Source organism: Micromonospora sp. NPDC003944 (genome assembly GCF_053605225.1).
Genome location: NZ_JBSGIV010000007.1, coordinates 56,215 through 146,938 on the forward strand (window position 1 = coordinate 56,215; position 90,724 = coordinate 146,938).

Sequence of the window (90,724 nt, forward strand, 5' to 3'; positions counted from 1 at the left end):
CTCCGCCCCGAGCCCTCGGCACAGGTCCACACGGTGGTGCTCGACGAGGCCCGGGGTCGTGGGGTCGGCTCCGCGCTGCTCGACGCGGCGGATCGGTGGGCCGCCGCGCAAGGGCTCTCCTACCTGTCGGCGGGCATCCACCACCACAACGCGAGCGCGGTGCGCTTCTACCGCCGCCACGGCTACGCACCGTCCGGCACCTCGTGGGGCAGGCGACCCAGCGATTAGGTCAGCGGGCGGACAGCACCACCGCCTGACCTTGGCTACCGTGTCACTGTGGACACACGGGCACGGCGCTCCGACACGGTGCGAGCATTCGGCACCCTGTCGCTGGTCGCGGGCTTCGTGGTCTCGCTACTCAGCATGCCGTCCGGCGGCGCGGGGCTCAGACCGCAGATCCTGGCCGCGTTCCTCATCCTGACCGGTCTCGGTCTGCGGATCGAGGCGGCGATCGCCGACCGGCAGTCCTAGGCCCATCGCTGCGGCCAGGCCGTACTCTCCCGGGCCCGGAGGAGAAGCCTCGGATGCGCTGGTCAGCCGACCCGGAACACGCCGGGACGTGGCTCCTGACCGCACCGACAGGTGACGCGCGTCACACTCCTTCCCGGTAGGGACACTCGGTTCGGCTCCGACCCCTCGGGGAGCGGCACCCAGTCGGGGTGTCGCCCGAGGAGAGGACCAGTCCCGATGACGAAGGTGACCGCACAGCTCTCGGTGTCTGTGGACGGCTTCTACGCCGGCCCACGCTTCGACGGCAACGGCGACTGGATGGATTCGACGGAGAGCGCGAAGTTCTTCCGGGTCACCCGCTGGGCCACCGAGGCGGCGGCCTGGCGCGAGCGGCAGGGCTTCGCCGGTGGGGTGCAGGACACCGACTCCGAGGTGATCGCCGAGTCGTTCGGCGCGGCCGGCGCGTACGTGATGGGGCGCCGGATGGCCGACGGAGGCGAGGTTCCCTGGGGTGCCGAACCCCCCTTCCGCGCGCCGGTCTTCGTCGTCACCCACCGACCCCGCCAGCGTCTGGTGAAGGAGGGTGGCACCAGCTTCACCTTCGTCACAGATGGCGTGGCCAGCGCGGTCGAGCAGGCGCGCGCCGTGGCCGGGGGCAAGAACGTCGCGGTGGCCGGGGGCGGCAGCCTGGTGCGGCAGGTACTCAGGGCCGGCCTGCTCGACGAGTTGGAGCTGCACGTCGTACCCGTGGTGCTCGGCACCGGGCTGCGGCTCTTCGACGCGGACCTCGACCTGGGCGACCGGGAGGGGGTCGAGCTGACGCCGACCCGCGTCCTCGCCACCCCACAGGTGACCCACATCCGGTACGAGGTGCGCGGCCGCGCACCGCTCGTGCTCGACGACCGGGGCAGCGGAGGCGGCCCGACGGTGACCGCGAACTGAACCACGGCCCATCGAAGGAAGAGGGGAACCATGCCGCAGCTGTTGCGGGTGCAGTGCTTCAACGTCTCGCAGGACGGGTTCGGCACCGGAGAAGGGCAGAGCCTGGAACGGCCCTTCGGTCACGCGGACCCCACCCCGTTGTTCTCCTGGCGTGCCGCCACCGCCAGTTTCGTATACCGCACCGAGCCGGGCGGCACCCGCGGCCTGGACGACTACCTGACCCGCGACGCCGAGTGCAACATCGGGGCGGAGATCATGGGGCGCAACAAGTTCGGCCCCCAGCGTGGCCCCTGGGAGAACCATGACTGGCAGGGCTGGTGGGGGGACAATCCGCCGTTCCACACGCCGGTCTTCGTGCTCACCCACCACGTACGCCCGTCGTTCAGCCTCTCCGACACCACGTTCCACTTTCGCGATGTCAGCCCGGCCGAGGCACTGGCCGAGGCGAAGCAGGCGGCCGACGGTCGGGACGTACGCCTCGGTGGTGGAGTGGAGACCATCCGCGAGTTCCTCGAGGCCGATCTGGTCGACACGATGCACATCGCCGTCGCGCCCGTCGACCTCGAGCGGGGCGAGCGGCTGTGGAACAGCCCCACGGACCTGCTCGACAGCTTCCACCTCGAGTCGGTGCCCAGCCCCAGCGGGGTCACCCACCTCCTGTTCTGGAGGCGATGACAGCGATCTGCTCTCAGAGCCGGGCCAGCACCAGCAGACGGTTGCCGTCCGGGTCGGTGACCCGCGCGGACCGCTCACCCCAGGGCTGGTCGACAGGCTCCTCGGTGACCGTCGCCCCACCCGTGCGCAGAGCACCCACGGCTGCGTCGCAGTCGTCGGCGTAGACGCACAGCTCCCAGCGGTGTGAGTCGGCCGGCTCGCCAGCCTCCGGGTTGGCGGCCAGGCCGAGCTCGCTGCTGCCCAGTCGGAGGGCGACGAACTCGGGGACGCCCTCGTCCGGGAACCGGTAGGTCAGCTCGAAGCCGAGCACGTCCCGGTAGAACGCGATCAGTCGTGGCAGGTCAGGTGTCGTCACGATCGGAAACGCTTCGGTGAACACGGACCACCTCCAAGCGGACCCTAACCGCTGCCATGGTCCGGCAGGAACCACCGCGAACAGGCGGATCCGACCTCAACCATTCCCGTGCCGGATGGCGTTCTACCTGTCGAGGGGGTGGGGATGACCGAGACGTTCCACGAGTTCGTGGTGCACCGCACACCGGCGCTGTCCCGGACGGCCTACCTGCTCACCGGCGACCACCAACTTGCCGAGGATCTGTTGCAGGGCGCTCTGGCCCGGTCGTACCGGCACTGGCGGCGGATTCGCGACGGCGACCCCGAGGCGTACGTACGACGGGTGATGTACCACCAGCAGGTCTCCTGGTGGCGACGTCGCCGGCTGACCGAGCGCCTGGAGGCGCAGCCCACCGACCGGCCCGGCGACGACCACTCCGAGTCGACCGCGCTGCGGTTGAGCCTGGTGAGCGCGCTGCGCGGGCTCACCCCTCGTCAGCGCGCCGTGATCGTGCTGCGCTTCTACGAGGACCTGACCGAGGCCCAGGCCGCCGAGGTGCTCGGTTGCTCCGTCGGCACCGTCAAGCGACACGGCCACGACGCCATCCGCCGGCTGCGCGCGACGGCCCTCGACCTGATCGACCCGACAGTGGAGAGGAGCCAGCAGTGACCGCCCGACTCCGCGAGACGTTGCACGCCGTCGCGGCCGACGTCCCCACCTACCCGGTCTACGAACGAGCGCTCACCACCGCCCGCCGAACCCGCCGTCGGGCCGTCGTCGCCGCCGTCGTGGCACTCGTGCTCGTCGCGCTGACCGGGGCGGTGCTCCCACTGACGCGTACACCTGCCGTGGAACCGGCCTCCGGCGCGGACGCCGCGCTGCCCGATCAGGTCGCGCTGCCACCGATCGGGACGTTGCACGCCACCGACCGGCCCCCGCTCGGGCCCGCGTCGGTCATCTTCAGCGGTCAGGCGCCACGCCTCCAGGGCTGGGACGAGGACGGCATCGTCGGCGTGGTCAGCGCCAACTCCGACCGCTACCGGATCTTCTCGATGGGTTACGAGGCACCCGCCGGCGAGCAGGTGGTCATCTCCCCGGACGGCCGCCACGTGGCCCGGCCCGCCGGCACGTCCGAGGCCCCACGGGTCGACGTCATCGACCTCGTCACCGCCCGAACCAGGCAGCTGCGCAGCAAGGTCGCCGACAGCGTGGGGACGACCCCCAGGGCCTGGTCCCCGGACGGCACGCGACTTGTGGTCGACGACACCGTGCCGACCGACCCGCAGCGCAGCAACTACCGACGGGTGCTGAGCATCGTGACGCTCGACGGCGAACACTGGACCCAACTGGCCGACGCTGCCCAGCAGCCGATGTTCGGCTCGTCAGTCGCGTTCGCCGCCGGGGGTGAACGGGTCGCGTACCAGATCGGTCGGGTCGTGACCGTCGCCGACGCCGACGGCCGCAGAGTGTCCACTCTTGAGCTGCCCGACGAGAGCTGGCTGGCCGGCAAGGGAGCCTGGACGACAGACGGGGCGTTGACGCTGATCAGCAGGAAGGTCGGCAGCACCGACTGGAGCCTGCGCCGGGTCGACCCCGCCACCGGCCGGGACACCGCACCGCTGCCCCTGCCCGGTGTCACAGGCGTGACCGCCATCCGACTGCTCGGTTGGGGCCCGGACGGGTCCGCGGTGGTGGTCGCCTACCAGCCCGAACCGCTCAGCCCGGCCCGGTTCGACAGACCGCTGGAGCTGGACCAGCGCACCGCCTACCCCAACGTTCGCGGCGTACGGGTGCTGGCGCTGACGCCCGACGCCACCGCGCCTCGAACCCTGCTGACCGCCCCGGAGCAGATCCTCGCCGTGGACGTCGCCGACAACGTGATCAGCACCGGCCGCACCCGCGACGCGGACCCGCCCGGCGGGTTGGGTGGTCGATTCTGGTGGTGGGGGCTTCTGATCACCGTCGTGATCGCAGGCATAGTCGTCTACCGCACCCGTGAAAGGCTGGCGCTCTGGCTCGACGACCGGCGCGTGAAGCGGGCGCGTCCGAAATGAGATGCGTGCCGACCGATACACCGGTTGGATCTCGACATGGAGCATGAGCTTGTTCGTCCCCGGAAGGCGCGCTCCGGGGACCACCTCGCGGTCATCTCACCGTCCTTCGCCGCGGCCGGCGCCTATCCCGGAATCCACGAGCAGGCCATGCGACGGCTTGCCGACCTGACCGGCCTCGTTCCGGTCGAATACCCCACCACCCGCCAGGTGGGTGCCAGCGCGGCAGCGCGGGCGGCGGACATCAACGCCGCCTTCGCGGACCCCCGGGTACGCGGCATTCTCGCCGTCGTCGGCGGCGAGGACCAGATCACCGTCATCCCCCACCTGGACGCCGAGCTGGCCCGAGCCGACCCGAAACCGTTCCTCGGCACCAGCGACAACACCAACCTGCACCACTGGCTCTGGGGCCTCGGCGTCGCCAGCTTCTACGGCGGGTCCTCCCAAGTGCACCTCGGCCCCGGGCCGGCCGTCGACGACGTTCACGTCAGGTCGCTGCGAGCGGCGTTGCTCACCGGGGAGCGGCTGGAGATCACCGATCCGGGTGAGTCCGAGGACATCGGGCTCGACTGGGCCGACCCGCAGGCACTGAAGTCCTTCGGAGAGCGCGAACCGACCGAGCCGTGGAGTTGGCACGGCCCGTCCCGCACGGTCACCGGGCGCACCTGGGGTGGCTGCCTGGAGGTCATCCAGTGGATCCTGACGGCGGGACGCTTCCCGTTCCCACCTGACGTTCTGCACGGTGGAGTGCTGATCATCGAGACGTCGGAGGAGCTTCTCCCCGCCCGTGAGGTCGGCTGGATCGTCCGATCACTTGGTGAGCGCGGTCTCCTCAGCGCCGTCGACGCGGTCCTGGTCGCCCGTCCGCCGACCTCCGACCACACCCGTCGCCCCTCGGCGGCAGACCGGGCACGGCTACGCGAGCAGCAGCGCGACACGGTCGTCGACGTGGTGACCCGCTACAACCCCGAGGCGGTCGTCTGCGTCGGCGTGCCGTTCGGTCACACCCGACCGCAGTGGATCCTCCCGCACGGCGGCCCGGTCACCGTCGACGGCGTGGAACGCCGCATCTTCGCCGACTACCGGTAGGGCGCCACGCCGAGTTCGCCGACGCCACCGACGAGTCCGGCACGTACCGAGGGCTTCGGGGAGGACCGAACTGGCGACGCGCCAACTGACGGCGCGTCGCGTGACCCTTTGAGAGTGGAACATCGAAGGCAGTGGAGCGGGTGACGGGAATCGAACCCGCACTGTCAGCTTGGGAATTGCCGATGGGCGGCAGGCCATGAGGCCGACGGCCTGGTCACGGCGGACCCTCGTGGCCTGGGTCGACCTTGGTTGTCCCGGTCTATTGGCACGCTAATGGCACGGACTACCCGCCCTCGAACGGCGCGTCATGCCACCTGAAGCCGGCCTCGTCGTCCTCGACGCTCAGCAGGAACTCGGCCACCTGGCGGCCGTCCGGGTGGGTCATCGTCAGGGCGGCCCCGATCTCGTCGTCCATCCGGATCATGGCCTCGTCGTCGTCCGCGTCGAGGGCGGCGCTCCGGGCGATGAAGAGCGGGCGTAGCGGCTCGAACCCCGGCAGCGGACGGAATCGGCCGTACGTCCACGGGAAGTCGTGACCCTGCTCGTCGATCTCGCCAACCAGCTCGCCCCGGTGGTACAGCCGCCACACCCTGCCCGCGTCCATCGCGACAGCGTAGGCGGCACTGCTGCGGTCGGATCCGGTGCAGTATGGGCGACCCAGGAGGGACGAGGGAAAGCCGGCGTAGCCGGTGCGGCAGCCGTTCGCCGGAAGCTCGACGACGGTAGCCAACACCCCTGGCGATCGTTGCGGCCCGGTCCCTGTCGTCGTACGGGCTCCGCATCTTGCGGGCGCGGCACGTTTAGCCTCGACGTCAACTGCTCCCGCTCCTCTTCTAGCACGTAACGGCGGAAGCCGACCGGGCCATCGCCGAAGCCCTGCACCAAGCGGTCCGGGCCACGCGGAAGCGGACGAGGAAGGGCAAGAAGATCAAGACAGGGGTGAAGCGAAGAACAAGCTCGGGGACGGGTCGACGAAGGACAGGAAGGCCGGGAACTCTGGGTGGTAGATGCTCCGTCTACATGACGAATCCGTGTACACCACTGCCGGTGCAGTACTACCCGGCAGTGGTGTACTATTGCACCAGGCGCGATCCGGAGGATGGTCAAACACCCCGAACGACGAGTTCAGTACCGCACATCGGACAGGGCAGCCGTTGACCAACCTCCAGGCCGGGCCTCTTACCGGACCTTATGGGAGCCCAAGGGAGGGCGAAATGAGCACCATAAGCCAAGTTTCACCAAGAAGAGGCCGAGGAGTTCCATATGGTCAGTTCGGGACGTCACCCGAAGAAAGAGATCGCCCGCGCCCTTCAGAGGGCTGAGGAAGTGGGACTCCTCGTCACGGAGATTCACAACAAGCACCGATGGGGCGCAGTGCGATGCAAACCCTGCCAGGCACAGCGACACGTGTCTTGTTCCCCCCGCAACCCTGGGACCCACGCGAAACAGCTGGACCGCTTTACAGCGATCCACACCCACCCCTCACTCGAAGCGGATACCCCCGCATCCATGTGAGGCCGAAGGGAGGTAGGCCATGACAATGCACGTGTTCACGCTGGTGCTCGATCGGCAGCCTACCGATGATGAACTGGACGCTCTCTGTGCCGAAGGCTGCGACGACGCGGCCTTCGGCACAGAGAACGGCCTCCCCATCGCCGAGTTCGATCGGGAAAGCGACACCATGGCGGATGCGATCGCCTCCGCAGTTAAGACCCTCGACCACGCCGGCCTGACCGCGGTTCGTGTACTGGACCAAGACCTGGTGACGCTTGCCGACATCGCCGGTCGCATCGGCCAGAGCAGGGAGTCTGTGCGGCGATATGCCACGGGTGACCGAGGGCCGGGCACCTTCCCACCTCCGGTCAACCCCGCCCGCGAGGGCACGGTGTTCTACAGGTGGAGCGAGGTCAGGTCATGGGTCGGAAGGAACCTGAACATTCAGGCCCCAGACAGCGACCCGGCGCTGGTGGTGGCGAACCTGGTATTACAAGCGAGACAACACCGCGAACGCGTCCCACACTGGGGAACGCTGGTCGAGCTACTCGCGGGCCACAGTTCCGGCGGTGGACGGCGGGGCTAATGGCACGCCAATGGCACGTCGCGTGGTCGATGATCGTGGAACATCGAAGGCCCTGACCGGGACTCACGTCCTGGCCAGAGCCTTCGCAGTGGAGCGGGTGACGGGAATCGAACCCGCACTGTCAGCTTGGGAACCGTACAAGCGCCTGCTGTTGTAGCCCCTTCAACGAGCTCAGTGATGCCGCAAGTGGCCTGGAGTGACCGACAATGGCCTCACCGTATGGCCCGTTAATGGCCCATGCGCTGACGGCGAGCTGGATGGGTCTAACGGAGCGCTAGAGCGTGAGTCGCACCCTCTCGGCACGCATCACCCCGAACGGGCTCAAGAAGCTAACACCCAGAGCGTTACAGGCGTCGGGGACTTTGATTCGCTTTCTCGCTGCTGGTGCCGGCACTTCGTTGGTTACCACCGTCGCACTAATCGTCCGCGCGTGTGCCACAAGGAGATAGTCGGCGACGCTTAAGAATTCCGAAACGGCTGCCGCACTGTACTGGCTACTACTGCTGGCCCAGACACTCAAACTTCGCAAGATTCCGGTTGAGATGACGGAAGACGGAAGAATGAAGGAACTCGGCAGCGCCTTGATCCAGGCGCTGAGGTCATCGTCAGCGTCGACTAGTTCGTCACGGACTGCCTCCACTATGCACACACCGCAGGTTTGGTGCGCCACCTGAATCCAGTCCCAAAAGCCCGGAACGACGTCGAACGGATAGTACCGATTCTTCGCTTCGATAAAGACGTTCGAGTCGAGTAGGTACATTAGGCAACTCCAAGGCGCTGACTGAGTTCCTCGAAAGTTGAAGAGTTCTTGAACCCCAGCATCCTGAACGCGTCACCGTATTGAGTGCCGCCCTCTAAGGTGTCTGTTATGAGAGCCCTAGCAAACCGCTTGCTAACTCGCACCGGTGTGGTTGTGTAGAAGTTGCCACCGCTCGATTGCCCTTCCATGAGGACAAGAATGCGCGCGAGCTCTACCTCAAACGCAACGCGGTACCGATCTTGCGTCATGAAACCAGCGTCGAAGATCCGGCGCAACACGACCAGTGTGCTGACCTTAAAGTTTCTCGCCAGCCGTTCGAGCTCTTCAGTCAAATCTCGATCGCGTTGAAACTCTCCTCTGAACTCTTCCATCGGTAATAGCAGTTCAGCAGCGACGGCGTTACACCATTGCTCGGTGCGGTTTGCGCTGTCCACTTCTTCGAGATCCTGGTTCGAAATCGCAGAGCCGCCAAGCGCAACGTGTGCCAGTTCATGAGCAAGGGTGAAGATCTGCGCAGCCTTTGTGTCAGCTCCGTTGATAAAGATGACCGGCGCAAGCGGATCCACGAGCGAGAAGCCGCGAAACTCACGCGGCACTAGCTTGCGACGGGTATTCGAGCCCACCACGCCGTTATTCATGACCAGTATTCCTTGGTCTTCTGCATGTTCAGAAAGGCCGCGAAGCGCTTCAGTCCAGTTTGAGAATCGGGACCGACGTTCCAAGCCAAAACCGAATACCTCCCGCAAAGAAGCGGCAGTTCTAACAGGGTCGCTACGCAAGCTAGCGCTACCCACGACGGCAACTTCGTCGTAATCTTGAGTGGCTGCAAACTCCCGATACCAATCTTGCCGCTGTTCGCAAGCATATATAGTATCTAATAAATCTGGTGACGGCTTCCGCCGTTCCTCGTCCCTAAAGGTCCGAAAATCAGGTACGGGAAGGGGCTCGGAAGGTGGGCTTGGAAGGAAGAGGAAGCCAATTGGTATATGCGTTCTCCGTGCGAACGCTTCGAGTTGCCGCATGGTCGGCTTACGATCGCCGGATTCCCATTCAGCGAGCTTCGGAAATGCCTTGCTAAGGTCCGCGACCGAGTATCGGGCTCGGCGTCGCGCCCACCGCACCATCTTCGGGTCTACGTCAACGCGCGATGGCATAGACTCCCTCCTCCGCTGGGCGATGTATGGGGGCGTCGGATGCCCCAACATTATCTTGTTGAGGGCCGCTGAGTCAGTAGTCGATCGCTCCCACTTTTGCCGCGAGCACGGTGATCAAAATTATATGATCATCTGGCAAGCTGCCTGACTTGGTTAACGACTGCTCCATACGCCTGGTTTCCATGTCCAGCGAGTTGTCACTTTCGCGACTATCTCGCAGGTCCCGCTTGACCGGTCGTCTTCCGTCGAGGGAGGGACAGTGGGCATGCCTGTCCCCCCGGATCACAGCCGGTCAGACCCTTCGGCGGCACGGGGGATATAGGAGACAACTCCTGTGCGATCTCCTCCAACGAAGTGACTACGGCAGCGAACGCGTTGATCTTCCACGGCCGGTTCGGCCGGCTACGGCGACATCAGCCGCTCGCGCCGGGGATACCTCTGGGCAAGGTGTCCCCGCAGTTCCAGCAGCTCATTCGCCCCTGGGGGACACCGAGGACACGAGGGACAGAGGAGACACCAGATCAGGGCTGCGCATCCGCTCGCTCCGCAAGCGCCTTCAACTCCGGCGATGCCGCTCGCCCGGAGATCAGGATCAGTTCGCGAATTGCGTTCCGGGCAGCAACGTGCGTGTGGATGAGTTCCGGTGCCATTTTCTCGGCTTCGAGCAGGTGCGCCAACGCCTCGCCGATCTGCCGCCGCTGCGCGTACGCACGGCCAAGATCCATCGCTAGTCGCGCACAGCACATGAGCAGCCACGTCGGCGAGGCACCCGAGGCGTTCCTGTTCACCGGCGGAAGCGGCCGGAACCTCTGACGCGGCAACTTCAACAAGTTGGTCAAGTGGCCCGAGGCGGTCGCCGCCGTGGATGTGCCCGGCCTGCACTTCCACGACCTGCGGCACACCGGCAACACCCTCGCGTCACGGGCACCGGGCGCGAGCCTGCGCGACATCATGGCGCGGATGGGGCACGACAGCCCGCGCGCCGCGCTGATCTACCAGCACGCCAACCGGGAGGCCGACCAGGGCATCGCCGACGCGATCGGCAAGGCAGTCAAGGCGGCCCGGCGCAAGCCGGGCAAACGCGAGGCGAAGCGGGTTGCAGAGGCCGACGGACCGACCCTTGGTTTGGATTAGGGGATCGGCTCTAGATCCAACCCTTACTGCGTGCAATCTGGTAGCCGACAAGACCGACCAGCGACAGCGGCCCTCCACGGTGAACGAGGAGCAACAAGCAGTACCGAAGAGTGGTGCCCCACCCGGACTTCGCGGCGGTCAGAAGCACATCCTGACCGTTGCGGGATGACTGGCGCGGACTTAAGCGCCGACGCTTCGACGGCGCGGCACCGACGGGCTCTTCATCAGGGGATGCCACTCGAACCTCCAGAGGGCGTAGCTATACGCCCCACCGGATGAGTGGGCTTTCACGAGCACCTCATGGGTGAGGTGAGCCTTCGGGCTGAGAGTAACCCCGTCCTCGCGCCAGGGACTGCCGTTCGTGCAGCCCTAGAAGGGTAGCAAGGACAGGTCAATCTCAGGAAGCTGGAGGCGCAGGGCCTCACCGACGAGGTTCCACCACTTCGCTCGATTGATCTGTGGTGTTCGACTACAAGACGGGCACCTGAAGATGTAGGAGTCTCTCCCCATAAGACTTCTCGGCGTCGCCTCGTCACCCATCGGCGGAGCGAACCAATCAAGAGCTGAACTCATGCCGCCCGTGCCGTCGGGATGAACGCGGGTGATGGTAAGTACACGTCGCCTGTGTTGGCCCCGATCCGTGCAGACCACGAAAATGTAGAGAGTGTCCGCCTGGTCGCCGCCTACACCCAGGGTGTCCGGCGTCGGTTCAGGTCCTGGAGCGGGTGGCGCTGCATCAGTCAACGGCGGGCTTCCAATCTGTCGGTCTCGGATGAGCCTCACTCTGGAGCTGACCACCACAACGTTGCGCGCCCCCGCTGCCTCGCCCGGGACACCCGACCCGACTCGGCGTGCCGCAATGGCCCGCTAATGGCCCGTCTCTGTTTCAGCATGACCTAGAACCACGGAAGCCCTGGCGGGACACGTGTCCTGGCCAGGGCTTCCGTACGTGGAGCGGGTGACGGGAATCGAACCCGCACTGTCAGCTTGGGAAGCTGATGTTCTGCCATTGAACTACACCCGCAGGCGGCACCACTGTACCCGAGTCGTCGAGCCTCTGCACCCAGGCACCCCCGCCGGCCACAGCTGCGCGCGTACCGCTCCGCCCGGCTTGGGCTGGTTGATCCACTCGGTTTCCTGGAAGGTGGGGCATCCGAGGCGCCGGGACCCCCCGACATCACCGAAGCCGAGTTGATCACCCCCGGCGGGCGACGGGGGCGCCGGCTCCGTTACGACGGAGCCGGCGCCGATGGTCTTCCGGGGCGTGGTCAGGCGGCGGTGCACTGGACGTCACGGCTGAGGCGGGTCGGGCGCGCCGGCGGAACGGCAAGTGGGGTGGCCACCGCCGACGGGGCGTTTGGGTCGAGCCAGACCCGGACGGCCGGCTGGCCCGACGCGAGGCCCGGAATGCCGGCGATGTGCTGCTCGCGGCGGGTGAGCATCGCCACGTCGACGGTGAACTCGAAGAGCCGCCAGTCGACCTGCGGCTCGGCCCGGGCACCCTGCGCCAGTCGCGCGATTCGCGCGGGGTCGGTGACCGGACGGGCGCGCCCCGCCACGTACGCCTCGTCGTCGCTCTCCTCCGCGGGGAACGAGTGCAGCGCGTAGCGGCCGTCACGTTCGAGGTCACGGCGCTTGGGAGAGTCGATGATGAAGCAGAACAGCCCCTCGGCGGTGATGACCGGGGAGACCGGATGGACGCGGGGCCCGCCGTCGGCACGGACCGTGGCCAGGTAGCCGAAGCCCGGCCCGTACTGCTGAAGGAGAACGCGGATCCCGTCGGCGAGTCGGGGCTCGTCGGCGGCGAATTCGGACCAGGAAGCCATGTGGGCATTCTATCGAACAAATGTACGAGCAGCGACCTCGACGCGCTGGTCACCGGCACCGAATCCGGCCGCCTAGGGGAAGGCTATGGTTGTCCGATGCTGCTCTCCGACCGCGACCTGGTCTCCGAGATCAAGGCCGGCACGCTGGGCCTGGAGCCGTTCGAGCCAACCCTGGTCCAACCCTCCAGCATCGACGTCCGACTCGACCGGCTGTTCCGGGTCTTCAACAACCACCTCTACACCCACATCGACCCTGCCATGCAGCAGGACGACCTGACGTCTGTGGTCGAGGTCCCCGACGGCGAGCCGTTCGTGCTGCACCCGGGGGAGTTCGTGCTCGCCTCGACGCTCGAGGTCATCTCGCTTGGTGACCAGCTCGCGGGCCGACTGGAGGGCAAGAGCTCGCTGGGCCGACTCGGGCTGCTCACGCACTCCACCGCCGGTTTCATCGACCCGGGCTTCTCCGGTCACGTGACGCTCGAGCTCTCGAACGTGGCGAACCTGCCGATCACCCTGTGGCCGGGCATGAAGATCGGGCAGCTCTGCATCTTCCGGCTCTCCTCGCCGGCCGAGCACCCGTACGGCTCGGTGGTCTACGGCTCGCGCTACCAGGGCCAGCGGGGGCCCACGCCCAGCCGCGCCTGGCAACACTGGCGCACCTGGCCGACCCGCTAGGGCCGGAGACGACGAGGGCCCGCCGCGACGGATCGCGACGGGCCCTTCGGTCACCCGGGGTCAGCCGGGGCGTCCGTAGCTGTGGATCGGGCCGTCGTCGACCTTCTTCATCTTGACCGGTTGACCTGCCTGCGAGGCGTGCACCACCCAGCCGCCGCCGACGTACATGCCGACGTGGTGGATGTCGCTGTAGTAGAAGACCAGATCACCGGGGCGCAGGTCACCCCTGCTGACGTTCTTCGTGACGCGGCTCTGCGCGGCGGCGTTGTGCGGCAACGACACGCCGGCCTTGGCCCAGGCGGCGAGCATCAGCCCCGAGCAGTCGTACGAGTTGGGACCCTCGGCACCCCAGACGTAGGGCTTGCCGATCTGGGCGCAGGCGAACTTGACCGCGGTGCCCGCGCCGCCGCCGGGGTAACTGCCCGGGCAGGGTGCCGGGCGCAGCGGACCGCCACCGCCGCTGCCGTACACCTTGAGGCGCAGCTTCTGTAGGCGGTCGATCTCTTCGTTGATCTGCTTCTTCTTCGCCGCCAACTGCGCTTCGGTGCGGGTCAGTTGGGCCACCATCTCGTCCAGTGGCGCCTTCTGCGCGGCCAGCTGGTCGCGCAGGTCGGCCACCTGGCGTACGTCCTTCTGCTGGTTGTGCGCGAAGCGGTCGAGCATCTCGAGCTGGCCGACCACCTCGCTTGGCGACCGGCTGCCCAGCACCGCGTTGACGGTCGAGACGTTCTCACCCTTGTAGGCGCGTACGGCCAGGGCACTGACCTTGTCCATCGCGGCGTCGACCTGCCGCTCCAGCGGGGTGATCCGGGCGGCCAGCGCGTCGGCCTGCTTGCGCTTCGCGGCGAGGTCGGTGCGGGTGGCGTTGTGCCGTTCGATGATCGGTTCGAGCTTGTTCCAGTCGGCGTCGATCTGGCGCTCGATCTCGGCGACGGACGGGTCGGCGTGGGCCGCCGTGGCACTGCCGGTCAGGACGACGGCGATGCCGGCCAGCGCGGCGAGAGCGGTGGTGAAGCGGGACCAGCGTGGGCGCGGCACGATCGTCGCCGGGCCGGCTGTTGCCGACCGTTCGGACGACGGCCGCGGGGCATGGAGTGCCACCGGGGTTCCGTACTCCTTCTTCCTGACCGCCTACCGGGTTAGCTGACGGGTTCGGGCGGGAAGTCGGCGCCCTACCGCAGTGGCTGCGGATTCACCCCGAGGGACCTGGGTCCCCGGTTCGCTCGGAAACGACTCGGCGGTGTCGGTCCGTTACCGCCCGGGCTGAGCGGAGCTGCTGTCGGGCCGACGAATGACCAGAGTAGAGACGCTTGTTACCGATCCGCAACCCGCGCGCCCGTGACACTCCGTACCGATTGGACGAGGTCACCGAAAGTGCGTGAAGGATTTCTTCCGAATAGTTCGATAGATGGAAAGGTATTGACGCAACCTCCGGGCGGCGCGATGGTGAGCTGACCGCACTCCGCGAGAATCTAGGGGGTTCGATGCACCATCCAACCCTGTCGACCGGCGGGCGAGCGCTGCTCGCCGCCACCGTGGTCGCCGCCGCGACCACGGTGCCGCTCACCGTCGGCCCGGCCGCCGCCGCGCCCACCACCACCCGCCAGCAGCAGTACGTCGCGGCGGCGACCGAGTACGGCGTACCGAGCGTCGTGCTGCTCGGCGTCTCCTACCTGGAGTCGCGCTGGGACACCAATGCCGGCACACCGAGCACCAGTGGCGGCTACGGCCCGATGCACCTGACCGACGCGCGGCACGTGGCCGCCCTACCCGGACGCGGTCACCACGACGCCGGCGCCGAGGACCCCCGCGGCGACGACTCCCGTGCCGCCCGGGTGCCCGCCCCCCGCCCGGCCGAGGCTCCCGCGCCGGCCGCCGCCGCCTTGCAGACCGTGGACGCCGCCGCCGCGCTCACCGGTGCCGCCCCCGAGGCACTGCGCACCGACACGGGCCTCAACATCCGGGGTGGGGCTGCGCTGCTCAGCGCGTACCAGAGGGATCTCGGCGCGCCGGTCGGTGCCGGCACCGACCCGGCGGCCTGGTACGGCGCGGTGGCCCGCTACTCCGGCGCGGACAGCGCCGACGCCGCCGCGGCCTTCGCCGACGAGGTGTTCACCACCATCGGCGCGGGCGAGTCCCGGGTGACCGACGACGGGCAGCGGATCACCCTGCCGGCCCGCGCGGTGCGGCCCGAGCGTTCCTGGTTGGACCGGCTGGGCCTGCGCCGACTGGCCCGCCCGGACGGGGTGGAGTGCCCACGCACCATCTCCTGCGAGTGGATTCCGGCACCCTACGAGGCGTTCGGCGGCGACGGGGACTACGGCAACCACGACCTCTCCGACCGGCCCGCGCGGCAGAAGATCGAGTACATCGTGATCCACGACACCGAGGCGAGTTGGGCGACGACCCTGCAACTCGTCCAGGACCCGACCTACGTGAGCTGGCACTACTCGCTGCGCTCGGTCGACGGGCACATCGCCCAGCACGTCAGGACGAAGGACGTCGGCTGGCACGCCGGCAACTGGTACGTCAACGCGAAGGCGATCGGGCTGGAACACGAGGGCTTCGCGGCGCAGGGCACCTGGTACACCGAGGCGATGTACCGGACCTCGGCGAAGCTGGTACGGCACCTGGCGCTGCGGCTGGGCATTCCACTGGACCGCCAGCACATCATCGGCCACGACAACGTGCCCGGCACCGTCGCCTCGACAGTGCGGGGAATGCACTGGGACCCGGGCCCGTACTGGGACTGGACGCACTACTTCGACCTGCTGCACGCCCCTCGACTCGACACCGGCACCCCGGCCACCGGGTTGGTCCGGATCGACCCTGATCACGCCACCAACCGGCCGGCGTTCACCGGCTGCGTGACCGCGGGCGTGCCCTGCGCGCCGCGTGGCTCCTCGGCGGTGGTCCTGCACAGCGCACCGTCGGCGGACGCGCCGCTCGTCAACGACATCGCGCTGCGCCCGGACGGCACCCCGAACACGATGGCCGTGTCGGACCACGGGGCCCGGGCATCCGCCGGGCAGACGTACGCGCTGGCCGGACGGCAGGGCGACTGGACCGCGATCTGGTACCTCGGGCAGCGGGCCTGGTTCCACAACCCGGCGTCCGCGCCGACCGCCAGCTGGACCGTCGGCGTGGTGGCCACGCCGAAGCCCGGCCGAACCACGATTCCGGTCTACGGACGGGCATACCCGGAACAGTCGGCGTACCCCGACGGGGTGCCCTACCAGGCGATCTCGCCACTGCAGTACACCCTGGCCGCCGGGCAGCGGTACGCCGTCGGCGCGGTGCTGGCCGGCGAGTACTACCGGGCCAGCACGTTCGACGGCTCGTCGCCCGGCGACTGGACGGTGATCCGTGGCAAGAACCGCTACGCGCAGATCCAGTTCGGCCACCGGATCATGTACGTCGACCTCGCCGACGTGCAGTTGCTGCCGTCGCCGGTGGGCGCGCCCCGTTGAAAACCACGACGGCCCCCGGTCGGTGACCGGGGGCCGTGGTGTCGCGCGAGGTGGATCAGCCGGGTCTACGGAACCCGGCGATCGGCATGGTGGTGATGCTTGAAACCTGCACCGGTTTGCCGGCACGTGGTGCGTGCACCATCTTGTTGTTGCCGAGGTACAACCCGACATGACTCAGGCCGGAGAAGAAGAAGACCAGGTCACCGGGGCGAGCATCGGCCCGCGAGACGGCCTTGCCCTCGTTCCACTGGTCACCGGTGTGGTGGGTGAGGTAGATGCCGGCCGCCTTGTAGGCGAACTGGGTCAACCCCGAGCAGTCGAACGAGTTCGGCCCGGTGGCACCCCAGACGTACGGCTTGCCGACCTTGCCGCAGGCGGTCCTGATCGCGGTACGGGCCGCCGCGCTGACCACTCCGTTGATGGTCGGGCAGGCCGCGGTCACCACGGTGGTCTTGGGCATCGACGCCTCGAGCTGCTTGATCTCCGCGTCGATCTGCTTCTTCTTGGCCGCCAGATCGTTCTGCTGCTTGGTCTGGGTGACGATCAGGGCGTCCAGCTTCTGCTTCTCGCCGTCGTACTTGGCCCGCACGGCCAGCACACCCTCGACCTCCTTGCGCTCCTGCGAAGCGAGCCGGTCGAGGATGGTGAGCTGCTCGGTGAGCGTGTCCGGCTTGGCGCTGACGAGCAGCGCGCCGATGTCGTGCGACGGGCCCGAGATGTAGTAGCGGGAGGCGAGGTCGCCGACCCGGTTGAGCGCCAACTCGCTCTGCAGCGCCAGCGGCTCGATCTTCTTCTGCAGGTTCGCCGACTTCTGCCGGTTGACCTTCAACTGCGCCCGAACCTTGTTGTACTGCTCGATGGTGGGCTCCAACTGCTCCCACTTCTTGTCGATCTGCGCCTCGATCTCGTCGACCGTGGGCGCGGCATGCGCCGGCGCGGTCAACAGACCGGCGCCGACCGCCGCAGCAGCGACCAGGACCAGCACCCGGCGGGCGGCGCGTCGCAGGCCACCGGAGCGAGCAGACGCAACCAGGTCGTGACGATGAGGGGGCATGGTTGCCACCGGCACCGACTCCTTTGCAACCGACCGCCGGGCGCCTCGCGTGAGGGAAGGGCCGAGGCAGACGACCCACAGCGGTCGGTGCCCCACATTAGGGAAGCTCGGAGCGGTAATCAAGGTGAGCGCAGTAACCATCACTGTCGTGCAACCGCTTGCACACCAAGGGTATTGATTCACGAACCAACGATTGCGGTCAATACATCGTCAAGGGTGACCACTCCGAGAGGCCGACGCCCGTCGCTGACCAGCACCATGTGTCGCCGTTCGCGACGCATGGCCAACAGCAGATCGGCGAGCGTACGCTCCGGCGGCACCACCGCCAGTGGCCGGTAGACGTCGGCCGGCACCGGAGACCTGCGGCCCTGCCCGGCGTACCCGAGCACGTCCTTGACGTGCACGAACCCGAGCACCCGACGGGTCGACCGCTGGACCACCGGAAACCGGGACCGGCCGGTCCGGGTGGCAAGCACCTCGAGTGACGCCGGCGAGACGTCCTCGGCCACCGTCACCACCGTCGACCACGGTTGCAGCGCGTCCGCCGCCGTACGCGTGTGCAGCGCCAGCGCGCCCGTGATCCGCGCGTGCTGCTCCGCGTCGAGCAACCCCTCGGTCCGCGCCTGGGAGACCAGACCGGCCAACTCCTCGGCGGTGAACACCGTCTTCACCGCCTCGGACGCCTCGATCCGCCAGAACGCGAGCACCCGCCGGGCCGCCCATTTCATCGCGAGCAACAACGGTTTGGTGGCGACACAGAATGCGTGCATCGCCGGGCCGAGCCACAGCGCGGAGACCTCCGGACCGGCAAGCGTGATGTTCTTCGGCACCATCTCGCCGACGACCGTGTGCAGGAAGACCACCACGCCCAGCGCCAGCACGAACGCCACCGGGTGCACCGCCCGCTCCGGTAGGCCGACCGCGTGGAACGGCGGTTCCAGCAGGTGCGCCAACGCCGGTTCGGCGATCGCGCCCAGACCCAACGAGCAGACCGTGATGCCGAGCTGAGCGCCGGCGATCATCAACGGGATCTGGTTCATCGCCGACAACGCCCAGCGGGCGCGTTTCGACCCGGCGGCCAACGGCTCGATCACCGTCCGCCGGGACGCGATGAGCGCGAACTCACTGCCCACGAAGAACCCGTTGCCGAGCAGCAGCAGCACGGTCACCAGCAGTTCAGTCATCGTCGTCCGGATCCGCCGGGCGCAACACCCGAACCTGCTCGATCCGGTGCCGCTCCACCTCGACGACTGTGAACTCCCAGCCGTCCGCCTCGACCGTCTCGCCGGGGAGCGGGATGTGCCCGAGCTGAGCCATCAGGAACCCGGCCAGCGTCTCGTACGGCCCCTCGGGCAGCCGGAAGCCGGTCCGCTCGGCCACCTCGTCAGCGCGGAGCACACCGTCGACGAGCACGGTGCGCTCGCCGCCCGGCACGGTCAACTCGACCGACGCGTCGTCGTCCACGCTCGCCGGGTCGAACTCGTCGGCGATCTCCCCGACCAACTCCTCGACGAGGTCCTCGACGGTCACCACGCCGTCCGTGCCGCCGTACTCGTCGACCACGATGGCCAGGTCGGCTCCGGCCGCCTTCAGCGCCGCCAGCACGCCGTCCAGGTTGAGACTCTCCGGCACGTACACCGGCTCGCGAGCCACCGAACCGACAGTCGTCGACGCCCGGTCCGCCAGCGGCACGCCCAGGGCGTCCGGCACAGCGGCCACCCCGGTCACCAGGTCCAGGGTCTCCTCGTACACCGGGAACCGGGTCCGCCCGGTCCGCCGCGACTCCTCCAGCAGCTCGGCGACGGTGGCCGTGACGCGCAGCGCGACCACGTCCACCCTGGGGGTCATCGCCTCCGCGGCCCGTTTGTCGCCGAAGCGGATGGTGCGGCGCAACAGCATCGCGGTGTCCGTGGGCAGCGCGCCGGCACGTGCCGAGATGCCCGCAAGCAGGCCCAACTCCTCCGGCGAACGGGCGCTTGCCAGCTCCTCCTGCGGCTCCACACCGAGCGCCCGGACCAGTCGGTTCGCCGCGCCGTTCAACCCTCGGATCACCCAGCCGAGGGTCCGCGAGAAAGCGTGCATCGGACCGGCCGTGGCCAGCGCGGCCGGCATCGGTCGGGCCAGCGCGGCGTTCTTCGGCACCAACTCGCCGAAGAGCATCGAGATCAGCGTGGCCAGGGCCAACGCGAGGAACGGGGTGATCCGCCCGGTGGTGTCACCGGCCAACGGGCGCAGCAGCGGGGTGAAGAGCCGCGCCAGGGCCGGCTCGGCGAGGTAGCCGGTGAGCAGCGCGGTGATGGTGATGCCGAGCTGCGCCCCGGAGAGTTGAAAGGAGAGTTCGCGCAACGCGGCGCGTACCGTCAGGGCGGCCTGGTCGCCCGCGGCGGCCCGCCGATCGATCTCCGGCCGGTCCACCGTGACAAGCGCGAACTCGGCCGCGACGAAGAACGCGTTGCCCGCGGTCAGGGCTACGAAGCCGACCAGGGGCAACAACGTCGTCAAGAGTAGGCCGTCGATGTCGCCTCACCTCGGCGAGATTCTTGCACGACGGCGGCGGCCCTCAGGGGGCCACCGCCGTCGATGTCTCAGAACCCAGGGGTACGCGACTCAGCCGCCGATCGGCGCGGTCTCCTTGCCGCCCTGCGGCTGCTCGGGCTTGACCGAACGGAGCAGCACGCTTGCCACGTCGATCACCTCGACCTGCTCGCCGGCACCCTTGCCGTTGACCCCGTCGTTGAGCATGGTCGAGCAGAACGGGCAGCCGACGGCTACCGTCTTCGCCCCGGTGGCCATGGCCTCCTCGACCCGGTCCACGTTGATCCGCTTGCCGATCTTCTCTTCCATCCACATCCGGGCACCGCCGGCGCCGCAGCAGAAGGAGCGCTCGCTGTTACGCGGCATCTCGGTGAGGTCACCCGCGATTGAGTCACCGAGGACCTCACGGGGGGCCGCGAAGACCCGGTTGTGCCGGCCCAGGTAGCAGGGGTCGTGGTAGGTGACGCCGCCGTCGACCGGCTGCACCGGCGTGAGCTTGCCGGTGGCGACCAGGTGCGCGAGCAGTTGGGTGTGGTGGACCACCTCGAACTCGCCGCCGAGCTGCCCGTACTCGTTGCCAAGGGTGTTGAAGCAGTGCGGGCAGGTCGCGACGATCTTGCGCTTGGTCTTGTCGCGGCCTTCGAACGCCTCGTTCAGGGTCTCCACGTTCTGCTGGGCGAGCATCTGGAAGACGAACTCGTTGCCGATTCGTCGCGCCGGGTCGCCGGAGCAGGTCTCGCCCTCGCCCAGGATCGCGAACTTCACGCCCGCCTCGTTGAGCAGGGTGGCCACCGCACGGGTGGTCTTCTTGGCCCGGTCCTCGAACGCACCGGCGCAGCCGACCCAGAACAGGTACTCGAAGTCGTCCACCTCGCCCACCCGCGGCACCTCGAAGTCCAGGCCCTTGGTCCAGTCCTCGCGGGTGTTCTGCGGGGCACCCCACGGGTTGCCCTTGTTCTCCAGGTTGCGCAGCATCACGCCGGCCTCGGAGGGGAAGCTCGACTCGATCAGCACCTGATAGCGGCGCATGTCGACGATGTGGTCCACGTGCTCGATGTCCACCGGGCACTGCTCGACGCAGGCGCCGCAGGTGGTGCAGGACCAGAGCACGTCCGGGTCGATGACGCCGCCCTCCTCGGCGGTGCCGATCAACGGCTTGTCGGCCTCGGCGAGGGCCAGCACGTCCAGGTGGGCGAGCTGCGCCTGGGTGGCCTTCTCCTCACCGGTCAGGTCCTTGCCGCCGCCGGCCAGCAGGTAGGGCGCCTTCGCGTACGCGTGGTCGCGCAGGCTCAGCACGAGCAGCTTGGGCGACAAGGGCTTGCCAGTGTTCCAGGCCGGGCACTGCGACTGGCAGCGGCCGCACTCGGTGCAGGTGCTGAAGTCCAGCAGACCCTTCCAGCTGAACTGCTCGACGTGGGCGACGCCGAACTGGTCCTTCTCCGGGTCCGCCTCCTCGAAGTCGAGCGGCTTGCCCTGGCTCGTCATCGGGCGCAGCGGGCCGAGACCGGAGCCGGCCGGCCTGGCCGGCTCACGCTTGAAGAAGATGTTGGGGAACGCCAGGAAGCGGTGCCAGGCGACGCCCATGGTGACGTTCAGGGAGATGACGATCAGCCACGTCATCGAGATGGCAATCTTGATCAGCGCGGCGACGCTGGCACCGTCCGACCAGTCGGGCAGCACCGCGCCGACCGCGTGGCTGACCGGGGTGGCCCAGAGCGGGTACTCGAAGTGGTCGGTGGCGACCTTGAAGCCACGGATCAGCAGGCCGAAGATCAGGACCAGCAGCACGATCCACTCGACGAAGTAGCCCTGCCACATGGTCGAGCCGGTGAACCGGGACCGCCCGCCGGGCCGGTTCGGCCGGTTGCGCAGTCGGATCACCATCAGCACCACGATGCCGATCAGGCCCAGCACGGTGATGATCTCGGTGGCCAACCCGAAGATGGTCCAGTGCCCGATGATCGGCAGCCCGCCGGTCGGGGTGACCACCTCGAAGTACGCCTCGAGCACGAGCAGCGACAGCACGACGAAGCCGACCATCACGAACCAGTGCGCGGCACCCACCACGCCCCACTTGAGCATCCGGGTGTGGCCGGCCGTCTCCACGAGCATCGTCCTGGCTCGGGTGACCTTGTCGGAGAACCTCTCCGGCGCGGGTTGCCCGAGCCGGATGACTGCCACCATCTTCAGGACCGCACGCACCGCAAGCCACACCGCCACGGCGGTGATGGCGGCCGCGAGGATCGTGGTGACGATCTGGACGCTGCCCATCGAGTTGGCCTCCCCGGTCTGCTGCCTGATGACCTCGCACCAGCTCGGTCATGCAGTGCAGCCTACGCGAAGGTTACCCAGCGGTAACGTGAGTCATCTCGCAGTAGGCCACGCTGCCTGCGGACACCATAGGGGCCCCCACCCGATCCTGCCGGGCAGGGGCTCGACGGGGTGACGTGGGACCGCCGACGAGGCGGCGGTCGAGGCGGGTCAGCGCCAGCGGGAGAGCAGCGCCAGCGAGGCGACCATCGCGCCGAAGCCGACGGCAAGGTTCCAGTAACCCCACGCCATGACCGGGTACTCCTGCTCCGACAGGTAGTAGAGCACCAGCCAGCCGATCCCGACGACGATCAAGGCGACCGCGGTGACCGGCAACCACACCGGGCTAGGCTTGCGCGACGACGCCGTCGTCGTCGGACGGACGTCCGTCGGCGGGGTGTACACCTTCTTCTTACGGACCTGAGACTTGGGCACGGCGCTCTCCAGAGGGGTGACGACCTCGTCCGGCCTGACAACCGGGCGCGGGGGCGACGGTCCATGGCCAATAATGTTCGAGAGCTAGCGTAGTCCCGATTGGCCGCCCGGACCACGAATGGGGTCAGGCCAGTGCACGGAGTGACCGAAAGAGGCGGGACTGTTCGCATCACCGGCGCAGCCGGCACGGACCGGTCCCCGACACGTGGAAGGAACGCTCGGTGGAGTACACATCCGGCGCAACCTCCTGGCAGAAGGTCCTCCGACGGGCCGCCGCCGGGTTGCTGCCCCGGCGACCGCGTCAGCGCCGTCCCGGCTGGTCGATCGGGGTGCCCCTGATCGCGGCGGCGGCCGGTCTGCTCTTCACCACCACCGCGACCACGGCGGGCGGCACCGCTCTGCGGGAGGACCGGCGACCCCAGCTCAACCAGCTCATCGAGGACCGACGCGAGCAGGTGGCGGCGAGCGAACGCCGGGCCGCCACGCTGCGCGGCGAGGTCCAGCAGCGGACAAACACGCTTGCCGGCTCGGACGCCCCGATCAAGGATCAGCAGAATCGCGCCCAGGGCAGCCTCCAGGACGCCGGTTTCACCGCTCTCGCCGGGCCCGGGGTCACTGTCGAGCTGAACGACGCCCCACAGCTCGACCAGACCCAGTCGGACGCCAGCAACGACGACCTGGTGGTGCATCAGGGGGACGTGCAGGCGGTGGTCAACGCGCTGTGGGCCGGCGGGGCCGAGGCCATGTCAATCATGAACGTCCGCGTGCTCACCACCAGCGCGGTACGCTGCGTCGGTAACACCCTGCTACTTCATGGCCGGGTGTACTCCCCACCGTTCAAGATCGTAGCAATCGGCGATCCCGCTGCCCTCCAGCAGGCCCTCGCCAGCTCTCAGGGAGTCCGGTTGTTCAAGGACGCGGTCGACGACTACCAGCTCGGCTACAAGGAGACGCCCTCCACGGTGCGGGTTCCCGCATTCGAGGATTCCACCGCCCTGCGCTCGGCGACGGTGCCCCGGTGAGCGGCCCGGACGAGCGTCGCGACGGGCGGCACCGGGACCAGACCGACGAGCCGACCGCCTTCCTGCCCCCGTTCGACCGGCCCGCGTCGGCACCCGGCCGACCGACCTCGGCCGGCAACTGGCCCGAGCCGGTGCTGCAGCCGCCGCGCGCCGAGCAACCGACGCGGCCGAGCGCCAGCCGAGCCGAGCCGACCGGTACCCCGGGTCGCCCGAGCGTCGAGGCCCCGCCGCCCTGGCCGGGCTCCGCAGCTGCCGGGCAGGGCCCGCACCGCGGCACCGGGATTCCCCCCGCGACCACTCCCGGCCGCCCGACCGCCACCAACGAGGGCCCGGTTCGGCCCGCCGCCCCCGGCAACGCCCCGACCCGGCCCCCCGCGCCAAGCGCCGCGTCCACTCGACCGGCCGCGCCCAACGCCGCTCCGACCCGCCCGCCGACGACCGGCAGTCCGCCGGGTGCCGCCCCGGCCCGCCCGGCCACGCCCGGCGTACCGCCGATGCCGACCCGGCCGACGACCTCCGGCACTCCGAGTCGGCCCGGGTCCTCCGGCCCGGCGACCTCGCCGCTCGCCGACTCGCCGACCGCGTACATTCCGCAGCTCAGCGCTCGACCCGCACGCCCCACCGGCTCCCCGGCCACCCCGGCCCCCGAGCGCGTCGCGGACCCGGCCGCCACCGCGCTGATCCCGGCCACGCCCGCCACCAGGCCCCCGAGCATGGACTCCACCGCGTTGATGGGTGCCGTTCCCCGCACCGCGGTCCCCGAGGAGCCGACCGGCGGCAACTCCGCGGACACCCCCCAACCCCGACGCGGCGAGCGGGTCGTCCAACTGCGGCCGCACCAGACCGGCGAGGGCTACAAGAGCGTCTACTCCGAGCTCACCCGACCGTCATTCGGCTCGCGGCTGCGCAGCGGCGTCCGCGTGACAGGTGAAATCCTGATCACCTTCGGCCTGGTGGTCATGCTCTTCGCCGGCTACGAGGTCTGGGGCAAGTCGGCAATCGTCGACGCCCACCAGAACGACCTCAACAACGAGTTGGCGCAGGCGTGGGCCCCGACCGACGACCCGACGGTCGTCCCGTCGGCGGGCCCGAGCGCCAAACCGTCCCCACCGGTACGCGGCAAGCCGCTCGCGGGCCTCTACATCCCGAAGCTGGACAAGAACTGGGTCGTCGTCGAGGGTGTCACCCAGGACGACATCCGCTTCGCCCCCGGCCACTACCCGGCCAGCGCGCTCCCCGGCCAGGTGGGCAACTTCTCCGTCGCCGGGCACCGCAACCGGGCCACCTTCTGGCGGCTGGACGAGCTGGACGACGGCGACCCGATCGTGGTCGAGAGCAAGACCGACTGGTACGTCTACCGAGTGTCGCAGTCCCGGATCGTCCGGCCGACCCAGGTCGAGGTGGTGGCGCCGGTGCCCGGCGAGCCGAACAAGAAGGCGACCAAGCGGATGCTCACCCTCACCACGTGCAACCCGAAGTTCGACAACTACCAGCGCCTGATCATCCACGCCGAACTGGACCGCACCCAACCCAAGTCCGCGGGTCGCCCGGCGGAACTGGAAGGCTGACCTGATGTACGCGTTCATCTGGCGCAAGCTGCCGTTCGGCGTGGTCGGCAAGTTGACCGGCTCGGTGCTGCTGGTGGCCGCCACGGTGGCCCTGCTGTGGTATGTCGCCTTCCCCTGGGCCGAGCCGCTGCTGCCCTTCGACGACGTGCAGGTCGAGTCCGGCGTACCCGCCGAGACGGGTGGGGGCGACCCGGTGACCGGGGAGACCCCGGCCGGCGACGAACACGAACTGCCGTACGACACCGACCAGAACAACCCCGCGCCTCCCTCCCCGAGCAGGTGACCATGCGCGTCCTGGTGATCGACAACTACGACTCCTTCGTCTTCAACCTCGTGCAGTACCTGGGCCAGCTCGGCGTGGACTGCGAGGTCCGCCGCAACGACGACATCGACCTCGCCGAGGTGGGCACGGTCGGCGCGGACGGCATCCTGCTCTCACCCGGCCCGGGCAGCCCGGACCGCGCCGGCATCTGCCTGGACGTCATCCGGGAGTACGCGGGCAAGCTGCCGATCTTCGGCGTCTGCCTCGGCCACCAGGCGATCGGCGAGGCGTTCGGGGCGACCGTGACACGCGCCCCGGAGCTGCTGCACGGGAAGACCTCAGAGGTACGCCACAACTCGGTAGGCGTACTCGCCGGCCTGCCCGACCCGTTCACCGCGACCCGGTACCACTCGCTCGCCGTGCTGCCCGAGACGCTCCCCGACGAGCTGGAGGTCACCGGCTGGACCGGCTCCGGCGTGGTGATGGCGATGCGGCACCGGACGCTGCCCATCGAGGGCGTGCAGTTCCACCCGGAGTCGGTGCTCACCGAGGGCGGTCACCTCATGCTTGCCAACTGGGTGGCCAGTTGCGGCCACCCCGAGGCGCTGGAGCGCGCGCCCGCGCTCGCCGCCGAGGTCGACGCCCGCCGTCGCGCGGCCTTCGCCACCACCTGAGCGACCAACTGTCCGGGCCCGGGTTCGGGAGCGACTGCCGGCCCGGTCAGCCCCGCAGCGCCTCCTGGATCGCGGGATCCGCAGCGGAGCGCACCGCCGGGGGTCGGTCGCGCACCGCGTCCCACGCCGCCTTGCCACTCGCGAGGTAGTCCCGAACCGACTTCTCCGCGAGCAGGGCGGCGCTGCACCCGTCACAGCGGGCGACCACCCCGTCCACGTCCAGGCCGAGATGCCGGCACAGCGTCACCGCCCGGGACAGGTGGAAGGACTGGGTGACGATCAGAGCGCGCTCGACGCCGTACACCTCGCGCGCTCTCGCGCAACTGTCGTAGGTGTCCAGGCCGAACGGGTCGGCCACCACCCGACGCCTGTCGACACCCCGCTCGGCGAGGTACGCCGTCATCACCGCCGGCTCGTCGCCGGACGCCCCGCCACCGTCGCCAGACACCAGGACGGCCCTGGCCCGTCCGCTGGCCACCAACTCGGCTGCGGTGTCCAGGCGGCCCGCGAGACGGTCGCCCGGCCGCTGCCGATCGGCCGCCACCTCGGTGCCGAGGACGATCACCACGTCGGCGGCCGGCGCATCGGCGACGGCGTACACGTGGTCGCGGGCGGCGAGCGTCGTCCACAGCCACGGAACACTGACGAGGACCAGCACGGCCAGGCCCGCGACGGCCAGACGTCGAACGCGTCGGGGCCACCGCCGCACCGGGCCGACCGGGGACGCCTCCGGCTCGGTCATGCCGGTGCCCGCCGGGCGCCTAGTCCTGGGGTCGGCTCGGCGGGGGCGGGAACGGTAGACCGATGCCGCCCCCGCCGCCGGGAGGAGTGGACGGCGTGCCGGACGGCGTGTTCGTCGGCGTGTTCGTCGGCGTCGGGTCGGTCTCCGGCTCCGGTTGACTCACCTTGATGGTCACCCTGGTGCCGGTGGGCTTCTTCTCCTTGCCGTTCGGGCTCTGGTCGGTGACATTGCCCGCCTCGGCGATCGGCACCTCCGGCCCGTCCTGCACGGCGACCGTGAAGCCCGCGTTCTGGAGGACCCGGGTGGCCTCCTCCTGGCTCAGCCCGACGACGTCCGGCACCTCGCGGACATTGCCCTTGGAGACCGTGAGCGTCACCTTCGTGTTCTCGGGAACGCTCTCGCCCTCGGGTGGCTCGACCTTGAGAACCTCGTCCTGGCTCGCCTCGTCGTTGACCGTCTTGACCTCGTACTTGAGCTTCGCCTCGGTGAGCCGGGCGATGGCGCTCTCCCGCTTGCTGCCCTTGAGCCCGGCGGGAACGCGTACCTCGGGCTTGCCACCACAGATCTGGATGGTGACCGTTCGGTTCTGCTCCAGCTGGGTGCCCGGCTTGGGATTCTGATCGGCAACGGTGTCCTTGGTGCAGTCACTTGCCAGCACCGGCTCGCCCACCTGAGCGGACAGACCGGCCCTCTGGATGTCGGCGATCGCCGCATCCCGAGTCTTGCCGGTGAGGGTGGGCACCGACTTCAGGTCCTCGGCCCGCTGGCTCCAGAGCAGGGCGGCGACGAGTGCGATCACCGCCAGCACGCCGACCGCGCTGAACATCGCGATCAGCCAGGAGGACGCCTTGCGCTGGCGCGGGTCACCGACCCGGGCCGGGATCTGCCCGGTCTGCGGCCCGCGGCCGGCAACCGGATAGCCACCCCCGCCGCCGGCCGGGGCCATCGCCACCGTCTCCGCCTCGCGCAGCACCGGGGTGGCAAGCACGGGCCGGCCGGCGGCGGCACGGAGCAGGTCGGCCCGCATCTCGCCGGCGCTCTGGTATCTGTTGAGCGGGTTCTTGGACAGCGCCTTGAGCACGATCGCGTCGACGGCCGGGGTGACGTCCGGGTTGATGTCGCTCGGCGTCGGCGGCGTCTCCCGCACGTGCTGGTACGCGACGCTGACCGGGCTGTCCCCGACGAACGGCGGATGCCCGCAGACCAGCTCGAAGAGCACACAGCCGGCCGCGTACACGTCGGAGCGCGCGTCGACGGCCTCGCCGCGGGCCTGCTCCGGAGACAGGTACTGTGCCGTGCCGATCACCGCGCTGGTCTGCGTCATGGTGGTCGCACCGCTGGCAAGCGCGCGGGCGATGCCGAAGTCCATCACCTTGACCTGGCCGGTCTGGGTGAGCATCACGTTGCCGGGCTTGATGTCCCGGTGGATGATGCCGTGCCGGTGGCTGAACTCCAGTGCGGCGCACATGTCGGCGCAGATCTCCAGCGCGCGGCGCGGTTGCAGTCGCCCCTCGGCGCCGAGGACCTCCTTCAAGGTCCGCCCGTTGACGAACTCCATGACGATGAACGGCAGCGTCTCGCCCGTCGGCGCGGTCTCCTCGCCGGTGTCGTAGACCGCGACGATGGCCGGATGGTTGAGCGAGGCGGCGTTCTGCGCCTCCCGCCGGAACCGCATCTGGAACGTCGCGTCCCGGGCGAGGTCGGTGCGGAGCATCTTGATCGCGACGTCCCGACCGAGCCGGAGATCGCGACCACGGTGCACCTCGGCCATGCCGCCATAGCCGAGCAGCTCGCCGACCTGGTACCTGCCACCGAGCAGGCGGGCCTGCGCTGTCATCGCGTCTGTCGTCCTTCGCTCGTCGTCGTCCCGCCGTCACCCGGCTGGAGTCGTACCTCCCGACGGTACGACGTCCGGGTCGGATCGTCGCGCCCGTCGAGTCGTAGCGCGCCGGACGCCACGGTGCGCGGCGCCAGCCCGGCGGATACACCGGCCTGCGACTGCTTCCGTAGGTTGTAGGAAATCACGCCGGAGCAGAGCAGGACCAGCACGGCCAGCAGGATGGCGAGAAGCACCATCCCGGGCCGGGATCGCTGCGGCTCGGATGGTGGCGTCGCCGGGCCGGCCTGCCGGACGTACGCCGGCTGGTGTTCCTGCCGGGGCGGCCCGGACGGCACCGCTGCCGCACCGCGTGGGTAGCCGTTCGGAGCGCCAGGCGGCCGGGCCGGTTGGACGGCCGGCGCGACGGCGGTGGGGCGTGGCTGTTGGGCGGGCGCGACAGCGGTCGGCCTCGGCCCGGCCACCGGCGGGCGGGCACCCGGCGGACGCATCTGGTGCGCCTGCGGCACCTGGGCCCGGCCGGGCGCGGCCGGTGAGGCGGGTGCCGCGGAGACCGGCCCGGAGTTACCGGCGGCCCGGGCCTGCTGGGAGAGCACGGCCTTGAGCTGACGGGCGGCGCCGGCGAGTGCGGCGGCGCTCGGCCAGCGGGCCGCCGGGTCCTTGGCCAGTGCCCGTTCCACCAGGGCGCGCACCTGCGGAGGGATGTCGGCCGGCAGTGGACGGGGCGTCTCCCGGACGTGCCGCATCGCGATGTCGAGGGGGTTGTCGCCCTCGAACGGCCGCCGACCGGCCAGGCACTGGTAGGCGACCACACCGAGGGCGTACACGTCGGACGCCGGGGTGGCCACGCCGCCGGTGGCCTGCTCCGGCGAGATGTACGAGGCGGTGCCGAGCACCGAACCGGCGGCGGTGAGCTGGCCGACCAGATCGGAGCGCGCGATGCCGAAGTCGGTGAGCACCAGCGTGCCGTTGGGCCGGACCAGCAGGTTGCCCGGCTTCACGTCGCGGTGCACGATGCCCTTCTCGTGTGCGGCGTGCAGCGCGTCGGCGGCCTGCGCGACGAGGGCCATCGTCCGGGCCGGGGTGAGCCGACCGACCCGGCTCAACGTGGACGACAGGGCGTCACCTTCGACGTACTCCATGACCAGGAAGGCGATCTGCTGGTCGTTGCCGAAGTCGTAGACGTCCACCACGCCGGGGTGGTTGATGGTGGCCATGGTGCGGGCCTCGCCGCGGAACCGCTCGCCGAAGTCCGGGTCGTCGAGCAGGGCCGGGAGCAGGCTCTTCACCGCGACCGTCCGGCCGAGCACCTGGTCGGTGCCGCGCCAGACGTCGCCCATGCCGCCGCTGGCGATCCGCTCGTCGAGCCGGTAGCGGTTGCCGAGCTGCACGCCGGGGCTGAGCATGTCAGCGACCCCCTGGGTCGGCGATGGCGGCCCGCATGATCTGGCCGGCGATCCGGGCCGCCTCGGCGCTGCCACCGGGGCCGGCCTGCTCCAGCATCACGCAGACCGCCGAGACCGGGTTGCCGTTCTTGTCCAGGGCGAAGCCGATGAACCAACCGTGGTCGGGCCGGTCCGGGGCGGACTGCGCGGTGCCGGTCTTGCCGCCGACCGTGTAGCCGCTGATCGCGGCGTTCTTGCCGGTGCCGTTCCGGACCACGCTCGTCATCATCTCGCGCAGGTCGGCGGCGACCTGCGGCTCGACGGGCTGGCGCAGCTCCCGCGCCTTCGCGGTGTAGTAACTGGTGGTCCGGTCCGGCGCGAGCAGCTGCCGCACCAGGTACGGCCGCATCTGGCTGCCGTTGTTGGCGATCGCCCCGGCGATCATGGCGCCTTCGAGGGGCGTCATCCGGACGTTGTTCTGGCCGATCGAGGACTGGGCCAGTGCGGCCTGGTCGGTGGTGCCGTCCGGGTTCTGGATGTCCCCGGTGCGACTCGCCGCCGTGGTCAGGCCGCCCTCGCCGAGCTGGCCGACGGTCAGGTCGTCCTGCTCGAACCCGAACTGACGGGCCTTCTCCTTGAGGGTCTCGGCACCGAGCCGTACGCCGAGCTGGGCGAAGCCGGTGTTGCACGACTCGGTGACCGCCGACAGCAGGGTGACCTTCGGCTCCGGGCAGATCGAGGCGGCGGCGTTACGGATCGGGGTGCCCGAGGTGGGCGGGGTCCAGCTGGAACCCGCGGGGATCTGGGTGTTCTTGCCGATGCCGTTCTCAAGCGCCGCCGCGGCCACCACGATCTTGAAGGTGGAGCCCGGCGGTAGCGTCTCGGAGAGCGCGCGGTTCTTCAGCGGACCCTCCGGGTCCTGCTCGAGCTTGTTGTACGCCGCCGCCGCCTCGTTGCTGTCGTGGCTGGCCAGCGGGTTCGGGTCGAAGCTCGGCATGGAGACGAGCGCCTGCACCGCACCGGTACGCGGGTCGACGGCGATCGCCGCGCCCCTCTTCGCGCCCACCTCGTTGTTGCGCAGCTGGTCGTACGCCGTGTCCTGGGCCCGCTTCGAGAGCGTGAGCAGCACGTTGCCACCGCCGGTGTCGTCGCCGGTGAACATGTCCTTCACCCGGTCGCCGATCAGCTGGTCGCTCGTGCCGGCCAGGAAGTCGTTCTCCACCTTCTCGATGCCCTGGTCGGCCAGGTTGACCGGCTTGTAGCCGAGCACGTGGGCGTACTTGGCACCACTCGGATAGGTACGGAGGAACTTCAGGTTGCCGGTGGTCTCCTTGCTGGTGGCCACGGCCGTGCCGCCGGCCTCGATGTTGCCGCGCTTGCGGTCGTACTCGGCGACCTGGACCCGACCGTTGTAGTCGCTGGTGCGGTATTCGTCCGCCTTGTAGGCCTGGATCCAGTTGAGGTTGGCGAAGAGCAGACCGAACAGGACCATGACAACGACGCCGACGCGGCGCAGGGGTGCGTTCACGGCTTGATCACCTCCGTGGGAGCACCGTGCAGCTGCTCGGGCGGGCCGCCGCTGGGACGGACCGCCTTGCCGCCGCCTCCGCCGGTCACCGGCCGGCGGGCGCCGTCGGAGACCCGCAGCAGCACCGCGATGAGCAGCCAGTTGGCCATCAGCGACGACCCGCCGGCGGACAGGAACGGGGTGGTCTGACCGGTGAGCGGGATGAGCTTGCTGATCCCGCCGACGATCACGAACACCTGCAGGCCGAGGGTGAACGCGAGACCGCCGGCGAGCAGCTTGCCGAACGAGTCCCGTACCGCGAGCGCGGCCCGCAGCCCGCGCTCCACGATCAGCAGGTAGACGACGAGCAGCGCGGAGAGGCCGAAGAGGCCGATCTCCTCACCGATGCCGGCGAAGATGAAGTCGTTCTGCACCTCGGGCAGGATCTCCGGCTGGCCGCCACCCGGCCCGGCACCGAAGAGCCCGCCCGTGCCCAGGGCCAGCAGGCCCTGCACGAGTTGGTAGCCCTTGTTGGTCGGGTCGGCGAACGGGTCGAGCCAGATCTCCGCCCGCAGGTAGAAGTTGGCGAACGGCCCGCCGACGGTCGACCCGAGGACGTAGGCAAGGTATGCGCCGCCGAAGAAGAGGACCAGGCCGATCAGCAGCCAGCTCACCCGTTCGGTGGCGATGTAGAGGGTCACCACGAACATGCCGAAGTAGAGCAGCGAGGTGCCCAGGTCCTTCTCGAACACCAGCACCAGGACGCTGATCAACCAGACGCCGACCACCGGGCCGAGGTCCCGGCCGCGCGGGAAGTCGATGCCGAGGAAGCGTCGGCTGGCCAGCGACAACACCTCGCGCTTGCGCACCAGGTAGTAGGCGAAGAAGACGAGCAGCGCCAACTTGGCGAACTCACCCGGCTGGATGGAGAAGCTGCCCACCCGGATCCACAGCTTCGCGCCGTTGATCTCGGAGATGCTCGACGGCAGCACCGCCGGGATCATCACCAGCACGATGCCGGCCAACCCCAGGGTGTACGCGTACCGCGAGATCGACCGATGGTCCCGCATGATCGCGAGCAGGGCGGCAGCGAGGATCACCGCACCGAGCGTCCAGGCCAGCTGACGCCCGCCCTGCCCCGCGAAGACGGCCAGGCCCTCCCGCTCGGCCACCGGGGCGTCGCCCAGGTCGATCCGGCGCAGGAAGCCCACCCCGAGCCCGTTGAGCAGGGCCACCGCCGGCAGCAGGGCCGGGTCGGCGAACGGGGCGAGGAACCGGATGACCAGGTGCAGGCCGAGGAAGACCGCGCCGAGCGCGGCGGCCGGCATCCAGAAGTCCGGGGTGACCGTGTCCAGCAGGTTCGCCTCGACGGTCGCCCCGTACGCGGCCACCAGCACCATCGCGAGCAGCAGCAGGGACAGCTCGGCGTTGCGGCGCGACCGCGCCAGGCGTACGCCGGATTGCTCGCCCGCGGTGGCGGGCGAGGGTGCCGGTGTGGCCGCTACGGTCACGGGTGGAGTCCTCAGGATCTCAGCCGACGCTCACTCAGGAGACCGGCAGCCGGCCGGGTCGAGCGCCGGCGGTGCCGAGTCGGAGGGCGTGACGTCGGGTGTGGTGGTCGCGCCGGCCCCACCGAGAGCGGTGGTGGCACCGACGGTCGGGCTCGCGCTGACGACCCCGTTGGGGGTCGGTGACGCGTTGGCGCTCGGGCTGCCGTTCGGGGTCGGAGTCGAACCGATCGGCGTGGGCGTCGGCGTCGGCGTGTTGCCCCCGGTGACGGTCGGGTCGAGCGGGCAGAGCGGCTTCAGGTTGGGGTTGCTCGGCGTGTCGCTGGTGAGCTCGGCGAGCTGACGCTCGGCGTCCGGCTCACTCTTGGCCCGAATGCCGACCTTGACGGTGTCCTGTGCGGCGACGGTGAGGTCGTCGAGGCGGGTGCCGCTGCGACGGTGCACGCTGGACAGGTCCATCCCGGCGATCTGACCCTGGACGCCGCGGAAGACGGCGACCTGGCCCTCTTCGGTGGCTCCCACGTAGTACTGCCGCTGGGTGTACGTCCAACCACCGAACGCCGCACCGCCGACGATCACCAGCAGGGCCAGTGCCATGGCGGCGGTCCGGACCGGGCGTCGCTTCGGCCGGTCGGCGTCCTCGTCGGAGGCAGCCGGCTCCTCCGGCGCGGCCGGGCGCGGCGCGGAGAGCGCCGAGGCTCGGGCAGCCGGGGTCGAGTCGTCGGCGGAGGTCGCCATGCCCCGGTCCCGGGCGGCGGCGCCGCCCACGATCGGGGTCGCCTCGACGATGTCCTGATCGGTGGCGTCGGCGATGATCACCGTGATGTTGTCCGGCCCACCGCCGCGGAGCGCGAGCTGCACCAGTCGCTCGACGCACTGCTGCGGGTCGGCGTACTCCCGCAGGGTCTCGCCGATGGTCTCGGCGCTCACCACGCCCGAGAGGCCGTCGCTGCAGATCAGGTACCGGTCGCCGGGCATGACCTGGCGGACCGAGTACTCCGGGTCGATGTCCCGACCGTCGAGGGCACGGGTGAGCAGCGACCGCTGCGGGTGACTGCTCGCCTCCTCGGCGCTGATCCGGCCTTCGTCGACGAGCATCTGGACGTAGGTGTCGTCCTTGGTGATCTGCGCGAACTCGCCGTTGCGCAGCAGATAGGCCCGCGAGTCGCCGATGTGGACCATCCCCAGCTTGCTGCCGGTGAAGAGGGTCGCCGTCAGCGTGGTGCCCATCCCCTCCAGCTGTGGGTTGGCGTCCACCGTGTCGCGGAGTTGTTGGTTGGCGGTGCCCACGGCCGAACGCAACGCATCGACGAGAGCGTCCCCCGGGACGTCCTCGTCGAGCGGCGCCATGGCACCGATGACGATGTTGCTGGCGACGTCACCGGCGGCCATACCGCCCATGCCGTCGGCAACGGCGAGTAACCGCGGCCCGGCGTAGACGGAGTCTTGATTGCCGTCTCGGATCAGACCGCGGTCGCTGTGGGCCGCATAGCGCAGGGTCAGAGTCATGGCCGTAATTCGAGGGAAGTGCGGCCGATCCGGATCGGCACGCCGAGGGGGACGGGGGTTGGTCCGGAGACCTTAGCGCGATCGAGGTACGTCCCGTTAGTCGAGCCGAGGTCTTCGACGTACCACTGCCCGTCACGCGGCACGAGCCGGGCGTGTCGCGCGGAGGCGTAGTCGTCGGTGATGACCAGGGTGGAGTCCTCGGCCCGACCGATGGTGATCTGCGCTTCACCGAGAGTGATCCTGGTGCCGGCCAGCTGACCGGCCGTGACCACCAACTGGTGGGCCGCCCTGCCCCGCTTCACCTTCGCCGGCTTGGCCGCCTGCCCCGTCGAGGCGCCCACCGCGCGCGGCGCGGCCACCAGGCGACCGGACCGGGCGCCCGCGAAGAGATCCCGGCGGATCACCCCGACCACCGTGAACACGAAGATCCACAGCAGGATCAGGAAACCGAACCGGGCAACGGTGATGACCAGTTCCGGCAAGGCGGGTCAGCCGTCCACGCGGAAGGTCAGCGTCGTCGTGCCGAGCTGGACCATGTCACCCGGGTTGAGGGCGACGGCGGAGACCCGCTGCCCGTTCACCATGGTGCCGTTGGTCGAACCCAGGTCGGTCAGCACGACCTGGCCACCGTCGAAATCCAGCCGGGCGTGTCGCCGGGAGATGCCGACGTCCGGCAGACGCAGGTTGGCCTGGTCGCCACGACCGATCACCGTCGACCCCATCTGGAGGGGGTAGGTGCGACCGTCGCCGGAGACCAGCCGCACGTTGCGACCGCCACCGTGCCCGGGCGGAGGGCCGTAGCCACCGCCCTGGTCGTACGCGGGGTAGGCGGGCGGGCCGGCGTCGTAGCCGGGTGCCGACACCGGGGCGACCTCGCCGCCGGTGTAGACCTCGGCCGTGACACGGAACATGCCCGTGTCCAGACCCTCGCCTCGCTCGATCTCGACGATCACGTCGCCGTAGACCGTCCACGCCTGCTCGCCGATGAACTCCGCCTGCGACTGGGCCAACTCCTGGGCCAGCGCGGCGGCGTACGGCGCCAGACGACTGTGGTCGAACGGCGAGAGATCGATCACGTAGCGGTTGGGCACCAACGTGCGCCCACCGGCCAGGATCGCCTTGTGCGCCTCGGCCTCCCGCTGCATGGCGTTGAGGATCTCCACGGGGTGGACCACCCCTTTGAAGACCTTGGCGAAGGCCCCTTCGACCAGGCCTTCCAGACGCTTCTCGAAGCGTTGCAGCACGCTCACCGGCTCCTCCTCGGGTCCCGAGGACATGATGGTATCCGGCCGGCGCGCGCGCAGCTCACACGCCGCTCGGCCGGCTGCTCTCGGCCCGTTCGGAAGGGCCGGGACTGTCGTGCTAATCTTTCGTCCGCCACGAACGGTAACCGCTCGTGGTGAGTGCCGGGGACAGCGTAGTATTCCCGAGGCCCGTTGGAGACAGCGGGGCCGGGGCGGCTACAGTGTTCCGGGTCGTGCCACGGGGATGTGGCGGAATGGCAGACGCGCACGGTTCAGGTCCGTGTGCCCGAAAGGGCGTGGGGGTTCAACTCCCCCCATCCCCACCACCGACGAGGGCTCCGCTTGATGCGGGGCCCTTCCGTCATATCGGGGCGTGCCGGACGTCACGCTATGCTCCGATGGATTCTGCCTCCGATGGACCAGGAGTGGCGTGTGAGTGTCGCGTTGGTGACAGGGTCGGGTGGTCTGATCGGCTCCGAGGCGGTCCGGCACTTCGCCGGCCTCGGTCTGGACGTCGTCGGCATCGACAACGACATGCGCCGGTACTTCTTCGGCGAGGACGGCTCCACCTCGTGGAGCCTGGAACGGCTCGGCCGTGACCTGGGTGGCGCGTACACCCACTTCGCGGTGGACATCCGGGACCGGGACGGCCTGGAGCAGGTGTTCAAGAAGTACGGCTCGGACATCGCCGTGGTGATCCACAGCGCGGCGCAGCCGAGCCACGACTGGGCGGCCAAGGAGCCGTACACGGACTTCGACGTGAACGCCGGCGGCACGCTCAACATCCTGGAGAACACCCGCCGGCACGCGATCGACGCGCCGTTCATCCACTGCTCGACGAACAAGGTCTACGGCGACCGGCCCAACAGCCTGCCGCTCGTCGAGCTGGAGACCCGGTACGAGCTGCCCGAGGACCACCGCTGGTACCAGGGCATCACCGAAGAGATGTCGATCGACCACTCGCTGCACTCGATCTTCGGCGCCTCCAAGGTCGCCGCCGACGTGATGGTCCAGGAGTACGGCCGCTACTTCGACATGAAGACCGCCTGCTTCCGGGGCGGCACCCTGACCGGCCCGGCGCACTCGGCTGCCGAGCTGCACGGGTTCCTGGCCTACCTGATGCGCTGCGTGATGGAGGGCCGGACATACAATCTGTTCGGCTACAAGGGCAAGATGGTCCGGGACGCGATCCACTCGCACGACGTGCTTACCGCGTTCGAGGCGTTCTTCCGGGCCCCCCGATCCGCGGAGGTCTACAACCTCGGCGGTGGCCGGCACTCCAACACCTCCCACATCGAGGCGTTCCGGATCGCGGAAGAGATCACCGGTCGCGAGGCGCGGATCAACTACGTCGAGCAGAACCGCACCGGCGACCATCAGTGGTACGTGAGCAGCATGGCCCGGTTCGAGGCGCAATACCCGGACTGGAAGATCACTTACGACGTGCCGATGATCCTGCGGGAGATCTACGAGGCCAACGTGGACAAGTGGGTGGCCCAGCCATGAGCGTCCGAACCAAGCGCAACGTGCTCGGCGTCCTCGTCGACGCGACCGACTACGCCACGGCGACCGACGCGGTGGTGACCGCGGCCCACGAACGGCGTCCCCTCGCCCTGACCGCGTTGGCCGTGCACGGTGTGATGACCGGGGTGCTCGACCCGGCGCACAACGCGCGGCTCAACTCGTTCGACGTGGTCACGCCGGACGGGCAGCCGGTGCGGTGGGCGCTCAACCTGCTGCACCACGCCGGGCTCAGCGACCGGGTATACGGGCCGACGCTCACCCTGCACGTGCTGTCGCGCTTCGCCGACGAGGGGCTGCCGGTCTACCTGTACGGCTCCACCGAGGAGACCCTCGCCCGGTTGATTCCGGCGCTGGAGCGGATGTTCCCGGCGCTGAAGATCGCCGGGGTGGAGCCGTCCAAGTTCCGTGCCGTCCAGCCCGGCGAGGACGCCGAGATCGCCGACCGGATCCGGTCCAGCGGTGCCCGGTTGGTGCTTGTCGGGCTCGGCTGCCCGCGCCAGGAGGTCTTCACGTACGCCATGCGGCCGCTGCTCGACATGCCGTTGATGGCGGTCGGCGCGGCGTTCGACTACCACGCCGGGCTGCTGCGCCAGCCCCCGCCGTGGATGCAGCGTGCCGGGCTGGAGTGGTTCTGGCGCCTCGGTCTGGAGCCGAAGAGGCTCTGGCGCCGCTACGTCATCCTGAACCCGGCCTACCTGGGCCGGCTCGCCGCGCAGAAGGTCGGCCTGTGGAAGGCCCGCCCGCCGGCGCCGGCCACGGAGCGACCGGCCACCTTCTCGGTCTGAGCCCCATCGGTACGACGCGAGGCCCCACCCGGGCACACCGGGTGGGGCCTCGGTCGTTCCGGACCGGTCAGACGGTGAGGGTCCAGGTGTTGATGTAGCCGGTGTCGACCGAGTACGTGTCACGCACCTGAAGTCGCCAGGTGCCGTCGGCGGCCTCACCGGACACGTTGACCGTGTAGGTCGCGATCACGTTGTCGGCGCTGTCCGAGGTGCTGCTGTTCTTCAGCCGGTACGAGCTGCCGTCCGGGGCGAGCAGGTCGATGACCAGGTCACCACGGTAGGTGTGCACGATGTTCACCGCCACGGTGGAGGCCGAGGAGGCGTTGCGGCCGCAGCCGGAGATGGTGATCGAGCTGGTCACCGCCGAGCCGGCGTCCGGGATCGACACGTCGGTGCCGTTGGTGCCGGTGCAACCGGTGGGCGGCGGCGTGGTGCCGCCGCTACCCACGTAGAGCAGCAGGTTCGGCGAGCCCGAGCCGGGGTTCGACACCACGTTGGGAGTGGCGTTGGACACCAGCTGGTTGCGCACCTGGGCCGGGGTCCAGCTCGGGTTCGCGCTCGCCACCAGGGCCGCCGCGCCGACCACGTGCGGCGTGGCCATCGAGGTGCCGCTGATCGTGTTGGTCGCGGTGTTGCTCGTGTACCAGGCCGAGGTGATCGACGAACCGGGCGCGAAGAGGTCCAGGCAGGTGCCGATGTTCGAGAACGACGAGCGCGCGTCCGTGCTTGTCGTCGAGCCCACCGTGATCGCCTCGGTGACCCGCGCCGGGGAGGTGTTGCACGCGTTCGCGCCGCTGTCGTTGCCGGCCGCCAGACCGTACGTCACACCCGAGGCGACCGAGTTGCGGACCGCGTTGTCCAGCGAGCTGTTCGCCCCGCCGCCGAGGCTCATGTTCGCCACCGCCGGCTTGATCGCGTTCGCGGTGACCCAGTCGACGCCGCCGATCACGCCCGCGGTGGTACCACTGCCGGAGCAGTTCAGCACCCGTACGCCGACGAGCTGGACGGCCTTGGCCACCCCGTACGCGGAGCCGCCCACGGTGCCGGCCACGTGCGTGCCGTGCCCGTTGCAGTCGTCGGCCGACCCGCCGTCCACCGCGTCGTAGCCGGAGGTGGCCCGACCGCCGAAGTCGTTGTGGGAGAACCGGATGCCGGTGTCGATGATGTAGGCGTGCACGTTGCTCGCCGTGTTCGGGTAGGTGTAGGAGCTGTCCAGCGGCAGGTTGCGCTGGTCGATCCGGTCGAGGCCCCAGGAGGGCGGGTTGGCCTGCGTGCCGAAGATCGAGACGGTGTGGTTCTGCTCGACGTACGCCACCGCCGGGTCGGCCGCGATCCGCGCGGCCGCGCTCGCGCTCACCTTGGCCTCGAAGCCGCGCAGCGCCGCACCGTAGGTCCGGGCCACGGTGCCACCGTGGCGGCCGGAGAGCCGCTTCGCGGTGTCGCCGACCTTGTCCCGGGCAACGGCGCTGTCCTTGAGTACGACGATGTAGCTGTCCGGCACGGCGGTGGCGCCGCCGGCGGCCCGAACCACACCCACGGGTTCGGCGGCCAGGGCTGGGGTGCCGACGGCCAGCACTGTCGCCGCGGCCACCCCGATCAGCACGGACCTTCGTGGAAGACCCATCTCCTACCTCCCTCTGACCGGCGGCGGAACGTGACCGCCGGTCCCAACCTCAATCGACATTCGCCGATCTAGCTGAGGGTAAGTCAGCCGTCGCTCGGTTGAACATGTCGAATCGTCCATACCTTCGAGTGATGACCCCCTACGGGCCTGGCGTCCGGGGCGAACGGGGGACGGGCCCGGATTCGCCGCGCCGGGATTCGGGAAAGACTCTCGAACATGGAGAGTCAGCTCACCATCCTGCTCCCGGTCGCCGCCGTCTGGCTGGTCGCCGGCGTCGTTGCCGACCGCCTCCCCCGGCTGCGCAACACCCGCATGCTGCGCCGGCGCGCCGGCTGGCTGCTGGTGCTGTGCCTCACCGGTGTGGCGCTCATCGCGGTGGTCCTCGGTGGTGGGCTGTTCAGTGCCGGCGGTGCACCCGTCGACAGCGCCGCCGCCGCGCTCATCCTCGCCGCAGGTCCGGCGTTGGTGGCGGCGGTCTGCTCGCTCCGACGGATCCGCCGACTCTGGGCCGGGGCGGGCGCCTTCGCCAGCGCCCCCGCCACACCCACCCCGTACGGGCTGCGGGCCGCCGCAGCGCACCCGCTCGTCGGGCTGCCGTTGCAGGTGACCGCCCTGGCCACCCTGCCGGCCGTGATCGCGGCGGCCGGCACCGACCTCGGCGCCGACCCCGGCGTTGCCGGACCGGCGATCACCGTGGGCGCACTCACGGTGGTGACCATCGGGGTACGACACGCGCTGCGTCACAGCCGCTTCGCGGAGCGGGCCCGGCCCGCCGCCGCACCGTCAACGCGGACGGCTGGCGCTCTGCACGTATAGCAACTCCAGGATCGACCTGGTCGCCTCGAACCAGCGGTCCAGCCAGTCCTGCGAGGGCACCGTGCCCTTCGGCGGCAACTCCATCAGCAGACCACGCAGCAGCGGGTGGTCCGCCAGGGACTCGGCCGGCTCCATCGGCCAGCCCGCCGGCGGGAACGACGGCTCGATCAGCGGGTTCGGGTCCAACGAGGGCAGCGAGAGCGGGGGATCCGTCGTCTCGGACGCGCCCTCCCGCCCACTCAGCTCCTGGTCGGTCGAGACCACCTCGGTCAGAACCGTGTCCCGACGAGCGCCGCGGTACTTGCCACCGAACCGCTCCGGCTTCGCCGGACCGGTGGTGAGGTTTTCTGAACCGATCGTCGTCATCCGTCTCGCCTACTCGCTCGGTTGCGGGTCGGTGCGGCGGGTCGTCGACCAGCGCCGTACCGACCGGTTCAACGAGACGGGGGCGTTGTGGCGACGGGAATCCCGACGGAACCTCGCCGGCCGCCGCCGCCACGCGACCATTCGCCACGCCTGCCGCGGACACGGCAGAGTCCCCGTCCGGCGAACCGGACGGGGACTCCACTGACCAGTCGGTCAGACCGCGCCGAACACACCGCCCCGGGTGCCGGCGACGAAGGCGTGCCAGTCACCCGGCGCGAAGACCAGGGCGGGGCCCGCCTTGTCCTTCGAGTCCCGCACTCCGACCGCCCCCGTCACGTACGCCACCTCCACGCAGTTGTCACAGTTCGGCCCGCTCTTCGAGCTCTTGAACCAGGCTGCCTGCGTCAGGTCCACGGGGAACCCTTTGGTCGCCATTTCCACAACGGCTCCTCTGCCAGTTTTGCGATGTGTGCGACGGACTCCTCCGGACGTATGGCCGCAGCGCGGATGTGATCGAAGATGAAGCTGTACTTCTGTAGTTCGTCGCTCTTCTCAAGGAAGAGCCCACCCGTGGCGTTCTCCGCGTACACAACATCCGGATCACCGGGCTCAGGGAAGCTGAGGATCGTGAACGTGCCGTCCATGCCGGCGTGCGCACCCACCTCGAAAGGCAGGATCTGCAGCGTCACGTTCGGCAACTCGGCCACCTCGACCAACCGCTTGAGTTGACCGCGCATCACCTCGTCCCCGCCCACCGGCCGACTTACCACCGCCTCATCGAGCACCACCCACAGATCGACCGGATCGTCCTGGGTCAATAACGACTGACGGCCCAATCGGACACGCACCCTTTGGTGTACCTGATCGGCGGTGAAATCCGGCCGAGCGGCGCGGATCATGGCACCGGCGTACTCCTCGGTCTCCAGCAGGCCCGGAACGACCTGCTGTTCGTACGCCCGGATCGAACTCGCCGCCGCCTCCAGCCCGACGTACGCGCCGACGAGCACCGTGCTGTACGGATGCCACCAGCCCTTCTGACGGGCCTCTCTTGCGATCTGCACGAGCTCGTCGCTCTCGGCGCCGACCACGCCGTAGATCCGCAGCATGTCCCGTACGTCGCGCGGGGTGGCCGTGGTGTGCCCGGTCTCGATCCGGGAGACCTTCGACGCCGAGCACTCCAACTGTTCGGCTACCACCTCGATGGTGATACCGGCGGACTCCCGCTGGCGGCGCAGCTCGGCCCCGAGCCGCCGCCGTCTGATTGTGGGACTGCGCCGCTCACTCATCGCGCGAGCCGTACGTCACTGGTCCCCGCCGCTGGTTGCTCGACCCCACTCGGGCTACCTCCGGTAACGCGCCACTGGGTGACACCCGCCGGGGGCGCGACCGTCGACCGGCGAGCGTTCGCGACGAAAGGGGATGGTGCCGGTCCTCGGCCGGCCGCGACGGGCGAAACCGTCCCTCAGTGTGCCGTCCGGACGCGGATGGCTTCAATAGGCCTTTCGCGCAACACACTCACGTATTGGCAAAAGTCGACGTGCAACTTGCATGAAGCACGTCGCTGATGCACTCTGTCCGTATGGCACGGGTCACTCAGCGTTTCCGTTCGGTCCCTCGGAGTGGTGACCCCACCGATCCGAGGGTTCCGGGCAGGACGCCGTCCCGGGCGACGACAACGAAACCTGCTCCGGGGTAAGGACCCCGCCGCTGCAAGCCGGCAAGCTGCGGCGGCGGGCGCGGTTCCCGGAAGCAACCGGGTGGTGGTCGGGTGGCGGCACGCCACCAGCGGGGTACGGCCCGACCACCGCCATCCGCACCACCGGTTCACGAGGCACGACCCCGTCACCGGCCGAGACGTCCCCCGTTCAGGCACCGCCGGCCCACGCCGGCCGATCCTCCCCAGGAGCCCATGTGCTTCCCCGCACCGGTGACGTACTGCACGTGACTCGCGCGGCGAGTGTCCAGTTCCTCAGGCCGATCAAGTTCCGGGTGATCCGGGTGCTCGACTGGCCGACCTATGACGGCTGGCTCTGGCTCGACGGCTACGAGTTGAACGCCGCGGGCGACGCGGTCACCCGACGTTCGATCTTCGTCCAGCGGGAAGGGCTGCAACAGCTGCAGGCCGCTCCCGAACCCCGCCCGCACACCGTGCGGGCCCGCCGCCCGGTAGCGCGTACCCCGGTCCGGGTGGGCTGACCGACGCGATCCGCCGCCGGTGGGCGTGCCGTCGCCATAGAATCGGTACGCCCACCCCGGCACGTTCCACCCGCACGTCAAGGACCCTGACCCTGGGATGGTCATGGTCAATCAGCCCGCCCTGCGGCGGCACCACCGCTCCCGTATCGCCTCTGCCTTCGGACTCCTCGCCCTCCTCGGGGCGATGGCGGCACTCCTGGTCCTCGTCCGCGACCCGGCGATGTCGTCCACCCGGCTGACCACACCGGTGCCCGCGCCGGAGATCACCGTGCTCGACTCCGACCCGCCGACGAGCGACGGCCAGTCGGTCTACGAGCAACCCGGCTGGCTCGACACCGACGCCCCGGCCGATCACGCCGGTGACGCCGATCCGACCGGGCCGGCGCCCGGCCTGGGAGCCGGTGGTCAGTCCGACGGCCGCCAGGAACTCACCGAAGCAGCGCCGGCCGGGCACAGCGCCACGGACATCCGCCGCTCCCTGTTCTGGTCCGGCATCTTCGGCCTGGCCATCTCGCTGGCCGGCGTCGGCCTCGTGGCCACCCGCCGCCGGATGTGGTGACCTGCGGTCACGGAGTGCTGGTCACCGTGGCGCTCGGCGTGGTCGGGCTCGGCGTGGTCGAGGGCTGGGCCTGGGAGACGATCAACAACACCCCGTCGTCGGTCGACACCGACGTGCCGGCCTCGGGCTCGGTGCCCACCACCGTCCCCGGTGGCAGCTCCGAGGGGCGGTACACCACCCGGTAGTCCAGACCGAGCCGCGCCAGCAGCCCTTCGGCGGTGGCCTGCGGCAGGCCGGCCAGCGGTGGCACCGGCACCTCGTCCGGCGCGTCCGTGGTCGCCGGGCTGCTCGGTGACTCGCTGCTTGGCGACGCCGACGTGGGAGCTGCGCTGGTCCGCGGCGCGCTGGGGGCACTCGTCGGCGGGACCGACGGGGTGGACCCCGGATCGTCCCGGTCGTCATCCTGCTTGGCGACCAACCAGAGTGCGCCCCCGAGCAGGCCGGCGAGGAGCAGCGCCAGTACGCCCCAGAGGATCGGCAACCACCACCGCCGACCGCCCTGCTCCTCGACGTACCACTCGCCAGCATCATCAGGTCGGGGCGAGCGCACCTCGGCCCGACCGGACCACGCTGGCGGTATCGGGGCCGTCCGGTCGGCCGGCGGACCCGGCCGGCCGGCGCCGGACCGATCGATGGCCACGGTCTGGTCGGGCGACAGGTCGGGACGGGCCGGGACAGTCCGGTCGATCGGCGCCGTCTCGTCCGGGTCGGCGGCGGCTCCGGTCGGCTCCGACCGGTCGGCGGCGGGGGGCAGCGGGCGGGTCCGGTCGTCGTCGTGCTCGTCGGCGGGAGGCTCCTGGCGGTCGTCGCTCATCGCACGTCCTTTCCCGAACCCGGACGGGCGTCATGGCCCTCGACCGCCAACCTAGTCGCCCACGGGGCCATCGGTGGGGATCAGCGTGCCGAGCCGCGCCGGCCGTCGGCGAGGCAGATCGGCGGGTACGCGCCAGAGTGCCCGACCCGCCGGCCGGGAATCAGGGCGTGGGTTTCGGGGTCGGTTGGTCGTCGGAACCCGCCCCACACCAGATGCTGACCTGGTCGTTCCACCGGGCCGGACCGTCTTCGGCGGGCTCCTGCCGGCTGACCTTCCCACTGCGCCCGCTGACGTAGCGCGGGTAGAGGCCCTCTTCGACCAACTCGTCGGCGGCTTTGGCACAGCTCTCGCCGACCACGTCCGGCACCTCGGCGGCCGGCGCCGGCCCGGCGATCTGTAGTTGCACGGTCGTCCCCCGAGCGACCTCGGTACCCACGTCCGGTGCGGTGCTCTCGACCGTGCGGCCGACGCCGCCACCGAAGACCAGCCGCCAACCCAGCCGCTGTTTGCGCAGGGCGTCCCGGGCCTGCTCGAAGTCGGTGCCGATCACCGGCGGCACGGTCAGGCCGGCACCCTTGGTGGAGGTGGCCGAGGTCTGCACCGCCGACGGTGTCGGCCGCCCGCTTGTCGGTCGGGGTGCGGTGGCTCGACTTGTCGGCGCGCCAGTCGTGGTCGCGACGGCCAGCGGCTCACCAGAGGGTGTGTCGTCCTCGCCGGCCAGCAGCCAGCCACCCGTCGCGCCGACGGCGGCGAGCAGCACCGCCGCCAACCCGCCACCGAGCACGACGCTGGCCCGGCCCGCACCGCCACCGGCAGCATTCTGCTGGCCCGTGTTCGTGTCCGTCATAACGCCCACCGCCTCATCACCGGCGACCGTACCGCCCGCCGCCCAATCCGCCGCACCTGTGGTCCACACCGGCGGGTCGTTGCGACTCGCCGCGCCGACGACGGGACGTTACGCTGCCCGGCATGGCCAGACAGGGCTGGGGAGTGTCGATCGCGACGGCGATCGGGGTCGCTGCCGGTGCGGGTGCCGCACAACTGGGCTTCGGCTACGGGCTCGGCGTCATCACCTGGACACCAAGCGATGCCGCAGCGACCGACACCGCCTGGGCGGACGGTCTCGCCTGGGCCACCTGGCTCGCCGCCAGTTCGACAGTCCTCGGCGCGGTCTGCGCGCAACGGCTCCACCAACGGAACAGTCCTGCGAAGACCGCTCCCGACGGTGTGGCCCGCCACGAGAGCGATCGGGCACCGGATTCGGTCGACGGGCCTCCAGCAGCCGGCGACGCCGCCCGGCCGGAGGTGACAGGCACACCTCCGCCGTCGGCCGCCCCGCCGGTCCAGGACCGAGGTGGCCTGCTGCGTCGGGTGGCCCTGGCGCTCGGCGCCGGGTTGGGCGGGCTGGTCACGGTGCTGCTGATCGCCGTACCCGCGCGGGTGGCGACCGGCGCGGACACCGGCGCACCGCAACGGACGGCCGCCGTACAGGCCACGCTGGGCATCCTGATCGGCGTCCTGGTCGCGCTCTGGGCGCTCCGCTCCCGAGCCGCCGCGGTCAACGTGACCGCGACGGCCGCCTGGCTCTGGCTGCTCGCCGTGGTCTCGGTGATCGACGGGGTACGCGTCGGACGCGGGCTGACCGGCGCGCAACTCGGCACCTGGCAGTTCGACCCGGACCACGCCCGGTACTGGATCGGGGGCCAGCTCTACTGGCCCGGCGCGCTGCTTGCGCTGGTGCCCGCGCTGCTGATCGGCGTACTTGCCGCCCGGCGTTCCGCCCGCTCGGGCGGGCACCGGGTGGGTGCGGCGGCCTCCGGCGCGGCAGGCCCGGTGCTCGTCGCGCTCGCCTACCTGAGCACCCTGCCGCACTGGTCGACGCTGGGGCCCGCGCAGCTCTCCACCCAACTGATCGCCCCGTACGCGGTGATCGCCGGTGTCGGCGGCTCGGTGTTGGCCGCTCTCCTCGCCGAGCGAGCCGAGCGGGCCACCCCGGCTGAGCGAAGTGCGGTTGCTCGGGTGACAGCTGCCGACTCGAACCCGGTCGCCAAGACCGAACCCGTGCCGCCGGTCTCCGGCTCGCCGGTCGAACCTCCCGCGACACCGACCGAGCCCTCCACCGGGACCGTTGCCTCGACGACCGGAACTTCGGGACGGCGCAGGAGGGCCACCGTTCCGTCGCAGCTGCCCAGGACGGGCCCGCTGCCCGACCAGGGCACTGCCGCACCACAGGTACCCGCCCCGCGTACGGCCCCAGACCACACCGATCCGGCCCCTCCCACCGCCGCCACGCCGGACGACCCGACTGCCGGCAGCCGCCGCACCCGCGCAGCCCGCCGCACCCCCACCGACTAACCCAAGCCCCCGCCAGACCCCGCCCACCCCACCCCGCCGACCGCCCGCCTGGGGTCGGGGCCGGGGTGGGTGGGGTTAGGGGGTTGGCCAGGTGTGGACGGGTTCGTTGGTGCGCTGGAGGTCGGCGTAGCGCTGAACCATGTGGTGCAGGGCGGCCGTCCGGTCCATGCCCTGGCGCCGCTCCGCCGCCCAGACCGTCTCGGTCTGCCAGACGGCACCGTTGCGGCCGGTACGGCAGCGCTGCTCGATGATGCCGAGCAGCCGGTCCCGCTGCTCGGGGGCGACACCGAACCCGTCCAGGCCGGCGGCGGCGGTGGGCAGCAGTTGCTCGAGGACCAGCTTGGTGACCGGTACGTCGCCGAGCCCGGGCCAGTGCAGCACGGCGTCGAGGCCGCGTCGGGCGGCGGCGTGGAAGTTCTCCTCGGCCGAGCTGAAGGTCAGTTGACTCCAGATCGGGCGGTCGGCCTCGGCCAGGCCGCGCACCAGCCCGAAGTAGAAGGCCGCATTGGCAAGCATGTCCACCACCGTCGGACCGGCGGGCAGCACCCGGTTCTCCACCCGCAGGTGGGGACGGCCGTTCATGATGTCGTAGACCGGACGGTTCCACCGGTAGACCGTGCCGTTGTGCAGCCGCAACTCCCCGAGCTGTGGCACACCACCGGCGTGGAGGACCTCCACCGGGTCCTCGTCCTCGCAGATCGGCAGCAGCGGCGGGAAGTACCTGACGTTCTCCTCGAACAGGTCGAAGATCGAGGTGATCCACCGTTCGCCGAACCACACCCGCGGGCGTACGCCCTGAGCCTTCAGCTCGTCCGGGCGGGTGTCGGTGGCCTGCTGGAACAGGGCGATCCGCGTTTCGGCCCACAGCTGCCGCCCGTACAGGAAGGGGCTGTTCGCTCCGACCGCGACCTGCACGCCGGCGATGGCCTGGGACGCGTTCCAGTAGTCGGCGAAGCTGTCCGGGGCGACCTGGAGGTGGAACTGGAGGCTCGTGCAGGCGGCTTCGGGGGCGATCGAGTCGGTGTGGGTCCGCAACTGCTCGACGCCGCGGATGTCCAACTCGATGTCTTCGCCCCGGGCGCCGACGATCTGGTCGTTGAGCACCCGGTAACGCTCGTTGGTGGAGAGATTGTCCTCCACCAGGTGCCCCTCGGTGAGGGTGGGGAGGATGCCGACCAGGACGATCCTCGCGTCGGATCCGGCGGCACGTTCGTCGGCCCGGGAGAGACTGCCACGCAGGTCGTGCTCGTAGTCGGCGAAGCCGGTGCCCTCGATCAGTCGGGGCTCGGCGTTGAGCTCCAGGTTGAACTGCCCCAGCTCGGTCTGGAAGAGGGGGTCCGCGATGTCGGCGAGGATCTCCTCGTTGCGCATCGCCGGCTCGGCGGCCGAGTCGACCAGGTTGAGCTCGATCTCCAGGCCGGTCATCGGGCGGTCGGCGTCGAAGCCGAAGTCGTCGAGCATCAGGGCGAAGACGTCCAGGCAGCGCCGCACCTTCTGCCGATACCGGACGCGATCGTCCCGGGTGAAGGCGCCCTCTGAGACGTCCCTGCCCATGTGTCCTCCCGACGGCCGGCGCGGTTCGGGATCCTGCCGTCCCGGAAGCGCTTTGTGAAGCATCCACGGTAAGAGCGCCCACCTGACCGGGGCCAGAGGCCGACGGCGGTGATCCGACGTCGACCGGCGCGGACGCGCTCGTGGCGCCATCTGTACCCCGTCATCGCCCGGCTGGACCCGATGGCGGTACGAACAACTCGTGACAATTACCACGAGCGGAGACGACGCAGGGCCCGCGCCGACGTACGGCGCGGGCCCTGCGTTCCGGATCGCCGCGAGTGTCCCCCCGGGCCCTCCAGCAACCTCAGGCGATCAGGCCTGACGGACGGCCTCGCCCTCGATCTCAATCTTGATCTTGCGGCTGACCAGCACGCCCCCGGTCTCCAGGGCGACGTTCCAGGTCAGGCCGAACTCCTCACGGTCGATCTCGGTGCTCGCGGAGAAGCCGAAGATGTCCTGGCCGAACGGGCTGCGGCCGACGCCCTCGAACTCCACCTCCAGCTCGACCGGCCGGGTGACGTCCTTGATGGTCAGCTCACCGGCGAGCACGAACTCGCCGCCGCGACGGGACTTGACCCCGGTGCTGCGGAACTCGAGCGTCGGGAACTTATCGGCGTCCAGGAACTCGGGGCTGCGCAGGTGCGCGTCCCGGTCGGCCTGGGTGGTGTCGACGCTCGCGGCCTGGATGGTCGCGACGACGGACGACTGCAGCGGGTCCTCGGCGACGGTGATGGTGGCGGTCGCCTCGTTGAACTCACCGCGAACCTTGCTCACCATCATGTGTCGGGCAACGAAGCCGACCCGCTTGTGCGCCACGTCGAGGGCGTAGGTGCCGGCCGCCGGGATGGTGAGGCCGTCCCAGTCGCGGGTAACCGCATCGATGCTGCTGGTCATGCTGCTGTCCTCCGGGAAGATTGTTTAATAGCCCAACGACTGCTCGAACAACTATAACTACAACAACATTCCCCGTGTCAAGCACTGGTATGATGAACGGGTGACCAACGCCTTCGACGATCCCCGGATCACCGCCGTCGGCCTGCTCTTCGAGGCGCACGCCGGGCTGTCAGCCCGGTTCAACGCCCAACTCGAGGAGCACGGCCTCTCCGCGGTCGAGTTCGAGGTCATCACCCGACTGGCCCGCTCGCCGGGCAACCAACTACGCATGACCGACCTCGCCGCGCAGACCTCGCTGTCGACAAGCGGAGTGACGCGGGTGGTGGACCGGATGGAACGCGACGGGCTGCTCACCCGCCGGGCCTGCCCGAACGATCGCCGCAGCTCGTACGCGGTGGTCACCGCCGCCGGGATGCAACGCCTGAACGAGACGCTACCCGGGCACCTGCAGATGATCGAGCAGTGGTTCACCGGGCAACTCGACCCCGAGGCGCTTGCGGCTCTCCTCGACGGGTTGCGCCGAGTCCGCGACGCCGCCCACCCGTGCGCTACCGCCGGCAGTGACGACGCCGACCCGGAGCAGGTCGCCGCCTCCGACAGCGCCGGTCGACGACGCTGAGAGAGCACCCGTTTCCAGACGGTCACAGCGGCAGAAAGACCGGCAGAACCGACCCAGCCAAGCTGGAGGATTCGGTCCAAGCAGACTTTCTGTCACCGCGCCGGTGGCAGGCTTCCTGCACCGGGGATCACCGGGGGGTGACGGCGCGGGCGATCAGCGAGGGGTAGCACCAATGGGGGCTCTTCGCCCGCGCCACTCTCCCGTCACGATCCTCGCGGCACCCGAGCGGGCACCGATCCGTCGCAACTACCGAGTCGGTCCACCCCGGGCGGCGTTCAGCGCGTAGAGCAGGCCCGACTCGTGCGGCAACAAACGGATGCCGCTCTCCGCACAGACCCGGTCCAGTCGATCGAGCACCGCCGGGTCCGCAGTGCTGGCAGCCAGTCCCACGACCGCCTCCACCACGTCGCGGCGATCCGGCCCCGCGTGGTCGGCTGCGGCGGCGAACCACTCGGCAGCCAACTCCCGGTCGCCCCGGTGCAGCGCCAGGTTCCCCTCGATCAGGGCGCAGAGCCCGGTCTCCGGCCCGCCCCAGGTCAGCGCCACGTCGTCCGACTGACGCGGACGCGGCACGGTAGGCCGCGCCGGCAGCGTCTCCACACCCCCGGCGCGCAACTCGGTCAGCACCTCGGTCGCCTCCACGACCCGCCCGTCCTGGGCGAGCGCCAGCCCCACGGTGCCGAGCACCCGACGGCGACCCCCGGGATCACCAAGCTCGGACAGTGCCGCCATCGCCCTCCGGCCACGGTCGATGGCGTCCGCGTACCAGCCCTCCAGGCGGGCGACTTCGGCACGATTGGCCCAGCCCAGCACCCGCAGTCGCTGCTCCCCACTCTCGGCGGCGAGTCGGTCCACGGCAGCGAGCCGACGACGGGCCGCAGCCAGGTCACCCGCGCGGATCTCGTGCCAGGCGAGGCTGTTCTGAGCCACCGCCAGGTCCCGGGTCCGACCGTTGCGCGCCGCCAACCGCAGCAGCGCCTCCGCCTGCTCGCGAGCCTCGTCCTGCCGCCCGACGGAGATCAGCAGAGTGCCGAGCACGTTCCGCGCCTCCAACTCGCCGGTGACGTCGCCGGCCCGCCGGAAGGTGTCAAACGCCGCGCGCGCCGTCGGCAGTTCCTCGGCACCCGCGCCGTGCTCGGCCGCGAGCCGGGCGACCCCGAGGGCGGCCCAGCCACGCAGGAGAGGATCGGCGTCAGCGGTACGCGGATCCGCGAGCAGGCGCCGCAGCCACTGCCGCCCGACGACATCGCGTCCGCGGAACCGCCACCAACGGGTCAAACAGGCCGCCAGCCGCAGTGCGGTCAACGGGTCGTCGGTGGCCGCGTGGGCCAACGACGAGCTGATGTCACTGCTCATCTCGTCCAAGCGGTGCACCGCGTCGGGTAACCGTGGGCCGACCAGATCGCTTGCGGTCCGTGCCACCAGGCGCGCGATGACCTCCGCGTGTCGACGCCGGATGCAGGTCAGCTCACCACCACCGACCGCCTGCTCGACGGCGTAGTCACGGACCGCGTCGAGCAGACGGAACCGGAACGCCCCGGTTCCGCGTACGCTCAGCAGCCCCAACTCGACGAAGCGGTCCAACAGCGGAACCGGGTCGATCGCCACCGTGCCGTCCCGGTCGGCCTCGTCGGCGAGCATCTCCTCGGCCAACTCGACCGACCAGCGGTTACCGAAGACGGCGAGCTGCCGCAGCGCGGCCCGCTCGTCCGACGCCAACAGTCGGTAGCTGAACGCCACCGCGTCCCGCAGGGTGACCGCGACGGCCGTGGGGGTGTCGGGTCCGCTCGTCCGACTGGTGAGCGCCTCCGCAGCGTCCCAGCCCGGGTGGGCGTCCGCGGGAGTGGCCAGGTCGAGCACCCGGTCGCCGTACCGGTTAAGCAGTTCGGTGAGGTCGAGGAGTCGACCCCGGGCGGCCATCAGCTCGATGGCCAACGGCAGCCCTCCCAACCGGCGGACCAGGGCGGCGAGCGCCGGCAACTCCGCGGCGGTGGGCGGCTCACGGCGGACCTGAGCGAGCCGGGCGGTGAACAACGCGACCGCCGGCCACGACTCGATGCCGTCGTGCTCAGCCTCCGGCGGTGGTACGTCGAGCGGCGCGACCGGCCACACCCGCTCACCGGGCAACCCGACCGGGTGTCGCCCGGTGACAAGCACCCGCAGTGCGGGAAGTGCGCCGAGCAATCGGTGCAGGGTCGCGGCCACCGGACCCGGTGCCCGCTCCACCGCGTCCATCACCAGCAGTGCCGGCCGCCCGGCGAGCAGGGCCACGAGCTCGGAGAGGCGTGCCACGCCGAGCACGGACATCGATGCGGCGAGCACATCCGGGCCGTCCGATCCCTCGCCGACAAGCACCCCGGCGACACCTGCCGGATGGGCGGAGGCCACCAGGTGCGCCACCGACGTCGCCAGGGCGGTCTTGCCGACACCGGCCAGCCCGACGAGGCTCACCAACCGGGGTCCTCGCGCCGCGGTGAGCATCCCGGCCAACTCGGTGAGGTCGCGCTCCCGGCCGATCAACGCGACCGGTGGCGGGAGCAGGACCGACGGGTCGGTCGTGGCGGCCGCCGACGTGACGGTGCCGCTGACCGTGAACGTCGTCGTCGAGGTGCCGTCCGGTGCCGCCGGATCGGCACCTCGGGACGCGGCCATGAACGCCGCCCGGCTGGTGCCGGTCAGCTCCAGCGCCCCGGCGAGCAACTCGACGGTGGTGCGTTGCGGTCGAACTGACCGACCACGCTCCAGGTCACGCACCGTCCGCACACCCACCCCGGCCCGGGACGCCAGCTCGGCCTGGGTCAGGCCGGCGGCCCGTCGATGCCCGCGGAGCAGCTCCGGCAGGGTGGTCCGCCCAGCCGGGCTCCGCGACCGGTCATGATCCGGAGTCATGGGCACGAAGAGTACGGATCGACTCCGACCATCGGCAGTCGAACGTCGGGCTACTGACGCCCGCTCGCCGAAACCCGACAGCCGTACGGACAGCCCGCCCGGAACGATTGACCGATCAGTCCGGCTGGACGCTCAGAGACCCAGGTCCCGGGCGATGATCATGCGCTGCACCTCACTGGTGCCCTCACCGATCTCCAGGATCTTGGAGTCCCGCCAGAACCGGGCCACCGGGTACTCGTTCATGAAGCCGTACCCGCCGTGGATCTGGGTGGCCTCCCGGGCGTTGTCCACCGCGATCGTGCTGGCGTGCAGTTTCGCGATGGCGGCCTGCCGTTTGAACGGCTCGCCGGCGAGCATCCGTGCGGCGGCGTCGTAGTAGGCCAACCGGGCGGTGTGCGCCTTCAGCTCCATGTCCGCGATCTTGAACTGGACGGCCTGGTTCGCGCCGATCGGCTGGCCGAAGGCGTGCCGCTCCTTCGCGTACTTGATGGACTCGTCGACGCAGCCCTGGGCGAGACCGACGGCCAACGCGGCGATGGCGATCCGACCCTCGTCGAGGATGCGCAGGAACTGGGCGAAGCCCCGACCGCGCTCGCCGAGCAGGTTGGCGGCCGGCACGCGGCAGTCGTCGAAGGTCAGCTCGTGGGTGTCCGAGGCGGTCCACCCCACCTTGGAGTAGCCCGGCGCGACGGTGAACCCGGGCGTGCCGGTCGGCACGATGATCGTCGACAACTCCTTGGAGCCGTCCGCGTTCGTGCCGGTCACCGCGGTCACGGTCACCATCGCCGTGATGTCGGTGCCCGAGTTGGTGATGAACGCCTTCGAACCGTTGATCACCCATTCGTCGCCGTCCAGCACCGCCCGCGTCTGGGTGCCGGCGGCGTCCGAGCCGGTGCCCGGCTCGGTGAGCCCGAAACCGGCCAACGCCTCGCCGCTGAGCAACCGAGGCAGCCAGGTCGCCTTCTGCTCCTCGGTGCCGAAGCGGTAGATCGGCATCGCGCCGAGCGAGACCGCCGCCTCCAGGGTGATGGCCACACTCGAGTCGACCCGGGCCAACTCCTCCAGGACGAGGCAGAGCGCGAAGTAGTCGCCGCCCATACCGCCGTGCTCCTCGTCGAAGGGCAGGCCGAACAGGCCCATCTTGCCCATCTGCCGGATCACCTCGTACGGGAAGGTGTGCCGCTCGTAGTGCTCCGCGATGACCGGGGCGACCATCTCGCGGGCGAAGTCCCGCACGCTCTCGCGCAGCGCCGCTTGTTCGTCGGTGAGCCGGAAGTCCATCTCATCCTCCTGTAAGGACGGTCCGCCGCGGCGCTCGTGACGCCGGGGCGGGTCGCTGTGCGGGCCCGAGTCGATCAGACCGGGGTGACGCCGTGCCGACGGCGGGAGAACTGCCGATCCTTGGTGCCCGCCGCCGCGAATCGACGGACCAGCTCGGCGCGCAGGTCGTGCGGCTCGACGATGGCGTCCACCACCAGCTCGCTGGCGAGCCGGACGACGTCGATGTCCTGCTCGTACTCGGCACGTTTGGCGGCGACGAAGGCGGCCCGCTCGGCCTCGTCCTCGATGGCGGCGATCTTGTTGGCGTAGACCGCGTTCACGGCGGCTTCGGCGCCCATCACGGCGATCTTCGCGGTCGGCAGCGCGATCGTCGCGTCCGGCTCGAACCCGGGTCCGGCCATCGCGTAGAGACCGGCGCCGTACGCCTTGCGGACCACCACGCAGATCTTCGGCACCGTCGCCTCGGAGATCGCGGTGATCATCTTGGCGCCGTGCCGGATGATTCCCTGCTTCTCCACGGCACTGCCGACCATGAAGCCGGGTACGTCGCTGAGGAACAGCAGCGGCACGTTGAACGCGTCGCAGAGCTGCACGAACCGGGTGGCCTTGTCGGCCGAGTCGACGAAGAGCACACCGCCCTTGAACATCGAGTTGTTGCCGACCACGCCGACGACCTGCCCGTCGAGGCGACCGAAACCGATGGTCAGCTCCTTGGCCCAGAGGGCCTGGATCTCGAAGAAGGAACCCTCGTCGAGCAGGCCCTTGGCGTACCGCCGCATGTCGAACGCCTGCCGCTCGCTTGCCGGCACCAGCGCCGCCAGGTCGGCCTTCGCGGGCGCGGGGACCGCCGGCGCGGTCGGCGGCGCCTGCGTCCAGTTCGCCGGCAGGTACGACAGGTAGGTCTTCACGACGTCGAGCGCGTCGGCCTCGGTCTTGCAGAGGAAGTGCCCCACGCCGGACTCGGCGGTGTGCACCTTCGCCCCGCCCATCGCCTCCAGGGTGGTCTTCTCGCCGGTGACCATCTCGACCATCCGGTCGGAGCCGAGATACATGCTCGCGTTGCCGTCGACAAGCGCCACCACGTCGCAGAACGCCGGGATGTACGCCCCACCTGCGGCGCTCGGACCGAACAGCGCGCACACCTGCGGGATCGAGCCCGAGGCGCGGACCTGATTCCAGAAGATCTTGCCGGCGCCGCGCCGGCCCGGGAAGAGGTCGACCTGATCGGTGATCCGGGCGCCGGCCGAGTCGACCAGGTAGACCATCGGGACGCTCGTGGAGTACGCGCGCTCGATGATTCGGATGATCTTTTCGACCGTGCGGGCACCCCAACTGCCGGCCTTGACGGTGGAGTCGTTGGCCATCAGGCAGACCTGCCGACCGTCGATGGTGGCGGTGCCGGTGACCACACCGTCGGCGGGCAGCCCGTCGGCGAGGGCGTTGGCGTAGAGGCCGTCCTCGACGAAGGAGCCCTCGTCGACCAGGAGCGCGACCCGTTCCCGGGCGAAGAGCTTGCCCTTGGCGGCGTTCGCCGCGTGGTATTTGTCCGCGCCGCCGGACCGGGCCCGCTTGCGCAGTTGCTCAAGTGCCTCACCGTCGAGCGTCACGCCGACTCCTCCGCCATACTGACCTGAACGATCGTTAGGCTAGCGCATGGGTACGACCGTCGGCGACCTACGAGCGAACCAGACGGCCGGACCGAGAACAAGACATTGAAAAACATGAATACATATCGCTAGGCTCCTGACACCCCCTCCTCCCGGATTGGAGTCAGCGATGACCTCACGACTCAATCGGCTCGCGGTCGCGATGCTCGCGACGGCACTCGCCACCCTCGGTGTCACGGTCGCCAACCCGTCGCCCGCGTCCGCCGCCATGACCATCTGCTACAACACCAGCCAGGCGGGCAGCTACGCCGGCACCGCCAACCAGGCCGCCTCGATCTGGAACAACGCCACAGTCAACCTGACGCTCTCCGCCAACTGCGGCTCCAACCTGCGCATCTACCAGATCACCGGCGGCGGCTCGTACGCCGTGCGGACCAGCCTCGGCAACGGCCGGGTCTACATCGACACCCAGCAGGCGGCGCAGTACAGTCCGCTGCGGATCATGACGCACGAGATCGGGCACATCCTGGGTCTGCCGGACAACTACAACGGGAACTGCTCGCTGCTGATGTCCGGCGGCAGCGCCGGCACCAGCTGCACCAACCCGTACCCGAGCAGCGCCGAGGCGAACCGGGTCAGCAACCTCTTCGCCGGCACGTTCAGCGCCACCGACCGCAGCGCGGACATCTTCCGCGACAGCTGGCCGGGCGCGCTCACCTCGGTGAGCTGACAAACCTGGCAGGTGGAAGGGGCCGGCGCGTTAGCCGGCCCCTTCGCCGCGTCCTCAGCTCGGCAGCGGAGTCAGCCGGGTACGCGGGCCGGCCCGGAGCACGCCGGACGGCAGCTTCTTGCCGAGCAACTCCTCGGCCAGCTCGGCCGCCTCTACCAGAGCCGCCAGGTCGATGCCGGTGTCGATGCCCATGTCGTGCAACATGTGCACGGCCTCCTCGGTGGCCAGGTTGCCGCTGGCCCCCGGGGCGTACGGGCAGCCACCGAGGCCACCGACGCTGGCGTCGAACTCGGTCACCCCCAGCTCCAGCGCGGTCAACAGGTTGGCAAGCGCCGTACCCCGGGTGTTGTGGAAGTGCAGCAGCACCGGCACCTGCGCGTTGCGGTCGCGCACCGCGGTCACCAGCTCGCGGACCCGGCGTGGGGTGCCCATGCCTGTGGTGTCGCCGAACGCCACCCGGTCCGCGCCGTCGCGGACCACCCGGTCCACGATCCCGGCGACGCGCTCCGGGTCGATGTCCCCCTCGTACGGGCAGCCGAAGCTTGTCGCCACGATCACCTCGACCCGCGCCGACGCACCGTGCAGCAGGTCGATCAGCTCGGCGATGTCGTCGAGCGACTCGTCGGTGGACCGGTTGACGTTGCGCCGGTTGTGCGTGTCACTGGCCGAGACCACCACCTCGATCTCGGTGAACCCGGCAGCGAGGGCCCGCTGGGCGCCCCGGGTGTTCGGCACCAGCGCCGAGTAGCGCACCCCGTCGGCCTTCACCGCGCGCCGCCACACCTCGTCGGCGTCGGCCATCTGCGGAATCGCCTTCGGGTGCACGAACGACACCGCCTCGATCCGGCGCACGCCGGTGCCGGAGAGGGCGTCGAGCAGCCGCACCTTGGCGTCGGTCGGAATCGGGTCCTCGTTCTGCAACCCGTCCCGTGGCCCGACCTCACGGATCGTGACGAAACTCGGCAGGTCCGCCATAAGGGGTCACCTCACTGTGACGAAAGCAGCGCTCAGGGGTCCGTCCAGCATGCCACCCCGATGTTGATCAAGAGGTTTGCGTCACCCTCGACGCGAATCCTGACGCAAACCTCTTGATCACCCGCCCCAGCCGGGATGGGGAGCGGGACCCCGGGAGGTGGTGGGGTTAGCGCATCCGGGAGACGATGCCCGTGTCGTAGGCGCCGGAGCGGAACTCCTCGTTGTCCAGCAGCTCGGCGAAGAAGGGGACGTTGTTCTTCGGGCCCTCGATCTGGAAGGCAGCGACCGCATGCCGGGCGCGGTCGAGCACCTCCTCGCGGGTCGCGCCGCTGACGATCAGCTTGGCCAGCAGGCTGTCGTAGAACGGGGTGACCGTGTTGCCCTCGGTGTAGCCCGAGTCCACCCGGACACCTCCGCCCGCCGGCTCCACCCACGTCCTGATCACACCGGGGCCGGGCAGGAAGCGCTTCGGGTCCTCCGCGTTGATCCGCATCTCGATGGCGTGGCCACGAGGGATCAACGCGTCCGGGTCGAACGTCGGCGTCAACCCGGAGGCCACCCGTAGCTGCTCCTCGACCAGGTCGATGCCGTAGACGTACTCGGTCACCGGGTGCTCGACCTGCAACCGCGTGTTCATCTCCAGGAAGAAGAAGTCTTCGGAACCGGGAGCAGTGCCGGCAGCGTCCCGCTGACGCGGGACCAACAGACACTCCACCGTGCCCGCGTTGCGATAGTCGACCGCCTCGCCGGCCCGTACCGCCGCGGCCAGGAGACGGGACCGCAGCTCCGGCGAGACGGCCGGCGACGGGGACTCCTCGACAAGCTTCTGGTTGCGCCGCTGCACCGAGCACTCCCGCTCGCCGAGCGCCACCACCCGACCGTCGGCCAGGCCGAGGATCTGCACCTCGACGTGCCGTACCCGGGGAAAGTACCGCTCGATCAGCACCGAGCCGTCCCCGAACATCCGCTCGGCGAACGCGCGCACCTTGTCGTACTCGGTGCGCAGCGCGGCCTCGTCGACGGCCACACCCATGCCCATGCCGCCGCCACCGGCGGCGGCCTTGACCATCACCGGGTAGCCGATCTCGGCGGCGGCCGTGACCGCCGCGTCCAGGTCGGCTGCCGGGTCGGTGGTGCCGGGCGCGACCGGAACGCCGGCCGCCGCCATCAGATTCCGAGCATTGATCTTGTCGCCCATCGCGGTGATCGCGTCGGCGCCGGGCCCGACCCAGATCAGGCCGCTCGCCTCGACGGTACGGGCGAACTCCGCATTTTCCGACAGGAAGCCGTACCCGGGGTGGATGGCCTGCGCACCTGTCGCCTTCGCGGCGGCGAGGATCGCCTCGGTGTTGCGGTAGCTCAGCGCCGGATTCGCTGGGCCGATCAGGACCGCCTCGTCCGCCTCGGCGACGAACGGCAGGTCGGCGTCGGCCTCCGAGTGCACCGCGATCGCGCGGACCCCGAGCCGCTTGGCGGTCCGGATGATCCGGCGTGCGATCTCGCCCCGATTGGCGACAAGCAGTGACTCGATCATGTTTCCTCCCGGCGTCCGGATGGTGGGACGCCGTCAGGAAACCACGACCGACAGGCTTCTGACGAGTCCGCTCAGGCCAGCAGCGCGGCAAGTGTCGCGCCGCGCAGCAGCTCGGCGCGGCGTCGCCTGTCCACCTCACCACCGAGGAACGGGGTCGAGTTCATCAGGCCGAACGCGGCGTGCGCGAGCACCCGCGCCTCGCCGTCGGGCATGCCCGGGTGCAGCGCTGTGAGCACCGTCACCCACTCTTCGACGTAGAGCCGTTGCAGGCGACGGATCCGCCGCCGCGGCTCCTCGGGCAGCCGGTCCAGCTCGTGCAGGTGCAGGGCGATCACCGCCGGATTGGCCAGCGCGAACTCGACGTGGAAGTCGATGAGCGACTCCAGCACAACGCGCGGGTCGTCCGAGCGCCCGGCGGTCCGTTCCCGCCCACCGGCGAGCAACCCCTCGCTCACCGGAATCAGCGCGGCGGCGAGCATGGCCTCCTTGCCGGCGAAGTGGTGGTAGAGCGCCGGACCGGTGACCCCGGCGGCCGCGCCGATGTCGTCCATCGACACGCCGTGGTAGCCGCGCGCCGCGAACAGACCTACCGCGATCTCCAGGATCTCATCCTTGCGGGACCTGCGCCGGCCCGCACCCGCCGCACCCCGTGCCTGCTGCTCCACCGTCACCGGGCAAGCCTAGACCGCGAGAAGCCCGCGTTGGGTCCCGGTCGGTTCCGTCCCGCGCCGAGCCGGGCCGCCCCTGACCTGGCCAGGGGCGGTCCGCGACGGTCAGTCGTCCTCGTCCAGGTCGTGCTCCGCCCGCACCGCGGCGGCATCCGCGGGCCGATCGAGCAGGTCCAGCACCCGAGCCAGCAGCCAGGCCGTCTGGCGGACCTGCCGCGAGTCGGCCGGCAACCCACCGAGTACGCGGCGCAGCAGCGGCTCCGCCTCGGCCGGCCGTTCCAGGCGCAGCAGCAGCTCACCGGTGAGGGCCTCCACCTGGGCGGCCTCACCGAACGCCTCGATCGACCGCAACCGCTCCGGCACCCCGGTGAGCCGGCCCAACGCCTCGTCCAGCCGGTCCTCCCCGATGAGCACCCGCGCGCCGGTCTCGGCCGCCATCGCCAGCTCGTACGTCACCGCCGGTTCGACCTGCCCGGCCACCTTCGCCGCCAACCCGTCCACCACCGCGACGGCGTGCAACGCCGCGTCCCGGTCGTCGGCCCAGAACCAGGCGTACGCCTCCCGTCGGCGGGCGCGCAGTTCGTCAAGCGGCAGGTCGCCGAGCCGGTACGCCTCAGCCGCGGCGGCGAACCGCTCGCCGGCCGCTGCGTCCCGATCGGCGTCGTAGAGGACGCCGCCGGCCTCCTCCAGCACCTGTGCCCGGTGCGGAAGGTTGTCCGGCCCATCCAGATTGCGTGCCAGCTGCTCCAGCAGAGCCAACGCCGGGTCGATCTCGCCAAGCCCTGCGTAGACGCCGGCCAGCAGGTGTCGACAACGGTCGGCTTCCGCCTGGGCGCCCAATCGGTCCAGGCCGAGAACGGCCTCCTCGGCGACCTCGGCGGCCTCGGCGAGCCGGCCCACCACCCGGTACGCGTTCGCCAGCTCCCACCGCAGGAACGCGTCCCCCTCGGCGCCCCGCTCCACGCACAGCGTCACCGCCTCGACGAAGTCGTCGACGGCGTCGACGGCCTGTCCGGCCGAGAGCAACGCCCGGGCGCGGGCGACCCGGACCGGCAGCTCCGCGTCCGCAGGTGCCACCGTCAACGCCTCGTCGCAGGCGGCCACGGCGTCCGCCGGATCGTCGACAAGCCGTGCGTACGCCAGGCAGGCGCCCGTGACCACCTCGTCGACGCCCAGCTCCCGGCCGATCCGGCGGGCCTCGTCGACGGCGGCGCGGGCCTCGTCGAACCTGTTCAGCTGCTCCAACAGGTGTCCTCGGTGCAGCGCGACCCGGGCCGCCAGGTGCCGATCGCCGCCCGCCTCGGCGGGTATCCGGTCGAGCGCGGCGAGGGCGTCCGCCCACCGTTCGCGGTGCAGCAGCGCCAACGCCACCCGGTCGTGTCCGGCCGCCCTCTGCTTGGTGTCGCCGAGCCGGTCCAGCACCTCGGCCGCCTCGCGGACCAGCAGCAGCCCTTCCTCGCCGCCCTCGTCGGACCGGGTCAACAGCACGCCGAGCCGCCCGGCGACCGTCTGGGCTTGCACCTCCTCGCCCGTCTCCCGGTACAGCTCAAGCGCCGCCCGACTCAGCGTGATCGCACCGTCGATGTCGTCCTCGTCGCCGCGCTCCGCCGCCCGCAGCGCCAGCCGGTGCGCGGACGTGCGGGCGGGCAGTTCGGCGGAGCCGAACCGATCGTCGAACGCGACGAGCGCCGCCCGGAAGGTGGCCCGGTCGTGCCGGCCCCAGCTCTGTTCCGCGAGGTCCAGCAGGTCGTCCGGGCTGGCGTCGGTCGGCAGCGCCACGGTGGGTCGTCCACCCGGGTCGATCCGCGGCTGCGCGGCCCGGCCCGGCTCGACGACCGGCTCGTCCCCGGTCGGGCGGGTCGGGCGGGTCGCCCGGCGGCGCACGCTCGCCGACAACGGCACGTGCTCCCCGCTCGCCTGCACCGCCAACCGGCGGCCGATCCACTCCGACTGGTGGGTGGTGCCGTTACGGGCGTCGAAACGGGCGGCCAGACCGGTGGCGGTCTCGGTCAGCTCGTCCGCCAACGACGCCGCCGTCACCTCGGCCGCCGGTCGGCCCTCCGCAGCCCGGCGGTAGAGAGTCGACGTGCCGGCCTGGCGCAGCGCTGCCGCGGCGGTCGCCGCGAAGTGCATGGCGGCGGCCGGCGACGGCGGCCGGTCCAGCCAATCCAGGTGCCGTTCGACAAGCTCGACGGCCCGTGCCTCGTTGCCGGTGAGCGTGCAGAACTCGATGTGGTCCCCGATGTCCCACAGGTCGGCGAGGTTGCCCCGCAGCCGGCGGTACGCCTCCCGGTGCGCGTCCCGCGCCTCCTCGGCCCGGCCGCTACGCAGGTACGGCAGGAGCAGCGCGGTGAGGATCGTCTGCGGCTGCTCGATGCAGGTGAGGCGACCGGCGAGCACCGGCTCGGCGAGCGCCACCGCCTCGGCGTCCCGCCCGGTGTCGGCGAGGTAGCCCACCTGGCTCGTCGGATCACAGCCGGCGCAGTCGGAGAGCTGGTCACGGGGGGTGGTCTGCCAGAGCCGGTACCAGTGGGCTGCGGTCTCGACGTCTCCCACGTGGTCGGCGACCCGGAAGCGGTGCTTGTAGACGACCTGCAGGCTGTGCCCGCCGGCCCGGTAGCGCCGCTCCATGTCGTCGAGCACCGCGTACGTGCGGTCCAGCGGCACCTCGGGGAACTTCAGCAGGCCGGACGCCATGTACTTGAAGTGCCACAGCAGCTGGTGCAGGTGGCGCTGGTGGTAGGGCTGCGGGTCCCGGTCGAACTCGGACAGGCACCAGGAGAAGGTCACGAAGGACTTCGCCGGCTCACCACCGTAGATGTAGCCGATGGTGGCCTGCATCCGGCTTGCGAACGCGAGGTGCCTGTCGTCGGCGGCGTCCACCCGGCGCAGCAACTGCTCCAGGGCGGCGATCTGCCCCGCCCCGTACGGCATGTCGGTGATGCCGCGCAGCACCCGCCAGAGATCCTCGTCGGTCATGCTCACTCCCGTCCCGGAACAGCCCGGCCGAGCAGGCCGAGGAAGGAATCGTTGAGCAGCGCGGCATCGGCCGCGCGGATCGGGTGGTGGCCGAGCAGCAGCGCCTGCCCGTACAGCGCCTCGACGGCGAGGCCGACCAGCTCCGGGTCGCTCAGCATGGCCACTCGTCGTACCAGCGGGTTGCGGTGGTTGAGCACCAGCTGCGGACGGTCCGGCGGGGCGGTGGCGGCGAGCGCGTCGAGCACCCCACCCCACAGCTCGTCGGCCCGGTCCCGGCTGGCCGCCAACTGGTCGTTGAACGCTGCCGACCGGCTGACCAGGTAGAGCGCGGGCAGCGATACCGGGTCGTACGCCCGGATGACCACCTCACAGCCGGAACGCTCGACGGCCCTCTGCGCCGCCGCCAGGAACTGTCGCAGCGCCAACTCCACCTGCGGGTCGAGCGCGTCGAAGCGGGTGGTGAGGTCGCTCGGCTCCAACCGTTCGATGAGCACCGAGCGGTCGACCACCGGCAACCGCTCGATCAGCTCGGTGTCGTACGTGTAACCGGCGTTGACCACCGCCAGGTCCTGCGCGGCGGCCACCGCGGCGAGCTGGCGGAACTCGTCGAGGCTCGCCGCGTAGCGGACCACGCCGTAGCGCTCGCGGAACTCGGCGAGGGTGAGCGTGCCGACGTTGGTGTCCATGGGCCACCACCTGTCGACGAGTCGGAGCATCTCGTCGTCGTGCAGCGCCAGGGCCTTCACGCCGAGGTGGTGCACGCGGAGGAACTCGGCCAGCCGGTGCGGGTCGTGCCGTGCCAGCCGGACCAGCCAGCCGCGCACCTGGTCGCCGAGCGCCTCCCGGGTCGCGGTCAGCAGGGTGTCCTCGTAGAGGGCCTCCCGGCTCGCGGTCGGGCGCAGCTCGGTCGCGTCCACCACGCAGTGTGCGAAGAACGCCCACTCCGGCAGCAGCCCGTCGGCGTTCTCGGTGAGCAGCATCCGCTTGAGGTAGACGCGGTGCCCGGCTCGGGCCGCCGGGTTCACCGGGGTCGGCAGGATGACGGCTACGCCGGTCAGCCCGGCCTCCGGCACGGCCAGCGGTAGGACGTCGAACGGGTCCACGCCGAGCGTCTCCCGGGCGTACCGGATCAACGCCGCGCGGTCCAGCGGCGCACCTGGCGTGGTCGGCCAGGGTGGTTCCCCGGTGGTGGTGACGACGTCACCGACGCGGACGGTGACCGGCAGCAGCGCACCGAAGAGCCGGGCCAGGTCGGTCACGGTCGGGGTGGTGAACCACTGGTCCGCGTCGCGGCGGGGCACGAGCGTGACGGTGGTGCCCGGCTCGGCTCGGGCGGCCTCGGGCGGGGCCACGGTCACCGCGTAGCGGCCGTCGGCGTACCCGGTCCAGCGCACGGTGGGGTTGTCGCCGTGCCGGGTGAGCACCTGGATCTCGTCGGCCACCAGGAAGCAGGAGAGCAGGCCGATGCCGAACTGACCGAGGAACTCGTGCCGGGAGAAGCCCAGTTCGTCGCGCTTCGAGCTGCGACCGATGGTGGCCAGGAGCTCGTGCACCTGCGCCTCGGTCAGGCCGATGCCGGTGTCGTGCACCCGCAGGGTGCCGTCGCCGGTGCTGTCCGGGGGGTCGATGCGGACCAGCGCCGGCGCGTCCGGCTCGGTCCCGCGCCGGGCGGTGATCGCGTCCACCGCGTTCTGGAGCAGCTCGCGGACGTAGACCCGCGGGCTGCCGTAGAGGTGATGACTGAGCAGGTCGACCACGCCGCGTAGGTCGACCTGGAAAGTGTGGTCCACGCCTGATCTCTCCCCGTCCTGGTGCCGGCGCCCACCGTACCGATGATCACCGACAGGCGCGGCCCCCTCTGCCGGCGGCTTGACCCTCGACCCGGTCGAGCCGGCACGGTCGCCGGCATGACCTCCTCCGCTCTGGGCCGGGACTTTCGACTGCTGTGGTCCGCCGCCGTCGCGTCCCGGTTCGGGGACGCGCTGCGTACCCCGGCACTGGCCCTGTTGGCCGCGACCGTGACCCGCGATCCCCGGGTGATCGCGGCGGTCACCGTGGCCGGTCAGCTGCCGCCGTTGCTGTTCGGCCTGCTCGGCGGGGTGTACGCGGACCGCTGGGACCGTCGGCGGACGATGGCCCTTGTCGACGGGGTACGCGCCGCGGTGGTGGCGGCGCTGGCCGTGACGGTCGCGCTCGACCGGGTCGGCGTCCTGGTGTTGCTGGTGGTGGCGTTCCTGCTCGCCGCGCTCGGCACTCTCTTCGACTCCTCCTCGTTCGCGCTGCTCCCCACAGTGGTGCCGCCGGACGCGTTGCCCCGGGCGAACGGCCGGCTCCAGGCGGGGTCGGCGGTGGCCGGTGGCTTCCTCGGGGCACCCGCCGCAGGAGTCCTGTTCGCCGTTGCGGCAGCCCTTCCGTTCGCGCTCGACGCGGTCACCTTCGCGGCGGCCGCCCTGCTCGTGCTGGCCCTCAACCCACCTCCCGCCGCCGACCCGGGGACGGCCCGGCAGCGCGGTTCGGTGTGGAGCGAGATGGTCGAGGGGTTGCGCTGGCTGCGGGCGCACCGGACCCTGTGGCGGGTCACCGTGCTCGCCGCCGCAAGCAACCTGGCGATCAGCGGAATCATGGCGGTGCTCGTGCTCTACGCGCTGGACGTGCTGCGGGTGCCGCCGGCTGGGTACGGGCTGTTCGCCGCCGCCGCTATCGTCGGGGGCGTGGCGGGGGCGCTCGGGGCGGGGCGGCTGGCCGGCTGGCTCGGCACGGTGCCGGCGCTGCGCGCGGTGCTGGCCGTGGAGACCGTGGCGCTTGCCGGCTTCGCGCTGGCCCGGCATCCGGTGCCGGGCGGGATCGCGCTTGCCGTCTTCGCCGCCGGCACGGTGGTGTGGAACAGCCTCTGCGCGTCGTACGGGCAGCGGCACGTGCCGAGCGACAGGCTGGGCCGGGTCGGTGCCGCGCAGCGGATGGTCGGTCTGCTCACCGCACCGCTCGGGGCGGTGCTGGCCGGGCTGGCCGCCGGGGCGTACGGCACGGTGCCGGTGGCGGTCGCGGCTGCGGGGACCTTCGCGCTTGTCACTCTGGCCGCATGGCGGACCCTGCGGCCGGCCGAATCCGGTGTGTTGAGCAGCAGCGGCGTGGCCTAGCTCGGCGTTCGCTCCCGGTGCGACAACCCGGACAGGCGCAGCGCGATCCGCCGACGGGCCGGTGGCACGGCACCGAGCAGCCGGAGCAGCACGTCCCGGGCCGGTCGTCTGGCCGGGGAGACGCCGGCCATCCGGGTCAGTCCGGCGGCGAAGCTCAGCACGTCCTCGGCCATCGGTCGTTGCCGGGCCGTGTAGTCGTCGAGCAGCGTCTCCGGGCCACCGCCGAGCACGTCCGCAAGTGCGGTGCCGAGCGCGACCCCGTCGCAGATGCCGAGGTTCATGCCCTGCCCACCGGCCGGGCTGTGCACGTGTCCGGCGTCGCCGGCCAGCAGCACCGACCCGGCGCGGAAGGTGTCGGCGATCCGGTGGTGCACCCGGAACCGGGAGCCCCAGACCACGTCGGTCACCCGGTCGGGTCGTCGTGCCGGGCCGCGCTCGTCGAGCAACGCCTGGAGGTAGGCCGCATCCGGTTGGGCCGGGGCGGTCTGCACGGCGGCGACCAACCGGACCACCCCGTTGGGGAGTGGCGCCCAGACCAGCGGCCCGGGGCGGGCGAGGAAGAGCGCCGCCTCGTCGCGGGGCAGCACGCTGCGTACCCGTACGTCGGCGAGCACGAAGGACTCCTCGTCGCTGCTTCCGGTGAAGCCGATGCCGGCCAACTGCCGCACGGTGCTGTGCAGCCCGTCCGCGCCGACGACGAACCGGGCGTACATCGCCTCTCCGTCCACCTGGGCGAGCATGGCGTTTCCGGCGCGGCTCAGCCCGGTGAGCTGACGAGACCGTCGGACCTGGACGCCGAGGTCGGCCAACGCGTCGGTGAGCACCGCCTCGGTGACCGCCTGGGAGACCAGCAGCGCGTAGGGGAAGCGGGACGGCAACTCGTGGAACGGCACCGACAGCAGCACCCGGTCCCGGTCGCGCACGGTGAAGCGCGGCGTCCGCACCGCCTGGGCGATCAGCGGCGCCGCAGCGTCGATCCGGTCCAGCACCTCCAGGGTGTACGCGTGCACGACGGCTGCGCGGGAGGTCGTCGGCGGCGCGGCCAGTCGGTCCAGCACTGTCACCTCGACTCCGCGCCGGGCCAGGGTCAGCGCGGTGGCGAGACCCGTCGGGCCGGCGCCCACCACCAGGACGTCGGTGCTCGTGGGCAGCATGGGCACCTCCAGAAGACCATTACCAACGCTTGTTGGCAAACACTTGTTGGCAATGGTAGGGCTCGGCTGATTGCGTGTCAACGGTTGTTGGCATACGGTCGTTGGCATGACACCGTCCGCCCAGCCGACCCAGGCCCGTCGCTCCGACGCCACCCGTGCGGCGATCCTGCGAGCGGCCCGGGAACGGTTCGCGGCGGACGGCTACGAGCGGGCCACGATCCGCGCCATCGCCGCCGACGCCCAGATCGACCCGTCGATGGTCATGCGCTACTACGGCAGCAAGGAGGGGCTCTTCGCGGCGGCGGCCGAGTTCGACCTCCGTCTGCCCGACCTGACCTCGGTGCCACCCACTCACCTCGGCGCGGTGCTGGTTCGGCACTTCCTCACCCGCTGGGAGGGCGACGAGACCCTGGTGGCGCTGCTGCGGGCCGCCAGCACCAATCCCGGTGCCGCCGAACGCATGCGGGGCATCTTCGCCGACCAGCTCACCGCCGCGGTGGCCACGTTCGGCACCGACCCGACGCTTACCGCACGGCGAGCCGGCCTGGTGGCAAGTCAGATCCTCGGCCTCGCCTTCACCCGGTACATCGTTCGCCTGCCGCCCATGGTGGACACCACACCGGAAGAGCTGGTCGCCTGGGTCGCACCGACCCTCCAGCGCTATCTGACCGAAACGCCACCGAGCTGACCCAACCTTTTTCCACCCCCCGTGCGTCTGCCAGTTGACGTCTACAGCGCGACGGCCGGGGAGGGGGGCGGATGGCGCCGAAGAGGGACGACGGACGCGACGGTTACCTCGCCTTCGTGGAGAACCACCAGCACCGGCTGCTCCGCGCGGCCTACCTCATCTGCGGCAACCAGCACCAGGCCGAAGACCTCCTCCAGGACGCGCTGCTGAAGTTGGCGCTGCGCTGGTCCTCGGTCCGCAACAGCGACCCCTCGGCGTACGTGCGGGCGATCCTCTACCGCGACTCGGTGTCGTGGTGGCGTCGTCGGCGGCGGGAATGGCTCAGCGCCGCACCGCCCGATCAGGTGGCCCACGACCGGGACGGCGCGTTGCGCCTGACCATGCACGAGGCGCTGGGCCTGCTGCCACCACGGCAGCGGGCCGTGCTGGTGCTGCGCTACTACGAGGACCTGACCGAGGTCGCCACCGCCGAGGCGCTCGGGGTGACCGTCGGCACCGTGAAGAGCCAGTGTCACGCGGCACTGCGCCGGCTCCGCGAGGTCGCCCCGGACCTCGCCCGGGATGCCCGACCGGGCCGAGGCTCGGCCGATCTGGCCAGCGGTCTGGAGGTGAACCCGTGAACGAGCAGGATCTGCGTCGACTGCTGACCGTCAGCGTCGAGGACGTACTCCCCAGCCAGCCGGCCGCCGCCGGTTGGGAGCGGGCTCGGCGGACCCGGCGGACCCGGCGGGCCGTCGGAGTGGTCGCCCTGGCCGTGGCACTGGTCGGCGGTGGCACGGTAGCGGCCCTGCGACCGTCCGCAGCGCCGGTCCCTCCGGTGGGTCCCACGGTCACCCCGACCGCCGGCCCCACCCACGGGGCCCCGGTGCAGCGGCCACCCACCGAGCTGACCTACCCGCCCGATCCGTTGGCCCGGCTCGGCGACCCGGCCACCGTGCCGCTCTCCGAGCGACCGGTCCAGCGGGCGTTGGCGCTGTTCCAACCGGTCGACGAGGAGAACCAGGCGAACGGCCCGGTCCGGGTGCTCGGCAACGACGGCGTGGTGCGCAGCCTCGACGTGGTGACGCTTGCACCGACCCGGGACGCGGGTGGCAACGAGGCCACCGCCCTCAAGCCGGGAGTGCTGTCGCCGGACGGCCGGTCGGCCGCGTTCGCGCAGACCAAGGAACTGGTCATGATCGACCTCACCACGGCTGCCGTCCGCCGGATACCGCTGGACGGCTACCTGGAGTTGGTGGTGTGGGCACACGACCGGGTGTTGGTCGGGGGCGACGACCGGACGTACGCGGTGGACCGGGTCACCGGCGCGTCAAGCACGATCGACGTGTCGACCTGGGAGCTGATCGCGCCCGACCCGGCCGCCGGCCGCGAGGCCCCGTTGATCGACATGTACGGCGAGGGGACCAGCCTGAAGCTGCGCAGCCGAACCGCCCGGGACGGTGACATCCGCTCCGAACAGCCGATCAACGCGTCGGGGCTGCCGTCCCCCTATCAGATCAACGAGTTCTACGGCCGGGGCTGGCTGCACGGCGAACGGCTGGCCCGGGCGGCATGGATCGTCAGCGGCGAGATCGACGGCGCCGAGGGGGCGGCCGTGCTGGACGCGCGGACCGGCCACGTGCTCCACCTGCTCGACCTGGGCCGGGATCGCGCCAAGGGCTGCTGCGACGTGCTGGGCTGGGACAACAAGGGCGCGGTGCTACTGCGACTGGAGCCGGCTGCCCTGGCGCGCTGGCATCCGGAGACCGGCGAAGTCACCGGGATCATCCGCGACCTGCGCGGCGCGATCGCACTCGCGGGCTGACCACCACGCGAACGGCGTCGCCCCGACGTGGTCGACTCGGGTTCCTTGACATCGCGTGTCCGGGCGAGCGGAACGGCCGACATCAGGAACCCGAGTCGATCACCGAACGACCGACCGGCGGCGGGCGGGTCAGGCAGCCAGACCGCCGGGCTGGTCGCCCTTGACCACTGGCGCCCGGACCAGATTGCCCCACTCGGTCCACGAGCCGTCGTAGTTGCGCACCTGCGGGTAGCCGAGCAGGTGCCGCAGCACGAACCAGGTGTGGCTGGACCGCTCGCCGATCCGGCAGTACGCGATCACGTCGTCGTCCGGGCTCAGCCCGAGCTGGTCGGCGTAGATCGTCTTCAGCTCGTCGGCGGACTTGAACGTGCCGTCCTCGTTGGCGGCGGACTTCCACGGCTTGCTGACCGCTCCCGGGATGTGCCCGCCGCGCAGCGCGCCCTCCTGCGGGTAGTCCGGCATGTGCAGCATCTCGCCCGTGTACTCACCCGGCGACCGGACGTCGACGAGCGGCCGGCCGGACGCGACGTGCGCCATGACCTGCTCACGGAAGGCCCGCAGTGGCGCGTCGTCGCGAAGCGGCACCGGATAGTCGGCGCGCGGACGAGCCGTCTTGTCGCGGGTCACCTCGCGCCCCTCGGCGATCCACTTCTGCCGGCCGCCGTCGAGCAGTCGCACGTCGGCGTGACCGAAGAGCGAGAAGACCCAGAGGGCGTACGCGGCCCACCAGTTGAAGTTGTCGCCGTAGAAGACGACGGTGTCGCCCCGGCCGATGCCCTTGGCGGCACACATGTCGGCGAAGCTCTTGGCGTCCAGGTAGTCCCGGGTCACCTGGTCGTTGAGCTCCAGGTGCCAGTCGACCTTGACGGCACCGGGAATGTGACCGGACTCGTAGAGCAGCACGTCCTCGTCGGACTCGACGACGACGAGGCCCTCGTCGCCCAGGTGCTCGGCCAGCCACTCGGTGGTGACCAGCCGCTGCGGGTCCGCGTACGACTGGAGGCGGGGATCGGGATCGTTCGGCACAGACATGATCCCCAAGGTACGCCGGATCGCCGTCCGCGACCGCTGTAACGGGACCGGCCCACCACCCGCACGGGGTGGTGGGCCGGCCGGCCGATCGGTTGTCTACCTGTCGCCGGCCTGCGCCGGGTTGCTCGGCGGCGGGTTGCCGACGAAGAAGATGAAGGACGCCGAAGCCGACTGGGTGCCGTTCCGGTCGATGCTCCAGACGGTGAGCATGGTCAACCCCGCCTTGGTCGGCGTCCAGGTCACCGATGCGGTGCCGTCGGCCGCCGCGGCCACGGTGCTGGTCACCGTGTTGAAGCTGTAGCGGTAGCTGACCACGTGAGGCTGGCGCGGCGTGAAGGTGAAGACACCGGGCACGCCCGGAGCCCCACTGGTGGCGCCCTGCCGATAGACCGTCGCGCTGATCTTCGGGGCGGTGGACAGCACGAAGGTGCTCGTCGTGGTGGCGGTCACGCCGTCGGCGGTCACGCTGGTCACGGAGAGCGTCCGGTTGCCGCCCCGAGTGGCGGTGACGGTCAGCGTGGCGGTGCCGTCGGCCGCTGCCTCGACGGTCTGCTCGGGGTCGCCGTCCAGGCGGAACCGGTAGCCGACCACCCCTGGCATCTGCGGCTGCACGGTGAACGTGGCCGGCACGCCGACCTCGGTGAGTCTGCCGGTGACGACCGGTGCGACGTCGCTGGCCCGGAACTCGTACCGCGCCTCGGGCGACAGGTTCCCGGCCGCGTCCAGGCTCCACACCACGAGGGTGTTGGGGCCCGCGTCGGGGCGGAGCGTGACGGTGGCCGAGCCGCCGGGTTGGTCCGCCGACACCGTGTGGACGCCGTCTCCGCCGAGCAGCTCGTACCGGAAGCCGACCGCGTCAGGTGTCGACGCCGCGTCGAAGGTGAACCGGCCGGGCAGCGCCGGGGTCCAGCCCTCGACCGGGAAGTCGGTGGAGGTGACCACCGGCGCGGTCTCCGGGCCCTGGAAGTCGGTCCGGAGGTAGCAAAGGCCGCTCCACTCGCCTGTCGCCCAACTGTCCGCCGCCCGCACCTGCCACGCGTACACCCGGCCGTGGGTGAGCGTCTCCCGTTCGAAGAGGCCACTTTCCCGGTCACCTTCCCGACCGTTGTAGCCGACCCGCTCGATCCGAGCCGTCGGCTCGTCCACCGGCCAGAGCGCGAAGGTGGTGGTCAACCTGTCGGTGCCACCGTTCACGTCGACGTCCGGGTCGTGCAGGATCGCGGAGAGCGCCAGGTCGTCGTTCTGCCACAACTGGTACGGCTCGGCCGTCGTGCACGTCTCGCCGGAGGTTTGCAGCTCGGTCGGCACACCCGGTGGGTTGTTGTCACCGACTGAGAGTTCGTTCGCTGCGGCCGGCGCAGCGGTGAGCGTGAGCGTCCCGGCGGCGGCCGCCACGGTGAGCCCTACGGCCAGGAGGGCCCGGACCGGCCTTGCGGATGTCGTCGTGCCAGGTATGAGGGTCATCCCTCATCCACCTTTCCCCGATGTCCCCGCCTTCCGATCAGCGGGGGCAGCGGATGCTATCGAGGAAGGCGGACATCGGGCGACCCCGATTGGACACGTAAGCTCCACAGTGGAGTCGGTTCGACTCGTTCAGGCGCGGCGGTGGACGATCCGACCGGCGACCACGGTCACCAGGCAGCTGCCGTCGAGGCCGTGCACCGCGAGGTCGGCCCGGCCGCCCGGTCGCAGCGTCGGGACCGCGGCGGTGGGCAGCACCAGGAGGTCACTCCGCTCGGCGGCGGCCCGCAGCGCGGGGTCGGCCAGGTGTTCCGCAAGCACCGCCGTCACCCCGGTGCGCAGCAGCTCGTACATCCGCTCGCGTGGGGTCGGCGCGGGCGGCAGCGGCCGGTCGTGCAGCAGACCCGGTCCCAGCGTGCCGGGCCAGCGGCGCAGCCGGGCACCGGCGTACACCGACCTCAGCTCGGCCAGCGGGCCGACGGCCTCCACCCGGTCACCATTGACAAGCACGGCGTGCTCGGGCAGCAGCTCGCTGTTCCGGTCGTGACGCAGCAGAGGTGCGGTGTGCAGGGTGAGCACGCTCAGTCGACGAGCGGGCCGAGGTGCGGGCGCTTCGCCGTCACCGTGTCGCCGGACGACCTCCCGGTCAGCCGCCGCTTCACCCAGGGAGCCAGGTGCTGACCGGCCCACCTCAGGTCAGCGGCGCGGGCGGCCAGCCACGGCGACGGCGCCGGGTTCGGTGGCACCATCAACCACTCCTCGTCGCAGCCGACCCCGAGGGCGTTCAACACCTGCCCGGCAACGCGGCGGTGGCCGGCCGGGGAGAGGTGCAACCGGTCGGTGCTCCAGAGCATCGGATTGAGGAACGTGTCGTCGGCGTACAGGTCGACCATGATCGCGCCGTGCCGCTCGGCGGTCTCACCTACCGCCTGGTTGAGCAGCTGCACCCGGGGTGCGACGAGGCGTTGGCCGGGCAGTCGGGCCATCACGTCCGCGAACCGGAAGAGGAGCACGTCGGCGCCGCCCGAGCGCAGTTGCCGAACCACCTCGTCGAAGCGGGCGACGAGCGTGTCCGGGTCGAAGGTGCGCCGCAACACGTCGTTGCCACCGGCCGCGAAGCTGATCAGATCCGGCTTCATCGCCACCGCGGAGGGCACCTGCTCGGCAACCACGCTGGGGAAGAGCCGGCCCCGGATGGCCAGGTTGGCATACCTGAAGTCGGGCCCCGCGTCGGCGGCGAGCCGGGTCGCCACCAGGTCCGCCCAACCCCGGAAAGTGCCATCGGGGTACGCGTCGTCCATACCCTCGGTGAAGCTGTCCCCGACCGCGACAAAACTGCGCCAGCGCACTCGCGCCCCCTCACGCCTTCGTTGCCTGCGGCGACCAGTCTGGCACCGGAAACGCGCCGCGTGGTGCCCCGATCCGCAGACGTGTCGGACGTCATGGCGTACGCGACGGGCGGGACCGGCCACCCCCGTGGATGGCCGGTCCCTCGTACCCGGTGGCGGTGCACCGACGCTCCAGCCAGCAGGCCGGCTCGGATCGAAATGGATCGCCCGCCCTGTCGTGCCGGTCGTAGGCTGCTCGGATGCTGCTACGCATGTCGACCCTGTTGCTGCGGACCCTGCGCGAGGATCCGGCCGACGCGGAGGTGCCGAGCCACCGGCTTCTCCTGCGCGCCGGTTACATCCGTCGTGCCGCACCGGGCGGCTACACCTGGCTGCCGCTGGGCAAGCTGGTGCTGGACCGGATCACCGACGTGGTGCGGGCCGAGCTGTTCGCGATCGGCGACCAGGAGGTGCACTTCCCGGCACTGCTGCCCGCCGAGCCCTACCGGACCAGTGGCCGGTGGACGGAGTACGGCGACGACATCTTCACCCTCGCCGACCGGCGCGGCGCCGAGCACCTGCTGGCACCCACCCACGAGGAGATGGCGGCACTGCTGGTCAAGGACCTGTTCACCTCGTACCGGGACTTCCCGGTGACGCTGTTCCAGGTGCAGACGAAGTTCCGCGACGAGGCCCGGCCCCGGGCCGGTGTGCTGCGCGGCCGGGAGTTCCTGATGAAGGACGCGTACTCCTTCGACCTGGACGAGGCGGGGCTGCGCGAGGCGTACGCCCGGCATCGCGCCGCGTACCGGCGGATCTTCGACCGGCTGGGCCTGGACTACACGGTGGTCCAGGCGATGTCCGGGGCGATGGGCGGCTCCGCGTCGGAGGAGTTCCTGGCGGCGACCCCGGTCGGCGAGGACACTTTCGTGGGCTGCACCTCCTGTGACTACGCGGCGAACACCGAGGCGGTGGCCACCCGTGCGCCGAGCGCGGGTGACCCGAACGCGCAGCCCGCCGTCGAGGTGCACGACACTCCGGAGACCCCCACGATCGCGAGCCTCGTGGAGTTGGCGAACGCCCGCCGGCTTGGCGGTCGGGACGGCTGGACGGCCGCCGACACCCTGAAGAACGTCGTGCTGTCCGTCCGTCAGCCGGGTGCCGACCGGGCCGAGCCTCTGGTGATCGGGTTGCCCGGTGACCGGGAGGTCGACCTGAAGCGGGTCGGTGCCGCACTGCACCCCGCCCAGGTGGCCGTCTTCGAGGAGTGGGCCGCCCATCCGGAGCTGGTGCGCGGCTACATCGGGCCGCAACTGCTCGACAAGCTGGGCATCCGTTATCTGGTCGACCCTCGGGTGGTGGCCGGGTCAGCCTGGTTGACCGGGGCGAACGAGCCGGGCCGACACGCGACCGACGTGGTGTGCGGACGGGACTTCACCCCCGACGGCACCATCGAGGCGGCCGACGTGCGTGCCGGCGACCCCTGCCCCGATTGCGAGACGGGCGAGCTGACGATCCGGCGGGGCATCGAGATCGGGCACATCTTCCAGCTCGGCCGCCGGTTCACCGACGCCTTCGCGGTCGACGTGCTCGGCCCGGCCGGCAAGCCGGTCCGGCCCACCATGGGCTGCTACGGCATCGGGGTCTCCCGGGCGGTGGCGGCCGTCGCCGAGCAGCACCACGACGACCGGGGTCTGGTCTGGCCGGCGGCGATCGCGCCGTGTGACGTACACCTCGTGGTTGCGGGCAAGGGCCCGCAGCTCGACGCGGCGCTGGAGCTCGGCGGACGCCTCGCCGCGGCCGGCCTGCGGGTGCTCGTCGACGACCGCACGCACGTCTCGGCCGGGGTCAAGTTCACCGACGCCGAGCTGATCGGCATTCCCCGGGCCGTCGTGGTCGGCCGCCGACTCACCGAGGGGTACGTCGAGCTGCGCGAGCGGGCCGGCGACGGGCGCACCGAGGTGCCGCTCGACGGTCTGGTGGATCGACTCGTCCACGAGGTCCGCCAGGATCGTGCGAACCTGGTGTAGCTACGACGTCACGGGGTAGTGCAGTCGGATCGGGTGGAACGTCTTCGGAGGCTCTGATGACCGGTTACCGGGTCAGTGACGTGATGACCAAGCAGGTCGTGTACCTGCCGGTGGAGACCACCCTGGACGAGGCGGCCAGGGTGATGAAGGAGGCCGACATCGGTGACGTGGTGGTCACCGACGGCGCCAGCCTCGCCGGCATGCTCACCGACCGGGACATCGTGGTGCGGGCCGTGGCGGAGAACAGCTCCCCTGCGGCCACCACCATCGGCTCGATCGTGACCCGCGAGGTCGTCATGATCGAACAGCACTGCACGGCGGGTGAGGCGGCGGCGCTCATGCGGGATCGGGGCATCCGGCGGGTGCTGGTCTGTGACAGTGACCGCAAGCTGGTGGGGATCGTCTCGCTTGGCGACCTGGCCATGCAGCTCGACCCGACGAGCGCGCTCAGCGAGATCAGTGAGCAGTCGCCCACCGTGTGACCGGGCTCCCCGTGCGACGGCGGTAGCCTCGACGCATGGCTGACATGCCGGCCCGACTGGCCGAGATCGTCGACGAGTTCGCCGCCGCGCCGCGCGACCTGGTGCTGGAGATGCTCCTGGAGTACGCGGACGTCATTCCGGCGCTGCCGGAGGGCGCGGCCGAGCGCGAGGGCATGGAGCAGGTGCCCGAGTGTCAGACGGCGTTCTTCCTGCGTGCCCGGGTGACCGAGGAAGGCACCGTGGAGACGCTCTTCGACTGCCCCCCGGAGGCACCCACTACCCGGGCGTTCGCCGGGATCCTCGCCGAAGGGCTGGCGGGTGCGAGCGCCGAGCAGGTGCTGGCCGTGCCGGACGACCTCTACCAGCGGATGGGGCTGGCGCAGGCGATCAGCCCGCTGCGGGTACGCGGCGGCACGGCGATCCTGGGTCGCCTCAAGCGGCAGATCCGGGAACAACTCGACTGACCGCGAGGTTGCCTCCGAGCATGGAGATCGAGATCTACGCGGACGTCATCTGTCCGTGGTGCTACATCGGCAAGCGCCGCCTGGATGAGGCCCTCGCCAGCTACGAGGGCGAGGTCGTCGTCCGCTACCGACCGTTCCAGCTCGACCCGTCGCCGGTGCCGGAGCCCCGCCCACTCGTGGAGGCGCTGGCCGGCAAGTTCGGCGGTCCGGAGCGCGCCCGTCAGATGGTCGACCGCGTGATCCAGGTCGCGGCGGCTGACGGGCTGCGGCTCGACTACGACCGCGCGGTGACCGCCAACACCTTCGACGCCCACCGGCTGGTCTCCTGGGCGACCGACCAGGGCAGGGCGGCCGAGATGGTGGAGGCGCTCTACCAGGCGCACTTCAACCACGGGGTCGACGTCGGGTCGCGGGAGGCGCTGGCCACTCTGGCCGGTGAGATCGGCCTGGACGCCGCCGACGCCCGCCGGTTCCTCGACTCGGACGAGCGCGTCGCGGACGTCACCGCCGACCTGGCCACCGCCCGGGGTTTGGGCATCACCAGCGTGCCGACCTTCGTGCTGGCCGGGAAGTACGCCGTCTCCGGTGCGCAGGAGGTGCAGACGTTGCTCGCCGCACTCGCCGAGGTCGAGCAGCGCGAGTCGGCCACCCACGCACACTGAGTCACCGACAGCCGGGCGTCCGACATCGATGATCACGATGTTTCACGTGCAACAACATCGATGTCGATGCCTGGTCAGGCCGGCTTGGCCAGCCCTTCCACCACCTGCGCTCCCGGCAGTGCGCCCAAAGCCGGCCCCGGAAGCGCGATCTTGCTGTGCCGTACGCCGGAGCCGACGATCACGTGCGGTGTGGCGATGACCCGCGCGTCCACGAGGATCGGCCACTGGGCCGGCAGCCCGATCGGGGTGATGCCGCCGTACTCCATGCCGGTCAACTCGACCGCGTCCGCCATCGGGGCGAAGCTCGCCTTGCGGACGTCCAGCGCCCGGCGGGCCACCCCGTTCACGTCGGCCCGCGTCGTGGCCAGGATGATGCAGGCCGCGAAGCGGACCACCCCGTCGCGCTTGCCCGCCACCACGACACAGTTGGCCGACACGTCCAGCCCCACCTCGTACGCCGCACAGAAAGCCGCGGTGTCGGCGAGGTCGGCGTCGATCGGCGCGACAAGCACGTCGTCGACGTCCACCGGCGCGTCGGCGGGCCACTGCGCGATGGCCTCCGCAACCGGCGGGGCGAGCAGATCCAGGCGGGCGCGGGCCGGTTCGGTCTTCAGCGTTCCCATCACGGGTGCGATCCTCGCATCCGCGACGCCGAACCGCCCGGCGGCTCCCCGGCCGCCCGACGCCGCCACCGGCCCCGGCCGGATCGACCCGGCGCTCAACTGCCGGCGAGGAAAGCGTTGTCGCGCATGAAGGAGCGGTCGCGGGCAGCCGCCAACTCCTCTTCGCGCTGGGCCTTGGCCCGTTGCAGCTCCAGATCCTCGAACGCGTGCCGGACCCCGAGCCGGATCACGCCGTAGAGGAAGACGAAGCCGAAGACGTAGAGGATCACCGTGGTGACGACAGCGAACATGGCGTCACGGTAAGACGAACGTGAACCGTTGTTGCTCTCATTTCCGGCCGGTTCCCCCGTACGTGTCCGCCTGTTTGTCACCCCGACCTGATCAGGTCCAACACGGTAAGCAGCGCGAAGAACGCGATCACGATCTCGTTGACGATCCACGCGTGCCCCTCGGCCCACTCCCGCATCCGGCTGAGCACCCGCGCCGCCCTGCCACCGAGCAGCAGCAACGCCAGCAGGGGCAGCGCGAGTAGGAGCACCGTGACCAGTACGAACGGCACCAGATGCCACCACGGCAGGTCGTGTCGGCCCACACTCGCCCCGACGGTGGCCATGGTCAGGTCGTCGGTGGGCGTCGCCACGAAGAGCAGCGCACCCAACCGCAGCGCCTGCGGCGGACCGGCGTGCTCGATGCTGCCCAGCCAGCGCGGAGGTCCGGAGCGGTTCCGGCGTACCCAGATCAGCACGGCCAGGATCACCAGCAGGGCCAGCACCACCAGATCGATGGCGGGGCCCCGGTCGACCTTCCCGGCGGCGGCGCTGGCGTTGGCTGCCACTCCGCCGACCAGCCGCGTCAACAACCAGGCCACGCCCACTCCGGCGGTGACCACCAGCCCCGCGCCGGCGAGGAAGGCCAGCGACGCCGCCCGGGGCCGATCCGACGAGGCGAGGAAGACCGCCACCACCAACTGGGTCCCGGCGACCATGACCACGGCGAGCGGCAGAACGGTCAGCAGGTTCATCGCCAGCCATCCTTCCGGCACGGGCCGGTGGGACGCGGCCGAATCCACGGATCACCCGGCTGGTCGCGCACCCCCGCCCACCACGACCCGACCGGCCAGCAGCGCCCCGAGCAGCGCCAGCCCCGCGGCCACCACGAGCGTCGTCGTGTAGCTGGCCGGGCCCGGCGCGCTACCGGCAGCCAACACCGCCCCGGTCAGCGCGAGCACGGTCGCCGCGAAGAGAGAGTCGCTCAGCTGCAGTGACGAGCTGTTGCGGCCCTGCTCACCGGGCCCGGACAGCTCCAGAGTGAGCACCGACAACGACGGGTAGAGCAGCCCCATGCCCAGTCCCGCGACCGCCCAACCGACCACGGCGACGGTCACCGGCAGCTCGGGCCGGACGGCAAGCGCCACCGTGACGGTGCCGATCGTGATGCAGCTCAGCCCGGCGCGCGGCAGGCTGGCCCGCGACGCCGGCACCGGGATCCGGCCCTGCAACCAGGAGCCCGCCGACCACGCCAGCGCGCCGACAGTGAGGACCAACCCGGCCGCCGTCGGCGTGAGACCCCGTTCCCGGGAGAGCATCAGCGGAATGACCACCTCGGCGCCGACGAAGGCCGCAGACGCCAAGCCGCGCAGCCCGACGACTGTGGGCAACCCTCGCGCGGCACGAAGGAACCCGGGCGGCAGCAGGCGTGGGGCACAGACCAGCAGGCCGACCAGGGCGAACGCGACAAGCACAAGCGCTGCGGCGCCGCGCTGCTGCCCCCCGATGTGCAGCAGTGCGGCACTCACCGCGGCCCCACACGCCCACCCGATCCGCGCTGCCGCACCCGACGGCAGGCTCGTCGCCGCACTCCGGCCCAGCGACCGCAGGCCGGGATGGATCAGCAGCACCGCCGGCACCGCCACCGCCGGCACCGCCAGGAAGACCCACCGCCAGCCCAGGTACTGCACGATCAGGCCGGCGACCGCCGGCCCGACAAGCGACGGTACGACCCACGCCGCCGCGAACGCCGCGAAGATCCGCCGGTGCAGTTCCTGCGGGTACGCCTGCCCGACGATCACGTAGAGCGCCACCGAGAGCAGCCCCGAGCCGAAGCCCTGCACGACCCGCCCGACGACCAACGCGCTCATCACCGGGGCGGTCCCGGCGATCAGCAACCCGACCACGAACCAGGCGACGCCGTGCCACATCGGCCCGCGCGGGCCTCTGGCGTCGCACCAGATGCCGGAGACCACCATGGCCAGCACGCCGGTGGCGAACGGGCCACCGAACGCGATCCCGTACAGCGCCAACCCGTCGAGGCTGCGGGCGACGGTCGGCATCGCCGTACCGACCGCCAACGCCTCGAACGCGAGGAGTGAGATCAACGCGACGCTGCCCACAGTCATCGCGCGGAGCCGGGGTGCGAAGAGCCCCGGTGCGGCGGGGGCGTCGGTGACGGCTGTGCTCGGCATCGACCGAGCATGCAACCTCAACCCTGATTCACGTCAACCATCAGGTGACCCGGCTCTCGTCAGGCGTCCTGCAACGCCTCCCCGACACCGCGCACCAGCCCGGAAAAATGCTGGTCCGCCAGCAGGTGGCCAGCGGTGATCACCACAGCGATCGGCCACTCGATGACCTGTAGTGCGGCGAGCACCCCGAGCCCGGCGTAGTAGACGACCTTGTCCGGGGGCGGCACCGCCACCTCGCCGAGCATCGGCAGGTGCAGCCGCCGGTCGTACATCTGGACGTTCTCCCGCGAACCGTTGAGATGTCGCGTCAGCGTGCTCATGCCGGCCTCCCCATGTCCGGTGATGGTCGTCGGTTTCCACGGCCCACCCCGTCCATGCACCCGAGACAGCGGAAAATTCCACCGCTCAGGGGGCATAACGGATGGCAGGTCGGGAAGCCAGGCCGCCGGACGTGAGCGCGGTGGGAGGACGACATGGCCAAGGTCAGGACGAGCGGCAACAGGGAGCCGGGCCGGCGCCCGTCCAGCCGTACGCCTCGATGACGGCGGCTGGTCGCGCTGCCGGCCGCATCCTGCCGTCCTTCGGCGTGCCGCACCTGGTCGGCGAGGCGTCCCGGACGGTCGGCTCGGCCGCCACCCGGCTGGCCCGGTCGGCCGGGCTGACCCGGCGTCGGGTCTGGTCCCGACCGGGCCGGCACCACATCGAGGTGCACGGCGTCTGCCAGGACGGCGGCAACCGGCTGGCCCGTCAGGTGGAGGGCGCCCTGGAGCAGATGCCCGGGGTGGCCTGGGCCCGGGTCAACGCACCCTCCGGTCGGGTGGTGGTCGCCGTCCAGGCCCCCGAGCCGAGGTTGCGCGACCTGATCGCCACGATCGACCGGGTCGAGCGGACCTGTGACCACGAACCCGACCCGGAGATTCCACCGCCGCACCCACCGGAGGAAGGGCCACGAACCCCGCGCACCCTCGGCGCGCTCGCCTCGGACGCGCTGGGCCTGACGATCTCGGCGGCCACCCGGGTGCTGCCGTTCGCACCGCTGCCGGGCGAGGTGTCCGGCCTGCTCTCCGCCGTGGACCTGCAGCCGAAGTTGCACGGGTTCATCGGCAAACGGCTGCGCTCCGACCCGCGCGCCGACATCCTGTTTCCGCTCGCCGAGGCGGTGGTGCAGGGCCTGACCGGTCGGTGGACGGGGATCGTCCTGGACGGCGCGCAGCGGGTGGTGCAGTGGGGTGAGGCACGGGCCCAACTCGCCGCCTGGGAGCGGGCCGAGCCGCGACTGACCGGCGACGCGGAACGCGCCACCGCCCGCTGGCCGGTGATCGAACGCCCCCGTCCGAAGCCGGACGGCCCGGTCGAGCGCTACATCAACCGCATGCTCGCCGCGGGTGCTGCCGCCGGTGCGGCCACGGTGCCGTTCGCCGGGCCGAAGCGGGCCGCCGCGCTGGGGTTGTCCGCGCTACCCAAGGCACCCGGAAGCGGTCGCGAGGGGTACGCGGCCCAGCTCGGCCGGATGCTGGCCCGGCGCGGAGTGATCGCGATGGACCGGAGTGTGCTGCGCGAACTGGACCGGATCGACACGCTCGTGCTCGACGCCGCGGTGCTCGGCTCGGACCGGGGCGTACTCGCCGATCTGGCGCCGGCATCCGGCGCGGACGTCGACGAGGTGGCCGAGCGGGCCTTCGCGCTGTTCGACCCGGACGACCCGACCGCTTCGCGGACGGAGGACGGCTGGCGGCTCGGGCCGCCCGACCGGCTGCCCGCGTACGACCCGGACGACGTTCCGGACGCGGCCCGGCTGCGCTCCGCCGGCGGCCACCTCCTCGGGCTCGCCCACGGCGACCGGCTCACCGCCCTGTTGCGGGTCGAGCCGGAGCCCGCACCCGGCGTCGACGGTCTGCCCGCCGCCGCCCGACATGCCGGCCTGCGGCTCGTCGTAGCCGGCGGCGACGAGCAGCGGTACGGCTTCGCCGACACGATCCTCCCCGGCGGGGACCAGTTGGCCGAGTCGGTACGCGCGTTGCAACGCGACGGCGCGGTGGTGATGCTGGTCTCCGCGGACCGGAAGGCGCTCGGTGCGTCCGACTGCGGTCTCGGGTTCGCCGCGCCGGAGGAGTTGCCGCCGTGGGGCGCGCACCTGCTTGTCGGTGCCGACCTGCGGGTGGTGGCGCTGGTGATCGAGGCGACCGGGGTGGCCCGACGCACGGCCCAGCAGAACATCCGGCTGGCCATGGCCGGCACCGGCCTCGGGGCACTTGGGGCGTTTACCGCTCCACCACCCCAGCTACCGCACCGGGCGCTCGTCGCGGTCAACGGCGCGGCCGGGTTGGCCTTCGCCAACGGGGTCTGGCAGGCCCGCCGGTTGCACGACCAGTCGGACACCCCGGCGCCCGTGGCGACCGCCTGGCACCTCATGCCCGTCGGCACCGTGCTCGACCACCTGCGCTCCACCCCGAACGGCCTGGCCAGCGCCGAAGCACAGCGACGACGCCACGGCTCCGGTGACGGCAGCGGTGCACACGGGAGCGGCGGGCTGCTGCGCGCCTTCGTGGACGAGTTGTCCAACCCGCTCACCCCGGTGCTGGTGGCCGGGGCGGTGCTCTCCGCGTCGTTCGGCTCACTCGTCGACGCCGCGCTCGTGGGCAGTGTGGTCGGTGGGTCCGCCCTGATCGGCGCGGTACACGAACGCAACACGGAGAGGTCACTGGCGGAGCTGCTGTCGCGGTCGGCGGTGACCGCACGGGTCCGTCGGGACGGCACCGAGCAGGTTCTCGCCGCCGAAGACCTGGTCCTCGGGGACGTCATCGCCCTCGAACCGGGGGATTCGGTACCCGCCGACTGCCGGGTGCTCGAGTCGGTGGGTCTGGAGGCCGACGAGTCGTCGCTGACCGGCGAGTCGCTTCCGGTCGCCAAGTCCAACCGGCCGGTGGTCGCCGCCGCCATCGCCGACCGGCACTCGATGCTCTACGAAGGCACCACAGTCGCCGCCGGGCACGGCACCGCGGTGGTGGTGGCGACCGGCAACGACACCGAGGCCGGACGCAGCCTGGCCCTGGTACGGCAGGCACCCCCGACAAGTGGGGTGGAGGCTCGGCTCGGCTCGCTGACGAGCGCCGCCATCCCGCTGGCGGCCGGTTCCGCGGTGGCGGTGGCCGGCGCGGGCCTGCTTCGGGGCGTACCCCTTGCCGAGACGGCGGCGACCGCCGCGAACCTCGCCGTGGCGTCGGTGCCGGAGGGGTTGCCGTTCCTGGTCAGCGCGGCGCAACTGGCTGCGGCCCGGCGGCTGGCCGAGCACGGCGCGTTGGTCCGCAACCCACGCACGATCGAGGCGCTGGGCCGGGTGGACGTGCTGTGCTTCGACAAGACCGGCACCCTCACCGAGGGGCAGTTGCTGCTCGCCGGGGTCGGCGACAGCGTCGGCGACCGGTACGCCCCGCTGGACCGGCTTGACGACCGACTCCGGATGACGCTTGCCGCGGCGCTGCGGGCCACCCCCGCCGCGAAGAATCCGGAGGAGTTGGCGTTGCAGACCGACCGGGCGGTCCGGCGAGGTGCCGGGGAGGCCGGGGTGGTGGAGCAGACCGGGGCCGCCGGATGGCGCGCTGCCGGGGGGCTACCGTTCGAGCCGTCCCGGGGCTACCACGCGAGCGTCGGGCAGACCGACGGTCACCTGTTGTTGAGCGTCAAGGGTGCTCCGGAGACGGTGCTGCCGCGCTGTTCGTCCCGGCGCACCGACGGCCGTCAGGAGCCGCTTGACGACACGGGCCGGGCGGAGCTGGAGCAGATACTCGCCGACCGGGCCGGTGCGGGCAACCGGATCCTGGCCGTCGCGGAGTGCCCGGTGGACGACCCGAAGGTGACCGACTCCGACGTTCGGGGGCTGACCTTCGTGGGTTTCCTGGCCCTCGCCGACGGTGTGCGGGAGAGCGCCGCCCCGGCGGTACGCCGGATCCGGCAGGCCGGCGTGCACACCATCATGATCACTGGTGATCACCCGGCCACCGCCGAGGCGATCGCCGCCACCATCAGCGAGCACGACGAACAGCGAGTGGTCACCGCCGGTGAACTCGACAAGCTGGACGACGACGCGCTCGCCGAGCGGTTGGCCAACACCGACGTGGTGGCCCGCTGCACCCCGGCCCACAAGGTGCGGATCATCCAGGCTCTGCAGAAGTGCGGGCGGACCGTGGCGATGACCGGTGATGGTGCCAACGACGCACCGGCGATCCGGCTGGCCGACGTCGGCATCGCCCTCGGCCAACGGGGCACCCCGGCCGCCCGCGCCGCAGCCGACCTCGTGGTCACCGACGACCGGCTGGAAACCATCATCGCCACCCTCATCGAAGGCCGGGCGATGTGGTCGTCGGTGCGGCACGCGCTCAGCATCCTCGTCGGGGGCAACCTCGGCGAGATCGCGTTCAGTGTGCTCACCGCCGCGGCGACCGGCCGCTCCGCGCTCACCGGACGACAACTGCTGCTGGTCAACCTGCTTACCGACCTGGCACCGGCGCTGGCCATCGCGGTCCGGCCACCCGCCTCGGACCGCACCGACGCGCTGCTGCGGGAAGGCCCGGACACCGCCCTCGGTGAGAGCCTCACCCGGGAGATCGGACTGCGGGCGGCAGCCACCACGCTCGGCGCGACCGCAGGCTGGACGCTTGCCCGCTACACCGGAAGCCGCCAACGGGCCGGCACGGTCGCCCTGGTCTCGCTGGTCGGCACCCAACTCGGGCAGACCATCCTGGCCGGCGGCACCAGCCCGACCGTGCTGGCCTCCACGGCGGCGTCACTTGGCGTGCTTGTCGTTGTGGTGCAGACGCCGGGGGTGAGCCAGTTCTTCGGCTGCACGCCGCTCGGACCGATCGGCTGGACCATCGGCGCCGGTTCGGCGCTCGGCGCGACCTTCGCCAACGGCGCGCTCACGAAGCTGGTGGAGCATCTCCCGGAGGCCCGGTCCGACACCCCTCGGCCCTCGCCAGACGGGCAGGGAGCGGACTGACCACCGCGCCTCCACCTCGCGCCCTACGCGCGCGCGAAAGAGCGCTCGGCCAATGAGAGTGCTGGTGGAGCCCAGGGGACTCGAACCCCTAACCCCTGCCTTGCAAAGGCAGTGCTCTGCCAGTTGAGCTAGGGCCCCGTGGTGGGCGTCGAATGCTCGTCGCCCGGCCGGGCGTCAGCGCAGGTCGGGCGCGGTGGTCGCCTCGTGCCACAGGGCACGCTCGTCGTTCGACGCCTTGATCTTGTTGAACACGACGGCGGCCACACCGACGACACCAGCCAGAATCAGCAGCTTCTTGAACATGGGGCGACCCCTCGCGCTCGACTATCGTCGGACGACATGCGGTGGGGCTAGATGGAATCGAACCATCGACCTCAGAGTTATCAGCTCTGCGCTCTAACCGACTGAGCTATAGCCCCGCGTTGCGACGAGCAAGATTAACCCATCCGCTCGGCCGGCCCCAAATCGGGGTCCGAGCCTGCGAGCCGGGCCCGTCGCCGTCTGCAAAAACCTACCCGAGTACGGGACGCCGGAGCGACCGCTTTACGCGGTGCCCCGGCGTCCCGGTGGCTCAGTCCCGCTCGGCGAGGGTCAGCTCGATCCCGCCGACCAGGTCGGCGCAGACGTTGTAGACGAACGCGCCGAGGGTTGCCAGCGCGGTGAACAGCACCACGTTGACCAGGCCGATCAGCGCAGAGCTGAGGATCACGCCCTTGGCGGTGATCTGGAAGCCGCTGGTGCTCTGCCCACCGCCGGCGTTGACCAGATCGCTCAGGCTCTCGTTGACGCTCTGGAACACGCCCATCGCGTCCAACGCCAGGTAGAGCACCGACGTGGCGACCACCACGACGATGAAGAGCACCACAGACACCGCGAACGCGAACTTCATCACGGACCACGGGTCGATCCGCTTCAGGTTCAGCCGGGCCCGGCGCGGCCCACGGGAGGCAGCCGAACTGACCGACGTACGCGCCGCGCGCACCGCGTCACCGACGCGGGCTGCCCCGACAGCGGACGCGTTGCCGATCCCCGGTGGCAGGCCACCGCCACTGGCCGGGCGGCCGGCGGCCGTACGCGCCGCGTCCGACTGCGGCTGGGTCATCCCGGGCGTGATCCGCGGCTGGGTGCCGGTGGACCCGGTCGACGCCGCCTGACCGGCCCGGAGACCGATCGGCTGGGTGGTCGCCGGACGGGCCGAGGGTGCCGCCGCCGGGCCCGGAGGGTTGGCGGCGGCCGACGTCGGCGCCTCGGCGCTTGACGCCTCGGTCTTGTCGCCCGCTCCGCTGTCCTCGCCCGGCTGCTCTGGCGGGGGTGTCATGCCTGGAGCCCTGGTGAACTTCGGGGCAGGCGCATCGGCAGGGACGGTCGCCCGGCCCACGGCCGCGCGGCCGGTCGCTGGTGTGCCGCCCTTGGCGGCCTCCTCGTCGACCGGGTTGGCCGAGGTCCCCGTGTTCCCCGACTTCGCCTGTGTCTCCGTCATTCAACTAGTCCTGTTCGTCAGGCTCGTCGGCATTGCGAGCAATCGCCACGATAGTCACGCCGTCCGGGAGGTCCATCAGCTTGACCCCCATTGTGTTCCGGTCACGCGTACGGCGTACAGGCTTCACCGGAGTCCGAATGACACCACCATTGCTGGTGATCGCGAACAGCTCGTCGTCCGGATCGATCACCACCGCGCCAACCAGACCACCGCGCCGTTCGGTGATCTTCGCAGTCAACACGCCCTTACCTCCCCGGCCCTGCACCGGGTATTCCTCGATCGGGGTCCGCTTCGCGTATCCCCCGTTCGTGGCCACCAGAACGTCCAAACCTTCCCGCACGACCTCCATGGCGAGCAGGACGTCGTCGTCCGTGAAGCGCATGCCGATCACGCCCGAGGTGGCCCGGCCCATCGGCCGCAGCGCCTCGTCCGAGGCGTTGAACCGGATCGCCTGCGCCTTCTTCGAGACCAGCAGCAGGTCGTTCTCCGGGGCAACGAGCGCAGCACCGACCAGCTCGTCCTCATCGCGCAGGTTGATCGCGATGATGCCGCCGGAACGGTTGGAGTCGAACTCCTCAAGCCGCGTCTTCTTCACCAGGCCGTTCTTCGTGGCCAGTACCAGATAGGGGGCTACCTGGTAGTTCGGGATCTCGATGATCTGCGCTATCTGCTCGTCGGGTAGGAAGGCGAGCAGATTGGCCACGTGTTGGCCCTTGGCTACCCTACTGGCCTCCGGCAACTCGTACGCCTTGGCCCGGTAGACACGGCCCTTGTTCGTGAAGAACAAGATCCAGTCGTGGGTCGAGCAGACGAAGAAGTGGCTGACGATGTCGTCCTGCCGCAGCGTAGCGCCACTGACGCCCTTGCCACCGCGGCGCTGCGAGCGGTACAGATCGACCTTGGTCCGCTTGGCGTACCCGGTGCGGGTGATCGTGACGACCACGTCCTCGCGGGCGATGAGGTCCTCCATCGAGACCTCGCCGTCGAACGGGATGATCTGCGTCCGGCGGTCGTCGCCCCACTTGGCGACGATCTCGCCCAGCTCCTCCGAGACGATCTTCCGCTGCCGCTCGGGCTTGGCGAGGATGTCCTTGAGGTCGGCGATCTCCAGCTCGAGCTTGGCCAGGTCGTCCACGATCCGCTGCCGCTCCAACGCGGCGAGCCGGCGCAGCTGCATGTCCAGGATCGCGGTCGCCTGGATCTCGTCGATGTCGAGCAGCCGGATCAGGCCCTGGCGGGCGTCGTCCACCGTCGGGGAGCGCCGGATCAGGGCGATCACCTCGTCAAGCGCGTCCAGCGCCTTGCCCAGGCCGCGCAGGATGTGCGCCCGCTCCTCGGCCTTGCGCAGCCGGAACGCGGTCCGCCGGCGGATCACGTCGATCTGGTGCTCGACGTAGTAGCGGATGAACTGCGCCAGGTTCAGCGTGCGCGGCACCCCGTCGACCAGGGCCAGCATGTTCGCGCCGAACGTCTCCTGGAGCTGGGTGTGCTTGTAGAGGTTGTTCAGCACGACCTTCGCGACCGCGTCGCGCTTGAGCACCAGCACGATCCGCATGCCGGTACGCCCGGACGACTCGTCGCGGATGTCGGCGATCCCGGCGAGCTTGCCCTCCTTGATCAGCTCGGCGATCCGCTCGGCGAGGTTGTCCGGGTTGACCTGGTAGGGCAACTCGCTGACGACCAGGCAGGGGCGGCCCCGCTTGTCCTCCTCGACCTCCACCACGGCCCGCATCCGGATCGAGCCGCGACCGGTGCGGTACGCGTCCTGGATCGCGGTGGTGCCGACGATCAGACCGTGGGTCGGGAAGTCCGGGCCCTTGACGATGCCGAGCAGGGCTTCGAGGGTGGTCTCCTCGTCCTCCTCCGGGTGCTCCAGGCACCACTGCACCGCCGCGCCGATCTCGCGCAGGTTGTGCGGGGGGATCTTGGTGGCCATGCCGACCGCGATGCCCTCGGAGCCGTTCACCAGCAGGTTGGGGATCCGCGACGGCAGGATGGTGGGCTCCTTGGCCCGACCGTCGTAGTTGTCCTGCAGGTCGACGGTGTCCTCGTCGATGTCCCGCAGCATCTCCATGGCGAGCGGGTCGAGCTTGCACTCGGTGTTGTGGCTCACGAAACCATCGGAGACGAATGAGTGGTCGTCGGTGTCGACCCGGACGCTGTAGACCGACTGCACACCGCCGTCGGTGATCTGCGCCACTTCGGCGTAGTAGAACCGACCGTCGACCAACGGCTCGACCACGTCGAGCACCTCGGTGTTGGTGATCCGGGCGGCGATCTCGTCGCGGTCCCGTTCCCACCGCTCGACCCGGTCCACGTTGTGCCGACGCAGCCAGTCCCGCTCGGTCCATCGGCTCGCGCCGTGCTCGCGGATGAAGTCAGCGACAAGCGGCACGTGGTCGCTGGAGAGCGCGGTGCTGCTCGCCGGCACCTGGGCCAGTTCGGCCTCCAGCTTGGCCTGCTTGCGGCCGAGGAACCCGACGTGCGCGGCGAAGATCCGGGCGTCGCGGCGGTTGGTCACCACGACCTTGATCTCGCCGTCGTCGTAGCGGGTCTGCCGGCTGATCACGCCGAACTCCAGCAACAACTGCTGGACCTCGGTGGCCAACCGCTCGCTGCGCGTCGAGTACGAGATCTGCATGGTGTTGCGCGGCAGCAGCGATGACGAGCCGTCGCCCTCGAACAGCGCCTGGAGGAATGCCCGCTTGATCGCGGCCGGCCCCTGCCAGACGAACTCGGGAACGAACTTAGCGGCGCTGCGCGCACCCATGAGATCGCCAAGAACGCTGTTATGCAGCGCGGTGAGATCCTGCACGTCGAGTTCGTGCAGGGTGCTGCCGGAGGCGATTACTCGCTCACTGACGTAACGAGGCCCGCCAACGGCAAGGTCGTACGCCGCGAGGACGCGGACGAAGAACTCCCGGTCGACGTTGTTGAATCCGGCGCGGCTCGGGGAGACCCAACCCTCGCTGACGAAGGCACCGGCGAGGACGGCCGCCTCGACGTGCTCCAGCATCGGGTAGCCGATCTCGTCCGGCACGCTGCGCTGAAGGACCACCCGGTCACCGGGGGAGATCTCGGCCAGCAGCTTCCACAGCAGGGTCGGCACGCCGGCGACGTCCACCAGGCAGAGCACTGGGTGGTTGTGGGTGCCGGTCAGCTCGTACCCCTCGCGGGTGCGCAGCCGCAGCGTCGGGTGCTCGCCGGAGTGGAAGAACTTGCTGGCGCGGACCAGGTCGCCATTGCGGTCGCGGACCTTCAGGTCGACGTCGGTCTCGCTGGACGGTGCTGCGTCGGCCACCACGTCCGCGATCCGCACGCTGCCCTCGGCGGTACGAATCCGAACATCTCCAGATACGCAGTAGCGCATCGCCGCAGCCGGGTCGTTACCCGGCGAACCGAAGTTGCCGTTGCCGTCGACAAGCGGGTAGCGCAGCGACCAGGGCTGTGCCATCCGGACCAGCGCGTCGTAGATCGCCGAGTCGCCGTGCGGGTGGAACTGGCCCATCACGTCACCGACGACACGGGAGCACTTCACGTAGCCGCGGTCCGGACGGTAGCCGGAGTCGAACATCGCGTAGAGGATCTTGCGGTGGACCGGCTTGAGGCCGTCCCGGACATCCGGCAGCGCTCGCCCGACGATGACGCTCATCGCGTAGTCGAGGTAGGAGCGCTGCATCTCCACCTCGAGCCCGACCGGTTCGATCCGGTCGTGCGCGACCACCGCGGCGATGGCCTCGGCGGGGACCTCAGGCTCGTTCGGTGTGGACTCGGGAGAATCGGTCACTGTATACCCTTATCAGACTCAGAGTCGTTTTTCCTGGTTGAGCTGCTCGCAGTGCTCGACCACGCACCGTCGCGTGCCGCGGTCACCGCGGAACGTGCGTTTCTGGCAACCCTGGAGGCCGGGTGCAGCGCACC

General features: G+C 70.6%; 80 protein-coding genes, 4 tRNA genes, 2 pseudogenes and 1 riboswitch (1 of these 87 cut by a window edge). Of the genes and pseudogenes, 34 read left to right on the forward strand and 52 right to left on the reverse strand.

The genetic code is table 11. The features are described from left to right. From ACWER9_RS05185 to ACWER9_RS05200, 4 genes are all read left to right on the forward strand, one after another. On the forward strand, positions 1-228 hold the 3' portion of the coding sequence (locus ACWER9_RS05185; protein ID WP_452300580.1) for an N-acetyltransferase family protein. It extends 267 nt beyond the left edge of the window; 228 of the gene's 495 nt are visible here — the last part of the coding sequence; its start codon lies off the left edge, out of view; the stop codon is at positions 226-228. A 48-nt stretch (positions 229-276) separates the two neighbouring features. After that, positions 277-471 (forward strand): hypothetical protein, encoded by a 195-nt coding sequence (locus tag ACWER9_RS05190; RefSeq protein WP_452300581.1) that lies wholly within the window; start codon positions 277-279, stop codon positions 469-471. 216 nt (positions 472-687) lie between these two features. Beyond that, entirely contained in the window at positions 688-1,392 is a 705-nt protein-coding gene (locus ACWER9_RS05195; RefSeq protein ID WP_452300582.1) for a dihydrofolate reductase family protein, read from the forward strand. 30 nt (positions 1,393-1,422) lie between these two features. Continuing rightward, complete coding sequence (locus tag ACWER9_RS05200; protein WP_452300583.1) at positions 1,423-2,067, forward strand: dihydrofolate reductase family protein; 645 nt, start codon at positions 1,423-1,425, stop codon at positions 2,065-2,067. A gap of 13 nt (positions 2,068-2,080) precedes the next feature. On the opposite strand, the gene ACWER9_RS05205 is transcribed toward ACWER9_RS05200, so the two are convergent. Then, a complete protein-coding gene (locus ACWER9_RS05205; protein WP_452300584.1) occupies positions 2,081-2,446 on the reverse strand; it encodes a VOC family protein in 366 nt (121 codons plus the stop codon). 120 nt (positions 2,447-2,566) lie between these two features. Between ACWER9_RS05205 and ACWER9_RS05210 the strand changes: the two genes are divergently transcribed. The 3 genes from ACWER9_RS05210 (at position 2,567) to ACWER9_RS05220 (ending at position 5,541) form a co-directional block, all read left to right on the forward strand. After that, the gene (locus ACWER9_RS05210) at positions 2,567-3,070 is read left to right on the forward strand and encodes a SigE family RNA polymerase sigma factor (protein WP_452300585.1); all 504 of its coding nucleotides are present in this window, start codon (positions 2,567-2,569) and stop codon (positions 3,068-3,070) included. Next, entirely contained in the window at positions 3,067-4,455 is a 1,389-nt protein-coding gene (locus tag ACWER9_RS05215) for a hypothetical protein (protein WP_452300586.1), read from the forward strand. The genes ACWER9_RS05210 and ACWER9_RS05215 overlap by 4 nt, the downstream gene beginning before the upstream one ends. Positions 4,456-4,602: 147 nt before the next feature. Next, positions 4,603-5,541, forward strand: a complete 939-nt coding sequence (locus ACWER9_RS05220) for an LD-carboxypeptidase (protein WP_452300649.1) — start codon at positions 4,603-4,605, stop codon at positions 5,539-5,541. A 283-nt stretch (positions 5,542-5,824) separates the two neighbouring features. Here the strand turns inward: ACWER9_RS05220 and ACWER9_RS05225 are convergent, their stop codons facing one another. Beyond that, positions 5,825-6,145: a hypothetical protein gene (locus tag ACWER9_RS05225; RefSeq protein WP_452300587.1), complete on the reverse strand. Its 321-nt coding sequence runs from the start codon at positions 6,143-6,145 to the stop codon at positions 5,825-5,827. Between the two features lie 930 nt (positions 6,146-7,075). Between ACWER9_RS05225 and ACWER9_RS05230 the strand changes: the two genes are divergently transcribed. Then, positions 7,076-7,621 (forward strand): helix-turn-helix transcriptional regulator, encoded by a 546-nt coding sequence (locus ACWER9_RS05230; RefSeq protein ID WP_452300588.1) that lies wholly within the window; start codon positions 7,076-7,078, stop codon positions 7,619-7,621. 274 nt (positions 7,622-7,895) lie between these two features. Here ACWER9_RS05230 and ACWER9_RS05235 read toward each other — a convergent pair whose 3' ends face one another. The 3 genes from ACWER9_RS05235 to ACWER9_RS05245 form a co-directional block, all read right to left on the reverse strand. Further along, on the reverse strand, positions 7,896-8,381 hold the full coding sequence (locus ACWER9_RS05235; RefSeq protein WP_452300589.1) for a DUF4411 family protein: 486 nt from the start codon (positions 8,379-8,381) through the stop codon (positions 7,896-7,898). Then, on the reverse strand, positions 8,381-9,586 hold the full coding sequence (locus ACWER9_RS05240) for an ImmA/IrrE family metallo-endopeptidase (protein ID WP_452300590.1): 1,206 nt from the start codon (positions 9,584-9,586) through the stop codon (positions 8,381-8,383). Before ACWER9_RS05240 ends, ACWER9_RS05235 begins: the two co-directional genes overlap by 1 nt. 470 nt (positions 9,587-10,056) lie before the next feature. Then, on the reverse strand, positions 10,057-10,260 hold the full coding sequence (locus ACWER9_RS05245) for a hypothetical protein (protein WP_452300651.1): 204 nt from the start codon (positions 10,258-10,260) through the stop codon (positions 10,057-10,059). A 13-nt stretch (positions 10,261-10,273) separates the two neighbouring features. Between ACWER9_RS05245 and ACWER9_RS05250 the strand changes: the two are divergent. After that, positions 10,274-10,669, forward strand: a pseudogene (locus ACWER9_RS05250) (tyrosine-type recombinase/integrase); the annotation flags it as partial. Between the two features lie 950 nt (positions 10,670-11,619). Here the strand turns inward: ACWER9_RS05250 and ACWER9_RS05255 are convergent. Together ACWER9_RS05255 and ACWER9_RS05260 are read right to left on the reverse strand one after the other, a co-directional pair. Beyond that, positions 11,620-11,693, reverse strand: a tRNA-Gly gene (locus tag ACWER9_RS05255). A 244-nt stretch (positions 11,694-11,937) separates the two neighbouring features. Then, on the reverse strand, positions 11,938-12,495 hold the full coding sequence (locus ACWER9_RS05260; protein WP_452300591.1) for a pyridoxamine 5'-phosphate oxidase family protein: 558 nt from the start codon (positions 12,493-12,495) through the stop codon (positions 11,938-11,940). Positions 12,496-12,591: 96 nt separating this feature from the next. Here ACWER9_RS05260 and dcd point away from each other — a divergent pair, with 96 nt between their 5' ends. After that, positions 12,592-13,170 carry a dCTP deaminase gene (gene dcd / locus ACWER9_RS05265; protein ID WP_089018323.1) on the forward strand — a complete coding sequence of 193 codons (579 nt, stop codon included), beginning with the start codon at positions 12,592-12,594 and terminating at the stop codon, positions 13,168-13,170. 60 nt (positions 13,171-13,230) lie between these two features. On the opposite strand, the gene ACWER9_RS05270 is transcribed toward dcd, so the two are convergent. Continuing rightward, complete coding sequence (locus ACWER9_RS05270; RefSeq protein ID WP_452300592.1) at positions 13,231-14,271, reverse strand: NlpC/P60 family protein; 1,041 nt, start codon at positions 14,269-14,271, stop codon at positions 13,231-13,233. A gap of 13 nt (positions 14,272-14,284) precedes the next feature. Further along, positions 14,285-14,420: riboswitch (cyclic di-AMP (ydaO/yuaA leader) on the reverse strand. A 234-nt stretch (positions 14,421-14,654) separates the two neighbouring features. Between ACWER9_RS05270 and ACWER9_RS05275 the strand changes: the two genes are divergently transcribed. Continuing rightward, positions 14,655-16,640: an N-acetylmuramoyl-L-alanine amidase gene (locus tag ACWER9_RS05275; protein ID WP_452300593.1), complete on the forward strand. Its 1,986-nt coding sequence runs from the start codon at positions 14,655-14,657 to the stop codon at positions 16,638-16,640. A 55-nt stretch (positions 16,641-16,695) separates the two neighbouring features. On the opposite strand, the gene ACWER9_RS05280 is transcribed toward ACWER9_RS05275, so the two are convergent. The 5 genes from ACWER9_RS05280 to ACWER9_RS05300 all read right to left on the reverse strand — a co-directional run bounded on the left by ACWER9_RS05280 (position 16,696) and on the right by ACWER9_RS05300 (position 22,974). Beyond that, complete coding sequence (locus tag ACWER9_RS05280; RefSeq protein WP_452300594.1) at positions 16,696-17,709, reverse strand: C40 family peptidase; 1,014 nt, start codon at positions 17,707-17,709, stop codon at positions 16,696-16,698. A 164-nt stretch (positions 17,710-17,873) separates the two neighbouring features. Next, positions 17,874-18,878 carry a hemolysin family protein gene (locus tag ACWER9_RS05285; RefSeq protein WP_452300595.1) on the reverse strand — a complete coding sequence of 335 codons (1,005 nt, stop codon included), beginning with the start codon at positions 18,876-18,878 and terminating at the stop codon, positions 17,874-17,876. Then, positions 18,871-20,184, reverse strand: a complete 1,314-nt coding sequence (locus tag ACWER9_RS05290) for a hemolysin family protein (RefSeq protein WP_452300650.1) — start codon at positions 20,182-20,184, stop codon at positions 18,871-18,873. The genes ACWER9_RS05285 and ACWER9_RS05290 overlap by 8 nt, the downstream gene beginning before the upstream one ends. 117 nt (positions 20,185-20,301) lie before the next feature. Then, complete coding sequence (locus tag ACWER9_RS05295; protein WP_452300596.1) at positions 20,302-22,500, reverse strand: (Fe-S)-binding protein; 2,199 nt, start codon at positions 22,498-22,500, stop codon at positions 20,302-20,304. A 210-nt stretch (positions 22,501-22,710) separates the two neighbouring features. Continuing rightward, positions 22,711-22,974 (reverse strand): cell division protein CrgA, encoded by a 264-nt coding sequence (locus ACWER9_RS05300; RefSeq protein ID WP_030331997.1) that lies wholly within the window; start codon positions 22,972-22,974, stop codon positions 22,711-22,713. A gap of 221 nt (positions 22,975-23,195) precedes the next feature. Between ACWER9_RS05300 and ACWER9_RS05305 the strand changes: the two genes are divergently transcribed. From ACWER9_RS05305 to ACWER9_RS05320, 4 genes are read left to right on the forward strand one after another with little or no spacing between them, the layout of a single operon-like run. Further along, a complete protein-coding gene (locus ACWER9_RS05305; protein WP_452300597.1) occupies positions 23,196-23,996 on the forward strand; it encodes a DUF881 domain-containing protein in 801 nt (266 codons plus the stop codon). Further along, positions 23,993-25,564: a class E sortase gene (locus tag ACWER9_RS05310; protein WP_452300598.1), complete on the forward strand. Its 1,572-nt coding sequence runs from the start codon at positions 23,993-23,995 to the stop codon at positions 25,562-25,564. Before ACWER9_RS05305 ends, ACWER9_RS05310 begins: the two co-directional genes overlap by 4 nt. A 4-nt stretch (positions 25,565-25,568) precedes the next feature. Continuing rightward, positions 25,569-25,847 (forward strand): hypothetical protein, encoded by a 279-nt coding sequence (locus ACWER9_RS05315; protein ID WP_210783073.1) that lies wholly within the window; start codon positions 25,569-25,571, stop codon positions 25,845-25,847. 2 nt (positions 25,848-25,849) lie between these two features. Next, positions 25,850-26,500, forward strand: a complete 651-nt coding sequence (locus tag ACWER9_RS05320; protein WP_452300599.1) for an aminodeoxychorismate/anthranilate synthase component II — start codon at positions 25,850-25,852, stop codon at positions 26,498-26,500. A gap of 46 nt (positions 26,501-26,546) precedes the next feature. On the opposite strand, the gene ACWER9_RS05325 is transcribed toward ACWER9_RS05320, so the two are convergent. From ACWER9_RS05325 to ACWER9_RS05360, 8 genes are read right to left on the reverse strand one after another with little or no spacing between them, the layout of a single operon-like run. Next, positions 26,547-27,242, reverse strand: coding sequence for a SanA/YdcF family protein (locus ACWER9_RS05325; RefSeq protein WP_452300600.1), 696 nt, complete (start codon positions 27,240-27,242; stop codon positions 26,547-26,549). Between the two features lie 19 nt (positions 27,243-27,261). Next, positions 27,262-29,079: a Stk1 family PASTA domain-containing Ser/Thr kinase gene (gene pknB, locus ACWER9_RS05330; RefSeq protein WP_452300601.1), complete on the reverse strand. Its 1,818-nt coding sequence runs from the start codon at positions 29,077-29,079 to the stop codon at positions 27,262-27,264. Then, a complete protein-coding gene (locus ACWER9_RS05335) occupies positions 29,076-30,485 on the reverse strand; it encodes a protein kinase domain-containing protein (RefSeq protein WP_452300602.1) in 1,410 nt (469 codons plus the stop codon). The genes pknB and ACWER9_RS05335 overlap by 4 nt, the downstream gene beginning before the upstream one ends. A 1-nt stretch (position 30,486) precedes the next feature. Further along, the gene (locus ACWER9_RS05340) at positions 30,487-31,992 is read right to left on the reverse strand and encodes a peptidoglycan D,D-transpeptidase FtsI family protein (protein ID WP_452300603.1); all 1,506 of its coding nucleotides are present in this window, start codon (positions 31,990-31,992) and stop codon (positions 30,487-30,489) included. After that, positions 31,989-33,482 carry an FtsW/RodA/SpoVE family cell cycle protein gene (locus ACWER9_RS05345; protein ID WP_452300604.1) on the reverse strand — a complete coding sequence of 498 codons (1,494 nt, stop codon included), beginning with the start codon at positions 33,480-33,482 and terminating at the stop codon, positions 31,989-31,991. The genes ACWER9_RS05340 and ACWER9_RS05345 overlap by 4 nt, the downstream gene beginning before the upstream one ends. Positions 33,483-33,512: 30 nt before the next feature. Next, positions 33,513-34,988, reverse strand: a complete 1,476-nt coding sequence (locus ACWER9_RS05350; protein ID WP_452300605.1) for a protein phosphatase 2C domain-containing protein — start codon at positions 34,986-34,988, stop codon at positions 33,513-33,515. Then, the gene (locus ACWER9_RS05355; protein ID WP_030331975.1) at positions 34,985-35,470 is read right to left on the reverse strand and encodes an FHA domain-containing protein FhaB/FipA; all 486 of its coding nucleotides are present in this window, start codon (positions 35,468-35,470) and stop codon (positions 34,985-34,987) included. Before ACWER9_RS05355 ends, ACWER9_RS05350 begins: the two co-directional genes overlap by 4 nt. 6 nt (positions 35,471-35,476) lie before the next feature. After that, positions 35,477-36,265 carry an FhaA domain-containing protein gene (locus ACWER9_RS05360; protein ID WP_007454122.1) on the reverse strand — a complete coding sequence of 263 codons (789 nt, stop codon included), beginning with the start codon at positions 36,263-36,265 and terminating at the stop codon, positions 35,477-35,479. A 207-nt stretch (positions 36,266-36,472) separates the two neighbouring features. Between ACWER9_RS05360 and ACWER9_RS05365 the strand changes: the two genes are divergently transcribed. The 3 genes from ACWER9_RS05365 (at position 36,473) to ACWER9_RS05375 (ending at position 38,541) form a co-directional block, all read left to right on the forward strand. After that, positions 36,473-36,558, forward strand: a tRNA-Leu gene (locus ACWER9_RS05365). A gap of 64 nt (positions 36,559-36,622) precedes the next feature. Continuing rightward, complete coding sequence (locus tag ACWER9_RS05370; protein WP_452300606.1) at positions 36,623-37,738, forward strand: NAD-dependent epimerase/dehydratase family protein; 1,116 nt, start codon at positions 36,623-36,625, stop codon at positions 37,736-37,738. Then, on the forward strand, positions 37,735-38,541 hold the full coding sequence (locus ACWER9_RS05375; RefSeq protein ID WP_452300607.1) for a WecB/TagA/CpsF family glycosyltransferase: 807 nt from the start codon (positions 37,735-37,737) through the stop codon (positions 38,539-38,541). The genes ACWER9_RS05370 and ACWER9_RS05375 overlap by 4 nt, the downstream gene beginning before the upstream one ends. 67 nt (positions 38,542-38,608) lie before the next feature. Here the strand turns inward: ACWER9_RS05375 and ACWER9_RS05380 are convergent, their stop codons facing one another. Next, the gene (locus tag ACWER9_RS05380) at positions 38,609-40,165 is read right to left on the reverse strand and encodes a S8 family peptidase (protein WP_452300608.1); all 1,557 of its coding nucleotides are present in this window, start codon (positions 40,163-40,165) and stop codon (positions 38,609-38,611) included. A gap of 216 nt (positions 40,166-40,381) precedes the next feature. On the opposite strand from ACWER9_RS05380, the gene ACWER9_RS05385 reads away from it, so the two are divergent. Continuing rightward, positions 40,382-40,981 carry a hypothetical protein gene (locus tag ACWER9_RS05385; RefSeq protein ID WP_452300609.1) on the forward strand — a complete coding sequence of 200 codons (600 nt, stop codon included), beginning with the start codon at positions 40,382-40,384 and terminating at the stop codon, positions 40,979-40,981. Here the strand turns inward: ACWER9_RS05385 and ACWER9_RS05390 are convergent. From ACWER9_RS05390 to ACWER9_RS05400, 3 genes are all read right to left on the reverse strand, one after another. Then, a complete protein-coding gene (locus ACWER9_RS05390) occupies positions 40,949-41,347 on the reverse strand; it encodes a hypothetical protein (protein ID WP_452300610.1) in 399 nt (132 codons plus the stop codon). The genes ACWER9_RS05385 and ACWER9_RS05390 overlap by 33 nt on opposite strands. A 213-nt stretch (positions 41,348-41,560) precedes the next feature. After that, complete coding sequence (locus tag ACWER9_RS05395) at positions 41,561-41,782, reverse strand: DUF397 domain-containing protein (protein ID WP_088986986.1); 222 nt, start codon at positions 41,780-41,782, stop codon at positions 41,561-41,563. Next, positions 41,752-42,633, reverse strand: a complete 882-nt coding sequence (locus tag ACWER9_RS05400; RefSeq protein ID WP_091396372.1) for a helix-turn-helix domain-containing protein — start codon at positions 42,631-42,633, stop codon at positions 41,752-41,754. The genes ACWER9_RS05395 and ACWER9_RS05400 overlap by 31 nt, the downstream gene beginning before the upstream one ends. 625 nt (positions 42,634-43,258) lie before the next feature. Here ACWER9_RS05400 and ACWER9_RS05405 point away from each other — a divergent pair. Together ACWER9_RS05405 and ACWER9_RS05410 are read left to right on the forward strand one after the other, a co-directional pair. Further along, positions 43,259-43,543 (forward strand): hypothetical protein, encoded by a 285-nt coding sequence (locus tag ACWER9_RS05405; protein WP_124775688.1) that lies wholly within the window; start codon positions 43,259-43,261, stop codon positions 43,541-43,543. Positions 43,544-43,640: 97 nt separating this feature from the next. Then, complete coding sequence (locus tag ACWER9_RS05410; protein WP_452300611.1) at positions 43,641-44,102, forward strand: hypothetical protein; 462 nt, start codon at positions 43,641-43,643, stop codon at positions 44,100-44,102. A 7-nt stretch (positions 44,103-44,109) separates the two neighbouring features. On the opposite strand, the gene ACWER9_RS05415 is transcribed toward ACWER9_RS05410, so the two are convergent. Both ACWER9_RS05415 and ACWER9_RS05420 read right to left on the reverse strand, forming a co-directional pair. Then, positions 44,110-44,916: a PASTA domain-containing protein gene (locus ACWER9_RS05415; protein WP_452300612.1), complete on the reverse strand. Its 807-nt coding sequence runs from the start codon at positions 44,914-44,916 to the stop codon at positions 44,110-44,112. Between the two features lie 160 nt (positions 44,917-45,076). Continuing rightward, on the reverse strand, positions 45,077-45,763 hold the full coding sequence (locus ACWER9_RS05420; protein ID WP_452300613.1) for a PASTA domain-containing protein: 687 nt from the start codon (positions 45,761-45,763) through the stop codon (positions 45,077-45,079). Positions 45,764-45,885: 122 nt separating this feature from the next. Here ACWER9_RS05420 and ACWER9_RS05425 point away from each other — a divergent pair, with 122 nt between their 5' ends. Next, a complete protein-coding gene (locus tag ACWER9_RS05425; RefSeq protein ID WP_452300614.1) occupies positions 45,886-47,271 on the forward strand; it encodes a hypothetical protein in 1,386 nt (461 codons plus the stop codon). A 75-nt stretch (positions 47,272-47,346) separates the two neighbouring features. Here the strand turns inward: ACWER9_RS05425 and ACWER9_RS05430 are convergent, their stop codons facing one another. Further along, on the reverse strand, positions 47,347-48,825 hold the full coding sequence (locus ACWER9_RS05430) for a glutamate--cysteine ligase (RefSeq protein WP_452300615.1): 1,479 nt from the start codon (positions 48,823-48,825) through the stop codon (positions 47,347-47,349). Between the two features lie 312 nt (positions 48,826-49,137). Beyond that, positions 49,138-49,719 (reverse strand): YceI family protein, encoded by a 582-nt coding sequence (locus ACWER9_RS05435; protein ID WP_452300616.1) that lies wholly within the window; start codon positions 49,717-49,719, stop codon positions 49,138-49,140. Between the two features lie 100 nt (positions 49,720-49,819). On the opposite strand from ACWER9_RS05435, the gene ACWER9_RS05440 reads away from it, so the two are divergent. Beyond that, entirely contained in the window at positions 49,820-50,338 is a 519-nt protein-coding gene (locus ACWER9_RS05440) for a MarR family winged helix-turn-helix transcriptional regulator (protein WP_452300617.1), read from the forward strand. Positions 50,339-50,584: 246 nt separating this feature from the next. Here ACWER9_RS05440 and ACWER9_RS05445 read toward each other — a convergent pair whose 3' ends face one another. The 3 genes from ACWER9_RS05445 to ACWER9_RS05455 all read right to left on the reverse strand — a co-directional run bounded on the left by ACWER9_RS05445 (position 50,585) and on the right by ACWER9_RS05455 (position 56,115). After that, entirely contained in the window at positions 50,585-53,227 is a 2,643-nt protein-coding gene (locus ACWER9_RS05445; RefSeq protein WP_452300618.1) for an ATP-binding protein, read from the reverse strand. A 132-nt stretch (positions 53,228-53,359) separates the two neighbouring features. After that, complete coding sequence (locus ACWER9_RS05450; RefSeq protein WP_452300619.1) at positions 53,360-54,508, reverse strand: acyl-CoA dehydrogenase family protein; 1,149 nt, start codon at positions 54,506-54,508, stop codon at positions 53,360-53,362. A gap of 74 nt (positions 54,509-54,582) precedes the next feature. Next, positions 54,583-56,115, reverse strand: coding sequence for an acyl-CoA carboxylase subunit beta (locus tag ACWER9_RS05455; protein WP_452300620.1), 1,533 nt, complete (start codon positions 56,113-56,115; stop codon positions 54,583-54,585). A gap of 169 nt (positions 56,116-56,284) precedes the next feature. Here ACWER9_RS05455 and ACWER9_RS05460 point away from each other — a divergent pair, with 169 nt between their 5' ends. Next, positions 56,285-56,845: a snapalysin family zinc-dependent metalloprotease gene (locus ACWER9_RS05460; RefSeq protein WP_452300621.1), complete on the forward strand. Its 561-nt coding sequence runs from the start codon at positions 56,285-56,287 to the stop codon at positions 56,843-56,845. A gap of 54 nt (positions 56,846-56,899) precedes the next feature. Here ACWER9_RS05460 and ACWER9_RS05465 read toward each other — a convergent pair whose 3' ends face one another. The 5 genes from ACWER9_RS05465 to ACWER9_RS05485 all read right to left on the reverse strand — a co-directional run bounded on the left by ACWER9_RS05465 (position 56,900) and on the right by ACWER9_RS05485 (position 64,791). Next, on the reverse strand, positions 56,900-57,820 hold the full coding sequence (locus ACWER9_RS05465; protein ID WP_452300622.1) for a hydroxymethylglutaryl-CoA lyase: 921 nt from the start codon (positions 57,818-57,820) through the stop codon (positions 56,900-56,902). 166 nt (positions 57,821-57,986) lie between these two features. Further along, complete coding sequence (locus ACWER9_RS05470; protein WP_452300623.1) at positions 57,987-59,354, reverse strand: acetyl-CoA carboxylase biotin carboxylase subunit; 1,368 nt, start codon at positions 59,352-59,354, stop codon at positions 57,987-57,989. A gap of 71 nt (positions 59,355-59,425) precedes the next feature. After that, positions 59,426-60,025, reverse strand: coding sequence for a TetR/AcrR family transcriptional regulator (locus tag ACWER9_RS05475; protein WP_452300624.1), 600 nt, complete (start codon positions 60,023-60,025; stop codon positions 59,426-59,428). A 102-nt stretch (positions 60,026-60,127) separates the two neighbouring features. Continuing rightward, positions 60,128-63,001, reverse strand: a complete 2,874-nt coding sequence (locus ACWER9_RS05480; protein ID WP_452300625.1) for a hypothetical protein — start codon at positions 62,999-63,001, stop codon at positions 60,128-60,130. A 2-nt stretch (positions 63,002-63,003) separates the two neighbouring features. Beyond that, positions 63,004-64,791, reverse strand: coding sequence for an HSP90 family protein (locus ACWER9_RS05485; protein ID WP_452300626.1), 1,788 nt, complete (start codon positions 64,789-64,791; stop codon positions 63,004-63,006). Positions 64,792-64,908: 117 nt separating this feature from the next. Here ACWER9_RS05485 and ACWER9_RS05490 point away from each other — a divergent pair, with 117 nt between their 5' ends. After that, positions 64,909-66,138, forward strand: a complete 1,230-nt coding sequence (locus ACWER9_RS05490; protein WP_452300627.1) for an MFS transporter — start codon at positions 64,909-64,911, stop codon at positions 66,136-66,138. On the opposite strand, the gene ACWER9_RS05495 is transcribed toward ACWER9_RS05490, so the two are convergent. Then, complete coding sequence (locus ACWER9_RS05495) at positions 66,135-67,292, reverse strand: FAD-dependent oxidoreductase (RefSeq protein ID WP_452300628.1); 1,158 nt, start codon at positions 67,290-67,292, stop codon at positions 66,135-66,137. The genes ACWER9_RS05490 and ACWER9_RS05495 overlap by 4 nt on opposite strands. 106 nt (positions 67,293-67,398) lie before the next feature. On the opposite strand from ACWER9_RS05495, the gene ACWER9_RS05500 reads away from it, so the two are divergent. From ACWER9_RS05500 to ACWER9_RS05510, 3 genes are all read left to right on the forward strand, one after another. Next, positions 67,399-67,980, forward strand: coding sequence for a TetR/AcrR family transcriptional regulator (locus tag ACWER9_RS05500; RefSeq protein ID WP_452300629.1), 582 nt, complete (start codon positions 67,399-67,401; stop codon positions 67,978-67,980). 71 nt (positions 67,981-68,051) lie between these two features. After that, the gene (locus ACWER9_RS05505; protein ID WP_452300630.1) at positions 68,052-68,600 is read left to right on the forward strand and encodes a SigE family RNA polymerase sigma factor; all 549 of its coding nucleotides are present in this window, start codon (positions 68,052-68,054) and stop codon (positions 68,598-68,600) included. Beyond that, positions 68,597-69,784, forward strand: a complete 1,188-nt coding sequence (locus ACWER9_RS05510) for a hypothetical protein (RefSeq protein WP_452300631.1) — start codon at positions 68,597-68,599, stop codon at positions 69,782-69,784. The genes ACWER9_RS05505 and ACWER9_RS05510 overlap by 4 nt, the downstream gene beginning before the upstream one ends. Positions 69,785-69,913: 129 nt before the next feature. On the opposite strand, the gene ACWER9_RS05515 is transcribed toward ACWER9_RS05510, so the two are convergent. From ACWER9_RS05515 to ACWER9_RS05530, 4 genes are all read right to left on the reverse strand, one after another. After that, on the reverse strand, positions 69,914-70,816 hold the full coding sequence (locus ACWER9_RS05515) for a sulfurtransferase (RefSeq protein ID WP_452300632.1): 903 nt from the start codon (positions 70,814-70,816) through the stop codon (positions 69,914-69,916). Between the two features lie 96 nt (positions 70,817-70,912). Next, the gene (locus ACWER9_RS05520) at positions 70,913-72,280 is read right to left on the reverse strand and encodes a hypothetical protein (protein ID WP_452300633.1); all 1,368 of its coding nucleotides are present in this window, start codon (positions 72,278-72,280) and stop codon (positions 70,913-70,915) included. A 129-nt stretch (positions 72,281-72,409) separates the two neighbouring features. Continuing rightward, complete coding sequence (locus ACWER9_RS05525) at positions 72,410-72,856, reverse strand: imidazolonepropionase-like domain-containing protein (protein WP_452300634.1); 447 nt, start codon at positions 72,854-72,856, stop codon at positions 72,410-72,412. A gap of 2 nt (positions 72,857-72,858) precedes the next feature. Beyond that, positions 72,859-73,626, reverse strand: a complete 768-nt coding sequence (locus tag ACWER9_RS05530) for an SGNH/GDSL hydrolase family protein (RefSeq protein ID WP_452300635.1) — start codon at positions 73,624-73,626, stop codon at positions 72,859-72,861. A gap of 239 nt (positions 73,627-73,865) precedes the next feature. Here ACWER9_RS05530 and ACWER9_RS05535 point away from each other — a divergent pair, with 239 nt between their 5' ends. From ACWER9_RS05535 to ACWER9_RS05550, 4 genes are read left to right on the forward strand one after another with little or no spacing between them, the layout of a single operon-like run. Beyond that, complete coding sequence (locus ACWER9_RS05535; protein WP_452300636.1) at positions 73,866-75,635, forward strand: proline--tRNA ligase; 1,770 nt, start codon at positions 73,866-73,868, stop codon at positions 75,633-75,635. Positions 75,636-75,691: 56 nt separating this feature from the next. Then, entirely contained in the window at positions 75,692-76,117 is a 426-nt protein-coding gene (locus ACWER9_RS05540) for a CBS domain-containing protein (RefSeq protein ID WP_354945799.1), read from the forward strand. A 35-nt stretch (positions 76,118-76,152) separates the two neighbouring features. Beyond that, on the forward strand, positions 76,153-76,581 hold the full coding sequence (locus ACWER9_RS05545; RefSeq protein ID WP_452300637.1) for a SufE family protein: 429 nt from the start codon (positions 76,153-76,155) through the stop codon (positions 76,579-76,581). A gap of 20 nt (positions 76,582-76,601) precedes the next feature. Further along, entirely contained in the window at positions 76,602-77,243 is a 642-nt protein-coding gene (locus tag ACWER9_RS05550; RefSeq protein ID WP_452300638.1) for a DsbA family oxidoreductase, read from the forward strand. A 74-nt stretch (positions 77,244-77,317) separates the two neighbouring features. On the opposite strand, the gene ACWER9_RS05555 is transcribed toward ACWER9_RS05550, so the two are convergent. The 5 genes from ACWER9_RS05555 to ACWER9_RS05575 form a co-directional block, all read right to left on the reverse strand. Then, positions 77,318-77,866 (reverse strand): YbaK/EbsC family protein, encoded by a 549-nt coding sequence (locus ACWER9_RS05555; protein WP_452300639.1) that lies wholly within the window; start codon positions 77,864-77,866, stop codon positions 77,318-77,320. A gap of 95 nt (positions 77,867-77,961) precedes the next feature. Further along, positions 77,962-78,156, reverse strand: coding sequence for a hypothetical protein (locus ACWER9_RS05560; protein WP_030331904.1), 195 nt, complete (start codon positions 78,154-78,156; stop codon positions 77,962-77,964). 77 nt (positions 78,157-78,233) lie between these two features. Continuing rightward, a complete protein-coding gene (locus ACWER9_RS05565) occupies positions 78,234-78,887 on the reverse strand; it encodes a GAP family protein (protein ID WP_452300640.1) in 654 nt (217 codons plus the stop codon). 51 nt (positions 78,888-78,938) lie between these two features. Further along, a complete protein-coding gene (locus tag ACWER9_RS05570; RefSeq protein ID WP_452300641.1) occupies positions 78,939-80,327 on the reverse strand; it encodes an MFS transporter in 1,389 nt (462 codons plus the stop codon). Positions 80,328-80,386: 59 nt separating this feature from the next. Then, entirely contained in the window at positions 80,387-80,647 is a 261-nt protein-coding gene (locus ACWER9_RS05575; RefSeq protein WP_452300642.1) for a hypothetical protein, read from the reverse strand. 218 nt (positions 80,648-80,865) lie between these two features. Between ACWER9_RS05575 and ACWER9_RS05580 the strand changes: the two genes are divergently transcribed. Further along, positions 80,866-85,323: an HAD-IC family P-type ATPase gene (locus ACWER9_RS05580; RefSeq protein WP_452300643.1), complete on the forward strand. Its 4,458-nt coding sequence runs from the start codon at positions 80,866-80,868 to the stop codon at positions 85,321-85,323. 62 nt (positions 85,324-85,385) lie between these two features. Here ACWER9_RS05580 and ACWER9_RS05585 read toward each other — a convergent pair. The 5 genes from ACWER9_RS05585 to gyrA all read right to left on the reverse strand — a co-directional run bounded on the left by ACWER9_RS05585 (position 85,386) and on the right by gyrA (position 90,590). Beyond that, positions 85,386-85,461, reverse strand: a tRNA-Ala gene (locus ACWER9_RS05585). 36 nt (positions 85,462-85,497) lie between these two features. Continuing rightward, positions 85,498-85,626, reverse strand: coding sequence for a DLW-39 family protein (locus ACWER9_RS05590; RefSeq protein WP_209444550.1), 129 nt, complete (start codon positions 85,624-85,626; stop codon positions 85,498-85,500). 42 nt (positions 85,627-85,668) lie between these two features. After that, positions 85,669-85,742, reverse strand: a tRNA-Ile gene (locus tag ACWER9_RS05595). 152 nt (positions 85,743-85,894) lie between these two features. Then, positions 85,895-86,803: a DUF3566 domain-containing protein gene (locus ACWER9_RS05600; protein WP_452300644.1), complete on the reverse strand. Its 909-nt coding sequence runs from the start codon at positions 86,801-86,803 to the stop codon at positions 85,895-85,897. A gap of 4 nt (positions 86,804-86,807) precedes the next feature. Then, positions 86,808-90,590, reverse strand: coding sequence for an intein-containing DNA gyrase subunit A (gene gyrA, locus ACWER9_RS05605; RefSeq protein WP_452300645.1), 3,783 nt, complete (start codon positions 90,588-90,590; stop codon positions 86,808-86,810). 18 nt (positions 90,591-90,608) lie between these two features. Between gyrA and ACWER9_RS05610 the strand changes: the two are divergent. Continuing rightward, a pseudogene (locus ACWER9_RS05610) lies at positions 90,609-90,724 on the forward strand (hydroxymethylbilane synthase); the annotation flags it as partial.

Coding starts and splice junctions, on each gene's coding strand:
- ACWER9_RS05220 (WP_452300649.1), top strand. CDS start 4,603: ATGCGACGGCTTGCCGACCTGACCGGCCTCGTTCCGGTCGAATACCCC.
- ACWER9_RS05370 (WP_452300606.1), top strand. CDS start 36,623: ATGCTCCGATGGATTCTGCCTCCGATGGACCAGGAGTGGCGTGTGAGT.
- ACWER9_RS05315 (WP_210783073.1), top strand. CDS start 25,569: ATGTACGCGTTCATCTGGCGCAAGCTGCCGTTCGGCGTGGTCGGCAAG.
- ACWER9_RS05460 (WP_452300621.1), top strand. CDS start 56,285: ATGACCTCACGACTCAATCGGCTCGCGGTCGCGATGCTCGCGACGGCA.
- ACWER9_RS05450 (WP_452300619.1), bottom strand. CDS start 54,508: ATGGACTTCCGGCTCACCGACGAACAAGCGGCGCTGCGCGAGAGCGTG.
- ACWER9_RS05400 (WP_091396372.1), bottom strand. CDS start 42,633: ATGAGTGAGCGGCGCAGTCCCACAATCAGACGGCGGCGGCTCGGGGCC.
- ACWER9_RS05565 (WP_452300640.1), bottom strand. CDS start 78,887: ATGAACCTGCTGACCGTTCTGCCGCTCGCCGTGGTCATGGTCGCCGGG.
- ACWER9_RS05550 (WP_452300638.1), top strand. CDS start 76,602: ATGGAGATCGAGATCTACGCGGACGTCATCTGTCCGTGGTGCTACATC.
- ACWER9_RS05245 (WP_452300651.1), bottom strand. CDS start 10,260: ATGGATCTTGGCCGTGCGTACGCGCAGCGGCGGCAGATCGGCGAGGCG.
- ACWER9_RS05240 (WP_452300590.1), bottom strand. CDS start 9,586: ATGTTGGGGCATCCGACGCCCCCATACATCGCCCAGCGGAGGAGGGAG.
- ACWER9_RS05425 (WP_452300614.1), top strand. CDS start 45,886: ATGGCCAGACAGGGCTGGGGAGTGTCGATCGCGACGGCGATCGGGGTC.
- ACWER9_RS05325 (WP_452300600.1), bottom strand. CDS start 27,242: ATGACCGAGCCGGAGGCGTCCCCGGTCGGCCCGGTGCGGCGGTGGCCC.
- ACWER9_RS05385 (WP_452300609.1), top strand. CDS start 40,382: ATGGAGAGTCAGCTCACCATCCTGCTCCCGGTCGCCGCCGTCTGGCTG.
- ACWER9_RS05390 (WP_452300610.1), bottom strand. CDS start 41,347: ATGACGACGATCGGTTCAGAAAACCTCACCACCGGTCCGGCGAAGCCG.
- ACWER9_RS05535 (WP_452300636.1), top strand. CDS start 73,866: ATGCTGCTACGCATGTCGACCCTGTTGCTGCGGACCCTGCGCGAGGAT.
- ACWER9_RS05430 (WP_452300615.1), bottom strand. CDS start 48,825: ATGGGCAGGGACGTCTCAGAGGGCGCCTTCACCCGGGACGATCGCGTC.
- ACWER9_RS05465 (WP_452300622.1), bottom strand. CDS start 57,820: ATGGCGGACCTGCCGAGTTTCGTCACGATCCGTGAGGTCGGGCCACGG.
- ACWER9_RS05515 (WP_452300632.1), bottom strand. CDS start 70,816: ATGTCTGTGCCGAACGATCCCGATCCCCGCCTCCAGTCGTACGCGGAC.
- ACWER9_RS05555 (WP_452300639.1), bottom strand. CDS start 77,866: ATGGGAACGCTGAAGACCGAACCGGCCCGCGCCCGCCTGGATCTGCTC.
- ACWER9_RS05415 (WP_452300612.1), bottom strand. CDS start 44,916: ATGAGCGACGACCGCCAGGAGCCTCCCGCCGACGAGCACGACGACGAC.
- ACWER9_RS05225 (WP_452300587.1), bottom strand. CDS start 6,145: ATGGACGCGGGCAGGGTGTGGCGGCTGTACCACCGGGGCGAGCTGGTT.
- ACWER9_RS05200 (WP_452300583.1), top strand. CDS start 1,423: ATGCCGCAGCTGTTGCGGGTGCAGTGCTTCAACGTCTCGCAGGACGGG.
- ACWER9_RS05560 (WP_030331904.1), bottom strand. CDS start 78,156: ATGTTCGCTGTCGTCACCACGGTGATCCTCTACGTCTTCGGCTTCGTC.
- ACWER9_RS05275 (WP_452300593.1), top strand. CDS start 14,655: ATGCACCATCCAACCCTGTCGACCGGCGGGCGAGCGCTGCTCGCCGCC.
- ACWER9_RS05470 (WP_452300623.1), bottom strand. CDS start 59,354: ATGATCGAGTCACTGCTTGTCGCCAATCGGGGCGAGATCGCACGCCGG.
- ACWER9_RS05520 (WP_452300633.1), bottom strand. CDS start 72,280: ATGACCCTCATACCTGGCACGACGACATCCGCAAGGCCGGTCCGGGCC.
- ACWER9_RS05540 (WP_354945799.1), top strand. CDS start 75,692: ATGACCGGTTACCGGGTCAGTGACGTGATGACCAAGCAGGTCGTGTAC.
- ACWER9_RS05570 (WP_452300641.1), bottom strand. CDS start 80,327: ATGCCGAGCACAGCCGTCACCGACGCCCCCGCCGCACCGGGGCTCTTC.
- ACWER9_RS05230 (WP_452300588.1), top strand. CDS start 7,076: ATGACAATGCACGTGTTCACGCTGGTGCTCGATCGGCAGCCTACCGAT.
- ACWER9_RS05580 (WP_452300643.1), top strand. CDS start 80,866: ATGACGGCGGCTGGTCGCGCTGCCGGCCGCATCCTGCCGTCCTTCGGC.
- ACWER9_RS05210 (WP_452300585.1), top strand. CDS start 2,567: ATGACCGAGACGTTCCACGAGTTCGTGGTGCACCGCACACCGGCGCTG.
- ACWER9_RS05590 (WP_209444550.1), bottom strand. CDS start 85,626: ATGTTCAAGAAGCTGCTGATTCTGGCTGGTGTCGTCGGTGTGGCCGCC.
- ACWER9_RS05395 (WP_088986986.1), bottom strand. CDS start 41,782: ATGGCGACCAAAGGGTTCCCCGTGGACCTGACGCAGGCAGCCTGGTTC.
- dcd (WP_089018323.1), top strand. CDS start 12,592: ATGCTGCTCTCCGACCGCGACCTGGTCTCCGAGATCAAGGCCGGCACG.
- ACWER9_RS05380 (WP_452300608.1), bottom strand. CDS start 40,165: ATGGGTCTTCCACGAAGGTCCGTGCTGATCGGGGTGGCCGCGGCGACA.
- ACWER9_RS05350 (WP_452300605.1), bottom strand. CDS start 34,988: ATGACTCTGACCCTGCGCTATGCGGCCCACAGCGACCGCGGTCTGATC.
- ACWER9_RS05335 (WP_452300602.1), bottom strand. CDS start 30,485: ATGCTCAGCCCCGGCGTGCAGCTCGGCAACCGCTACCGGCTCGACGAG.
- ACWER9_RS05260 (WP_452300591.1), bottom strand. CDS start 12,495: ATGGCTTCCTGGTCCGAATTCGCCGCCGACGAGCCCCGACTCGCCGAC.
- ACWER9_RS05575 (WP_452300642.1), bottom strand. CDS start 80,647: ATGAGCACGCTGACGCGACATCTCAACGGTTCGCGGGAGAACGTCCAG.
- ACWER9_RS05375 (WP_452300607.1), top strand. CDS start 37,735: ATGAGCGTCCGAACCAAGCGCAACGTGCTCGGCGTCCTCGTCGACGCG.
- pknB (WP_452300601.1), bottom strand. CDS start 29,079: ATGACAGCGCAGGCCCGCCTGCTCGGTGGCAGGTACCAGGTCGGCGAG.
- ACWER9_RS05420 (WP_452300613.1), bottom strand. CDS start 45,763: ATGACGGACACGAACACGGGCCAGCAGAATGCTGCCGGTGGCGGTGCG.
- ACWER9_RS05285 (WP_452300595.1), bottom strand. CDS start 18,878: ATGACTGAACTGCTGGTGACCGTGCTGCTGCTGCTCGGCAACGGGTTC.
- ACWER9_RS05320 (WP_452300599.1), top strand. CDS start 25,850: ATGCGCGTCCTGGTGATCGACAACTACGACTCCTTCGTCTTCAACCTC.
- ACWER9_RS05505 (WP_452300630.1), top strand. CDS start 68,052: ATGGCGCCGAAGAGGGACGACGGACGCGACGGTTACCTCGCCTTCGTG.
- ACWER9_RS05545 (WP_452300637.1), top strand. CDS start 76,153: ATGGCTGACATGCCGGCCCGACTGGCCGAGATCGTCGACGAGTTCGCC.
- ACWER9_RS05480 (WP_452300625.1), bottom strand. CDS start 63,001: ATGACCGACGAGGATCTCTGGCGGGTGCTGCGCGGCATCACCGACATG.
- ACWER9_RS05490 (WP_452300627.1), top strand. CDS start 64,909: ATGACCTCCTCCGCTCTGGGCCGGGACTTTCGACTGCTGTGGTCCGCC.
- ACWER9_RS05360 (WP_007454122.1), bottom strand. CDS start 36,265: ATGTCCTCGGGACCCGAGGAGGAGCCGGTGAGCGTGCTGCAACGCTTC.
- ACWER9_RS05445 (WP_452300618.1), bottom strand. CDS start 53,227: ATGACTCCGGATCATGACCGGTCGCGGAGCCCGGCTGGGCGGACCACC.
- ACWER9_RS05600 (WP_452300644.1), bottom strand. CDS start 86,803: ATGACGGAGACACAGGCGAAGTCGGGGAACACGGGGACCTCGGCCAAC.
- ACWER9_RS05235 (WP_452300589.1), bottom strand. CDS start 8,381: ATGTACCTACTCGACTCGAACGTCTTTATCGAAGCGAAGAATCGGTAC.
- ACWER9_RS05195 (WP_452300582.1), top strand. CDS start 688: ATGACGAAGGTGACCGCACAGCTCTCGGTGTCTGTGGACGGCTTCTAC.
- ACWER9_RS05410 (WP_452300611.1), top strand. CDS start 43,641: ATGGTCATGGTCAATCAGCCCGCCCTGCGGCGGCACCACCGCTCCCGT.
- ACWER9_RS05295 (WP_452300596.1), bottom strand. CDS start 22,500: ATGGGCAGCGTCCAGATCGTCACCACGATCCTCGCGGCCGCCATCACC.
- ACWER9_RS05495 (WP_452300628.1), bottom strand. CDS start 67,292: ATGCTGCCCACGAGCACCGACGTCCTGGTGGTGGGCGCCGGCCCGACG.
- ACWER9_RS05435 (WP_452300616.1), bottom strand. CDS start 49,719: ATGACCAGCAGCATCGATGCGGTTACCCGCGACTGGGACGGCCTCACC.
- ACWER9_RS05500 (WP_452300629.1), top strand. CDS start 67,399: ATGACACCGTCCGCCCAGCCGACCCAGGCCCGTCGCTCCGACGCCACC.